88 protein-coding genes and 2 pseudogenes (1 of these 90 only partly in view) are annotated in these 115,343 nt (G+C 63.8%); 41 read left to right on the forward strand and 49 right to left on the reverse strand.

All coding sequences use genetic code 11. The annotated features are described in order from the left end of the window. Positions 1-116 precede the first annotated feature (116 nt). A complete protein-coding gene (locus ACX93L_RS19140) occupies positions 117-1,031 on the forward strand; it encodes a LysR substrate-binding domain-containing protein (RefSeq protein WP_459406307.1) in 915 nt (304 codons plus the stop codon). Between the two features lie 51 nt (positions 1,032-1,082). Here the strand turns inward: ACX93L_RS19140 and ACX93L_RS19145 are convergent, their stop codons facing one another. The 6 genes from ACX93L_RS19145 to ACX93L_RS19170 form a co-directional block, all read right to left on the reverse strand. Beyond that, complete coding sequence (locus ACX93L_RS19145; protein ID WP_459406308.1) at positions 1,083-2,105, reverse strand: Ldh family oxidoreductase; 1,023 nt, start codon at positions 2,103-2,105, stop codon at positions 1,083-1,085. A gap of 177 nt (positions 2,106-2,282) precedes the next feature. Then, complete coding sequence (locus ACX93L_RS19150; RefSeq protein ID WP_459406309.1) at positions 2,283-3,374, reverse strand: quaternary amine ABC transporter ATP-binding protein; 1,092 nt, start codon at positions 3,372-3,374, stop codon at positions 2,283-2,285. Next, positions 3,367-4,254 carry an ABC transporter permease gene (locus tag ACX93L_RS19155; protein WP_459406310.1) on the reverse strand — a complete coding sequence of 296 codons (888 nt, stop codon included), beginning with the start codon at positions 4,252-4,254 and terminating at the stop codon, positions 3,367-3,369. The genes ACX93L_RS19150 and ACX93L_RS19155 overlap by 8 nt, the downstream gene beginning before the upstream one ends. Positions 4,255-4,363: 109 nt before the next feature. Continuing rightward, positions 4,364-5,365: an ABC transporter substrate-binding protein gene (locus ACX93L_RS19160; protein ID WP_459406311.1), complete on the reverse strand. Its 1,002-nt coding sequence runs from the start codon at positions 5,363-5,365 to the stop codon at positions 4,364-4,366. A 71-nt stretch (positions 5,366-5,436) separates the two neighbouring features. After that, a complete protein-coding gene (locus ACX93L_RS19165) occupies positions 5,437-6,231 on the reverse strand; it encodes a pyrroline-5-carboxylate reductase family protein (RefSeq protein WP_459406312.1) in 795 nt (264 codons plus the stop codon). 13 nt (positions 6,232-6,244) lie between these two features. Further along, a complete protein-coding gene (locus tag ACX93L_RS19170) occupies positions 6,245-6,874 on the reverse strand; it encodes a TetR/AcrR family transcriptional regulator (protein ID WP_459406313.1) in 630 nt (209 codons plus the stop codon). A 146-nt stretch (positions 6,875-7,020) separates the two neighbouring features. On the opposite strand from ACX93L_RS19170, the gene ACX93L_RS19175 reads away from it, so the two are divergent. Next, positions 7,021-9,057, forward strand: coding sequence for an oxidoreductase (locus ACX93L_RS19175; protein ID WP_459406314.1), 2,037 nt, complete (start codon positions 7,021-7,023; stop codon positions 9,055-9,057). Between the two features lie 71 nt (positions 9,058-9,128). On the opposite strand, the gene ACX93L_RS19180 is transcribed toward ACX93L_RS19175, so the two are convergent. After that, positions 9,129-9,617 carry an Lrp/AsnC family transcriptional regulator gene (locus ACX93L_RS19180; protein ID WP_459406315.1) on the reverse strand — a complete coding sequence of 163 codons (489 nt, stop codon included), beginning with the start codon at positions 9,615-9,617 and terminating at the stop codon, positions 9,129-9,131. Between the two features lie 181 nt (positions 9,618-9,798). Here ACX93L_RS19180 and ACX93L_RS19185 point away from each other — a divergent pair, with 181 nt between their 5' ends. From ACX93L_RS19185 to ACX93L_RS19195, 3 genes are all read left to right on the forward strand, one after another. After that, entirely contained in the window at positions 9,799-9,999 is a 201-nt protein-coding gene (locus ACX93L_RS19185) for a hypothetical protein (RefSeq protein WP_169594517.1), read from the forward strand. A 27-nt stretch (positions 10,000-10,026) separates the two neighbouring features. Further along, positions 10,027-13,734, forward strand: a complete 3,708-nt coding sequence (putA, locus tag ACX93L_RS19190) for a trifunctional transcriptional regulator/proline dehydrogenase/L-glutamate gamma-semialdehyde dehydrogenase (RefSeq protein ID WP_459406316.1) — start codon at positions 10,027-10,029, stop codon at positions 13,732-13,734. A gap of 185 nt (positions 13,735-13,919) precedes the next feature. After that, positions 13,920-14,846 carry an alpha/beta hydrolase gene (locus ACX93L_RS19195; protein ID WP_459406317.1) on the forward strand — a complete coding sequence of 309 codons (927 nt, stop codon included), beginning with the start codon at positions 13,920-13,922 and terminating at the stop codon, positions 14,844-14,846. Between the two features lie 18 nt (positions 14,847-14,864). Here ACX93L_RS19195 and ACX93L_RS19200 read toward each other — a convergent pair whose 3' ends face one another. The 13 genes from ACX93L_RS19200 to ACX93L_RS19260 all read right to left on the reverse strand — a co-directional run bounded on the left by ACX93L_RS19200 (position 14,865) and on the right by ACX93L_RS19260 (position 31,901). Continuing rightward, positions 14,865-16,577: a methyl-accepting chemotaxis protein gene (locus ACX93L_RS19200; protein ID WP_459406318.1), complete on the reverse strand. Its 1,713-nt coding sequence runs from the start codon at positions 16,575-16,577 to the stop codon at positions 14,865-14,867. 91 nt (positions 16,578-16,668) lie between these two features. Further along, positions 16,669-17,712, reverse strand: a complete 1,044-nt coding sequence (locus tag ACX93L_RS19205; RefSeq protein WP_459406319.1) for a zinc-dependent alcohol dehydrogenase family protein — start codon at positions 17,710-17,712, stop codon at positions 16,669-16,671. A 60-nt stretch (positions 17,713-17,772) separates the two neighbouring features. Further along, positions 17,773-19,770: a CocE/NonD family hydrolase gene (locus ACX93L_RS19210; RefSeq protein WP_459406320.1), complete on the reverse strand. Its 1,998-nt coding sequence runs from the start codon at positions 19,768-19,770 to the stop codon at positions 17,773-17,775. Between the two features lie 160 nt (positions 19,771-19,930). Beyond that, positions 19,931-21,562 carry an ABC transporter ATP-binding protein gene (locus ACX93L_RS19215; protein ID WP_459406321.1) on the reverse strand — a complete coding sequence of 544 codons (1,632 nt, stop codon included), beginning with the start codon at positions 21,560-21,562 and terminating at the stop codon, positions 19,931-19,933. Next, the gene (locus ACX93L_RS19220) at positions 21,555-22,382 is read right to left on the reverse strand and encodes an ABC transporter permease (RefSeq protein ID WP_459406322.1); all 828 of its coding nucleotides are present in this window, start codon (positions 22,380-22,382) and stop codon (positions 21,555-21,557) included. The genes ACX93L_RS19215 and ACX93L_RS19220 overlap by 8 nt, the downstream gene beginning before the upstream one ends. After that, on the reverse strand, positions 22,379-23,386 hold the full coding sequence (locus ACX93L_RS19225; RefSeq protein WP_459406323.1) for an ABC transporter permease: 1,008 nt from the start codon (positions 23,384-23,386) through the stop codon (positions 22,379-22,381). Before ACX93L_RS19225 ends, ACX93L_RS19220 begins: the two co-directional genes overlap by 4 nt. A 105-nt stretch (positions 23,387-23,491) precedes the next feature. Beyond that, positions 23,492-25,081, reverse strand: a complete 1,590-nt coding sequence (locus ACX93L_RS19230; RefSeq protein WP_459406324.1) for an ABC transporter substrate-binding protein — start codon at positions 25,079-25,081, stop codon at positions 23,492-23,494. 118 nt (positions 25,082-25,199) lie between these two features. Further along, a complete protein-coding gene (locus ACX93L_RS19235; RefSeq protein WP_459406325.1) occupies positions 25,200-25,982 on the reverse strand; it encodes a carnitinyl-CoA dehydratase in 783 nt (260 codons plus the stop codon). Between the two features lie 3 nt (positions 25,983-25,985). After that, positions 25,986-28,055: an acetate--CoA ligase family protein gene (locus tag ACX93L_RS19240; RefSeq protein ID WP_459406326.1), complete on the reverse strand. Its 2,070-nt coding sequence runs from the start codon at positions 28,053-28,055 to the stop codon at positions 25,986-25,988. Then, positions 28,052-28,252 (reverse strand): hypothetical protein, encoded by a 201-nt coding sequence (locus tag ACX93L_RS19245; protein ID WP_459406327.1) that lies wholly within the window; start codon positions 28,250-28,252, stop codon positions 28,052-28,054. Before ACX93L_RS19245 ends, ACX93L_RS19240 begins: the two co-directional genes overlap by 4 nt. 5 nt (positions 28,253-28,257) lie before the next feature. Continuing rightward, on the reverse strand, positions 28,258-29,418 hold the full coding sequence (locus ACX93L_RS19250; protein ID WP_459406328.1) for an acyl-CoA dehydrogenase family protein: 1,161 nt from the start codon (positions 29,416-29,418) through the stop codon (positions 28,258-28,260). Positions 29,419-29,430: 12 nt separating this feature from the next. Further along, on the reverse strand, positions 29,431-30,918 hold the full coding sequence (locus ACX93L_RS19255; protein ID WP_459406329.1) for a carnitine 3-dehydrogenase: 1,488 nt from the start codon (positions 30,916-30,918) through the stop codon (positions 29,431-29,433). Positions 30,919-30,998: 80 nt separating this feature from the next. Continuing rightward, positions 30,999-31,901, reverse strand: coding sequence for a beta-keto acid cleavage family enzyme (locus tag ACX93L_RS19260; RefSeq protein WP_459406330.1), 903 nt, complete (start codon positions 31,899-31,901; stop codon positions 30,999-31,001). A gap of 111 nt (positions 31,902-32,012) precedes the next feature. Between ACX93L_RS19260 and ACX93L_RS19265 the strand changes: the two genes are divergently transcribed. Then, entirely contained in the window at positions 32,013-33,002 is a 990-nt protein-coding gene (locus tag ACX93L_RS19265) for a GlxA family transcriptional regulator (protein ID WP_459406331.1), read from the forward strand. Between the two features lie 29 nt (positions 33,003-33,031). Here ACX93L_RS19265 and ACX93L_RS19270 read toward each other — a convergent pair whose 3' ends face one another. Together ACX93L_RS19270 and ACX93L_RS19275 are read right to left on the reverse strand one after the other, a co-directional pair. Next, positions 33,032-33,778, reverse strand: a complete 747-nt coding sequence (locus tag ACX93L_RS19270; protein ID WP_459406332.1) for an SDR family oxidoreductase — start codon at positions 33,776-33,778, stop codon at positions 33,032-33,034. Beyond that, positions 33,771-34,520 (reverse strand): SDR family NAD(P)-dependent oxidoreductase, encoded by a 750-nt coding sequence (locus ACX93L_RS19275; RefSeq protein ID WP_459406333.1) that lies wholly within the window; start codon positions 34,518-34,520, stop codon positions 33,771-33,773. Before ACX93L_RS19275 ends, ACX93L_RS19270 begins: the two co-directional genes overlap by 8 nt. A gap of 94 nt (positions 34,521-34,614) precedes the next feature. On the opposite strand from ACX93L_RS19275, the gene ydiJ reads away from it, so the two are divergent. Beyond that, entirely contained in the window at positions 34,615-37,680 is a 3,066-nt protein-coding gene (gene ydiJ / locus ACX93L_RS19280; RefSeq protein WP_459406334.1) for a D-2-hydroxyglutarate dehydrogenase YdiJ, read from the forward strand. Positions 37,681-37,731: 51 nt separating this feature from the next. Beyond that, positions 37,732-38,463 carry a FadR/GntR family transcriptional regulator gene (locus ACX93L_RS19285; RefSeq protein WP_459406335.1) on the forward strand — a complete coding sequence of 244 codons (732 nt, stop codon included), beginning with the start codon at positions 37,732-37,734 and terminating at the stop codon, positions 38,461-38,463. A 71-nt stretch (positions 38,464-38,534) separates the two neighbouring features. Here the strand turns inward: ACX93L_RS19285 and ACX93L_RS19290 are convergent, their stop codons facing one another. Genes ACX93L_RS19290 through ACX93L_RS19315 form a run of 6 tightly spaced genes read right to left on the reverse strand, consistent with a single transcriptional unit; the run spans position 38,535 to position 47,246 of the window. Beyond that, complete coding sequence (locus ACX93L_RS19290) at positions 38,535-40,220, reverse strand: thiamine pyrophosphate-binding protein (protein ID WP_459406336.1); 1,686 nt, start codon at positions 40,218-40,220, stop codon at positions 38,535-38,537. Positions 40,221-40,241: 21 nt separating this feature from the next. Continuing rightward, positions 40,242-41,435 carry an NAD(P)/FAD-dependent oxidoreductase gene (locus ACX93L_RS19295; RefSeq protein WP_459406337.1) on the reverse strand — a complete coding sequence of 398 codons (1,194 nt, stop codon included), beginning with the start codon at positions 41,433-41,435 and terminating at the stop codon, positions 40,242-40,244. Between the two features lie 9 nt (positions 41,436-41,444). Then, positions 41,445-42,257 carry an NAD-dependent epimerase/dehydratase family protein gene (locus ACX93L_RS19300; RefSeq protein ID WP_459406338.1) on the reverse strand — a complete coding sequence of 271 codons (813 nt, stop codon included), beginning with the start codon at positions 42,255-42,257 and terminating at the stop codon, positions 41,445-41,447. A 21-nt stretch (positions 42,258-42,278) separates the two neighbouring features. Continuing rightward, positions 42,279-43,487, reverse strand: coding sequence for a pyridoxal phosphate-dependent aminotransferase (locus ACX93L_RS19305; protein ID WP_459406339.1), 1,209 nt, complete (start codon positions 43,485-43,487; stop codon positions 42,279-42,281). Beyond that, positions 43,484-45,151, reverse strand: coding sequence for a hydantoinase B/oxoprolinase family protein (locus tag ACX93L_RS19310; protein ID WP_459406340.1), 1,668 nt, complete (start codon positions 45,149-45,151; stop codon positions 43,484-43,486). The genes ACX93L_RS19305 and ACX93L_RS19310 overlap by 4 nt, the downstream gene beginning before the upstream one ends. A gap of 10 nt (positions 45,152-45,161) precedes the next feature. Then, on the reverse strand, positions 45,162-47,246 hold the full coding sequence (locus tag ACX93L_RS19315; RefSeq protein WP_459406341.1) for a hydantoinase/oxoprolinase family protein: 2,085 nt from the start codon (positions 47,244-47,246) through the stop codon (positions 45,162-45,164). A gap of 412 nt (positions 47,247-47,658) precedes the next feature. Between ACX93L_RS19315 and ACX93L_RS19320 the strand changes: the two genes are divergently transcribed. The 5 genes from ACX93L_RS19320 to ACX93L_RS19340 are packed head-to-tail and all read left to right on the forward strand — an operon-like array spanning position 47,659 to position 52,714. Then, a complete protein-coding gene (locus ACX93L_RS19320) occupies positions 47,659-48,495 on the forward strand; it encodes a metallophosphoesterase family protein (protein WP_459406342.1) in 837 nt (278 codons plus the stop codon). After that, on the forward strand, positions 48,492-49,661 hold the full coding sequence (locus ACX93L_RS19325) for an ABC transporter ATP-binding protein (protein ID WP_459406343.1): 1,170 nt from the start codon (positions 48,492-48,494) through the stop codon (positions 49,659-49,661). The genes ACX93L_RS19320 and ACX93L_RS19325 overlap by 4 nt, the downstream gene beginning before the upstream one ends. Continuing rightward, on the forward strand, positions 49,654-50,589 hold the full coding sequence (locus ACX93L_RS19330; protein ID WP_459406344.1) for a carbohydrate ABC transporter permease: 936 nt from the start codon (positions 49,654-49,656) through the stop codon (positions 50,587-50,589). Before ACX93L_RS19325 ends, ACX93L_RS19330 begins: the two co-directional genes overlap by 8 nt. Next, a complete protein-coding gene (locus ACX93L_RS19335; protein WP_459406345.1) occupies positions 50,586-51,422 on the forward strand; it encodes a carbohydrate ABC transporter permease in 837 nt (278 codons plus the stop codon). The genes ACX93L_RS19330 and ACX93L_RS19335 overlap by 4 nt, the downstream gene beginning before the upstream one ends. A gap of 26 nt (positions 51,423-51,448) precedes the next feature. Further along, complete coding sequence (locus ACX93L_RS19340; protein ID WP_459406346.1) at positions 51,449-52,714, forward strand: ABC transporter substrate-binding protein; 1,266 nt, start codon at positions 51,449-51,451, stop codon at positions 52,712-52,714. 62 nt (positions 52,715-52,776) lie between these two features. On the opposite strand, the gene ACX93L_RS19345 is transcribed toward ACX93L_RS19340, so the two are convergent. The 11 genes from ACX93L_RS19345 to ACX93L_RS19395 form a co-directional block, all read right to left on the reverse strand. After that, on the reverse strand, positions 52,777-53,772 hold the full coding sequence (locus ACX93L_RS19345; RefSeq protein ID WP_459406347.1) for a substrate-binding domain-containing protein: 996 nt from the start codon (positions 53,770-53,772) through the stop codon (positions 52,777-52,779). Between the two features lie 186 nt (positions 53,773-53,958). Further along, positions 53,959-59,430 carry a beta strand repeat-containing protein gene (locus ACX93L_RS19350; protein ID WP_459406348.1) on the reverse strand — a complete coding sequence of 1,824 codons (5,472 nt, stop codon included), beginning with the start codon at positions 59,428-59,430 and terminating at the stop codon, positions 53,959-53,961. A gap of 363 nt (positions 59,431-59,793) precedes the next feature. Next, positions 59,794-60,804: a zinc-binding alcohol dehydrogenase family protein gene (locus ACX93L_RS19355; RefSeq protein WP_459406349.1), complete on the reverse strand. Its 1,011-nt coding sequence runs from the start codon at positions 60,802-60,804 to the stop codon at positions 59,794-59,796. Further along, complete coding sequence (locus tag ACX93L_RS19360; protein WP_459406350.1) at positions 60,801-62,228, reverse strand: mannitol dehydrogenase family protein; 1,428 nt, start codon at positions 62,226-62,228, stop codon at positions 60,801-60,803. Before ACX93L_RS19360 ends, ACX93L_RS19355 begins: the two co-directional genes overlap by 4 nt. A gap of 5 nt (positions 62,229-62,233) precedes the next feature. After that, positions 62,234-63,430 carry a mannonate dehydratase gene (gene uxuA, locus ACX93L_RS19365; protein ID WP_459406351.1) on the reverse strand — a complete coding sequence of 399 codons (1,197 nt, stop codon included), beginning with the start codon at positions 63,428-63,430 and terminating at the stop codon, positions 62,234-62,236. Between the two features lie 66 nt (positions 63,431-63,496). After that, positions 63,497-64,210 carry a FadR/GntR family transcriptional regulator gene (locus ACX93L_RS19370; RefSeq protein ID WP_459406352.1) on the reverse strand — a complete coding sequence of 238 codons (714 nt, stop codon included), beginning with the start codon at positions 64,208-64,210 and terminating at the stop codon, positions 63,497-63,499. Positions 64,211-64,560: 350 nt separating this feature from the next. After that, on the reverse strand, positions 64,561-65,697 hold the full coding sequence (locus ACX93L_RS19375) for a M24 family metallopeptidase (RefSeq protein ID WP_459406353.1): 1,137 nt from the start codon (positions 65,695-65,697) through the stop codon (positions 64,561-64,563). A 44-nt stretch (positions 65,698-65,741) separates the two neighbouring features. Beyond that, entirely contained in the window at positions 65,742-66,995 is a 1,254-nt protein-coding gene (locus ACX93L_RS19380; RefSeq protein WP_459406354.1) for an NAD(P)/FAD-dependent oxidoreductase, read from the reverse strand. A gap of 50 nt (positions 66,996-67,045) precedes the next feature. Further along, the gene (locus tag ACX93L_RS19385; protein WP_459406355.1) at positions 67,046-67,768 is read right to left on the reverse strand and encodes a GntR family transcriptional regulator; all 723 of its coding nucleotides are present in this window, start codon (positions 67,766-67,768) and stop codon (positions 67,046-67,048) included. A 127-nt stretch (positions 67,769-67,895) separates the two neighbouring features. Then, positions 67,896-68,654, reverse strand: a complete 759-nt coding sequence (locus ACX93L_RS19390; protein ID WP_459406356.1) for a response regulator — start codon at positions 68,652-68,654, stop codon at positions 67,896-67,898. Then, on the reverse strand, positions 68,651-69,874 hold the full coding sequence (locus ACX93L_RS19395; RefSeq protein ID WP_459406431.1) for a GAF domain-containing sensor histidine kinase: 1,224 nt from the start codon (positions 69,872-69,874) through the stop codon (positions 68,651-68,653). The genes ACX93L_RS19390 and ACX93L_RS19395 overlap by 4 nt, the downstream gene beginning before the upstream one ends. A gap of 280 nt (positions 69,875-70,154) precedes the next feature. Between ACX93L_RS19395 and ACX93L_RS19400 the strand changes: the two genes are divergently transcribed. From ACX93L_RS19400 to ACX93L_RS19425, 6 genes are all read left to right on the forward strand, one after another. After that, entirely contained in the window at positions 70,155-71,168 is a 1,014-nt protein-coding gene (locus tag ACX93L_RS19400; RefSeq protein WP_459406357.1) for a substrate-binding domain-containing protein, read from the forward strand. Positions 71,169-71,278: 110 nt separating this feature from the next. Further along, positions 71,279-72,739, forward strand: a complete 1,461-nt coding sequence (locus ACX93L_RS19405) for an ATP-binding cassette domain-containing protein (RefSeq protein WP_459406358.1) — start codon at positions 71,279-71,281, stop codon at positions 72,737-72,739. Beyond that, on the forward strand, positions 72,736-73,680 hold the full coding sequence (locus ACX93L_RS19410) for an ABC transporter permease (RefSeq protein WP_459406359.1): 945 nt from the start codon (positions 72,736-72,738) through the stop codon (positions 73,678-73,680). The genes ACX93L_RS19405 and ACX93L_RS19410 overlap by 4 nt, the downstream gene beginning before the upstream one ends. After that, positions 73,677-74,624, forward strand: a complete 948-nt coding sequence (locus ACX93L_RS19415) for an ABC transporter permease (protein ID WP_459406360.1) — start codon at positions 73,677-73,679, stop codon at positions 74,622-74,624. Before ACX93L_RS19410 ends, ACX93L_RS19415 begins: the two co-directional genes overlap by 4 nt. Positions 74,625-74,667: 43 nt before the next feature. Next, positions 74,668-75,588, forward strand: a complete 921-nt coding sequence (locus tag ACX93L_RS19420; RefSeq protein ID WP_459406361.1) for an SMP-30/gluconolactonase/LRE family protein — start codon at positions 74,668-74,670, stop codon at positions 75,586-75,588. A 65-nt stretch (positions 75,589-75,653) separates the two neighbouring features. Further along, on the forward strand, positions 75,654-77,183 hold the full coding sequence (locus tag ACX93L_RS19425; RefSeq protein ID WP_459406362.1) for a UxaA family hydrolase: 1,530 nt from the start codon (positions 75,654-75,656) through the stop codon (positions 77,181-77,183). A gap of 62 nt (positions 77,184-77,245) precedes the next feature. On the opposite strand, the gene ACX93L_RS19430 is transcribed toward ACX93L_RS19425, so the two are convergent. Further along, positions 77,246-78,361: an HD-GYP domain-containing protein gene (locus tag ACX93L_RS19430; protein WP_459406363.1), complete on the reverse strand. Its 1,116-nt coding sequence runs from the start codon at positions 78,359-78,361 to the stop codon at positions 77,246-77,248. Between the two features lie 114 nt (positions 78,362-78,475). After that, entirely contained in the window at positions 78,476-80,212 is a 1,737-nt protein-coding gene (locus ACX93L_RS19435; RefSeq protein WP_459406364.1) for a chemotaxis protein, read from the reverse strand. A gap of 367 nt (positions 80,213-80,579) precedes the next feature. On the opposite strand from ACX93L_RS19435, the gene ACX93L_RS19440 reads away from it, so the two are divergent. From ACX93L_RS19440 to ACX93L_RS19490, 11 genes and pseudogenes are all read left to right on the forward strand, one after another. Next, entirely contained in the window at positions 80,580-80,909 is a 330-nt protein-coding gene (locus ACX93L_RS19440; RefSeq protein WP_459406365.1) for an STAS domain-containing protein, read from the forward strand. Continuing rightward, positions 80,906-81,274 carry a response regulator gene (locus ACX93L_RS19445; protein WP_459406366.1) on the forward strand — a complete coding sequence of 123 codons (369 nt, stop codon included), beginning with the start codon at positions 80,906-80,908 and terminating at the stop codon, positions 81,272-81,274. Before ACX93L_RS19440 ends, ACX93L_RS19445 begins: the two co-directional genes overlap by 4 nt. Beyond that, positions 81,271-83,304: a chemotaxis protein CheA gene (locus ACX93L_RS19450; RefSeq protein ID WP_459406367.1), complete on the forward strand. Its 2,034-nt coding sequence runs from the start codon at positions 81,271-81,273 to the stop codon at positions 83,302-83,304. The genes ACX93L_RS19445 and ACX93L_RS19450 overlap by 4 nt, the downstream gene beginning before the upstream one ends. Further along, positions 83,301-83,801, forward strand: coding sequence for a chemotaxis protein CheW (locus tag ACX93L_RS19455; RefSeq protein WP_169594379.1), 501 nt, complete (start codon positions 83,301-83,303; stop codon positions 83,799-83,801). Before ACX93L_RS19450 ends, ACX93L_RS19455 begins: the two co-directional genes overlap by 4 nt. A 26-nt stretch (positions 83,802-83,827) precedes the next feature. Next, a pseudogene (locus ACX93L_RS19460) lies at positions 83,828-84,352 on the forward strand (MCP four helix bundle domain-containing protein); the annotation flags it as partial. Between the two features lie 132 nt (positions 84,353-84,484). Continuing rightward, positions 84,485-85,513 (forward strand): annotated as a pseudogene (locus ACX93L_RS19465) (methyl-accepting chemotaxis protein); the annotation flags it as partial. Positions 85,514-85,728: 215 nt separating this feature from the next. Further along, positions 85,729-87,531 carry a methyl-accepting chemotaxis protein gene (locus ACX93L_RS19470; RefSeq protein WP_459406368.1) on the forward strand — a complete coding sequence of 601 codons (1,803 nt, stop codon included), beginning with the start codon at positions 85,729-85,731 and terminating at the stop codon, positions 87,529-87,531. Then, on the forward strand, positions 87,531-88,010 hold the full coding sequence (locus ACX93L_RS19475; protein WP_459406432.1) for a chemotaxis protein CheW: 480 nt from the start codon (positions 87,531-87,533) through the stop codon (positions 88,008-88,010). The genes ACX93L_RS19470 and ACX93L_RS19475 overlap by 1 nt, the downstream gene beginning before the upstream one ends. 20 nt (positions 88,011-88,030) lie before the next feature. After that, positions 88,031-88,882, forward strand: coding sequence for a CheR family methyltransferase (locus ACX93L_RS19480; RefSeq protein ID WP_459406369.1), 852 nt, complete (start codon positions 88,031-88,033; stop codon positions 88,880-88,882). A 9-nt stretch (positions 88,883-88,891) separates the two neighbouring features. Further along, positions 88,892-89,974: a protein-glutamate methylesterase/protein-glutamine glutaminase gene (locus ACX93L_RS19485; protein WP_459406370.1), complete on the forward strand. Its 1,083-nt coding sequence runs from the start codon at positions 88,892-88,894 to the stop codon at positions 89,972-89,974. A gap of 128 nt (positions 89,975-90,102) precedes the next feature. Continuing rightward, complete coding sequence (locus ACX93L_RS19490; protein WP_459406371.1) at positions 90,103-90,819, forward strand: AAA family ATPase; 717 nt, start codon at positions 90,103-90,105, stop codon at positions 90,817-90,819. A gap of 19 nt (positions 90,820-90,838) precedes the next feature. Here the strand turns inward: ACX93L_RS19490 and ACX93L_RS19495 are convergent, their stop codons facing one another. Next, complete coding sequence (locus tag ACX93L_RS19495; RefSeq protein ID WP_459406372.1) at positions 90,839-91,645, reverse strand: helix-turn-helix transcriptional regulator; 807 nt, start codon at positions 91,643-91,645, stop codon at positions 90,839-90,841. 128 nt (positions 91,646-91,773) lie between these two features. On the opposite strand from ACX93L_RS19495, the gene ACX93L_RS19500 reads away from it, so the two are divergent. From ACX93L_RS19500 to ACX93L_RS19525, 6 genes are all read left to right on the forward strand, one after another. Continuing rightward, positions 91,774-93,117: a glutamine synthetase family protein gene (locus ACX93L_RS19500; RefSeq protein ID WP_459406373.1), complete on the forward strand. Its 1,344-nt coding sequence runs from the start codon at positions 91,774-91,776 to the stop codon at positions 93,115-93,117. A gap of 41 nt (positions 93,118-93,158) precedes the next feature. Next, the gene (locus tag ACX93L_RS19505; protein ID WP_459406374.1) at positions 93,159-94,310 is read left to right on the forward strand and encodes an ABC transporter substrate-binding protein; all 1,152 of its coding nucleotides are present in this window, start codon (positions 93,159-93,161) and stop codon (positions 94,308-94,310) included. A gap of 85 nt (positions 94,311-94,395) precedes the next feature. Beyond that, positions 94,396-95,493, forward strand: coding sequence for an ABC transporter ATP-binding protein (locus ACX93L_RS19510; protein WP_459406375.1), 1,098 nt, complete (start codon positions 94,396-94,398; stop codon positions 95,491-95,493). A gap of 2 nt (positions 95,494-95,495) precedes the next feature. After that, complete coding sequence (locus tag ACX93L_RS19515) at positions 95,496-96,374, forward strand: ABC transporter permease (protein ID WP_459406376.1); 879 nt, start codon at positions 95,496-95,498, stop codon at positions 96,372-96,374. Then, the gene (locus tag ACX93L_RS19520) at positions 96,371-97,207 is read left to right on the forward strand and encodes an ABC transporter permease (protein WP_459406377.1); all 837 of its coding nucleotides are present in this window, start codon (positions 96,371-96,373) and stop codon (positions 97,205-97,207) included. The genes ACX93L_RS19515 and ACX93L_RS19520 overlap by 4 nt, the downstream gene beginning before the upstream one ends. A 27-nt stretch (positions 97,208-97,234) precedes the next feature. Continuing rightward, positions 97,235-98,404: an iron-containing alcohol dehydrogenase gene (locus ACX93L_RS19525; RefSeq protein WP_459406378.1), complete on the forward strand. Its 1,170-nt coding sequence runs from the start codon at positions 97,235-97,237 to the stop codon at positions 98,402-98,404. 35 nt (positions 98,405-98,439) lie between these two features. Here the strand turns inward: ACX93L_RS19525 and ACX93L_RS19530 are convergent, their stop codons facing one another. Then, positions 98,440-99,219, reverse strand: a complete 780-nt coding sequence (locus ACX93L_RS19530) for a DeoR/GlpR family DNA-binding transcription regulator (RefSeq protein ID WP_459406379.1) — start codon at positions 99,217-99,219, stop codon at positions 98,440-98,442. A gap of 352 nt (positions 99,220-99,571) precedes the next feature. Between ACX93L_RS19530 and ACX93L_RS19535 the strand changes: the two genes are divergently transcribed. Next, positions 99,572-100,486 (forward strand): phosphotransferase, encoded by a 915-nt coding sequence (locus tag ACX93L_RS19535; RefSeq protein WP_459406380.1) that lies wholly within the window; start codon positions 99,572-99,574, stop codon positions 100,484-100,486. Further along, a complete protein-coding gene (locus tag ACX93L_RS19540) occupies positions 100,483-102,924 on the forward strand; it encodes a GcvT family protein (RefSeq protein WP_459406381.1) in 2,442 nt (813 codons plus the stop codon). Before ACX93L_RS19535 ends, ACX93L_RS19540 begins: the two co-directional genes overlap by 4 nt. 121 nt (positions 102,925-103,045) lie before the next feature. Here ACX93L_RS19540 and ACX93L_RS19545 read toward each other — a convergent pair whose 3' ends face one another. The 4 genes from ACX93L_RS19545 to ACX93L_RS19560 form a co-directional block, all read right to left on the reverse strand. Continuing rightward, the gene (locus tag ACX93L_RS19545) at positions 103,046-104,473 is read right to left on the reverse strand and encodes an aldehyde dehydrogenase family protein (protein ID WP_459406382.1); all 1,428 of its coding nucleotides are present in this window, start codon (positions 104,471-104,473) and stop codon (positions 103,046-103,048) included. 78 nt (positions 104,474-104,551) lie between these two features. Then, positions 104,552-106,039, reverse strand: a complete 1,488-nt coding sequence (locus ACX93L_RS19550) for a glutamine synthetase family protein (protein ID WP_459406383.1) — start codon at positions 106,037-106,039, stop codon at positions 104,552-104,554. A 46-nt stretch (positions 106,040-106,085) separates the two neighbouring features. Beyond that, positions 106,086-107,408, reverse strand: a complete 1,323-nt coding sequence (locus ACX93L_RS19555) for a type I glutamate--ammonia ligase (protein ID WP_459406384.1) — start codon at positions 107,406-107,408, stop codon at positions 106,086-106,088. A 66-nt stretch (positions 107,409-107,474) separates the two neighbouring features. Continuing rightward, positions 107,475-110,381: a sulfite reductase subunit alpha gene (locus tag ACX93L_RS19560; RefSeq protein ID WP_459406385.1), complete on the reverse strand. Its 2,907-nt coding sequence runs from the start codon at positions 110,379-110,381 to the stop codon at positions 107,475-107,477. 472 nt (positions 110,382-110,853) lie between these two features. Between ACX93L_RS19560 and ACX93L_RS19565 the strand changes: the two genes are divergently transcribed. The 3 genes from ACX93L_RS19565 to ACX93L_RS19575 all read left to right on the forward strand — a co-directional run bounded on the left by ACX93L_RS19565 (position 110,854) and on the right by ACX93L_RS19575 (position 114,315). Then, positions 110,854-111,582 (forward strand): type 1 glutamine amidotransferase, encoded by a 729-nt coding sequence (locus ACX93L_RS19565; RefSeq protein WP_459406386.1) that lies wholly within the window; start codon positions 110,854-110,856, stop codon positions 111,580-111,582. A gap of 105 nt (positions 111,583-111,687) precedes the next feature. After that, positions 111,688-112,857 carry a PAS domain-containing protein gene (locus ACX93L_RS19570; RefSeq protein WP_459406387.1) on the forward strand — a complete coding sequence of 390 codons (1,170 nt, stop codon included), beginning with the start codon at positions 111,688-111,690 and terminating at the stop codon, positions 112,855-112,857. A gap of 3 nt (positions 112,858-112,860) precedes the next feature. Further along, positions 112,861-114,315, forward strand: a complete 1,455-nt coding sequence (locus tag ACX93L_RS19575) for a sigma-54 interaction domain-containing protein (protein ID WP_459406388.1) — start codon at positions 112,861-112,863, stop codon at positions 114,313-114,315. Between the two features lie 32 nt (positions 114,316-114,347). On the opposite strand, the gene ACX93L_RS19580 is transcribed toward ACX93L_RS19575, so the two are convergent. Together ACX93L_RS19580 and ACX93L_RS19585 are read right to left on the reverse strand one after the other, a co-directional pair. Then, positions 114,348-115,130, reverse strand: coding sequence for an ABC transporter permease (locus ACX93L_RS19580; RefSeq protein ID WP_459406389.1), 783 nt, complete (start codon positions 115,128-115,130; stop codon positions 114,348-114,350). An 11-nt stretch (positions 115,131-115,141) separates the two neighbouring features. After that, on the reverse strand, positions 115,142-115,343 hold the 3' end of the coding sequence (locus ACX93L_RS19585) for an ABC transporter permease (protein WP_459406390.1). It continues 668 nt past the right edge of the window; the window shows 202 of its 870 coding nt (coding positions 669-870); its start codon lies off the right edge, out of view; it ends in the stop codon at positions 115,142-115,144.

A 115,343-nucleotide genomic window follows, 5' to 3' on the forward strand; every position in this document is an offset into this window, starting at 1 on the left:
TCTCAACGGCATAAATGGGCCGCAGTTGCATAAAGAAATGTAATGCGAAAATCTGCCCGTAGGCGAGGTCCGATTTCCGTGGTCGATCGGGAAGGAATGAGGAGGATGGGGCGAGAATGGTGCGGTTCCGGCGAAAACTGCCGCCTTTGACGGGGTTGACGGCCTTCGAGGCCGCTGCGCGGCTTTTAAGTTTCACCAAGGCGGCGACCGAGCTTGGGGTTACCCAGGCTGCGGTCAGCCGGCAGATCCATCTCATCGAGGAGGGGCTCGGCTTTCCGCTGTTCCGGCGGCTGCATCGCCGGATCGAGCTTACCGACAAGGGGCGTGCGCTTTCCTCGTCGACGAGCGCGGCCTTCACGCTTATTGCCGAGACGATCGACGACATTACCCGGGAGGAGACGGCCGACGGGCTGACGATCTCGGCGAGTGTCGCCTTCTCGCATTTCTGGCTGCTGCCGAAGATCGCGTCCTTTTCCAGGGCCTGCCCCGGCGTCGCGCTCCGCATCGTCTCGCAGGACAACAATGCCGCGTTCGACGCCGGTGATGTCGACTTGGCGATCCGCTATGGCAATGGCATGTGGCCGGACGGGCGGGCGGAACTGCTGTTCGACGACGAGGTCTTTCCGGTCTGCACCCCGGATTATGCGGAAAAGCTCGGCGAGCATCCGGATCTCGCCGAGCTCGTGCGCCACCCGCTGATCAGCTACGATAGCGAGGATCCGAGCTGGACGGGATGGGACGAGTGGCTGGCGGCCTTTTCGATGACGCCGCCGAAACGCTTATCCGGCATGCGCTGCAGTTTCTACACCGAGGCGATCTATGCGGCGCTGAACGGCCAGGGCATCGTCCTCGGCTGGCGGCGGCTGGTGCAGAACCTCCTCGACCAGAAGGCGCTGGTGCGGGTGACGGGTCAGTCGATCGCCACCCGGAACGGCTACTTCGTCGTCGCGCCGCCGCGAAGCGCGCGGAACGAGCGCGTGCGCGAGTTCGTGGCATGGCTGAAGGCCGAGGCGCAGGGCTCCGTTTCCTGACGGAGAGAGAAGACGGCGCGACCCGACGCGTGCGCCGGCGGATGCCGAGACTCAGCGGTCCGGGACGGCGCCGACCAGATCGGCGAAGCCGCTGATCTCCGCGAGCAGATCGCCGTCGATCGGCAGCATTCCGGTTTCACCGACGTCCGACGGGGTCTGCCCGCCGGGGATGTGCACGCCCATGGCCCGCAGCCGCTCGAACTGGGCGGCGACGCGTTCGGCAAAGTCGGGATTGGCAGCGACCGGAGAGATGGCGACGATGGTCATGCCGGCTGCAGGTGTCTGGTTGCCGGTGCGAAAATCGGGGGAATCGAGCGACCACGCGGCGCCTGACAGACCGGCCGAAAGGACCTCGACGAGGAGCGCTATGTTCGCGCCCTTGTAGCCGCCGAAGGGCAGGAGCGCGCCGAGCACGGCCCGTGCCGGGTCGGTGGTGAGCGCGCCGGTCTCGTCGACCGCCCAGCCAGGCGGGATTGTCCGGTTCTCGCCGGCGGCACGGGCGATGTTGACGAAGGCGGTGGCGCTCGTTGCCTGGTCGATCACCAGCGGGGGCAATGGGGAGGGCAGGGGCGCGCCGAAGGCGAGCGGGTTCGTGCAGTAGACGCGGCTGCCACCTTCTGCCGCCGCCATCAGGGCCGGCCCGTTCGAGCCGGCGATCGACAGCAGTCCGTCCTGCGCCAGCCGGCGGACGTAGTAGCCGAGTTCGCCGGCCGTGTAGCTGTTCTTCTGCGTGAAGACGGCCACGCCGAAGGTGCGGACGCGATTGGTGAAGTCGTCGTAGATCTGGTCGAAACCGAGCTGGGCGATGCCGCCGTCCGCATCCGCGTGGATCACTGCCGGCAGGACGTGATCGAAGCGGGGGTGGGCCTTGCCGGCGATCCTCCCGTCACGGATGCTGTGCAGATAATCGAGGAAATGCGGAAAACCCATGCCGGGGCGCCCGGAACAGGCCGCCGACAGCGTGGCGTCCGCCAGGGCATTGGCCATGGCCGGGCTTGCGCCGGCGCCGAGACAGGCGTCGTAAGCGAGACGGCGTCCATCCCTGATCGATATGCTCTTCATCTGTCCGGACATCGGGGCTCCAATGCAGCGTAGGGGAGAGGTGAAAGGTCAGGGCAACAGAGAGGTTGCTGTCGCCGATGACACCGGGCCGGCAGGTGCCTTGCCATCGGGGAGGGTAGGGAGTTTCCCCGGGGCGGGATGGCGCCCCGGGGTCGTCTTCATATGGTCATGCCGTTCAAGGTCGTCCGGTCACACCGCCAGCGCCGGCGTGGCATCGTGTCGATGCCCGGTCTCCTGGGCATTGACCATAGCGGCGGCTAGTTTTCGGAACGTGACGGAGCCGATTGGTTTTCCGTCTGGTGTCGTGACGATGACGTCGCCGTCTGGGGCGGCTGCGAGCATGCGGACGGCCTCCTCGACGGTGGTGCCGGCGGTGATGGTGGCGCGTCCTTCGGGACGGGCTGCGGTGACGGCCGGGTCGAGGGGCGTCATGACCGCCTCGACATGGACGACGCGGCCGCGGTTCACCTCCTTGACGAAGTTGGCGACATAGTCGTCGGCGGGGCGCAGCACGATGTCCTGGCTGGTGCCCTGCTGGATGATCTCGCCGTCGCGCAGGATGGCGATCTGGTCGCCGAGCCTTAGCGCCTCGTCGAGGTCATGGGTGATGAAGACGATGGTCTTCCTGATCTCCTTCTGGATGTCGAGAAGCACGGTCTGCATGTCGGTGCGGATCAGCGGGTCGAGGGCGGAATAGGCCTCGTCCATCAGCAGGACGGGCGCGTCGTTGGACAGCGCCCGGGCCAGTCCGACGCGCTGCTGCATGCCGCCGGAGAGCTGGTTGGGGTATTTCTGCTCGAAGCCTTTCAGCCCGACGCGCTCAAGCCAGCGCATGGCGATCTCGACGGCGGCCTTGCGCTCGATGCCCTGGACCTCAAGGCCGAAGACGGTGTTGTCGAGCACGCTGCGATGGGGCAGCAGCGCGAACTTCTGGAACACCATGGCGGTCTGGTGGCGGCGGAACTCGCGCAGCTCGTTCTCGTTCATCTTGACGACGTCGACGCCGTCAACCAGCACCTCGCCGGCGGTCGGGTCGATCAGCCGGTTGATATGGCGGATCAGCGTCGACTTGCCGGAGCCCGACAGGCCCATGACCACCTGGATGCAGCCCGAGGGGATCTCGATGTTGATGTCGCGCAGGCCCAGCACATGGCCGTGGCGGTCGTTGAGCTCGGCCTTGGTCATGCCGTTGTGGACGGCCTCGACATGGGCGGCCGGGTTGGGGCCGAAGATCTTGTAGAGGTGGCGGACCTTGATGCCGCCGAAGGCGTGATCAGCCATGGACGATCTCCCGATGCTTCTGGAGCCGCTTGCCATAGGCCTGGCTGACCCGGTCGAAGATGATGGCGATGCCGACGATGGCAAGGCCGTTGAAGATGCCGAGCGTGAAGTACTGGTTGGCGATCGCCTTCAGCACTGGCTGGCCGAGACCCTGGACGCCGATCATCGAGGCGACGACGACCATGGCGAGTGCCATCATGATGGTCTGGTTGATGCCGGCCATGATGGTCGGCAGCGCCAGCGGCAGCTGGACCTTGAAGAGCTTCTGGGACTTCGAAGTGCCGAAGGCGTCGGCGGCCTCGAGCACGTCCTTGTCGACGAGGCGGATGCCGAGGTCGGTGAGGCGGATCATCGGGGGAATGGCGTAGATGACGACGGCGATCAGGCCCGGAACCTTGCCTATGCCGAGCAGCATGACGACGGGGATCAGGTAGACGAAGCTCGGCATGGTCTGCATGACGTCGAGGATCGGGTTGACGATCCGCTGGATCCGGTCGGAGCGGGCCATCAGGATGCCGATCGGAATGCCGATGGCGATCGACAGAAGGGTGCAGACGAAGATCATCGAGATCGTCCGCATGGTGTCGTCCCACATGTCGAAGTAGCCGATCAGGAGCAGGGTCACGAGACAGCCGAGAACGATCTTCAGGCTGCGGCTGGCGAACCAGGCGATCACCAGGATGATCAGGGTGATGATCGGCCAGGGCGTCTTCGTCATGAAGCGGTCGGCGGCGATGAGGAAGTGCTGCAGCGGGGTAAAAAGCGTCTCGATCTGTTCGCCATAGGCGCGGGTGAAGCCCCGGAAGCCGTCATCGATCGCCTTCTTCAGATTGCGCAGCGCCTCGTCGTCCATGTGCGGGAATTTGTAAAACCAGTCCATTCGGTTCCCCTTCTGTCAAAGAAACCCGCCGTCGTTGTTGTTGTCTTTGTACGGTTTCGGTGGCGGGTGCGAAGCGGTGCGCGTTGCCGCGCACCGCAGGCCTCAAGGCTCAGAGAGCAGCCTCGATCTTGGCGGCGGCCTCCGGGGTGACCCACTTGGTCCAGATGTCCTTGTTCTCTTCCAGGAAGTGCTTGGCGCCGTCTTCGCCGCTCGCCTGGTTGTCGGTCATCCAGGCCATCAGCCCACCCAGCGTCTGGTTGCTCCAGGAGCGCTTGTTGAGATAGTCCATGACCTCCGGGCCTGCCTTTTCGGAGAAGGGCTTGGCGACCAGGGTGACGATGGTGTCGACCGGCCAGGCATTCGGCTTGGGATCGGCGCAGTCGGCAACCGTGTTGCAGCGCTTCCATTCGGCCGGGTCGTTCTCGGCGCCGTAGTCGAGGCGGACCATCTCGTACTTGCCGAGAAGGGCGGTCGGTGCCCAGTAGTAGCCGACCCAGCCTTCCTTGCGCTCATAGGCCTTGGCGATCGAGCCGTCGAGGCCGGCGGCCGAGCCGGTGTCAACCAGCGTGAAGCCGGCCTTCTCAGCCTCGAACGCCTTGTAGAACTGCGAGGTCACCACCGTGCCGCCCCAGCCCTGCGGGCCGTTGAAGATGGCGCCCTTGGAGGGATCTTCCGGATCGGGGAAGAGTTCCGGATGCTTCAGCATGTCCGGGATCGTCTTGATGTCGGGATGGGCGTCGGCGATGTACTTCGGAATCCACCAGCCCTGCACGCCGCCGTCCGGCAGCGGCGAGCCGACCTTGATGATACGGCCTTCTTCCGTACCCTTCTTCACGACGTCCGGCAGAAGGTCGATCCAGGCTTCCGGTGCAATGTCCGGCTGACCCTTCTCCGCCATCGAGGTGATCGTCGGAACCGTGTCCCCGACCGTGATCTCCGCCTCGCAGCCATAGCCCTCGTTCAGGATGATCTTGTCGAGGTTCGAGATCACCTCCGCACTCTGCCAGTTCATGCTGGCAATGGTCACGCTGCCACAATCCGCGGCGCTGGCGACCGAGGCTCCACCCAGCAGGCCAAATACCAGGCAGGTCGATGAAAGAAGAGTCTTCATTGCAGTTCCCTCTGTCTTGGCGGCATCTGAAAGAACGAGCGGGGTGCCGCGAGAACCCGCCCCAACGGTTGTCAGGAGGCGTCTCCCATACTTACCGATTTCTTGAATGCGGCTCGAAGCCCGTCGGCGACGGCGCGGTCGAACCCGCCGGCCCGCATCGTCTCGATGGCGGCGGCCGTGGTTCCGCGATAGTCGAGGAAGGTCTTGACCGTCTCGGCCGGGTCCTCATCGCGGCGCTCGAGCAGCCGTCCGGTTCCGATGAGCACCGTGTTTACGGCGCGCCAGGCCGTCGCTTCCGGCAAGCCGTGGGCGATTGCGTCCGCCATCATGGCCCGCGCGAGCAGGGCGGGAAAGGCCGGCCCGGAGCCGGTCAGGCCGGTCAGGTAGTCGATATCAGCTTCGCCGGAAACCTCGTCCTCGATGCCGCAGGCGCCGAAGATCATGCGCGCGGTGGCGCGATCCTCGGCGGTCGCTGCCGGCGAGGTGGTCCAGGGTGTATAGGACCGGCCGACCTCCGCTGCCGCGTTGGGCAATGCGCGAATAACACGGTCGGTCGCATGGATGGCCGAGAGCTGGTCGATCCGGATGCCCGCCATGACGGATATGAGGAGCCTGCCTTCCACGTTCACGGGAATGGCCGGCCAGTCCTCCGGGCGGACGGAGAGAATGACGACGTTCGAGCGATCGACAAGGGCCTGGTTGTCGGCCGTCCAGAACGCGCCTTCAAAACGGTCAGGCCTGTTGCGGCGATAGGAGAGGGAAAGATGGCCCGGCTCGATCGCGCCGGTGTCGAGGAGTGCTGCGCCGATCGCTCCGCCCAGCCAGCCGTTGCCTCCGATGATGCCGATGCGCTGCGTTGCCGTCATCCCCGCCTCCGTCTCAATCAGGCCTGTAGCCGTGGCGGGCAAAGAAACGATCGAGTTCTCTCTGCTGGGGTACCTCGCCGGTGTAGATCGCGATATATTCGGGAATACGCTTCATGCGCAGGGCTATGTCCTCGTTCGACTGCATGGAGATGTAGCCGATCTGGACGAGGTAGGTTGTTCTGGCGCGGACATCGGCGGTGTTTTCCGCGTGCCCGAACCGCATGAACATGCGCTTCAAGGCTTCGAGCCGGATCTGGTCCGCCTGCCGAACTTCTGCGAGAAGATCATCCGACTGCAGCGCCCAACTGCGAACCGCGAATTCGAACTTCGAATCGAAGATCTCCTCGTTCAGCCAGCAGTCGAAAACGTTGAGCATCGCTTCGGCGAGGGATTCCGCATAGGCCTCCGACTGCCGGACGATGCCGCCCGTGTTCTTGTCGCGCCATCGGCCGACCAGGGCGTCGAGCAGTTCCACGCGATCCTTGAAAAACCAATAGAAGCTTGTGCGTGAGAGGTTCAGCCGCTTTGCAAGCGGCAGGATCTTCACCGAATCCACGCCCGACTCCAGAAGGGCTTCGTAGGCCGCTTCAAGCCAACCTTCCTGCGATCCGCGCCAGCCGGTGTCGTTCAATGTCTGGTCCATGGCCAGTCTCCTAACAAATTGTGAACGGCCGCACAAGAAAAATGTACAAGAGTGTCCATGAAGGTGACTGTGTTGTTTTCATTATTGACACACATGTACATTTTGCCTAGCGTCGGCGCCGTCAGTTCTAATTCGGAGCACGGCGCATGTCGAACGATCCTCTACTTCAGCCCTTTCAACTCAAGCATTTGAAGCTGCGCAACCGCATCATCGTGACGTCCCACGAACCGGCTTATCCGGAAGACGGGATGCCGAAGGAGCGCTACCGCGCCTATACCGTCGAGAGGGCCAAGGGCGGTGTCGCCATGACCATGACCGCGGGTTCGGCCGCGGTGTCGAAGGACAGTCCGCCGGTCTTCAACAATCTGCTCGCCTACAAGGATGAGATCGTTCCGTGGGTCAGGGAAATGACCGACGCGGTGCACGAGCAGGGTTCGGCGATCATGATCCAGCTCACCCATCTCGGCCGGCGCACGCGCTGGGACAAGGGAGACTGGCTGCCGGTCGTCGCACCTTCGCATCACCGCGAGGCCGCTCACCGCGCTTTCCCCAAGAAGCTCGAGGACTGGGACATCGAGCGTATCATCAAGGATTTCGCCGATGCCGCGGAACGCATGAAGGCCGGCGGCATGGACGGGGTCGAGCTCGAGGCCTACGGCCACCTGATCGACCAGTTCACCTCGCCACTGACCAATGAACTCGACGGTCCCTATGGCGGCTCGCTCGACAACCGCATGCGCTTCTGTTTCGACGTCTTTCGGGCCATGCGCGAAAGGGTCGGCAACGATTTCATTCTGGGCGTGCGCTACACGGCGGACGAATGTCTTCCCGGCGGTACCGGCAAGGCGGAGGGGATGGAAATCTCGAAGCGCCTCAAGGAAAGCGGCCTGATCGACTATCTCAACGTCATTCGCGGACATATCGACACGGATCCGGGCCTCACCGACGTCATCCCGATCCAGGGCATGGCGAGTGCGCCCCATCTCGATTTCGCCGGCGAAATCCGCGCGGCGACGAACTTCCCGACCTTCCATGCCGCCAAGATCCAGGATGTCGCGACCGCGCGTCACGCGATCGCCTCCGGCAAGGTCGACATGATCGGCATGACGCGGGCTCACATGACGGACCCGCACATCGTCCGCAAGATCATCGAAAAGCGCGAGGACGATATCCGTCCCTGCGTCGGTGCAAACTACTGTCTGGACCGCATCTACCAGGGCGGGCTCGCCTTCTGCATTCACAATGCGGCGACCGGCCGCGAGCAGACCATGCCGCATGTGATCGCCAAGGCCGAGGTCCGCAAGAAGGTTGTGATCGTCGGTGCCGGTCCGGCCGGCCTGGAGGCTGCCCGTGTGGCGGGCGAGCGCGGGCATGACGTCGTGGTTTTCGAGGCCGCCAGCAATCCGGGCGGGCAGATCCGGCTCACCGCACAGAGCCCGCGCCGCAAGGAAATGATCAGCATCATCGAGTGGCGCATGGCGCAATGCGAGAAGCTGGGCGTGGCCTTCCGCTTCAATACCTGGGCCGAGGCGGAAACGATCGAGGCGGAAAAGCCGGACGTCGTCATCATCGCCACCGGTGGCCTGCCGCATACGGAAATGCTGTCGAAGGGCAACGAGCTGGTGGTTTCGTCATGGGACATCATCTCCGGCGACGTCAAACCCGGTACCAACGTGCTGATTTTCGACGACGCGGGCGATCATGCGGCTCTGCAGGCGGCCGAGTTCATCGCCAATTCCGGAGCCAAGGTCGAGGTCATGACGCCTGACCGATCGTTTGCGCCGGAAGTCATGGCGATGAACCTCGTGCCCTATATGCGCTCGCTTCAGAAGCAGGACGTGACCTTCACCGTCACCTATCGCGTCGAGGCGGTCGAGCGGGACGGAAACGGACTGATCGCCCATGTCGGCAGCGACTATGGCGGCGTGTCCAAACAGCGGGCCGTGGACCAGGTCGTCATCAACCACGGCACCATTCCGCTGGATGACCTCTATTTCGAGCTCAAGCCGAAGTCGAGCAACCAGGGTGCCGTTTCCTACGAACAGCTGATTGCCGGCGAGCCGCAATCGGTCGTCCGCAACGGCGACGGTGGCTTCCAGCTCTACCGCATTGGTGACGCGGTTGCTGCGCGCAACACGCATGCGGCGATCTATGATGCGCTTCGTCTGGTGAAGGACATCTGACAAGACAAAGGGCGGGTCCTGCGGCCCGCCCTCCTCTCATTCTCGGGGATCGTGAAATGGACGGTCACCCGTCAGCCGGCGGCGTTGATCAGGTTGCCGCGGCCTTCCTTGATGGTCTCCATCGCGACGTTGGTCGAGGTGCTGGCGACGAAGGGAAGGGAGGAGATCCTCTCGCCCAGCACGTGGCGGTAGCGCCGGATGTCGCGGGTGCGGATCTTCAGGAGGTAGTCGAAGCGGCCGGCAATCATGTGGCACTCCTCGACTTCCTGAATCTTCTTCACGGCCGCGTTGAAGCTCTTTAGCGCCTCTTCGTGGGTGTGGGTCAGCTTCACTTCGGCGAAGGCGACATGGTCGAGGCCGAGCTTGGACGGATTGAGGATCGCGGCGAAGCCTTCGATATAGCCTTCCTCGACCAGTTTCTTGAGACGAAGCTGGCACGGCGTCTTCGACAGGCCTACCCGTTCGGCGAGATCGGTGATCGAAATCCGTCCCTCTTCCGTGACGACTTCGAGGATCCTGGTATCCAGTCTGTCAAGTTCACTATTTTGATGGCTTGCCATGGTCTTTTCTATTCAAAATCACCCATTAAAATAGAGAAATATCGCAAAAATTCGCAAAATCAAGTGAGAATGAATTCGCTGAGCGGTATATTGTTCCAGCGGGTCACTCGAAGCGCCGACGGGAGAGCCGGGCAGCGGTTTCGTCGCGGACGCGAGCAGCCCCGAACGACAGGGATCATCAATGCACGGGACCGAATTCGAAGCGGGTGACAAACCCGAATTGCTGGCTCACTATCGCCCCCTGGCACTGAAGGCGGTGGCGGCCGCGCTCGCTCTGAGGCGTGCGGAGCCGACGGGTCCGTCGATCCGTGACACGGAATATTCCGGACCGTATCTTCTGGACGACGACGCGGGCGAGCCCGGTCCCTCGTTCATCCGCTAGACAATCCAAAGCCTGACAGGTGTTTTCATGCTGAATGACGAAACCAGTTCCGCGTCCAACAGCGATCCGACCGCGGTCGCGCCCTTCTCGAATTTTGCGCCGCCGATCCGGCCGCAATCCGATCTGCGCCGGGCGATCACGGCCGCCTACCGCCGGCCCGAAACGGAATGCCTGCCACCGCTCGTGGCGGCCGCCCGCGTCTCGGATGCCAAGCGCTACGACATCCGGACCACCGCCTACAGCCTGATTGCGGCGCTACGTGCCAAGCACAAGGGAACCGGCGTCGAGGGCCTCGTGCAGGAATATTCGCTCTCCAGTCAGGAAGGCGTCGCGCTGATGTGCCTGGCCGAGGCGCTTCTGCGCATTCCCGACACCGATACCCGCGACGCGCTGATCCGTGACAAGATCGCCGAGGGTGACTGGGGTTCGCATATCGGCGGCGGCAAGTCGCTCTTCGTCAATGCCGCGACCTGGGGTCTGGTGGTGACCGGCAAGCTGACCTCGACCGTCAACGACCGCAGCCTGTCTGCCGCACTCACACGGCTTATCGCCCGCGCCGGCGAGCCGGTGATCCGCCGCGGCGTCGACATGGCGATGCGCATGATGGGCGAGCAGTTCGTCACGGGGGAAACCATCGACGAGGCGCTTAAACGCGCCCGTCCGCTCGAGGCGCGGGGCTTCCAGTATTCCTACGACATGCTGGGCGAGGCCGCAACGACAGGTGCGGATGCCGAGCGCTATTATCGCGACTACGAACAGGCGATCCATGCGATCGGCAAGGCGTCCGCAGGTCGCGGCGTCTATGGCGGCCCGGGTATCTCGATCAAGCTGTCGGCTCTTCATCCGCGCTACAGCCGTGCGCAGGCCGGCCGGGTTATGGGCGAGCTGCTGCCCAAGGTGAAGGCGCTGGCCGTTCTCGCCAAGGGCTATGACATCGGCCTCAACATTGACGCCGAGGAAGCCGATCGTCTGGAGCTTTCGCTCGACCTGCTGGAGGACCTGTGCTTCGCGCCGGAACTCGACGGGTGGAAAGGTCTCGGCTTCGTCGTCCAGGCCTATGGCAAGCGCTGCCCGTTCGTGCTCGACTACATCATCGACCTCGCCCGCCGGGCGCAGCGCCGGGTCATGGTGCGCCTGGTGAAGGGCGCCTATTGGGACGCCGAAATCAAGCGTGCCCAGCTCGAGGGGCTGGAGGGGTTCCCGGTCTATACCCGCAAGATCCACACCGACGTCGCCTATGTGGCATGCGCACGCAAGCTGCTGGACGCACCGGACGCGATCTTCCCGCAGTTCGCTACGCACAACGCCCAGACGCTCGCTACCATCTACCATCTCGCCGGCCCGGACTTCGAGATCGGCCGTTACGAGTTCCAGTGCCTGCACGGCATGGGCGAGCCGCTCTATGACGAAGTGGTTGGCAAGGACAAGCTCGACCGTCCCTGCCGCATCTACGCGCCCGTCGGCACCCACGAGACGCTGCTTGCCTACCTGGTTCGCCGCCTCCTCGAGAACGGCGCGAACTCGTCCTTCGTCAACCGGATCTCCGATCCGAAGGTCTCGATCGACGAACTGGTCGCAGACCCGGTCGAGATCGTCGCCGCGATGCCGGTGGTCGGCGCGCAGCATGACCTGATCGCCGCGCCGAAGGGTCTCTTCGGCAGCGCCCGCGACAACTCCGCCGGTCTCGACCTTTCCAACGAAGAGGTTCTTGCCGAGCTTGCCGAGAAGCTTTCCGCCACCGTTCCTGTTGCCTGGCATGCCGTTCCGCTCCTGGCGGACGGTTCGACAGAAGGGGATACCCGTCCGGTGCTCAATCCGGCAGACCACCGGGATGTGGTCGGCCAGGTCACCGAGGTGAGGGCCGAGGCCGCGGCTCGCAGTGTGCGGGCGGCGAACAACTTTGCCCCGCAATGGGCGGCGGTGTCGCCCGCCGACCGGGCGGCCTGCCTCGACCGGGCGGCCGACCTCATGCAGTCCCGGATCGAGCCCCTGATGGGCATCGTCATGCGCGAGGCGGGCAAATCGGCTGCCAATGCCGTCGGCGAGGTGCGCGAGGCGATCGACTTCCTGCGCTACTATGCCGACCAGGCCCGCAAGACGCTGGGACCGGCCCATGCGCCGCTCGGCCCGGTCGTCTGCATCAGCCCATGGAACTTCCCGCTTGCGATCTTCAGCGGTCAGGTCGCCGCCGCGCTGGTGGCTGGCAATCCGGTGCTCGCCAAGCCTGCCGAGGAAACACCGATCATCGCTTATGAGAGCGTGAAGATCCTGCATGAGGCCGGCGTTCCTGCCGGCGCGCTGCAGTTCGTTCCGGGCGATGGGCGCGTGGGCGCGGCGCTTGTCGGCGTCGACGAGACCAAGGGCGTGATGTTCACCGGCTCGACCGAGGTCGCCCGGCTGATCCAGGCCCAGCTTGCCGAGCGGCTTTCAGCCGGCGGCAAGCCGATCCCGCTGATTGCCGAGACCGGCGGGCAGAACGGCATGATCGTCGATTCCTCGGCGCTGGCCGAACAGGTCGTCGGCGACGTCATCGCGTCCGCCTTCGACAGCGCCGGACAACGCTGCTCGGCACTGCGCGTGCTGTGCCTGCAGGACGAGGTTGCCGACCGCACGCTGGCCATGCTCAAGGGCGCGCTCAACGAGCTCAGGATCGGCCGTACCGACAGCCTCAATGTCGATATCGGTCCGGTCATCAGCGCGGAAGCAAAGAACGGGATCGAGCAGCACATCGAGCGCATGCGCGGTCTCGGCTGCCGCATCGACCAGCTGTCCCTGCCGGAGGCGACGAAACAGGGGACCTTCGTCGCTCCGACGATCATCGAGATCAACAAGCTGTCCGACCTTCAGCGTGAGGTCTTCGGCCCCGTGCTCCATGTCATCCGCTACCGCCGCGCCGATCTCGACCGGCTGATCGACGAGATCAATGCCTCCGGTTACGGGCTGACCTTCGGCCTGCACACGCGCCTCGACGAAACGATCGCCCACGTCACCAGCCGCATCAAGGCCGGCAATCTTTATGTGAACCGCAACATCATCGGCGCCGTGGTCGGGGTCCAGCCCTTCGGTGGCCGCGGCCTCTCGGGCACCGGTCCCAAGGCCGGCGGACCGCTCTATCTCGGCCGCCTCGTCCAGAAAGCGCCGGTGCCGCCGCAGCAGGATTCGGTGCATACCGATCCGGCGCTGCGGGACTACATCATCTGGCTCGACCGCCAGGGTCTGTCGAGTGAGGGCGAAGCGGCTCGCAGGTTCGCCAGCCGTTCGGCTCTCGGGCTGGAGCGGGAGCTAGTCGGTCCGGTCGGCGAGCGCAACCTCTATGCGCTGCATCCGCGCGGGCGCATCCTGCTCGTACCGAGCAGCACGACCGGCCTCTACCGGCAAATCGCCGCGGCGCTCTCGACCGGCAACGAGGTGGTGATCGACCAGGGCGTGGCCACGCCGGCCAATCTCCCGGAGCTGCCGCCGGCCGTTGCTGCCCGGATCTCCTGGACGTCCAACTGGGACGCCGACGGGCCGTTCTCCGGCGCGCTGGTGGAAGGTGACCGGGAGGTCGTCGGAGCCGCAAACCGGAAAATTGCCGCACTGCCCGGCCCGCTGGTCCTGGTTCAGGCCGCGACCTCGGAAGAGCTTGCCGGCGATCCGGACGCCTATTGCCTCAACTGGTTGCTCGAGGAGGTGTCGACCTCGGTCAACACCGCGGCCGCGGGCGGCAATGCGAGCCTGATGACCATCGGCTGATGAAAACTGCGCCGGGAACGCGTCTGATGCCGTTCCCGGCGGCTCTCCTGACCTTGATGACGGGTTCAGCGTCTTCAGGTTTCTGTTGGCGGACCGCCGCAGTCGCAAATCGGATACAGACTTGCCTGCGCCATGCTCTAGGATGGGCGGCGTTCCTGTCTCTCCGATTGCGGGGTCCGCCTTCCATGACACAGCCTTCCGACAAACCGATGCCGAGCGAGCCCGGGATCCTCGAGTTTCTCAGGATCTGCAGCGCCTTCTATCCCGACGATGCGGTCGATGCGTCGATCGAGCAGCAGCGAGCGTGGTACGACGCGCTCTGCGCGCAGTTCGACCGGTCGCTGCCGCGCGGCATGGTGACCGAGGACAGCCTGATTGAGGGGCGGATTCTGGTGCGTCGCTATCGCCCGGCAGCCCTCGGTACGCGAACGCTGCTTTACTACATCCATGGCGGTGGGTTCGTCGTGGGATCGCTCGACAGCCACCATGCGATCTGCGCCGAGCTTGCCGAGCATGCGGGTGCAGAGCTCGTTTCGATCGACTACCGGTTGGCCCCGGAACATGTCTGGCCGGCGCAGCATGACGACTGCTTCACGGTCCTGACCGAACTTCTCGGCGAGGGTCGGCAGGTGGTGCTGATCGGCGACAGCGCAGGCGGCAATCTCGCCGCGGGGCTCGCGATCAGGGCGCGCGATGCGGGGATTTCCGGAATCGTCGGGCAGGCGCTGATTTATCCGGCACTCGGCGGCGATCTCGTCTCCGGTTCCTATGTCGAGATGGCGGATGCGCCGGGACTGACCACCGCCGACACCGCCTATTACCGGGCTATCCTCAAAGCCCCGGCCGACGACCCGATCGCCCATCCCCTGTTGTCGACGGCGCTTTCCGGATTGCCGCCGACCTTTGTCAGCGTCGCGCATTTCGATCCCTTGCGCGACGACGGACGCGACTATGCCGCGCGGCTGGCCAGGGCGGGCGTCGAAGTCTGGTTCCGTGAGGAGCCGCAGATGGTGCACGCGTGGCTCAGGGCACGCCACATGAGCGAGGGCGCCCGGACGGGCTTCGGCGTCCTGTGCCGGGCCGTCACCCATTTCGTAGCGTCGGCGGATTGAGCGTCGGCAGCCCCGCCGTCAGGCGACGCGGCGTTGCGTGGGGGGTGCGGCTTCGGCGGAACCTGGTTCGCGAATGGCCTTGCGGCGGTTGAGCTTGAAGCGCTCGACGAGCTGCACCAGCGTTGTGGCGCCGACCGCCAGGGCCTGACTGATCGAGTTCATTCCGCCGACCATGGCGCTATTCTGCTGGGTCATCTGATCGAGCGAATTGACCGCGGCGTTGATCTCCGACAGGCGTAGTGACTGTTCTGCGGCGGCATTGGCGATCGCCTCGACATTGACGTCGATCGAATGGACGAAGGTCTCGATCCGGTTGAGGGACTCGCCCGTGTCGGCGACAAGGCGTACCCCTTCCTTGACCTCGGCAGTGGAATTCGAGATCAGGTCCGCGATTTCCTTCGCGGCCTTGGCCGAGCGTTGGGCGAGCTCTCTGACTTCCTGCGCGACGACGGCAAAACCCTTGCCGCTCTCGCCGGCGCGGGCCGCTTCGACGCCTGCGTTGAGGGCCAGCAGGTTGGTCTGGAAGGCGATTTCATCGATCACGTCGATGATGTTCGAGATCTCCTTGGAGGCGCTTTCGATGCGGCCCATAGCCGCGACCGTCTCATTGACAACTTCGACCGATTCCATAGCCGCCTTGCGGGCGTCCTGCACGAGAGAGCGGGTGTCGTTGGTACGCACCGTCGAGTCCTTGATGGTCTCAGTGATCTGCGACAGTGCGGCCGAGGTCTGCTCCAGCGACACGGCCTGCTGCTCGGAGCGCTTTGCAAGTTCCTCGGAGCCGTCCTGCATCTGTGCGCTGTTGGCATTGAGCGCGGCGGTTTCCGAAAGAACTTCGACCAGTGTTTCCTGGAAGCGGCCGATCGAGGTGTTGAAGTCGTGGCGAAGGTGTTCGAATTCCTTCTCGAAGGGCGTGTCCATCGTGAGGCGGATGTTGCAGTCGGCAAGGCGGTGGAGACCGGCAGCCAGTTCGTCCATGGCGCGAACCCGGCCGCTCACATCGGTCGCGAACTTGACGACTTTCCAGACCTTGCCGGTCTCGTCGAGGATCGGATTGTAGGTGGCCTGGATATGCACCTTCTCGCCGGACTTGGCGACGCGGGTGAACTGGCCGGCATAGAATTCTCCGGCAGCCAAGCGCGGCCAGAAGGCGCGATATTCGGCGGCGGCGACGTAGTCCTTCTCACAGAACATCGAATGATGCTGTCCGACGATCTCGATCAGGCTGTAGCCGAGGGTTTTCAGGAAGTTTTCGTTGGCTGTCAGGATCTCGCCCTTGGGAGAAAACTCGATAACCGCCTGCGATCGCATCAGGGCCTCGATCTTGCCGGTGCTGTCGAGCGACTGGACCTTTTCGACCGTGATGTCGGTGGCGATCTTGACGATCTTGACGGGCTTGCCGCGTTTCAGCACCGGATTGTATGTGGCCTGGATCCAGATGGCCCGACCACCCTTGCCGAAGCGTTTGTACTGGCCCTGATCGAACTTGCCCGAGGCGAGACCCTTCCAGAAGCTTCGGTAAGCAGGCGATGACGCTTCAGCCTGATCGACGAAGATGCGGTGATGCTTTCCGACGATCTCTGCGGGACTGTAGCCGACTGCCCTGCAAAAGTTCTCGTTTGCCGCGAGAATGTTGCCCTGGAGATCGAATTCGATGATCGCGAGCGAACGGTTGAGGGCGTCGACGATGTGTCTCGAATCGTCGCCGAGACCGAAGGGCATAGTGGGCATTTAGGACTCTTCGCGGGAGGAAAACGTAGAGTCAGTTCTACTTTGGGTTCACCAATTTTCCGTTAAGGCTAATAAAGCCAAACGTATGGTTCTATTTGAAACTGTCGATGATCGTGATCCCTTTTTCGGCGAAGCGGTCCATCGCCATCAGCGCTGGCACCGCCTCAGTCAGGGAAATGTGGCGGCCGATCAGCTGTTGCGGCGTGAGCGTTCCCGCGGCGATCATGTCGAGCATCGCGTCATAGCGCCAGGCCTGCATGCCGTGGCTGCCGTAGATCTCAAGCTCGTGGGCGATGACGCGGGCCATCGGAACTTCGGGTGTCGAATGCGCGCCGAGCAGGAGGCCTACCTGAACGTGGCGGCCGCGGCGCCGCAGGTTGAGCACCGAATGGCAGCAGGTGGAGGGATGGCCGAGCGCGTCGACCGAGACGTGCACTCCGCCGCCGGTTGCGTCGCGGATCGCCGAGACGACATCCGTTTCCACGGAGGCGTTGATCGTGACCGAGGCGCCGAGCGAACGGGCACGCGCCAGCTTGTCGTCGGCGATGTCGATCGCGACCACGTTGGCGCCGAGCGCCTTGCCGATCATGATGGCGGACAGGCCAACGCCGCCGCAGCCGTGGACGGCAAGCCACTCGCCGCCCTTCAGGCGGCCCTGATCGACAACGGCGCGGAACGACGTCGCAAAGCGGCAGCCGAGGCTGGCAGCGGTGGCGTCGTCGATCGCATCGGGCAACTTCACCAGATTGTGGCTCGCAAAATCGAGCGCGACATATTCGGCAAACGAGCCCCAATGGGTGAAGCCGGGCTGGAACTGCCCCTCGCAAACCTGCTGGTTGCCGGATCGGCATTCGACGCAGTGGCCGCAGCCTGAGACGAAGGGAACGGTCACCCGGTCGCCGACCGCAAAGCTGCGCACGGACTTGCCGATCGCCACCACCTCGCCGGCGAATTCGTGCCCCGGCACGTGAGGCAAGCGGATGTCGCTGTCGTGACCCATCCAGCCATGCCAGTCGGAGCGGCACAGGCCGGTCGCGGTAACCCTGACGACGACGCCTTCTTCCGGTGGCGCGGGATCGGGAACCTCCACGATCTCGGGTGCCTCGCCGAAGCGCTCATAAAGCATCGCCTTCATGGTCTAATCCTCGCCTCCTGCTTCAAATCGTCGGGGCAAACCGATAGCCCGAAACGTGCGCTACTGGAAGTCGCGCGCGATGACGGTTTCCTCATGGCGTTCGAAGATCAGTTCGTCGCCGTCATAGGCTTCGACCTCGATGGCGATCAGCCAGTCGGTCTCGGTGCATGACATAGAGGTGGTGGCGACCGTGCGGACCTCGAAGCCGGGGCGCGCCATGTCGCAGGTCCAGATGGCCGTGCCGGTCATCGACAGCGGATCGTCGGGTGCGATCGACCAGAATTCCTCGCGCACCTGTCGGGTCGCAAGTCCGGTGTCGGGGTGCTCGGTGAGACCGGTATCGTCCAGAATGTGATAGGTCGTCAGATGATTGGTGATGTCGCGGGTGACCTCCCGCAACGTGTCGCCCTCGGCATGGGTGATGTAGGTCGGCAGCGGGTCGGGATCGGAAGGCTCCGGCACGGCGATCTCCTGGTGCTCGCCGAGCAGCGGCATGTCGAGCACGAGGCCTGCCTTGTCGATGGTGACGCCGGGATCGGTGGGCGGCGGCAGGATCATCGGCCAGTAGCTGGTCGAGAGCGCGAGCCGGATGCGGTGGCCGGCGCGGAAGCGATAGCCGCAGGAATCGAGGACGAGGGTCACCCGGACCTTCTCTCCATGGGGCATGGGTGCCGGGTCGGCATTGCCGTCGCGATGGGCGAGGTTCAGCACGCCGAACGACACGCGATAGCTCGTGCCGTCCGGGTGGACGTCGCAGATGCGGGCGCAGAGATTGGCCCAGTCGGCGTCGCAGGACACCTCAAAGCGGACGACCGGACGACCGAGGTAGTCGATGTCTTCGGCCAGGGGGTCGCTGTCGAAGCAGAGCGAGCCGCCGTCGTCGAAACGCTGGTCGGCGGCAAGCTCGGCATCCGGCTTCAGCGTGAACCATTCGCCCGAGGCGGTGCCGAGGTCGAGCGGCGAGCGGAGGAAGACGTCGCTCGGGTCGGAGGCCGCGGGTGCACCCACGGTCAACCGGTTGCCGGCACTTATGCCGAAGCTCTGGACCTGCGGCTCCGGCCATGTGGCCTTCGCCACCCAGCGGCCGGGGTCGAAATCGCGGCGCGGGGCAGGGCGGATCGCGTCGAGGATATAGGCGCGTACCTGCGGTGTTGCATCGGCATTGTTCTCCTCGCCGCGCAGGTGGCGGTTCCAGAAGGCGATGGCTTCGCCGATGAAGTCGGCGCGCGGCTTCGGCCAGGCGAAATGCGGATATTTGTGCACCCAGGGACCGATCAGCGCCTTGGCATGGGCGCCGATGCCCTCGACCGCCTTTAGCGGCGTGTTGCGATAGCCGTCCGCCCAGCCGGCGATCACGAGGGCAGGGATCTTGAAGGCGGAAAAATCCTCGGCGATCGAGCCGTGCTCCCAGAAAGCATCGCGGCGCTGGTGGGATAGCCACTCCTCCATGAAGAAGGGTTCGTTTTCCAGCCGCTCGAGCCACATTTCCTTCCAGCGCTCGCCGACCAGTTCCGGATCGGGCGAGCGCGACTGGTAGCCTTGCATGGTTGCTGCCCAGGAGAGCTGTGCATAGAGCTGGCACCCGTTCTTGTAGTGGATGTCGTCGTTGTAGCGGTCGGTGGTGGAGGCGATCGAAATGACGGCCTTCAGCGCCGGCGGGTTCATCGCGGCGACCTGCAGCGAGTTGAACCCGCCCCAGGAGATGCCCATCATGCCGACATTGCCGTTCGACCAGGGCTGGGCGGCGATCCAGGCGATCAGCTCGCAGGCGTTTGCCAGCTCCAGGGGCGTGTATTCGCCGTCGATGATGCCGTCGGACTCGCCCGAACCGCGGATGTCGACGCGCACGCCCGCAATGCCGGCGGCGGCGAAATGCGGATAGGTGCTCTCGTCGCGCATGCAGGTTCCGTCGCGCTTGCGATAGGGCAGGAATTCGAACACCGCCGGCACGGGATCGGCCTCGGCGCCCTCCGGCATCCAGATGCGGGCGGCAAGCCGGGTGCCGTCCTCGAGCGTGATCCACTGGTTTTCGATGAGGGTGAAGGGGCGAAGGGACATGGCTGGGCTCTTTCCAAGGATGTTCGAAAGGGCGGGGTTTGCCCCTCACCCCGACCCTCTCCCCGCAAGCGGGGAGAGGAGCTTTCGTCGTCGCGCTTTTCGTCCTTCTCCCCGTTCACGGGGAGAAGGTGCCGGCAGGCGGATGAGGGGCGTTCGCCCGTCAGTTCCCGGCGCTTGCCATCTTTCTCGTTGCCAGCGCCTTTTCCAGCCAGCCGATCTCCATTTCCGGGACGGACTTGAGCAGAAGGTCGGTATAGTCGTCGAAGGGTGGCTCCAGGACCTTAGACTTCGGCCCGAAGCGGACGAGCCGGCCGCGATGCATCACGGCGACGCTGTCGGCGATGGCGCGAACGATGGCGATGTCATGGGTGATGAACATATAGGAGACATGGGTTTCGGCCTGCAGACGCATCAGCAGGCTAAGAATGCCTTCGGCGACCAGCGGATCGAGCGCCGAGGTCGGCTCGTCGCAGAGGATCAGCTCCGGCTTGGCGGCGAGCGCCCTGGCAATCGCGACGCGCTGCTTCTGGCCGCCGGAAAGCTCGGCCGGATAGCGGTCGACGAAGCCGGAGCCCATCTCGATCTGTTCCAGCAGTTCCTTGACGCGGGCGGTCTTCTCGGCGCCGTGCAGGCCGTAATAGAAGGTCAGCGGCCGGCCGACGATGTCGCGTACCGTCTGGCGTGGGTTCATGGCCGTGTCGGCCATCTGATAGATCAGCTGGATGCGCCGGAGATCGTCGCGGCTGCGGTTCTTCAGTCCCGGCGTCAGGACCTTGCCATCAAAGGTCACGCTGCCCGAAAGAGGCGGCAGAAGGCCGGTGATGACGCGGGCGAGCGTCGACTTGCCGGATCCGCTCTCGCCGACGACGGCAAGCGTCTGCCCTTTTGGCAGGTGCAGGCTGACGTCATGCAGGACCTTGAAGCCGTTTGAGTAGCCGGCGGTGACATGTTCGATCCGGAGCTGGGCGCCCGTCTGGTCTGTCGCCTCGTCCTTCTTGGTCTGGCGGACGTTGACGAGGGCGCGGGTATAATCCTGAGCCGGTGCCTCGATGATTTGCGGGGCGGTGCCGTATTCTACCGTCCGGCCGTGACGCAGCACCATGATGTCGTCGGAGATCTGGGCGACGACGGCGAGGTCGTGGGTGATGTAGAGGGCGGCGGTGTGGGTTTCCTCGATCGCGTGCTTGATCGCGGCCAGGACGTCGATCTGGGTCGTCACGTCGAGCGCGGTGGTCGGCTCGTCGAAGACGATCAGTTCGGGATTCGGGCAGAGCGCCATGGCGGTCATGGCGCGCTGCAGCTGGCCGCCGGATACCTGGTGGGGGTAGCGGTTTCCGAAGTTTTCGGGGTCGGGCAGGCCGAGCACGCCGAAGAGGTAGACGGCGCGCTTGCGGGCCTCCTCGACGGTCATCAGCCTGTGGGTGAGGCTTGCCTCGATCACCTGGTCGCCGAGCTTGTGAGCCGGATTGAAGGCGGCTGCCGCCGACTGCGCGACATAGCAGACGCGGGCGCCGCGCACCTTGCGGATGCCACTTTTGCCGAGGGCCAGGATGTTCTCGCCGTCGAGCAGGACCTCGCCGCCGGTGATGCGGACGCCGCCGCGACCATAGGCGAGGGCAGAGAGGCCGATCGTCGACTTGCCGGCACCGGATTCGCCGATCAGGCCGAGAACGCGCCCCTTGGTCAGGTCGAAGGATACGCCCTCGACGATGGTGATTTCCTTGGGCGGCTCGCCGGGCGGATAGGCGGTCGCCTCGATCTTGAGATTGCGGACGGAAAGCAGCTCAGGCATCGCCTCGCCCTCCCTTTAGGCTAGAGGTTCGCTTGAGCAGCCAGTCGACCACGAGATTGACGCAGACGGCGAGCGCGGCAATGGCCGAGCCCGGAACCAGGGCTGCGGAAATGCCGAAGATGATGCCGTCCTTGTTGTCCTTGACCATGCCGCCCCAGTCGGCGGCCGGCGGCTGGATGCCGAGACCGAGGAAGGAGAGCGTCGAGAGGAAGAGGATCGAAAAGGCGAAGCGCAGGCCGAATTCGGCGAGCAGCGGCGAGAGCGTGTTGGGCAGGATCTCGCGGAAGATGATCCACATCTTGCCCTCGCCACGCAGTCTGGCTGCCTCGACGAACTCCATCACGGCGACATCGAGCGCGACCGCGCGGCCGAGGCGGTAGACCCGGGTCGAATCGAGGATCGCCATCACCATGATGAGGACGAAGAGGTTCTGCGGCAGTACGGCGAGCACCACGAGCGCGAAGATCAGCGTCGGGATCGACATCATCAGGTCGTTGAAGCGCGACAGGACCTGATCGAGCAGGCCGCGGGACACCGCGGCGGTGAAGCTCAGGAAGATGCCGAGCGAGAACGAGATGACGGTGGCCGCAAGCGCGACGAACAGCGTCGTGCGCGCACCGTAGATCATGCGCGACAGGAGGTCGCGACCGAGATTGTCGGTGCCGAGCAGGTAAGGCGCACCCATCGGTTCCCAAACGCCGGCGACGACCTCGCGTTCGCCGTAAGGGGCGATGAGCGGGGCGAAGACGGCGCAGATGAAGGCGATAACGATGCCGAGAATGCCGATCCAGGCGCTAAGGGGGATGTCTCTCAATCTCATCGCGGATGCCTCAGTCTCGGATTGGCGACGATCGCGATGATGTCGGCCAGCATGTTGAGGAAGATGTAGACGGCGGCGAAGATCAGGCCGCAGGCCTGAACCACCGGCATGTCGCGGACTGTCACGGCATCGACCATGTACTGGCCCATGCCGGGATAGACGAATACCACCTCGACCACGACGACGCCGACGACGAGGTAGGCGAGGTTCAGTGCGACGACGTTGACGATCGGGGCGATGGCGTTCGGTGCCGCATGCCTGACGATGGCGCGAAAGGCCGGCAGGCCCTTGAGTTCGGCGGTTTCCATATAGGCCGAGGACATGACCGAGAGGATTGCCGCACGCGTCATACGCATCATGTGGGCCAGAACGACGAGGACAAGGGTGGCCGTCGGCAGGGCCATGGCCTGCAGCCTTTCCAGGAAGCCCATGCCGTCATGAACAGTGGCGGGAAAGGTCGCCAGGTTGAAGTTGATGGCGAAGAACAGGATCAGCAGGTAGCCGACGAAGAACTCCGGCAGGGAGATCGCCGCAAGCGAGATGACGTTGATAATGCGGTCCGGCATGCGGTTGCGGAAATGAACAGCGAGCATGCCGAGCATGACGGCGAGCGGCACAGAGACGGCGGCGGCGAAGGCGGCGAGAAACAGTGAATTGCCGAGACGCTTGCCGATCTGCTCGGTGACGGAGTTGCGGCTTGCCCACGAGGTGCCGAAGTCTCCCTGCAGGGCATTGCCGAGCCAGGCGAAGTAGCGGGTGACGATCGGCTGGTCGAGGCCGAGCTGGGAGCGAATGTTGGCAACCGCCTGGGGCGTGGCCGACTGGCCGAGATAGGTTGTGGCGAAATCGCCGGGCAGGGCTTCCACGCCACCGTAGATCAGCACGGATACGGCAAGGAGAAGGAGGATGCTGAGCGCCAGCCGCTGCACCACGAGGGTTAGCAGAGGAAATCGCTCCGATAGCTTGCGTGCCGGTGGTTCACCGGTATCGGTCGATGAGGTCATGGTCAGCCTGCCGATGTCCAGAAATGCGGGAATGACCCGCGGAGCTTACTCCGCGGGTTGATTGACCGGAACGGCCGCGTGAGGCGGCCGCTCGCTTTCCTGCTATCAGCCGTCGAGCCAGACGCGGGTCGCGACGTAGCCGTTCGACATGTCGTTGCCGATGTCGTGGACGTAGCCCTTGACGTTCTTCGTCGCGGCATTCACGAAATCGTTGAACATCGGCAGGATCAGGCCGCCCTCGTCGCGGACCATCATCGCCATTTCGCGATACATGTCCTTGCGCTTCGTCTCGTCGAGTTCCGAGCGGGCCTGCAGGAGCAGCTTGTCGAAATCCGGACGGAGGAAGCGGGTGTCGTTCCAGTCGGCGGTCGAGAGATAGGCCGTCGAATACATCTGGTCCTGGGTCGGGCGACCACCCCAGTAGGAAGTGGAGAAGGGCTGCACGTTCCAGACGTTCGACCAGTAGCCGTCGCCGGGTTCGCGCTTCACCTCGATCTCGATGCCGGCCTTCTTGGCGCTTTCCTGGTAGAGGACGGCCGCGTCAACGGCGCCCGGGAAGGCGACATCCGAGGTGCGCAGGAGGACCGGACCGGAATGGCCGGACTTCTTGAAGTGGAAGGATGCCTTGTCCGGGTCGTAGGCGCGCTGTTCGATGCCTTCCGGGAAGAGGGCATAGGTGTTGTTGATCGGGAAGTCGTTGCCGACCTTGCCGTAGCCGCCGAGGATCTTCTCGACCATGGTCTCGCGATCCATGGCATACTTCAATGCAAGCCGCAGGTCGTTGTTGTCGAACGGTGCGGTGTTGCAATGCATGATGAAGACGTAGTGGCCGCGGCCGGAGGTGTTGAGGATCTCCACCGTCGGTGCGCGCTTCAGCAGCGACACGGTCTTCGGGTCGACGCGGTTGATGAAGTGGACCTGGCCCGACGACAGAGCCGCGATGCGGGCGGTGGCGTCGTTCATGCCGATGATCTCGATCGAATCGACATAGCCGCGGTCGGTGCGCCAGTCGTTCGGGTTCTTTTCGAGGGTGGCGCGGACGCCGGCTTCGAAGCTGGTCAGCTTGTAGGGGCCGGTACCGATCGAGGCGAGCGGATCGTCATTGCCGCCGTTCGGCTGGATGACGAGGTGGTAGTCGGTCAGCAGCAGCGGCAGGTCGGCATTGCCCTCGGTCAACACGAGGACGAGGTCGTCGCCGTCCTTCTTGATTTCCTTGATCGACTTCATGACGCCGAGAGCGCCGGACTCCGACTTCTCGTCGGTGTGGCGCTTCAGGGTGGCGATCACGTCGTCGACGGTGAGGGTCTTGCCGTCATGGAACTGGACGCCCTTGCGGATCTTGAAGGTCCAGGTGGCCGCGTCGGCGGACGGTGCCCAGCTTTCGGCGAGTGCCGGCACGGCCGCACCCGTCAGCGGGTCGCTTTCGACCAGCATGTCGCCCCAGCAACGGCCGACGCAGAACATGAACTGCGAGAGGAATTTCGCCGGGTCCTTGCTGTCGGTGGCCGAGCCACCTTCCAGGCCGAGCTTCAGATGTCCGCCGCGCTTCGGCTCTTCGGCGGAGGCGCTGGCAGCGAAGAGGCTGCTGGCTGCCGTGAGTGTCAGGCCGGCCGCCATGGCCCGTCCCATGAACTCGCGACGGTTCATTCCGCCGGACGTCGCACGACCTGCAAGGTACTTCGTGTAATCGTTCATTGCCTGTTCCTTCTCTGGTTGACGTGACACGCCCGGGTCTTTGTTGTTGTTCCCGTGGCGCTGGTGATCGTTTCGATGTCGTTCATCAGGCCGATCGCCTCAGCCTTGCTCCCTTGTCCTATTTTCCCTTCCACACCGGATCGCGCTTTTCGGCGAAGGCGCGCGCGCCTTCGAGCTGATCCTCGCTCGAATAGAGGATATCGACCGTGCGGTATTGCCGCTTGGTGATCTTGTTCATCGTGGTCGGGAAATCCTTGCCTTCTGCATCGCGGACGATCTCCTTGATCGCCGCGTAGACGAGCGGCGGGCCGCTTTCGAGCAGGCGGGCGAGTTCCCAGGCGCGTTCCATGAGCCTGTCGGCCGGCAGGATCTCGTTGACGAAGCCCCAGCGGTGCGCCTCGACGACATCGAGCCAGCGGCCGGTGAGCAGCATGTCCATCGCGATATGGTAGGGGATGCGCTTCGGCAGCTTGATCGACGCGGCATCGGCCACCGTGCCGGAACGGATCTCCGGCAGGGCGAAGGTTGCGTGTTCCGCCGCGAGGATGAGGTCGGTCGACAGAGCGATCTCGAGGCCGCCGCCGCAGCAGATGCCGTTGACGGCTGCGATGATCGGCTTGTTGAGGTCACGCAGTTCCTGCATGCCGCCGAAGCCGCCGACGCCATAGTCGCCGTCGACCGCATCGCCGGCCGCCGCCGCCTTCAGGTCCCAGCCCGGGCAGAAGAACTTTTCGCCGGCGCCGGTGATGATGGCCACGCGCAGGTTTTCGTCATCGCGGAAATCCCGGAATATCTCGCCCATGATCCGGCTTGTTACCAGATCGATCGCATTGGCCTTGGGGCGGTCGATCGTGACCTCGAGGATGCCGTTTTCGCGGCGGGTTCGGATCGGGTCGGTCACGCGTCAACTCCTTGTCCGGATGAGGGCGTCTACGGCGATGACACCGGAACCTTCCGGAAACACCATCACCGGATTAAGGTCGAGTTCTTCCACCTTCGACGCATTGGCTGCGACATATTGTGATACGGCTGCGACCATGTCGATCAGGGCTTCCACATCGCCGGGCGGCGCACCTCGGTAGCCGGCCATCAATTTTGAAATCTTCAGGTTGGCGAGTGCCGTCCGGATTTCGTCGGTGCTCACCGGCAGCGGCAGTACCGCGCCGTCATCGAGCAGTTCGACGAGAATTCCGCCGGCGCCGATCGTCAGGACAAGGCCTGCAACAGGGTCGCGCATGACGCCGACGATCACCTCGGCGACGGGCTTTTTCAGCACCATCTTCTCAACCAGAAAGCCCGCGGCGATCGGGGCCATGGCGGTCGCCGCGGCGCTGACATCGGCCGCGTTCTGCAGGTTGAGGCGGACGGCGCCCGCCTCCGTCTTGTGGGCGATTCCGAGGCCCTTGAGAACGACAGGATAGCCGAGCCGGTCGGCGGCCTTCACCGCTTCGCCTGCGTCCGCCGCCACGATACCTTCGGGGACCGTGACGCCGAAGCGGGCCAGTTCCGGCTTGGCGCGATCTTCGAAAAGGGTGACAAGGTCGGTGCCGGCCACGGTTGCATCAAGGCGCCGGGCGGGTGCCGGCCGGGACCAGGTCTCGTGGATGCCGTTGGCGATTTCCACCGCGGCCAGCGCCTCATCGATCCCGCAGAACGGCACGACGCCGGCATTGACGAGTGCAGTCGCAATCTCTTCCGGCATGTTCTCGCCCATCGAGGCCACGACGCCGGCATTGGCGCCGGTCGCGTTGCGCGCATCGATGATGGCATGGACCGTGGTCATCCAGTCGGCCGGGTCGCAACGATCGGTTCTCGGAAAGTCGAGGACCACGAGATTGAGGGCGTAGTCACCCTTCATCATCGTCGCGAAGGCGGTCGTCTGTTTCTCGCGATTGCCCCAGACGAAGGTGTGGTAGTCGAGCGGGTTGGAGAGGGTCACCATCTGGCCGAGCACCTCGCGCAGGACCGGCAGCTGCTCGGGCTTCAGGTCGCGGAATTCCACGTTGCGACCGACGCCGGCATCGGCGACCAGCGAGGCCTCGCCGCCCGAACAGCTCATCGAGGAGACCGTGTTGGAGGCAAGCGGCCCGCAGACATGCAGGAGCTTCAGTGTTTCGAGGAGTTCCGGCAGGGTATCAACACGCCCGATGCCCAGGCGCTTCAAGACTGCCGACGAGACCTTGTCATTGCCGGCCAGTGAGGCCGTGTGCGACACGGTCGCGCGCTGGGCGGCTTCGGATTTGCCGACCTTGAGGCCGATGACCGGCTTTCCGAGTTCCCGCGCTCGGGATGCCAGATGCTCCAGCATGTCGAGATCGTCGAAGCCCTCGATATGCAGGCCAACCGCAGTAACGCGCGGATCCTCGAGCGCCGCGACGGCAAGCGCCGACAGGCCCGTCTGGGCCTGGTTGCCGGCGGTCATCAGATAGGCAAGCGGCAAGCCGCGCGCTTGCATCGAGATGTTGCAGGCGATGTTGGAGGATTGCGTCAGGATGGCGACGCCTCTGTCGGTGCGGATCATGCCGTGCTGGTCCGGCCAGAGCAGCGCACCGTCGAGCATGTTGATGAAGCCGTAGCAGTTGGGGCCGAGCACGGCCATGTCGCCGGCCGCCTCGACCAGTTTCGCCTGCAGCTCATGGCCGTCCGGCAATTCCACGACGGCTTCGGAGAAGCCCGAGGCATAGCAGACCGCGCCGCCGGCGCCACGCTCAGACAGGTCGCGCATGATGTCGATGGTGGCCAGCCGGTTGACGCCGACGAAAGCGGCGTCGGGCGCCGCCGGAAGGTCGGCGACCGAACGATAGCAGCGATAACCGTGCACCTCGTCCCTGGTCGGATGAACGGGCCAGATTTCTCCCCGGTAGCCCATCTTGCGGCACTGTTCGATGACGCGCCCCGCTTCCTTGCCGCCGAAGACGGCGATCGAACCCGGACGTATCAGTCGGGAAAGCGCGTTCGGGGAGAGTGTTTTCATCCAAGCCACCTGCTGCTGAGGAATACGCCAGGCTCGAGAGCCTTGAAGAGCGAGGCGGCCCCGGGGTCCGGAGCCGTCTTCGGTGTCGTGTGCGGACCTTCACCAGAAATGTTGAGGAAGGTCGTGTCGGTACCGCCGCCGCTCGCCAGCTGGGCGATCTTCTTGAGCAAGCTCAGGCCGGGGGCGGTACCGCGCATCTTCGTCAGGCTCCAAATGGCCGCAACAGGTCGCGGCTGATGATGTGGCGCTGGATTTCGGATGTGCCGTCCCAGATCCGCTCGACGCGGGCGTCGCGCCAGAAGCGGGCGAGCGGCAGGTCGTCCATCAGCCCCATGCCGCCATAGATCTGGATCGCCTGATCGGTGACGCGGGCCAGCATTTCGGAGGCGTAGAGCTTGGCCGACGCGATCTCGCGGTTTGCCGGGAGCTTCTGGTCGAGCCGCCAGGCGCCGGCAAGCGTCAGGTAGTCGGCTGCGTCGATTTCGGTGATCATGTCGGCCAGCTTGAAGGAAACGCCCTGGTTGGCGCCGATGGGTTTGCCGAACTGGTGGCGCTCGGCGGCGTAAGGAACGCAGTAGTCGAAGACCCGGCGGGCGCGCCCAACACAGTTGGCGGCGACTGTCAGGCGGGTGCCGTAGAGCCAGTCGTTGGCGAGGTCGAAGCCCTTGTGCACTTCGCCGAGGATCTGGGCCGAGGGGAGGCGGCAGTCGTCGAAGTTCAGGATGCAGTTCTGGTAGCCGCGATGGGAAACCGAATTGTAGCCTTCGCGGATCTCGAAGCCGGGCGTGCCGCGGTCGACGAGGAAGCAGGTGATCAGCTTCTTCGGCCCGCGAGGCGTCTGCTCTTCGCCGGTGGCGATGAAGACGATGACGAAGTCGGCGATGTTGGCATGGCTGATGAAGTGCTTGGTGCCGTTGACCACCCAGTCGTCGCCATCCTTCTTTGCGAAGCATTTCATGCCGCGGACGTCGGAGCCTGCGCCCGGCTCCGTCATGGCGAGCGCATCGAATTTCTCGCCCTTGGTGGCCGGGATCAGGTATCGCTCACGCTGGTCGTCGTTGCAGCCCATCAGGATGCCGGAGGGGCGGCCGAAGAAGACGGTGAGGGCCATCGAGGCACGGCCGAGTTCGCGCTCGACCAGGGTGAAGGTCAGATGGTCAAGGCCGGCGCCGCCGACGTCTTCCGGCATGTTGCAGCCGAAGAAGCCGAGTTCCTTGACCTTGCGGGCAATTTCCTGGCCCATTTCCGGGGGCACGAAACCCTGCTTCTCGACCTCGCCCTCGAGCGGATAAAGCTCCGTTTCCACGAAGCTCCGCACCGTGTTGACGATCATGTCCTGTTCGTCGGTCAGTCCGAAATGCATAACGTTACGTCCTTATTTCTTCTGTCCGACCACGCGCCCGGCATTGGCCGGCAGCGGCAGACCGGCATGGGCGTCGACCAAAGGCTGCAGCCTGTCCTTGACCGCCGGCAGTGGCGGTATGACCTTGCCTTCCTTCGAGGCGACGTGAAGCATCAGGTGCTCGCAGCTTGCCAAAACGGCGTTGTCGGAGGCGCGGTGCAGCCACATGAAGGTGTGGAGCTTCTTGCCGTCGCAGGGCAGGATCTGCGCCTTCACATAAAGCGCGTCGCCGAGCTTGGCTTCGTCGATCCATTGGTTGTGGGCCTCGACGGTGTAGTAGCTGTGGCCGGCGGCGACATAGTCCATGTCCACGCCGATCAGGCGCAGCAGCGCGTCGGCCGAGTCGGCGAAGCACTGGTTGTAGCGGAACTCGGTCATATGACCATTGTAGTCCACCCAGGACGGATTGACCTTGGTGTCAAGCAAGCGGATCGGCTCGGCGCCGATCCCGGCTTCCGGCTTCGGCGCGTTCTCCCACAGGTGCGCCTCGAACTCGGCCAGCAGCTTGCCCGAACCCCAGCCCTTGCCGCCGTTGGCGCCCTTAAGGGCATGCATGATGCCGACGAGATTCTCGTCGCGGATGCGTTCCAGTTCGCGGATGCCGTATGCGCCGGACTGGGCGTCGGACTGGTTGGCGATCTTGTCGGTCAGCTCGTCATCGAGGTCGACGACATCGGTCAGTTTGGTCCAGGGCCAGGAGAGGCAGGGACCGAACTGGGCGATGAAGTGGCGCATGCCCGCCTCGCCGCCGGCGATACGATAGGTCTCGAACATGCCCATCTGCGCCCAGCGCATCCCGAACGAATAGCGGATCACGTCATCGAGCGTCTCGGTGTCGCAGATGTCGTCCTTGATCAGCCAAAGACCTTCGCGCCAGACGGCTTCGAGCAAGCGGTCGCCGACGAAGGCCTCGATTTCCTTCTTCAGGATGACGCCCTTCATGCCGATGGTGGCGAGCTTCGCCTTCGCATCCTCAAGGACTGCGGGCGAGGTCTTTTCTCCGCCGACCAGTTCGGCGAGCGGCAGGAGGTAAACAGGATTGTAGGGGTGGGCGACGAACATCCGCTCGGGATGCTTCATGTCGCGCTGCAGCTCGGTCGGCAGGATGCCCGACGTCGACGAGCCGATCAGCGCCTTGGGATCGGCGGCGGCATCGATCTGGGTGATGACACCACGCTTGAGGTCGATGCGCTCGGGGACGCTTTCCTGAATCCAGTCGGCGCCCTTTACCGCTTCCTCGATGCTGTTGATGAAGGTGAGGTTACCGCGCGGCGGCAGCGGCGCCATGGTCAGCATGGCATAGGCCCGCTCCGCGTTGGCGATGACCTCGCCGACGATGCGCTCGGCTTCAGGGTGCGGGTCGAACATGTTTACGTCTATGCCGGACAGCAGGAAGCGGGCTGCCCATGCTCCGCCGATAACTCCGCCACCGATACAGGCTGCCTTGTTGATTTTGCTCATTTTTAATTCCGCCTCAAAAAATCCAGTCGCCGGTCTTCCCATCCCGGACGGGCGGGAAGACCGTGCTCATTGCGAATGCGTCAGCGCTTCACCAGCTTGAGTCTCTCGCGCACTTCGGCCGGCCCGATGATCCGGGCGCCCATGCCCTCGATGACCCCGACGGCTTTTTCGACGAGTTGGGCATTGGTGGCAAGCTGGCCCTTGCCGATGTAGAGGTTGTCCTCGAGGCCGACGCGGACATTGCCGCCGGCGAGCACGGCGGCCGCGGGATAGGCGAGCGCATTGCGGCCGATCGAGAAGGCGGAGAAGGTCCAGTTCGACGGCACGTTGTTGACCATGGCCATGAAGGTGTTGAGGTCGTCGGGCGCGCCCCACGGGATGCCCATGCAGAGCTGGATCAGCACCGGATCCTCGATCAGGCCTTCTTCGACGAGCTGCTTAGCGAACCAGAGATGGCCGGTGTCGAAGGCCTCGATTTCGGGGCGCACGCCGAGATCGGTCATCATCTTGGCCATGGTGCGCAGCATGGACGGGGTATTGGTCATCACGTAGTCGCCGAGCGAGAAGTTCATCGTGCCGCAGTCGAGCGTGCAGATCTCCGGCAGGCATTCGGCGACGTGGGAGACGCGCTCGGTCGCGCCGGCCATGTCGGTACCGTTCGGATTGACCGGGAAGGGGGCCTCGACATTGCCGAACACCAGATCGCCACCCATGCCGGCGGTGAGGTTCAGCACCACATCGACATCGGCCGAGCGGATGCGGTCGGTCACTTCCTTGTAGAGTGCGTTGCGGCGGCTTGCAGCGCCGGTTTCCGGATCGCGCACGTGGCAGTGGACGATGGCCGCGCCGGCCTTGGCCGCATCGATGGCCGACTCGGCGATCTGCTTCGGAGTGATGGGCACATGTTGCGACTTGGAGGTCGTGTCGCCCGCCCCGGTGACGGCGCAGGTGATGAAAACATCGCGGTTCATGGCTAAAGGCACGATCAGTTCTCCCTCGTTTGTTAGCGCTATTACGGGGCAGAATTTTTGACGATGCTTTGCATTATCGGATATCTTTTGTACATTACCGGAAATTGATGGAGATCAATGCGCATGAGCGACCAAAGCCCGGCATCGACCCTGCTCGATCTCCTGGTCGTGCCGGAGACCAATCTGATCCTGGTCGCCTCCGTCATCGAGCCGCTGCGCGTCGCCAACCGGGTGAGTGGGCTGGAGCTCTATCGCTGGCGCATCTTCAGCCCCGACGGCCAGCCGATCGAGACTAAGAGCCAGATCCCGATTCCGGTCGAAGGGGCGTTCCGGCCGGACGCAGACAGTGCGCCCCTTTTTGTGCTGTCCAGCCACAACTGGCGGCGCCATGCAACGTCCGGGCTGAAGATGCAGATCGCCAGGGCCGCCCGTCACCGGACCATGATGGCGGGCATCGAATCGGGTTCATGGCTGCTTGCCGACACCGCACTCCTCGACAATTTCAGCGCCACGACCCATTGGGAGGACTACGAGGAGTTTGCCGCCGCCTATCCGCAGGTCCGCACGGTTCGAGAGCGGTTCGTGATCGACGGCAAGCGGATCACGACGGGCGGCTCGCTGCCGACGCTCGACCTGATGCTCGAACTGATCCGCCGCCGGCATGGATATTCGCTCGCGCTCGAGGTTTCGCGCCAGTTCATCTACGAGCAGGGAGGTGTCAGCGGCGAGGCGACCGCGATGCCGTCGACCGGCAGCATCCGTCTTGCCGATCCTCGCGTCAGCCAGGCGATGCGGGTGATGGAGGAGTATATCGAGCAGCCCTTGCCTCTCGTCAGGCTGGCACGGCGCGTCGGGGTCAGCGAGCGGCGGCTGCAGTCCCTGTTCACGGCCGCGATCGGCGTTCCGCCGCATGTGCATTATCTGGCGCTCAGGCTTAATGCGGCACGCCGCAAGGTGATCGAGACGCGGCTGGCCTTCGCCGACGTCGCGGCCGCCACCGGCTTCAACTCGGCCTCGGCCTTTGCCCGAAGCTACCGGGCGCATTTTCGCGAAAGCCCGTCGGAAACCCGTCGCCGCCTGAAGTTTTCAGGTACGGGGGCGGGTTCCGACTGACCCCCGAAAGGGCGGCGGAACTGTCCGGCTCAGCCTTCGTGCTTGACCATCGAGCCGCCACCGGTCGCCTGATCGGTCGGGAAGACTTCGACGCGCGCGACGTCGACGAAGGTCGGCAGTTCGATCACGTTGGCGATGATCGTGGCGATATGCGACGGCTGGATCGGGCGATAGCCGTCATAGAGCAAAGCCTGGGCCTGGTTGTCGGCGATCGCGGTGCGGTAGAGCTCGGTCTGCACCCGGCCCGGGACGATCTCGCTGACGCGAACCGAGGTTCCGAGCAGGTCGCAACGGAGGTTATCGCAGAAGAGGCTGAGGCCGGCCTTGGACGGGCCATAAGCCGCCATCGACGGATAGGGTGCCTGCCCGCCGCTCGATCCGATATAGATCAGGTGGCCGCGCTTGCGGCTCACCATACCGGGCAGGAAGGCGCGGGTCAGGTGCATCGGCGCCTTCAGGTTGATGTCGATCATCGCGTCGATCTCGGCCGGGTCGATCTCGTGGAAGGTCGCCCGGGTCGAGAGGATCCCGGCATTGTTGATGAGGATGTCGACCTCGACACCGGCGAGACCCGCGACGATCGCCGCCGTGTCACGGACGTCGGCACGGACGGGAACCGCGCCGCAGTCTGCAGCGAGGCCCTGAAGCGCGGCTTCGTTGCGTCCGACCGCATAGACAGTCAGCCCGAGTTCGCGAAGCTTCACCACCGTCGCCTGGCCGATGCCGGAGGTCGCGCCGGTGACGACGGCGGTGCGATAAGCGTGCGCCTCAGACATAGATGTAGCCCCCGCTGATCACGACGTTCTCGCCGGTCGCGTAGGTGTTGCGGCTCGACGCCATCATGACAATCCACTCGGCCATCTCGGTCGGCTCGGCGGCGCGGCCAAGCGCGCTTGCCTTGGCCAGTTCCGGCAGGAAGCCAAGTTCCTTAGCGCGGTCGGTCGCAAAGCCTGCCGGCGCCACCGAATTGACCAGGATCTGGTCCTTGGCGCATTCCTGCGCGAAGGACTTGGTCAGGCTGACGACGGCCGCCTTGGTCGCCGCATAGTGGGCGTTCTGCGGATGGGCCTTGAAGGCGTCCACCGAGGTGACGTTGACGATGCGGCCGGTGACGTGCGGCGCCTCGACATGCTTGCGCATGTGCAGGACGGCCGCGACCATCATGTGATAGGTGCCTTTGATGTTGATGGCGTTTTCGAGATCCCAGTCGGCATCGGTGATCTCGAGTATCGGCTTGCGCGGATAGATTGCCGCGCTGTTCACCAGCGAATGCACGCGACCGAGCTGCTCGACGATGGATTCAAAACCGCGATGGGCGCTTTCGCCGACGGCTATGTCGGCGGTGGCTGTCGCCACTTCGGCGCCGAGATCGCGAAGTGCGGCCGCGGAGGTGGCCAGAAGCGCCTCATTGCGGTCGATGAGGCCGATCTTTGCAGCACCATGAGCGACCATGAGCTTGGCGGTCGCAAGCCCCAGTCCCGATGCGCCGCCGACGATGACCGAAGTCTGGTCTTTCACCTTAATTCTCCGTGCCGATTGCGTTGTTTGAATGGTATGATATCACTTATATGCCAACTTTCAAGCAGCTCGCGATCTCTTTTCGGACCCATCGATGATACCCCGGCTCGCCCATCCATCCCACGAAAATCTCCCGCGGCCCGACTTCGTCGAGTGCCTGGCCGAGCAGGGATTTCGAGGCGACATCGAGCTCGATCAGGCGGCAAGGACGGTCTTTTCCACCGACAACTCCATCTATCAGGTGAAACCCGTCGGCATTCTCTTTCCCCGCGACGGCGACGATCTAAGGACGATTGCGCGGGTCGCCTCGCGCGCTGAGTTCGCTCGCGTGGTGCTGACCATGCGCGGCGGCGGCACCGGCACCAACGGCCAGTCGCTGACCGAAGGTTTCGTCGTCGACTGTTCGCGCCACATGACCCGCATCCTCGAGATCGACCCCGTCCGCCGGATAGCCCGTGTCGAGGCCGGTGTCGTGAAGGACCAGCTGAACCGGGCGCTCGCGCCGCACGGGTTGTTCTTCGCGCCGGAACTGTCGACCTCGAACCGGGCGACGATCGGCGGCATGGTCAGCACGGATGCCTGCGGGCAGGGCTCCTGCATCTACGGCAAGACCAGCAATCATGTGCTCGGGCTGCGGGTCGTGCTGGCGGACGGCTGCGAATGGTGGTCGCGGCGGCTCGATCCGAAGGCCCTCGATGCGACAATGGCCCGAACCGGCCGTATCGGCGAGATCTGCCGGACACTCGACCGCATCGAGCGGGACAATCGCGCATCGATCGAGAGAATTTTCCCGAAGCTGAACCGCTATCTCACCGGCTATGATCTGGCACATCTGCGGACGGAGGACGGCGGGCTCGACGTCAATGCCGTGCTCTGCGGCTCGGAGGGCACGCTGGCGATGATCGCCGAGGCCGAGCTCAACCTGTTGCCGATCCCTGCCTGCGCGGCGCTGATCAACATCCGCTACTCGGATTTCAATGCCGCGCTCGAGGATGCCCGCAACCTGGCGGCGTTGCAGGTGGCTTCGGTGGAGACTGTCGACGAGACGGTGCTTGGCCTCGCCAGGGGCGATCATGTCTGGCCGGAGATCGCTGCCTATTTCCCAGCGGACGGGCGGGGTTCCGCCAACGGCATCAACATCGTCGAGGTGCTCGGCGAAGGTGCGGACGAGATCGAGCGCAAGCTTGCCGCCGTGCTTGCAGGGCTCGAGGCGTTGCCGCTTGCCGGTCGTGGCGGGCATACTGTCGCCCGGATGCCTGAGGCGGTCGAGGCGATCTGGACGATGCGCAAGCGTGCCGTCGGCCTGCTCGGCAATGTCGAGGGACCGACGCGGCCGGTCCCCTTCGTCGAAGACACGGCGGTGCCGCCGGAAAACCTGGCGGCCTATATCCGCGAGTTCCGCGCGCTTCTCGATGCAGAAGGGCTTTCCTATGGCATGTTCGGCCATGTGGACGCGGGCGTGCTGCATGTGCGGCCGGCGCTCGACCTGACCCGGCCCGAACACGAACACCTGGTCCGTCGTGTAAGCGACGCCGTCATGGCGCTGACGCGGAAACATGGCGGCGTGCTCTGGGGAGAGCATGGCAAGGGCATGCGGTCGGAATACGTGCCCGAGGTGTTCGGTCCGCTCTATCCGTGCCTGCAGGAGATCAAACGGGCTTTCGATCCGCGCAACCAGCTCAATCCGGGCAAGATCGCATTGCCGGAAGAGGGAGAGTTGAAGCGGATCGATACGGTTCCGCTGCGTGGTGCCCTCGATCGCGCGATCGGCGCGGAGATCCGGGCCGCCTTCGACAATGCCGCGTATTGCAACGGCAACGGAGCCTGCTTCGATTTCAGCGAGACATCGCTGATGTGCCCGTCCTACAAGGGGAGCCGGGATCGCCGCCATTCGCCGAAGGGCCGGGCGTCATTGCTGCGCGAGTGGCTGAGGCTGCTTGCCCTTGCCGGCGTCGATCCGCGGGTGGAAGCGGAGCAGGCACGCCGGACGCACGGGTTGCCGGCATTTCTTGCGCGGGCATGGAACTCGCTGAGCCCAGCGAACCGTGACGATTTCTCCCACGAGGTGCGCAGGGCGATGGACACCTGCCTGTCGTGCAAGGCCTGTGCGGGCCAATGTCCGGTCAAGGTCGATGTGCCGGCCTTCCGGGCGAAATTCCTCGAGCTCTACCATGGTCGCTATCTGCGCCCGGTGAAGGATCCGCTGGTCGCGTCGATCGAAAACCTGTTGCCCTGGCTCCGTTCCGTGCGGCCCGCCTACAACGCCTTCGTCGGGAGCGGTATCGGCCGTCGCCTCATGGGTTGGGCCGGCCTCACTGCGATGCCGACGCTCGGGCGCCTGTCCCTGAAGCGAGAGCTTCGGCGGCGCGGCGTCGCCTTTGCGACGCCCGAGCTTGTCTCGGACCTTTCCGCGAACGAGAGAAGCCGGACCGTGGTCTTCGTGCAGGATGTGTTTACCAGTCATTTCGACTGCGCGGTGGTGCTCGATGCGGTCGATCTCGCCCGGAAGCTCGGCTTCATCGTCTTCGTGTCCGAACTGCGGCCCAACGGCAAGGCGCTGCATGTTCACGGCTATCTGCGGCGGTTCGAGGAACAGGCGGCGCGCAACGCGGCCTATCTGGCGGCGATCGGTCCGCCGGGTGTGACCCTGGTCGGTCTGGATCCATCGATGACGCTCACCTATCGCGGCGAGTACAAACAGCTTGCCGGCATTACGACCCTGCCGGACGTGCTGCTTCCGCAGGAATGGCTATCCTCCCATTCTGCAACCCTGCGGCCACGTATTGCCGATACCGTTGAGCGACGTTTTCGGCTCTTTCTCCACTGTACCGAGCGCAGCCAGGTTCCGGCTGCGGCGCGCCAGTGGATCGCCCTGTTCCGGGGATGGGGCGTTGAGGTCGTCGAGGCGCAGGTCGGCTGCTGCGGCATGGCGGGGACGTTCGGGCACGAGGTTCGTAACAGGGCGCTTTCGGAGGAGATCTATACGCTAAGCTGGAAGCCCGCCCTCGAGGGCGCTGCGGGAGGCGACGACGTCATGGCGACGGGCTATTCCTGCCGATCCCAGGTGAAGCTGATGGAGGGACGGGCTCCGCGGCATCCGCTGCAGGTTCTCAACGCACTGATACCGGACGGTGCCCGTTCCCTGTCGCTTGTGGCATGATATGTGATATGTGATGGCGGGTGCCGTCCGGAAGAGAAGGGGAGACCGACAGTGTCCGTGATTACGCAGCGCGGCAACCTTGCCGAGATCGTGGTGGCGCAGCTGACCTCCCGCATCGATTCCGGTCTCTATCCGCCGGGCGAGAAAATACCGTCAAGCGCGCAGCTTTGCGAGGAGTTCGGCGTGAGCCGGACGGTAATCCGCGAAGCCTTGACCTCGCTCAAGGTGGCCGGACGGGTCATCACCCGCCAGGGGGCGGGCGTCTATGTCACCGACAAGGATGCAAAGACGCTCAATTTCGAAATCAGCCGGATCGAGGACATCCGCTCAGCCATGCAGATCCTCGAGTTGCGGCTGGGTGTCGAAATGCAGTCCGTCGCGCTCGCCGCCACGCGCCGCACGCCCGAGGCGCTGGCCGAGATCGCCCGTGCCTACGACCATCTGGAAAACCTCGACAGCGACGATGCCGAAGTCGAGGCCCAGGCGGATTTCGAGTTTCACCTGGCGATCGCCAAGGCGACGCGCAATCCGCATTTCCCACGCTTTCTCGAAGCCGTGATGGGCGAAATCAGCTTCGACCTCGTGTTAAAGCACCGCCAGTCGGCGCGCACCCACCAGAGCTACCTGAAGAAGATAAACAAGGAGCATGCGGCAATCCTCGCGGCGATCACTCAAGGGGATGCGAAGGCTGCCAAGAGCGCCCTTGCCGCCCATCTGGAGGAAAGCCTCAACCGCTACCGTGCCATGCTCGACGAGCCGGCGAGCGCGGAAGTCGCGGAATAGTCTGTCCGGTTGACACGACCGCTGCATTCTCCGCCGCCCGGCTGTCCGGGCGGCGTTCCGTTTTTTTTGGCCTACTTGCCGGCGGCAATCGCCTGATCTCGGATCTGCGAGAGGCTCATCTTAACCGTCAGCGCCTCGGGGTCGATCCTCACCTCGATCAACGACGGCTTGCCGGAGGCTTCACACCGCTTGAAGGCATCGGCGAAGTCGGCCGTCTTCTCGACGGTCTCGCCGTGCAGGCCGTACGAGCGGGCGAGGGCGGCGAAATCCGGATTGGTCAGCTGCGTTCCGGAGACGCGTCCGGGATAGCTGCGCTCCTGATGCATGCGGATCGTGCCGTACATGCCGTTGTTGATCACGAGGAAGATGACGTTGGCGCCATACTGGACGGCGGTCGCAAGCTCCTGACCGTTCATCAGGAAGCAGCCGTCGCCTGCGAAGGCGACGACGGTGCGGTTACGGTCGGCGAGCTTCGCGGCGATCGCCGCCGGGACGCCATAGCCCATCGAGCCGTTGGTCGGTCCAAGCTGGGTGCGGAAGCTGCGATACTGGTAGAAACGATGCGCCCAGGCGGAATAGTTTCCGGCGCCGGTGGTGAGGATCGCATCCTCGGCCAGATGATCGCGAAGCCAGGCCATGACGTCGCCCATCTGCACGTCGCCGGGGGTCTGCGGATGTTTCAGATTTTCCAGGTAGTCGGCATGGGTCGCGGCGGTCCAATCCTTCCATGCGGGTGCTGCTTCGGGCGTCAGTCGGCTGGCCAGCGACAGGAAGGCGCCGACGCCGGCGTTGATCGGCAGGGTCGCATGATAGACGCGGCCGAGTTCGTCCGAACCCGGATGCACATGGACCAGCGTCTGCTTCGGCACGGGGATGTCGATCAGCGTGTAGGCGCCCGTGGTCATCTCGCCGAGCCTTGCGCCGATCGAGATCAGCACGTCGCAGTCCTTCATGCGCTGGATCAGCTTCGGCCCCGCCGCGAGGCCGAGATCACCGGCGTAGTTCGGATGCGTGTTGTCGAAGAGGTCCTGGCAGCGGAAGGAAGCGGCGACCGGAAGCGCGAAGGCTTCTGAAAAGGCGCGGAGATCGGCGACAGCCCGTGACGTCCATCCGCCACCGCCGGCAACGACCATCGGTCGCATGGCCGTCTTCAAAAGCGCCACCAGATCGTCCAGCTGGCCCGGGCCGGGATAGGCCTCGACCCGCTTGTAGGCGGGGGTGTCGGCGACCTCTACCAGATCGGTCAGCATGTCCTCGGGCAGGGCGACGACGACCGGACCGGGGCGGCCGTTGACCGCGCGATGGAAGGCCTGACTGACGAGCTCCGGGATGCGTGTGGCATCGTCGATCTCGACGACCCACTTGGCCATCTGGCCGAAGACGCGGCGGTAGTCCAGTTCCTGGAAGGCTTCGCGTTCGACCTGGTCGCGGGCGACCTGACCGATGAAGAGCAGCATCGGCGTGGAATCCTGGAAGGCGGTGTGCACGCCGACCGCGGCATTGGTGGCGCCAGGACCGCGCGTCACGAAGCAGACGCCGGGCTTTCCGGTCAGTTTGCCGTGCGCTTCGGCCATGTAGGCCGCTCCGCCTTCCTGGCGGCAGACGACCAGGTCGATCGCGTCTGCTGCGTCGTGCAGCGCGTCGAGTGCGGCGAGGTAGCTTTCACCCGGCACGCAGAAGACGCGATCCACGCCGTGAATCTTGAGTGCATCAATGAGCACCTGCCCGCCGGTGCGGGTGGTCCTGGTCGCTTCCATGGGGATCCCCCGATTTGAGTGTCAGATGACGGCGTCTTCGAGGAATGGCTCGTTCGCCACGACCCGCTGATAGCCGAAGGGCGAGAGGTCGAGCGTCCTGAAGTTCCCGTAGGTGATGAGTTCGCTGAGGCCGCGGCCCATAGCTGGCGACTGCTGCAGGCCATGCCCGCTGAAGCCGTTGGCGAACAGGAAGTTCTTCACCTCCGTATGGGGGCCGAGGACGACGTTGTGGTCGAGCGTGCAGTAGTCGTAGTGGCCGGCCCAGGAATTGACCACCTTGATGGCCTCGAAGGCCGGAACGCGCTCGGCGAGGATCGGCCAGATCTCATCGTCGAATTCGGCATGCATGACGTCGAAGTCCTTCGGATCGACTTCCGGGTCGTGCTTGGGATAGGTGCCCATCAGGTAGAACTTGCCCTCGGGCCGGAAGAACACGCCGGTCGGGTCGATGGTGAGGCCGACCTTGCCGGGCAGAGGGGTGCGGCAGTCGACGACGAAAAGCGAGCGCCGCCGCGGTTCGACGGGAATGTCGAGCCCGGCCATCCGCGCCACCTTCTTGCCATTGGTACCGGACGTGTTGACCATCGTGCCGCAGCCGATCGTCTGGCCGCTCCGGGTGGTCACGGAGACGATGCGATCGCCCTCGCGGTTGACGGCGACGACCTCGTCCTCGATGTATTCGACATCAAGGGAGCGCGCCTTCTTGCGAAAGCCCTGCAGCAGGCCGACGCTGTCGAACCAGCCTTCGCCGCGCTCACCCGTGCTGCCGAGCACCAGGCCTTCGAGATTGAGCCAGGGAAAGCGCCGACCGAGCCCTTCCTGATCGAGCAGCGTCACCTCGGCGCCACAGGCGACCTGGGTTTCATGGTTGCGGCGCAGGACCTGCTCGCCGCGTTCGTCGCTCGCGAGGAAGAGATAACCCGACTCGTGAAAGCCGATCTCGGCTGTGTCGTCGTCGACGGCGACGTTCTGCTTGAAATTGCGGATGAACTCGGTGCCGAACTGCGAGATCTTCACGTTGATCGCGTTGGAGAACTGGTGCCGGATCGAGCTGGACGACAGCGCAGTCGCCGAGCGCTGGTAGGTCCAGTCCTTCTCGATGACGAGCACCGAGCCCTTGAAATCCGGATTGGTGGCGAGGAAGTAGGCGGTCGAGGAGCCAACCACGGCGCCGCCGACGATCACCACATCATAGGAAGACTTCGAAGCCTGCATCCGTTTGCCTCACTTCTTCTCGTCTTCGAAATGTCCGGCGGCGCAGAAGCTGCCGCCCTGGAAGCGCACGGCCGGATCGTTGGGATCGCCCTGCGTCGTCGCGGCGAAGACCTTTTCGCGATAGTCGTCGGCGCTGTCCTGCGGCTTGTAGCCGAGCACGGCGGCGGTCCGGTTGTCCCAGAAGGCCTCGCTGTTGTTGGACATGCCGTAGGCGATCATGAAGCCGACGCGGGGCGCGGACAGGCACTTCTCGACCAGCTGGCGGCAATCGGCATAGGAGAGCCAGGTGATCAGATGGCGCCGGTCGGTCGGCTCGGGAAAGCTCGAGCCGATGCGGATGCACACCGTCTCGATGCCGAACTTGTCGAAGTAGTAGCGGGCGAGGTTTTCGACGAAGGTCTTCGATACGCCATAGAGGCTGTCGGGGCGTGTCGGCACCGTGCCGTCGATCGTCTCGGTGCGCTCATAGTAGCCGATGGCATGTACGGAGCTTGCATAGACAATACGCTTCACGCCGTGCTGGCGGGCGGCTTCATAGATGTTGTAGCCGCCGACGATGTTGGAGTTGAGGATCGTCTCCCAAGGTCCCTCGAGGGGCTGGCCGCCCATGTGAACGATCGCATCGCAGCCCTTCACGGCCTTCGACACGGCTTCGAAATCGGACAGGTCGAGGGGGAAATCCTCTTCGTGGGCTTCGAGGTTTTCGCAGGGCTTGCGGTCGGAAAGGCGAACGGCCTTGCCGAGCTTCGTTCCGGATTTGCGCAGTTGCGTTCCGAGGGCACCGGCCGCGCCGGTCAGAAGCGTGCATTGAAAGTCAGTCACGGGGGCAATCCTTGAAACCGGTTATCTGAGCTTGGAGAGGGCCTCACCGACCCGCTCGATCGCAATGGAGAGATTTTCGCGCGAGGTCGCGAAGGAAAGACGGATATAGGGCTCGACGCCGAAGGCTGCACCCGGAACGGTCGCTACCTTGCCTTCCGTCAGCAGGTAGCTCGCAAGCTGGGTGTCCGTCTCGATCCGTGTTCCGTCGGGCGCCATCTTGCCGATATAGGCCTCGCATTTCGGGAACAGATAGAAGGCACCTTCCGGCGCACGCACGTCAAGGCCCGGAATTGCGGCAAAGCCGCTCGCGACGATGGCGCCGCGCGCCTTGTATTCGGCAACCGCGGTCCTCACGAAATCCTGGGGTCCGTTGAGTGCGGCGGCTGCTGCGATCTGCGAGATCGAGGAGGGGCAGGTCGTGCTCTGCGACTGCATCTTGTTGAGCACCTTCGTCAGGCTCTTCGGGCCGGCCGCATAGCCGAGCCGCCAGCCGGTCATCGCATAGGCCTTGGACACACCGTTGATGATCAGGGTCCGCTCCCGCAGTGAAGGGCAGGCGACGCCGAAGGAGACGAAGGGCACGTCGCCGCAGACGATGTGCTCGTAGATCTCGTCCGACATCACGCAGACATGGGGATGCCGTTCTAGCACTTCGCCGAGGGCCTTCAGCTCGGCGGCCGAGTAGATCGCACCGGTCGGGTTGGACGGCGAGTTGAACAGGAACCAGCGCGTCTTCGGGGTGATCGCCGCCTCGAGTTTCGCGGGCGTGAGCTTGAAGTCCTCCTCAACGCCGCAGGGAACGATCCGCGGCACGCCGCCATGCAGGATGACGATGTCGGTGTAGGACACCCAGTAGGGGGCCGGCACGATCACCTCGTCGCCCGGTTCGAGCGTTCCGAGGAAGGCGTTGAACAGGATCTGCTTGGCGCCGTTGCCGATCGAGATCTCGTCCATCTCGAAGTCCAGGCCGTTCTCGCGCTTGAACTTCGCAACGATCGCGGCGCGCAGTTCCGGCAGACCGTCAGGGCTGGTGTAGCGCGTCTTGCCGCTCCGCATCGCCTCGATCGCCGCTTCGACGATGAAGGCGGGCGTGTCGAAATCGGGCTCGCCGAGCGAGAGGTCGATGACGTCTTCACCCTTCGCACGCATGGCCTTGGCCGCCATCGATACGGCCATCGAGGGCGAGGACTTGATGCTGGCGGCGCGGGCGCTTTCGAATGTGATGGTCATGCTTTCGGTCCCGGATTCTTCGCAGCTCCGTAGGCGACTGCCTGTTCGGCGGTGATGTAACCTTGCGCAAGGTCGTGGTCGACGGCTGCGGCGGGTCGTTCGGCCGGGTCGCCGTAACCGCCGCCGCCGGGAAGCTGCAGCACCAGCTTGCGGCCCTCGGGTACGAATTGCAGGCCCTTGCCCCTGAGCGTCGTGCCGTCGTCGAGCGCAACCGAGCCCGCCGCGCCTTCGCCACCGCCGTCACGTCCGCGGGCCGGATGGCCGAGGCGGTCGAACATCGCCGAGAAGCGGAAGCTGTATCCCTCCGCGGCGGCAATCTCGATGGTCTGCCCGAGGCCGCCGCGCTGCGCGCCGGCGCCGCCGGAACCTTCGCGAAGCTCCTTGCGCCAGACGATGATCGGGCCGACATTTTCCGTCGCCTCGATCGGCATGGTGTGCACGCCGCTCGGGAACGCGGTGGCGTTGAGGCCGTCGAGCGCGGGACGGGCGCCGGTACCGCCGGAATTGAACATCAGGATTTCCGCGCCCTTGCCGCCGATCTGGTCGGCGACCGGGCGGACGCTCATGTGCAAGTTCCAAAGGGCGCTCGCACCTTCTGCCGGCACTTGGCCGGGCAATGCCTGGTGAAGGGCGCCGAGCACCAGATCCGGCACGAAATGGCCGAGCACGTGGCGCACGGCGACCGGTGCCGGGCGCTTGGCATTCAGGATGCAGCCTTCCGGCGCCACGACGTCGAAGGGGGCCAGCGACGCCGCGTTGTTGGGGATTTCGGGCGCGACCACGCACTTGATGCCATAGCAGGCATAGGCCTTGGCATAGACGAGCGGCACGTTGATGCCGAACTTGCTCATGCCCGAGGTGCCGTCGAAATCGACGACGACGCCCTCCGCGCCGATGGTCAGCTTCGCGGCGAGCTTCACCGGCTCGTCATAGCCGTCGAGATCGAGGCTGTAGGACCAGGAGCCGTGCGGCAGGTTGCGCAGGCGCTCCAGCGTGGCTTCGCGGCTGTGCTTCAGGATGAAGGAGCCGATCATGCCCAGGTCGTCGAGGTTGAACTCTGTCAGCATGTCGACGAGGCGCCGGTGTCCGGTCTCGTTGCAAGCGGCGAGCGCGTAGAGGTCGCCGACGACCTTGTCGTTCTCGCGCACGTTGTTCTTGACGATCTCGACCAGCGTCCGGTTTACCTGGCCGCACTCGAAGAACTTCATGATCGGGATGAAGAGGCCTTCTTCGTAGACCTCGCGCGCATCGGGACCGAAGCCGCGACCGCCGACGTCGACCACATGGGCGGTGGAGGCGAAGTAGCCGACCAGCTTGCCGCGGTAGAAGGACGGCGTGACGATCGTGATGTCGTGCAGGTGGCCGGTGCCCTTCCAGGGGTCGTTGGTGATGTAGACGTCGCCCTCGAAGATGTTGTCGGGGCCGATGTCATTGATGAAGTGGGCGACCGATTCCGCCATGGCGTTGACGTGGCCGGGCGTGCCGGTGACGGCCTGGGCGAGCATCTGTCCTTTCAGGTCGAAGACGCCGGCGGACAGGTCGCCCGCCTCGCGGACGCTCGTCGAGAACGCCGTGCGGATCAGTGTCTGAGCCTGCTCCTCGACGACCGAGATGAGCCGGTTCCACATCACCTGCATATGGATGTCGATCATGGACTGGTTCATGGAAGGGTCCTCAGCGGCGGGTTACGAGAAGGCAGCCGTCGTTCTGCGGGATCGCCTTGAACGAGGATGTGAGCAAGGTCGAGGTTTCCCGCTCGACGATGACGGCGGGGCCGTTGACCACGTCGCCGGGCTTCAGGTCGGCGCGGCCGTGAATGCCGGCGTCGAGATATACGTGGCTTGCGGCATCGAAGACCTTGCGGCGAACGGTCGGCTCGACGACCGCGCCGGCGGCGACCGGCGGAACACGGGTCACTTCGGCGAGCGGCGAGCTGACCTTGACCGACCAGCTGACGATCTCGATGTCGAGACCCTCGATCGCGCGGCCGAAGAAGCGCGCATACTCCTGTTCGAAAAGCTCGACCACCCTTGCAGCACTCGCCGCGTCGAATTCGCCGAAGGGCAGGGATACCGGAATGTCCCAGCCCTGGCCGGCATAACGCATGAACACCGTGCGCTCGATCACGGGGTCTGCCGTTTCGAGGCCGCCCTCGACGAAGCGCATCGCCTCGTCGCGCATCACCGCGAGCAGCTGGTTGGCCTCACCCACATCGAAGCGGGACAGGCTGAACACGGCGCTGCGAACGGACTCGTAGCCGAACGGTGCCTTGAGGAAGCCGATCGCCGAGCCGACGCCTGCACCCGGAGGGACGAGGAAGGTCGAGATGCCCATCTTCTCGCAGAGGCGCGCCGCGTGAAGCGGGCCGGCGCCGCCGAAGGTGATCATGGTGAAGTCGGAAATGTCTTTGCCGTTCTCGACCGCGTGGACGCGGCCGGCATTCGCCATGTTCTCGTCGACCATTTCACAGGTGCCGTAGGCTGCGGCCTCGGCATCTAAATTGATGACGCTGCCGATCTCGTTCGTCATCGCGCTGCGGCTTGCCTCAATGGAGAGGGGAATGGCGCCGCCGGCGAAGTTGTCGGGGTCGAGCTTGCCGAGAAGGAGATCAGCATCCGTTACCGTGGGTCTGGTGCCGCCGCGCTGGTAGCAGGCCGGACCGGGCTCGGAGGCCGCGCTGTGCGGGCCGACACGGATCTGGCGCATGGCATCGACACTGGCGATCGAGCCGCCGCCGGCGCCGATTTCGACCATCTCGACCACGGGAATGGAGATCGGCATGCCCGAGCCCTTGCGGAACCGGTAGGTGCGGGCGACCTCGAAGGTCTTGGCCGTCTTCGGCACCTGGTTCTCGATCAGGCAGATCTTGGCGGTCGTGCCGCCCATGTCGAAGGAAAGCACGGTATCGAGCCCGTGGTGGCGGGCGATGTCGGCGGCAAAGATGGCGCCGCCGGCGGGGCCCGATTCAACGAGGCGAACCGGGAATTCCGATGCGCTTTCGACAGAGACGATGCCGCCACCCGAATGGATCATGAAGACCGGGCAGCCGACGCCGATTTCCTTCAGCGAGACGACGAGGCGGTCCAGGTAGGACTTGATCGCCGGCTTGACATAGGCGTTGGCGCAGACGGTGTTGAAGCGCTCGAACTCGCGCATTTGCGGCGAAACCTCGGAGGAGATCGATACCGAAAGATGCGGGAGGCGCTTCAGAAGGGCTTTGCGAACGCGCGCCTCGTGGTCTCCGTTGGCATAGGCATGGATGAAGCCGATCGCGACGCTCTCGTAATCGCCGGCGGCGATCTGCTCGACGACTGCCGCGACTGATGCCTCATCAAGCGGCAGCAGGACCTTTCCGGTGGCGTCGATGCGTTCGCGCACCACGAAGCGGTCGGCGCGTTCGATCAGGGCCGGCGGCAGGGCGATGTTCAGGTCGTACTGCTCGAACCGGTTCTCGGTGCGCATTTCGAGAACGTCGCGGAAACCCTCGGTGGTAACGAAGGCTGTCCGGGCACCGCGCCGCTCGATCAGCGCGTTTGTCGCAAGCGTCGTTCCGTGAATGAGGATGTCGATGTCCGACAGGGCGATCCCGGCGGTATCGGCCACCGACTTCACGCCGGCGATGATGGCCCGCTCCGGCGCCGCATAGTCGGTGAGGATCTTGGTGGAGTGGAGGGTTCCGTCGAGATCCAGGGCGATGTCGGTAAAAGTTCCCCCGATGTCGACCCCGACGCGGCAGTTGCGTGGCGCGCTGTTCGTCATGTTGTTCCCCAGTTTGGAAAGGCTGCGATGTCAGATCATTCCTGCTTTGGGCGGCGGATGTTCAAGCGCTTTTCGCCTGCTGTACCCAGTCGTCTGCAGCGGTGCTCTGCGTGTTTGAACGCAAAAATATGTCACTTATCATACATGTGTCAAATAAATTCGGAATGTGATCGTTTCCCTATCAGTGGCGAGTACCGGAGGTGGCCTCGACGACCTGCCGGTCTGCCGCAATCTGTTGTGCCGGGCCCCTTGAAGGCCGGGCAGAAAGCCGTTCCTGACGGATTGATGACGGTTTTGAAAGAACACTGAAAGACGCCTTACGCAGCTGACATGGAGAGCACCTAAGAGAACTTGGCAGCGCGCCGCGGTTTATCGAAACCGGCGCGGCCCTGTGTTCAGAAGGTGCCCGACCATGAAGATCGTCCAGATCAGCGATACCCATTTCAGCCCCACCAAGCCGCATTTCAACGGCAACTGGGACCCCATCAGGCGCTGGATCGACGAGGTCGCGCCCGATCTCGTCGTGCATACCGGTGACCTGACCATCGATGGAGCGGACCGCGAAGACGACATCCTGTTTTCGATGGGGCTGATGAACGAACTCGGCGTTCCGGCCCTGATCGTGCCGGGCAATCACGACGTCGGCCACATGCCGGGCTCGCATCAGCCGATCGACGACCTGCGGCTCGAGCGCTGGCGCCGGCTTGCCGGTCCGGACCGTTTTGCCAAGGATGTCGGCAACTGGCGCCTGATCGGACTGAACAGCCTGCTCGTCGGATCGGGCCACCCCGAGGAAGAAGAGCAGTTCGTCTGGCTGACCGACATGCTCGAGACGCGCGAAGCACGCCGGATCGCGATCTTCGCCCATAAGCCTCTGTTCGTCGACGATGCGGACGAAGGCGACACCGGCTACTGGGGTGCGCGTCCGGACGAACGCCAGCGCCTGCTCGATCTTCTGGCGGCTCACGACGTGGCTCTTTATGCCAGCGGCCACCTGCACTGGACCTGGCAGGGCATGGTCGGGAACACGCAACTCGTCTGGGCACCGCCGACCTCCTTCATCCTCGACAAGCTGGAGCGGCTGATGCCCGGCGAGCGGCTGGTCGGCGCGGTCGTGCATCATTTCGCCGATGACGTGAAGAGCGAGATCGTTCGCGTTCCAGGCATGACCGCCCATGTGCTCGACGACGTGATCGACGAAGTCTATCCGCGCAACATCACCGCGGTTCCGACGGAGGCGGCGGAATGAGCGTCTTCAGCCTTCACGACATCAACAAGTCCTATGCAGGCAACAGCATCCTGAAGGGCGTGAGCCTCGAGGCCGAGCCGGGCGAGTTCATCTCGCTGGTCGGTCCCTCCGGCTGCGGCAAGAGCACGCTTCTGCGTATCGCCGCCGGCCTCGACCACGCCGACCGCGGCGAGATCGTCATCGGTGGCGAAGAGGTCTCCGGCAAGGCGGCCAGTGATCGCAACATCGCCATGGTGTTCCAGTCCTACGCGCTCTATCCGCACCTGACCGCGGGGCAGAACATCGCCGTACCGCTTGCCATGCGGCGCCTTTCAACGGCCGGGCGGCTGCCGCTGATCGGGTCCATGCTGGCGGAGCAGCGCCGGGTGCGCGCCGACATCCAGCGGCAGGTCCGGGAAATGGCGACCTCTCTGAAGATCGACCATCTGCTCGACCGCAAGCCGGGCCAGATGTCCGGCGGCCAGCGCCAGCGCGTGGCACTCGCCCGCGCCATGGTGCGCCATCCCAACGTGTTCCTGATGGACGAGCCGCTTTCCAACCTCGACGCCAATCTTCGCGTCCATGCGCGCGGCGAGATCGTCGATCTGCATCGCAAGGCCGGCGTTCCGACGCTCTATGTCACGCATGACCAGTCGGAAGCGCTGTCGATGGCCGACCGCGTCGCGGTGATGATCGGCGGCCGGCTCCTGCAGCTCGACAGCCCGCGCAGGATCTACGACGATCCGGCCCATCTCGAGGTCGCCAAGTTCCTCGGGCAACCGCGGATCAACGTGCTGCAGACGGTGGTCGACAATCGCGGGCTCGTACAGGCGGGCGACGTTCGCCTCGCACCGCGCAGCCATCTGAAATCGGCAACGGCGGTGACGGTCGCCTTCCGTCCGGAATTCGTTCGGCTTGCCGGTGCCGGCGAGGGCGGCATGCCGGCCCGCATCGAACGGCTCGAGTTCCTCGGCTCGGAAGTGGTGGTATTCACCAAGCTCGCTGCGATGGACGGCATGGTCGTCGCCAAGCTCGCGCCGTCCGCGGCGATCGGGCTGGAAGCCGGACAACGCGTCGAGCTGAAGCTCGATCCGAGGGCGATCCTGCTGTTCGACGAACACGGCGAGCGGCTTGCCGCCGGCCTTGCCACGGTCTCTGCCGGGCAGGAGGAAGTTCTGCATGGCTAGCGTCGTGTCTTTCCCGGCTACTGCCCGGCCCGCACCTTCGGCGGCCGACGTCGCAGGCCGCCGCGAGGCTAGGCTCGCCATGATGCTTTCCGCTCCGGCGCTGGTGCTGCTGCTGCTCTTCATCATCCTGCCGACGATCGCGGTGCTCTTCCTTGGCTTCACCGATTTCGAGCTGGGATACGGCAGCTTCAACTTCGTCGGCTTCGAGAACTATGCCGAGCTCCTCAACGATCGTACCTTTCGCAAGTCGTTGTGGAACACCGCGGTCTACGCGGCGATCGTCGCGCCCGTCTCGATGGCCCTCGGTCTTGCGATCGCGCTGCTGATCGAGGCGGAAGGATGGGGCAAGAGCCTATTCCGGACCGTCTACTTCCTGCCGGTGGCCTCGCTGCTCGTCGCCATGGCCACCGTCTGGCAATATCTTTTTCACCCGACCATCGGGCCGATCAATGCCGCGCTTGCGCTTGTCGGCATCGCGGGGCCGAACTGGCTCGGGGCCTCAAGCACGGTGATGACCAGCCTGTCGATCATCGGCATCTGGCAGTCGACGGGCTTCAACATGGTGCTCTTCCTCGCCGGCCTCTCGGCGATCCCGCGCGAGCTCTACCAGGCGGCCGAGGTCGATGGTGCGCGTTCGGCGGTCTCCCGCTTCCGGCTGGTGACATGGCCCATGCTCGGGCCGACCACGCTCTTCGTCACCACGATCAGCATCATCAACGCGGTCAAGGTGTTCGAGACCGTCAAGACCTTGACCGAGGGCGGGCCCAACAAGGCCTCCGAGGTGCTGCTCTTCACCATCTACCAGGAGGGCTTCGTCTACCTGAGGGTCGGCTATGCCTCGGCGATGACGGTCATCTTCCTGGCGATCCTCGTGTCGCTGATGTTTCTCCAGTACCGTGTCATGGACCGGAAGGTGCACTACGCATGATGGCCGACCGCTTCACCCTAGGACGGGCCATGCGCCTTGCCGTCCTGTCGCTCGGGGCCGTCATCTTCCTGGCTCCCTACATCTTCATGATTTCGACCGCCGGCAAGGCGCAAAGCGAGATCTTCTCCTCCTCCCTGTCGCTGATCCCGCAAACCTGGTCCTATGCGGAGAATTTCGCCAAGGCGTTCGGCCGGGTCTCCATGGGCGGGCTGCTCGTCAACGGGGTAATCGTTTGCGGCCTCATCCTGGTCGTTCAGGTGATCGTCGCCATTCCGTGCGCCTATGCCATGGCCAAGCTGTCCTTCCGGGCGGCACGGGTGATGATGGCGCTGGTCATGCTCGGTCTGCTGGTGCCGATCCATGCAACGGCCTTGCCGCTCTATGTCGCTTTCGATCGCTTGGCCGTGCTCAACAGCTATTTCGCGCTGGTCGCGCCGTTCTCGATCTCGGTGTTTGCCATCTTCCTCTTCCTGCAGTTCTTCCGCGGCATTCCCGATGACCTGATCCATGCGGCGCGACTCGACGGCATGTCCGAGGTCGGCATCGTCGCGCGGGTCATCGTGCCGAATGCCTGGCCGGCGATCACCGCCTTTTCGATCTTCTCGGTCGTGGCGCACTGGAATGACCTGTTCTGGCCGCTGATCGTCGTCACCAACCAGGCCTATGCCACGCCGCCGCTTGGCCTTCTGTACTTCCGCGCGGCGGAAGCCGGCGACGACTACGGCGCGCTGATGGCGGCCACCCTCATCATCACCCTTCCCCTCGTGCTCGCCTTCCTGCTCGCGCAGAAGCGTTTCGTCGAGGGCATCACCATGACCGGTCTGAAAGGCTGATCGGTCGCAACCCAAGGAGACCTGCGATGACCTATCTCAAGAAGGCGCTGGCTGCGGCAGCTGTGACGCTCGCCGTCAGCATGCCTGCCCATGCCGAGACCACGCTCAACGTGCACTATCCGATGCCCGGCTTCTTCAAGGACGTGATGGACACGATCTCGAAGAAGTTCATGGAAGAAAACCCGGACATCAAGATCACCTTCGCCAATCCTTCGGCGACCTATGAAGAAGGCATCCAGACCATCATGCGCCAGGCCGGCACGGCCGAAATGCCGGATGTCACCTTCATCGGCCTCAACCGCCTGCGCATGGTCAACGAGCGCGACATTCCGGTCGATCTCGCTCCCTTCATGGCCAAGGACGGCAACATGGCCGAGCAGGGCTTTTCCGACAACATCCTGAAGCTCGCCCAGGTCAAGCGCAAGCAGGTCGGCCTCGCCTTCGCTACCTCCAACCCGATCATGTATTACAACGCCGATCTCGTCCGCAAAGTCGGCGGCAACCCGGATCAGCCGCCGAAGACCTGGGACGAAGTGATCGCGCTGTCGTCCAAGATCAAGGCACTCGGTGACGGTAATGAAGGCATCGACTTCCGCTGGCAGGGCGACGACTGGATGTTCTCCGCGCTGCTGTTCGGGGCCGGCGGCCAGATGCTGAAGGATGACGAAAGCGGCGTGGCGTTCAACGGTCCGGAAGGTCAGAAGGCCTTCGAACTGGTCGACCGCCTGGTCAAGGAAGGCGGACTTCCGGTGTTCACCAAGCAGGCCGGCGAACAGGCCTTCGTCGCCGGCAAGGTCGGCTTTGCCTTCATGACGACCGGTGCACTTCGCAACACCATCAAGAATGTCGGCAACAAGTTCGAGCTGCGCACCGGTCATATCCCCCTGATCGACCCGGCCAACGGCAAGCTTCCGACCGGTGGCAACGCGGCCGTCATGCTGACCCGTGATGCCGAAAAGCAGGAAGCCGCCTGGAAGTTCATCAAGTTCGCCGCCGGCCCCTTCGGTGCCTCGGTCGTCGTTCCCGGCACCGGTTACGTCCCGAACAACGAGCTTGCCGCAAAGTCGCCGGACTATCTCGGCAACTTCTACAAGGAAAACCCGCTGTTCCGCGCCGGCCTCGAACAGATGCCGCTGATGCAGCCCTGGTATGCTTTCCCCGGTTCGAACGGCGTGAAGGTCACGCAGACGATCGTCGAGAACCTGTCGCGCGTGGTCGAGCAGTCGGCCGAGCCGAAGGAAGCGCTCGACGATGCCGCTGCCGAAGTCGAGGCCCTGCTGCCGCGCAGCTGACACGAGAGACTTCGCTCTCCTGAAACGGATGCGCCGCTCACAAGGCGGCGCATTCTATTTTATCAGTTTGCCGTGGAAATCCGGCGGACCGTCCCGCCGGGGTTCAGCTTGTGCGCGAGCCGGAGGTGACGGGGAGCAGCGGAATTTTCGGCCATGTCGAGCAGAAGAGAGGCTGCCGTCGCTCCCATGCTGGCATCGGCCATTTCGATCGTCGTCAGCTGTGGATGCATCAGCCGGCCGATCGGGATGCCGTCGAAGCCTGTAACCGAAACGTGGTCCGGCACAGAGAGCCCCTCCCGGCGCAGGGCGCCTATCACGCCGAGGGCCAGAAGGTCATTCGAGGCGATGATCGCGGTCGGCCGCCGGCGCTGCATGGCAAGGCCGAGATCGAGGCCGTCATAGCCGGTGACGAAGGGAATCTGCAGCGCGTCGAGCACAGGCAATCCGGCAGCAAGCATGGCTTCGCAATAGCCGTCGTACCGCAGGCGTGCGCGGTCGGAAGCCTCGAAATGGCCAGAGACGAAGAGAATGTCGCGATGCCCCTGCTCGATCAGGTGTTCGGAAATCTCTCGGCCGGCGAGGCGGTTGTCCACGGTGACGGCCGCGCGAAAGCGGGCATTAGGCAGGTTGTTGAGCAGGACGGTCGGCGGCAGCTGGGCCGGCAGGGCGCGCTGGCTGCGAACCGGATCGCAAACCGTCAAGATCAACCCCGTCGGCTTTTCCGCCAGCAGGTATTCGACCGCGTCGATCTCGCGGGCCGGATCATAGTCGGATTGGGCGATCAGCACGCCATGGCCGGCAACCCGCATCCGGTTCTGAATGCCTGATAGGGAGGCGGCAAACACGGGATTGGTGATGCTCGGAATGAGGACGCCGACGACGGGCCGGCGGCGCGTGCCGGGATTTATGCGGTCGACGCGATGGTAGCCCAGATCCGACGCGGCCTTGCGCACCCGGCGGACCATGCCCTCGCTGGCCGGACCGCCGCGATTGAGGACGCGGCTGACGGTTGCCATCGAGCAACCGGCCCTGAGAGCAATTTCTTCCAGCGTCGGCATTGTCGCGATGTCCCTGATCGTGAAGCACGGGGCGAACCCGGGTGATCGCGATCAGGTAGCTGTCGGTCGTGACACTGGTTTGAAGGCCGAAACGCTGCGTTTGGGCAGGAGAAGCGGAACAACGACCCCGCAGGGGTGGGGCCGTTGCCGTGTTCGATGTCATTCCTGCCGTCGCCGCTACGCTTCTCAGACGGACTGGTAGGCTTCGACGATCGCGGCGATCTGCTCGGCGTTGAGGGCGGCCATCTGGTCGGTGGTGATCGCCTGCAACTGCTCGCTCGACAGGTTGTGGATATCCTCGGTGGATAGGCCGGCAAGTGCCGATGTGCTGATCGAGGCGATGTCGGCGGTCGAGAAGGTGGCAAAATCCTCGGTGCCGAAAGCCGCGATCTGGATGGAACTCAACCCGCTGACCTGGGATGCCGTCAGGGCCTCGACCTGTACGGTCGAGAGGGCCGCGACCTGCGCCGTCGTCAAGCCGGCGAGCGCCTTGGAACTCAGGGCGACCACCTGGGTTGTGGTCAGTGCCGCGATGTTGCCGGTGCCGAGCGCGGCCACCTGGACCGCATTGAGTGCGCCGATCTGCCCGGTGGTCAGCGCCGCGATCTGGGTGGAGGTCAGGCTGCGGATCTGGCTGAAGCTCAGGGCCGCCATCTGCGCGGTCGAGAGGGCTGCGACCTTTTCCGTGCTCAGGGCGGCAATGTTGGCCGTCGACAGACCTGCGATCGCCGATGCACTGATTGCATTGAGATCATCGGTCGAGAGCGTCGCGAGGTGGCCCGTCGACAAGGCGGCAACCTGGGTCGAGCCAAGGGCTCCGAGCTGCACCGAGGACAGCGTGTCGAACTGGGCCGTCGACAGCGCGCCGATCTGGCCGGATGTCAGGCCCGGCAGGGCCTTGGTGCTTAGCGCTGCGATCTGTTCCGACGAGAGCGCGGCGATCGTGCCGGTCGACAGACCGGAGATGCCGGCAGAGCTCAGTGCGCCGATCTGCGCCGTCGTCAGGCTGCCGACCTGCGTCGAGCTCAGGGCTTCGACCTGGGCGGCGGACAGTGCGGCGATCTGGCCGCTGGTCAACACCGCAACACGCTCGACAGTGAGTGCAGAGATGTTCGCGGCCGAAAGACCGGGGATCGCGGCCGAACTGATAGCGGCGATCTCACTGGTGGTGAAGGTCGAAAGATCGGCGACGGAGAGGGCCGCGATCTGGTCGGAACTGAGGGCGGCGATCTGAGCCGAGGAGAGCACCTCGATCTGCGTGCTCGAAAGCGCGGTGATCTGGGCGGCACTCAGGCCCGGGATCGCCTTCGAGCTCAGGGCTGCGACTTGTTCCGAGGAAAGAACGGCGACGCTTGCGGTCGTCAATCCGGCGACGGCGGTGGAGCTCAAGGCGCCGACCTGGGCCGTCGTCAGGCCGGAGACCTGTGTCGATGTCAGCGCGGCAGCCTGTCCGGAGGTCAGCGCCGCGATCTGTGCAGTGGTGAGCGCCGCGACCTGTTCCTGGTTGAGGGCGGCGATGTTGCCGGTCGACAATCCGGCAAGGGCCGCAGAGCCGATGGCCGCAATGTCGGAAGAGGAGAAGGTCTCAAGATCGTCGGCGCTGAGGGCCGCGATCTGCGCCGATGTCAGCGCGGCGATCTGGGTCGAGGACAGGGTGTCGATCTGATCGGTGCTGAGTGCCTCGATCTGCCCTGCCGTGAGGCCGGCGATCGCTTTGGCACTCAGGGCTGCGACCTGGTCAGTGGAGAGTGCGGCAATATTTGCGGTGGATACGGTCTTGATCTGGGTCGCGGTCAGCGCGGCGATCTGGGCCGTCGTCAGGGCGGCGACCTGTCCTGAACCGAGTGCGCCGACCTGGCTCGCGGTCAGGGCGGCGACCTGGGTCGTCGACAGTGCCGCGATCTGGTCGGTGTTCAGCGATGCGAGGGTTTCGGTCGACAGACCGGTAATCGCCGCGGAACCGACGGAGGCGATCTCCTCGGTCGTGAAGGTCGCGAGATCGGCGGTGCTCAGCGCGGAAATCTGCGCCGAGTTCATGGCGGCGATCTGCACCGAGGTCAGCGACTCGACCTGCGCGGTCGTCAGGGCCTCGATCTGCGCCGAGGTCAGACCGGCAATCGTCTTGGCGCTCAGCGCTGCGACCTGTTCCGTCGTCAGCGATGCGATGCTCGCCGTCGACAGACCGGAGATGCCGCCGGAGCTCAATGCGGCAATCTGGAGGGTGGAGAATGCCTCGAGCTGTTCGGAGCCGAATGCATCGACCTGGCTCGAAGACAGCGCAGCGAGCTGGGTGGTCTTGAGCGCGGAAACCTGGTCGGGGCTGAGGGCGGCAATCGTCTCGGTCGCGAGGGCGGCAATCGCCGTCGAGCTGATTGCTGCGATGTCGTCGGTCGAGAAGGTGGCGATATCCTCGGTCGACAGCGCGGCGATCTGGACCGAGGTCATGGCGCCGACAAGGGCCGAGGTCAGGGCGGCGGCCTGCCCGGTCGAAAGGGCTTCGATCTGGGCTGAACTCAACCCGGTGATCGCCTTGGTGCTGATGGAGGCGATCTGATCGGCGGAGAGCGCGGAGATCTTGGCCGTCGACAGGCCCGAAATGCCGGCCGAGCTCAAGGCGGCAATCTGCGAGGTGGAGAGGTTGCCGATCTGGGTGGAGCTCAAGGCTTCGACCTGACCCGACGACAGGGCGGCGAACTGGTTGGTCGTCATCGCAGAGATCTGCTCATTGGTGAGCGACGCGATGTTGCTCGTCGAAAGAGCGGAAATGGCGGCCGAGGAGAGGGCCGCGATTTCGTCTGCCGAGAAGGTCGCGAGGTCCTCTGCCGTCAGTGCGGCGGACTGAACGGATCCGAGAGCCGCGATCTGAGCGGACGACAGGACGTCGACCTGCTCCGGCGACATAGCCTCGACCTGGGCGGCGGTCAGGCCGGCTACCGCTGTCGTGCTGAGTGCCGCGACCTTGTCGGTCGAAAGGGCGGCGATGCTGCTGGTGGACAGAGCCTTGATCTGCGTTGAAGTCAGGGCGCTGAACTGAGTGGCCGTCAGGGCCGCGATCTGGCTGGAGGTGAGTGCAGCGATCTGACCGGTCTTCAGTGCCGCGATCTGGCTGGTCTTCAGTGCCGCCGTGTGGTTCGAGCTCAAAGCCGCGAGGTTGGCGGACGAGAGGCCACCAATCCCGAGCGTGCTGATCGAGGCGATCTCGGTGGTCGAAAACGCTGCAAGATCCGCGGTGCTCAGGGCTGCGATTTGCGCCGATGTCAGGGAGGCGATCTGGGCGGAGGTCAGAGCTTCAACCTGGATGACGGAGAGGGCGTCGATCTGTGCGCTGGTGAAGCCGGTAACACCCTTGGTGCTGAGGGCTGCCACCTGTGCGGTCGAAAGAGCCGCGATATTGTCGTCCGTCAGTGCTGCGACCTGCGCCTGGGTGAGTGACGCAATCTGGGAGGTGCTCAGGTTGGAAATCTGCGACGGTGTCAGCGCGGCGACCTGAGCCGTGGTCAGAGCCGCGATCTGGGTCGTCTTCAGGGCCGCGATCTGGTCGGGGCTCAGAGCGGCAATGTTCAAGGTGGTCAGTCCGACCACGGACTTGGCCGCGATCGCGGCAATGTCGGCCGTCGAGAAAGTCGCGATATCCTGGTCAGTCAGGGCGGCGATCTGTGCCGAGCTCATTGCTCCGACCAGAACGGAGGTCAGTGCTTCCGATTGACTGGTGGAAAAGGCGTCGATCTGGGCGGATGTCAGGCCGGGAACGGCCCTCGAGCTCAGGGCGGCAATCTGGCCTGTCGAGAGGGCGGGGATGCTATCCGAGGAAATCGCCCGGATCTGGGCGGAGTTCAGGGCGGCGACCTGCAGCGTGGTCAGGGCTGCGAGCTGGTCGGTTGTCAGCGCCGCGATCTGGGTGGTTTTCAGGACTGCGACCTGCGCTGTCTTGAGGGCCGCGGCTTGTTCGGTGGTCAGTCCGGCGATGTTTGCGGTCGAAAGCCCGCCGATTGCCGAGGCACTGATCGCTGCAATCTCGGCGGTCGAGAAGGTCGCGATGTCCTCGGCGGACAAGGCGGCGACCTGGGTCGAGGTCAGGGCGGCGATCTGGGCCGAGGTCAGAACGTCAATCTGAGCGCTTGTCAGGGCGCCGATCTGGGTCGAGGTGAGACCGGGGATCGCCTTGGTGCCGAGCGCGGCGATCTGGTCGGTCGTCAGCGCGGGGATGCTGGTGCTCGACAGAGCCTTGATCTGCAGCGAGGTCAGCGCACCGATCTGGGTCGATGACAGAAGAACGATCTGGGTCGATGTGAGGGCGGCGATCTGGGTGGTGGTCAGCGCCGCGACCTGGGTCGTCTTCAGCGCGCCGATCTGCTCGGAGCTGAGGCCGGCAATATTGCTCGTCGTCAGACCCATCACGGCGGACGAGCTGATCGCGGCGATATCAGCGCTGGAGAAGGTCGCGAGATCTTCCGAGGTCAGCGCCGCAATCTGGATCGAGCTCAGAGCGGCAATCTGTGCGGTCGACAGGACATCGATCTGGTCGGACGTCAGGGCCCTGATCTGCGCTGAGGTCAGGCCGGAGACCGCCTTGGTGCTGAGAGCGGCGATCTGGGTGGAGGACAAGGCCGGAATGCTGGCGCTGGACAGGGCCTTGACCTGGAGCGAAGTCAAGGCTCCCAGTTGTGCCGTTGTCAGTGCGGCAATCTGATCGGACGTCAGCACCGCGACCTGGCTGGTCTTCAGCGCGGCAATCTGATTGGTCTTCAGCGCGGCCAGTTGACCGGTGCCCAGCACGGCAATGGTTTCGCTCGACAGGCCGGTAATTGCCGCCGAGCTGATCGCCGCGATTTCGGCGGTCGAGAAGGTCGCGACATCTTCGGTGGTCAGGGCTGCGATCTGGGTGGACGTCAGCGCCGCGATCTGAAGGGAGGACAGAATGTCAACCTGGTCGGATGACAGAGCATCGATCTGAGTAGCGGTCAGGCCCGGGACGGCCTTCGTGCTCAGAGCTGCCATCTGCGCCGTCGAGAGGGCGGCAATGTTATCGGTCGACAAGGCCCTGACCTGCGCCGAGGTCAAAGCGGCGAACTGAAGGGTCGAGAGGGCGGTGACCTGATCCGATGTCAGGGCGGCGATCTGGGCCGTGGTCAGGGCTGCGATCTGGGTGGTCTTCAACGCCGCAATCTGGTCAGAGCTCAGCGTCGCGATGTTAGTCGTGGAGAGGCCGGGCAGGGCCTTGGCCGTGATCGCCGCGATGTCGGCCGTCGAGAAGGTGGCGATTTCATCGGTCGTCAGCGTCGCCAATTGGGCCGAGGTGAGGGCTGCCACCTGGCTGGAGGTCAGGGCTTCGACTTGAGACGAGTCGAAGGCGTTCACCTGCTTGGTGCTCAGAGCCGCGACCTGGGCCGTGTTCAGGTTTTCGATCTTGTCGGTGGTGAGTATGGCGAGCTGGTCGAGGGTGAGGCCGACGATGACCGATGCGGAGATCGCGCTGACCTGGGTCGTCGAGAATACGGCGAGGTCTTCGGTCTCGAGTGCGGCGATCTGGGCCGATGAAAGGGCCTTGATCTGGGTGGTCGACAGGGCGGCCGCATCTTCCGTCGTCCACGCCGCGACCTGAGAGGTCGAGAGGCTCCTGATTTGGCTCACGCTAAGCGTAGGAATGGTCGTGGTCATAAGAGAAGCCCTTTGATGTTATCCATTGCTCAAATCATTTCGCCCTGCTGACGATGGCCGGAAGACATGCCCCGCGCCGTTGCCGCAAGCCTCTATGCGCGCGGAAAAGTTACCGAAATCGGCCTGTCTTCGCGAATCGCAGACGCAGGACGGCATTCCGGCATTCCCATGCACGGGACAATTTATGAGGGCATAAGCTTGCCTGAACCTGATACCCGGCCCCGAACGGCAGTTGCAGAGGAGGAATTGCACGGCCTCCCCCGCCTTGCGGAGGGTGATCTTTTGCACAAGCGGTCGGCAGTATGGCGGCTCGATCAGGTCATGGCGCCCGAACATTCCGTCGGCGGGCAGCGGCTGGCCGGATCAAACCTCCAGGATGGCCTTGATGACGCCGGCCTCGGGGCGCGACCATTCGGAGAAAAGGCCTACCGCGTCTTCCAGTCTGCCGCGGTGGGTGTTGAGCGCGCGGGTCGGCACCCGGCCCGCCTCGATCTGGCGCACCACCTCGGCGAAGTCGTCGGGCTGGGCGTTGCGGCTGGCAAGAAGCGTCACCTCCCGCTTGTGGAATTCCGGATCGGAAAAGGCGATGTCCTGGCGCACCACCGAAAGCAGCACGTAGCGGGCGCCGTGGTTCAGAAAGTTGAAGCCGCGCTGCATGGGCACCGCGTTGCCGGTGGCGTCGACGACCACGTCGAACCATTCGCCGCCGGTCTGTCGTTCGGCATTCGCTTCCGCCCGGTCGTTGGCGATCAGGACCGCATCGGCGTCCAGCCGGTCCACGGCAAAGGCAAGGCGGTCTTCGCGGGTGTCCATGACCGTCACATGGGCGCCCCGGGCCTTGGCAAAGATGATCGCAGACATGCCGATCGGGCCCGACCCGGTCACCAACACGCGATCCTGCGCACTGATGTTGCCGCGTTTCACGCCATGGGCACCGATCGCGAGGAACTCGATCATGGCCGCGTCTTCGAGCGCAATGCCGCCGGTCGGCACGACATTCCGTTCCGGTACCGAGACATAGTCTGCCATGCCGCCATCGCAATGGACGCCGAGCACGCGAATGTTGCAGCAGGCATTGGTCAGGCCCTTGCGGCAGGCCTGGCAGCCGCCGCAGGACAGGTAGGGCACGATGTAGACAGGGTCGCCCTTGCGGAGCGCGCTCTCGGACGGAGCCTCCTCGACCGTACCGGACAGTTCGTGTCCCATGACGCGCGGATATTCGAGGAAGGGATGCTTGCCGGCGAAGATATGGAAATCCGTGCCGCAGATGCCGACATGGCGGATGCGGACCAGCACCTCGCCGCCAGCACGGACTGGATCAGGGCGGGAGACGAGCGAGAGGCGGCCGGGTTCGTCGCAAACGAGCGCTTTCATTGGGTATTCCTGTCTGTCTTGGCAGCGATGACTTGGAGATCGGCATTGACGTGGTCGCGCCACGCGCGCGCCGAGACCAGTTCCGGCGGGAAGAGGCCGGAAATGGTGAAGAACGGGGCGGAGGGGTCCGACGGATCGACGGTCCGGGCAGCTTCGAGGATTTCGTCGCGGCGCGGGTCGTCGCAATCCATGCGCCTGCGAACGACGGCGATCCACACGGCGACGACATGAGCGAATTCTGTGGCTCCGCCGCCGGCCGCGAGTGCTTCGACTGCGGCCGCGAAGATGCGCTGCGGAAGCTTCTGGCTGCAATCCATGGCGATCTGGATATTGCGGTGGGCGATCGCCCTGTTGGCAAAGCGCTCGATCAACTGGCGCTGGTATTCAGCAAGGTCGATGCCGGGAACGGGGTCCAGTGTCGGCGCGACCGCCTTCATGTGGCGGTGGACCTCCTCGACCAGTTCCGGGACGGCCATGACGTCGCGTACGAACTCCAGGCCGTGGAGCAGGCCTAGATGGGCGATCAGCGTGTGCGAGCCGTTGAGAAGTCTGAGCTTCATCTTCTCATAGGGTTCGACATGGCTTGCGAAGATCGCGCCACCGGCTTCCCAGGCGGGACGGCCGGAGACGAAGCGATCCTCGATGACCCATTGCAGGAAGGGTTCCGTCTCGAGGGCAAGCCTGTCTTCGACGCCGAGCAGCTCGGCCGCGCGTGCCCTGGTGTCAGCGGTCGCGGCGGGCACGATGCGATCCACCATGCTGCAGGGGAAGGCGCCGTGGCCGGCAATCCAGCGGGCAAGGTCCGGGTCGCGGCGCTCGGCCATTTCGAGCACGAGACGGCGGACGATCGTGCCGTTGGAGGGAAGATTGTCGCAGCAGAGCACGGTGTAGGGCGCAACGCCGCTGCTGCGGCGCAGTGCCAGCCCCTCGACCAGAAATCCGAGTGCGCCGACGGGTGCGTGCGGGTTGGCGAGGTCCGCCGCTACGGCGGGATGATCGATATCGAGGCTACCGGTCGCAGGGTGGAGGCCATAGGCCTTTTCCGAAACGGTCAGGGTCACCACGCGAATGTCGGGGTGGGCCAGATAGTCGAGAACCTTCTGCCTGTCTTTTGCGGCGCAGACCCAATCCACCGTCGCCCCGATGATCTCGGCGGTGTCCTCGTCCGATCCGCGCACGACGATCGAATAGAGGCCGTCCTGCTCGTCCAGGGCATCCACCGGTTCCGGAGAGCGCAGGTTGACAGCCACGATGCCCCAGGGGCCGAAGGTCGAGGCGAGGGCGCGCTGCGTGTAGACGGCCTGATGCGCCCTGTGGAACGCGCCAAGACCGAAGTGGACGATACCGGGGCGCAGTGTCGAGCGGTCATAGGTCGGGCGACGGACGCCGGCGGGCAGAGTGGTGATGCTTGAAAGGCGTTCCATGGGCGTCAGGCCAGTCCATATCGGGAGTGAAGCAGGGTGCGTTCGATGCCGCGCAGTTCGGCAAGCCCCTTGAGGCGACCGATCGCCGGATAGCCGGGCTGGGCGCCGCGCGTCAGGTCGTCGAGGATTTCCTGGCCGTGGTCGGGGCGCATGGCGATGCGATGATCCTCGCGGCCCTCGTCACGGCGGCGCCTTTCCTCGGTCAGCAGCGCGGCGAGCACCGCGACCATGTCGGTGCCGCCGTCCAGATGTTCGTCCTCGAAGAACGAGCAGGGCACGGTGTCTGTGTCGCGGGTGACATTGCGCAGGTGCACGAAATGGATGCGGTCGGCGAAGCGGCTGGCGATGAAGGGCAGGTCGTTGTCGGCACGCGCGCCGAGCGATCCGGTGCAAAGCGTCACACCATTGGCGCGGCTGTCGACCTGAGACAGCATGTGGGCGTAGTCGGCTTCAGTCGAAAGAATGCGCGGCAGGCCGAGCAGCGGCCAGGGCGGATCGTCGCCATGGGCGCAGATATTGATGCCGACCTGTTCGGCGACCGGGGTCACTTCGGAGAGGAAATCGACGAGGTTCTGCTGCAGCCGGGCGCGATCGATGCCCTGGTAGGAGCGCAGCTTTTCGAGCAACTGGTCGAGCGTGTAGCCGTCGGCCGAGCCCGGCAGGCCGGCGCCGATGTTGCGGCCAAGCGCGGCGATCTTGTCGTCGGCCATGGCGGAGAAGCGTCTGGCCGCATCCTCGACCAGCCAGTCGGGATAGTCGCCGGCGGCGCCAGGGCGCTTGAGGATATGGATGTCGAAGGCGGCGAAATCAGTAAGATCGAAGCGCATGGCCCGGGCGCCATGACGGGTTTCCCAGCGCAGGTCGGTGCGGGTCCAGTCGAGCACCGGCATGAAATTGTAGCAGACGGTGCGGATGCCGCAGGTGGACAGGCGGCGCAGTGTCTCCTGCCAGTTGGCGACATGGCCGCGCCATTCGCCGGTCTGGGTCTTGATGTCTTCCGAGACGGGCACGCTCTCGACCACGTCCCAGTAAAGGCCGCCGGCCTTGATTTCGTCCTGACGCTGGCGAATGCCGTCGATGGTCCAGGCGGTACCGGTCGGCACATGATGCAGGGCGCTGACAATGCCTTCGGCCCCCGCCTGCGCGGCATCGCGCACCGTCACCTTGTCGACCGGGCCAAACCAGCGCCATGTGTGTTTCATCGTGTCGTCCTCCCGGTCCGGCCGGTGTGCTCGAAGGTGGTCGCAATCCGCGTTCTCACGGGCGGATCAGTTTTCGCTTCCCGGCTCCTCCCCGAAGCTTTCCGAAAATCTCTTCTGGGCCAGCGTCAGATGTCGACGCATGGCCTCGCGTGCCGCCGCCGGATCCCCGGCCGCAATGGCGTTGCGGATTTCCCTGTGTTCCTCGACCGCCCGCTTCCAGGTGTGCGGGCCTTCGAAATAGCTTGCGAGCTTCTCGAAGTAGGGCGACGTCCGCTTGTCGCTCAGAAGCCCCGCGAAGTGGCGAAGCGGGGCATTGCCGATCATGTCGACGATGGCGACATGGAAACTGAGATCGGCCGCGACGGCGCGTTCCGACTCGTCGAGCGATTGCTCCATGCGATGGAGCATCTCGTCGAGCCGGGCGATGCCTTCCGGCGTGGACCGGCGCGCGGCCTCTTCGGCAATGGCACTCTCGACGATGCAGCGGGCCTCGAGGATTTCGAAGGGGCCGTCGCCGTCGACAACGGGCAGGATGACGGGCGCCGCCGTCGGTCTCCGGGCGATGTAGACGCCCGATCCCATGCGGATCTGGATGTGGCCCTCCACCTCCAGCACGATCAGAGCCTCTCGCACGGTCGGGCGGGACACGCCAAACCGGTCTGCAAGGTCGCGCTCCGCGGGGAGACGGTCGCCGACCCGTAGTTCGCCCGCTTCGATCAGGGCTCGTATCTGGTCCGCGACCTGCCGGTAAAGGCGGCGCGGTTCCAAGGCCACAAACATCGTCGTCCTCCCTGGACGCATGTCCTCTCATGCGTTTTGGTAAAGTGGTCTTACCAATTTATGCTGATACGCCGCCTCTTGTCCTTGAGTCAACCGACAACTGGTTTTCTTGCGGAGAACAGGCCCAGACCCTTCCGGTCCGTAGTCGTCTGCAGGGCCATAAACGGGGTTTGGATCACGAAGTCGCGTTAAATGACGGAGGTTGGCCGCCAGTTGGGGCGGGACAGGAAACGCGAGTTTCCTCCCTTGTTACTCCCTCTTCGGTCATTGCCGGCGGGCGGGCTTTCCGGATCAAATGCCGAAAGGAATTGGCCATGGCAGGGAAAAGCGCGCTGCCATGGCAGACAATGTCAGGCGAAGGGTTCCGTCGGGCCCTTTGCCGGCGTCGTGAACCATTGCGGGCCCAAGGCCGTCATGTGGATGTGGTCCTCGAGACGGATGCCGAACTGGCCGGGTACGACGATCATCGGTTCGTTGGAGAAGCACATGCCTTCCTCAAGTCGAACCTCATTGCCGCGCACGATGTAGGGCTCTTCGTGGATTTCCAGGCCGAGGCCATGGCCGGCGCGGTGCGGAAGGCCGGGCAGCCGATAGTCTGGCCCGAGGCCATGGCGGGCGAGGGCGGCGCGTGCGGCGGCATCGAGGTTTTTGCAGGGGGCACCGATGTGTGCGGCGTCGAACACCGCCTGCTGGGCCTCCCGCTCGATCGCCCAGATCCGGGCAAAATCGGCGGAAGGCTCGTCCAGCATGTAGGTGCGGGTGAGGTCGGAGTGATAGCCGTCGATGCGGCAGCCGGTGTCGACGAGCACGACGTCACCTGGCGCATAGACCTGATCGCCGTCCGCGCCATGCGGCAGGGACGTAGCCTCGCCGAAGGAGACGATGCAGAAGGTGGAGCCGCCTTCGGCGCCCAATGCCCGGTGCTGCTCGTCGATGTAGCGAACGACCTCCGAGGCGTGGATGCCCGGCTTCAGGATGGCATGGGCGCGCCGGTGAACCTCGAGCGTGAGGTTCATCGCATACTGGATGATGTCGATTTCCGTCTGCGACTTGCGCACGCGGTGGCTGCGGACGAGCGGGCCGCCGTCGAGCAGGCGCTCGGCGCCAAGCTGGCGCGCCAGCGCATGATAGACGAAGAGCGGCAGGGAATCGTCCAGCGCGAGCTTGGCGCCATCCGGAACAAGCGAGGCAACGAGCGAAGCGCTGTTTTCCTCTTCCTGCCAGACATGGATTTCGCCGGGCAAATGGGGAAGGCTTTGGACGCGGCTGAGTTCGAAGCCCGGCACGATGTAGTGGAGTGCCGTCGGCGTCACGACAGCGCCCAGCAGGCGTTCGCTCTGATGCCAGACAAGGCCGGTAAAGTAGCGCAGGCTCTCGGTCGAGCCGAGCAGAACGCCGCCGAGGTTCTGTTCCTCGATGGCTTTGCGCAGCCGCGAAAGCCTTGCCGATCTTTCCTGATCAGAGATCTTCGGGTGGGGGAGGCTCATTGGATGCACCTTTCAATGGGGTCCGGGTCGGGTCTCGGCTGCGTTCAGTTGAACCGGCCGGGCCGGAAGGCGGTGATGTCGATGCTGGTCGGCCTGTCGGCTGCGAGTTCGGCCACCAGCCTGCCGGTGCCGGCGGACTGGGTGAGGCCGAGGTGGCCGTGGCCGAAGGCGTAGATGACCGACCGGCTGCCGCTGGCGCGTCCGATCACCGGCAGGCAATCGGGCATGGAAGGCCTAAAGCCCATCCATTCGCGGCCGCCGGTCGTCTCGAGTTCGGGCAGAAAGCGCTTGGCCTTGGCGAGCAGGGCCTTGGAGCGCTGGTAGTTCGGCGGAAGGTCCAGGCCGCCGAGTTCGACAGCGCCACCGACGCGGATGCCTTCGGCGAGCGGGGTGACGACGAAGGCGTGGTCGTTGAAGTAGAGCTGTCGCTGGAGGCGGAAGGCCTGGGGCGGTAGTGTCGTGTTGTAGCCGCGTTCGGTTTCGAGCGGCACCCGGTCGCCAAGGCCGGCGGCCAGTTTCCGCGACCATGCCCCACAGGCGACAACAACCGTGTTGGCGGAGATCGCCGTGCCATCCTTAAGCGTCACAAGGTTTCCGGTTCCTGCCGGGGCTACGGTCGTCACCTCGCCCTTGCGGAAGGTTGCGCCGCGCGACATGACAAGATCGACGAGGGCTTTCGTCAGGCCTTTCGGGTCGTTCACCTGAATGCCGTCGGAGGCATAGATAGCATGGCGAAACTGCGGGGCGAGCCCCGGCTGGAGCGCGTCGATCTCGGCACGACCGACGCGGTTGAACTCGAAGCCGGCCTTCTCCTTCGTGCGCCAGTCGGCGGCTGCGGCATCGAAGCTTGCCTCGCTGTCGTAGAGGTCGAGGGTGCCGGTGTTGTCGAAGAAGGAGGCCAGTGCGGCAGTCTCCCTGACGCCGTGCATCGCCATCGAGGCGAGGTGCATCATCGTCGTTTGAGCGGCGATCCCGTGTTCGAAGGCGCTGCGCGAGCTGGCGCGCCAGAAGTGCCAGAGCCAGGGGGCGATCTTCAAGGCATAGGCCGGCGGAATGCTCAGCGGACCGAGCGGGTCAATCAACCATTTCGGAGCCTTGAACATCACGCCGGGCGACGGAATCGGAATGATCTCGGGAAAGGCGAGAATGCCGGCATTGCCGGCGCTGGCACCGGCCGCGGCCTCTTCCCGCTCGATCATGGTGACTTTGCGCCCGTCGTTCTGGAGGTGGAAGGCGGCCATGGCCCCCACGATTCCGGCTCCGATGACGATGACGTCGGCATTTGTCTCAGCGACCATGAAATCTTCCCGTCGTTTTCCGTGTTGATGTGGTCTGTGTCTCGCCGCGATCAGAGCTTGTCGATCGTGAGCGCATTGTTCATGTCGCGGGCCACGTATTCCTGGATCTGCCGGACAATTTGTGCGGCGTGGTCGATAGCGAGGCGGTCGGCACCCTCGATGTCGCCGGCTTCGATCGCGGCGATCATGTCCTCGTGCTCGCGCACGTATTGCAGCGGCAGGCGATCATCGAAGGTGGAATAGTAAAGGCGCAGGATGCGCCGCCCCTCGTCGAGCAGGCGCGCGAAGAAGGTGGTGTAGTAGGCGTTGCCGCCGAGTTCGGCGATCGCGACGTGGAATTCGCGGTTGGCCTCGATCATCGCATAGGCGTCCTGCGCCCGGACCGCGGCCTCGAACTCTGTCTGGCGCTGGCGAATGACGGCCATCGCCGCAGGGTTCCGCTTGCCGGCGGCGGCACGCGTGGTGACGCGATACATCAAGGTAAGCGCGTCGAAATAGGTGGGCAGGCTGGCGAAGTCGATGGTCGCAACGATCGTGTTCCTGTTCGGCAGCGTCGTCACCAGTCCGTCGGAGGAAAGGCGCAGCAGCGCCTCGCGCACGGGGGTGCGGGACATGCCGAAGCGCTCGGAGAGCCGAACCTCATCGAGTGGGCTTCCCGGCGGCAGGCTCATTGCGAGAATTTCCTGTCGCAGTGTATTGTAGACCGTCTGCGTTCCTGAACCACGGGACCGCGGGGTGTCGACGTTACCGTCGTCTGTCGTCGTGCCTGTCATGATATCGCCTGCAGCCGGTTAGGGATGACTGGATGCCTATCTGCATGCATATTGTCGACAGCAAGATCGTGCAATCTCTTTTTGCCGACAAGATGTCGTTGCCCGGCCCAACTGCCTCAGTAAAGGGTCAGGCAGATGCCGAGCGGCGGGCCACAGTGCTTGCCGGCTTGCGATCGAGCCACTGTTCCAGCTCGGCTTCCGCCCTTTCAAGTGCATTGTGGTTGAGAAGCTTGCGGAGCAGGGCGACGGTCACGGCCCGGGCACGCAGGTTGAACCGGCCTTCTTCCTGTTCCTCGCCGATCGGCTGGTAGACGCCGAGCTTTTCGTAGAGCTGCTGGAGGCGGTTCTGCACGCTGCGCAGGGAAAGATTACGCCGCCGCGCGATCGCCCGGTCGGTAAGCCCAAGAGCAATGTCGATCAGGATCTCGTATTCGGAATCGGTGAAGCCACGGGCGTGTCCCTGACTTTTCTGCTGCAGTCCCCGTACCTCGCGGTCGATGACGCACTGCCCCTCGATGAAGATCGAGCGCAGGGCCAGCCTCAGCCGCTCATCGGAGGCCGACTTCAGCACGTAACCGTAAGCCGCGCCTTCCGGAACGATGCGGGAAATGCCGCGGACATTCGCTTCGTCGGCATAGTTCGACCAGAACAGGATGCTGGTGTCCGGCCGTTCCTTCCAGATGGTACGGGCCGCCTCGATCCCGTTGCGCGGGCTCATCTGCAGGTCCATGACGATGAACTCAGAGCGGTGTTCACGCGCGAGTCTTTCGCCGACGAGCCCGTTCTCCGCCTCGAAGACCATGTCGCATTCCGGCAGGGCGGAACGGACGGCTTCATTGAGATAAGCCCTGTGCAGCGCGTCATCCTCGACGATCAGAACTTTCATTCCCCAGTCTCCTCGTCCGGCAGGGGCAGGCTGACCCGAACAAAGGTCTCGTCCTGCTCGCGGCCAAAATTGAACCCGGCTGAGATCAGCCGCGCCCGGGTCCGCATGTTCTCAAGCCCGCTGCCAGGCCGCCTCGCGACCTTGCCGATGCCGATCCCGTTGTCCCGGACCTCCAGCAGCAGCTGACCCGCGACACAGGACAGCCCGACCGCGATGCGATCGCCCTGGGCATGGCGGATGGCGTTGTTGATCGCTTCCTGCGCGATGCGGAACAGCGCAACGCGAACCGAATGGCCGAGGCGTTCGGTCGCGCCTTCGGTGCGGTCGGTCAACGTGTGTTCGATTGTCAGGCCGCTGTCGCGAACGGAGCGGTCGAGGTGGTTCTCGATCGCATCCGCCAGCCCGAACAGTTGCAGGACCGAGGGGCGCGCTTCCTCGATGATCTGCCGCAGATCCTGCATGGAATGCTGCAGGCTGCGGAACAGGGGCTCGAGCGTTTCTCCACTGATGGTCGGCATCAGGCTCAGGCGTTCGAGACGCTTGGCGAAGCGGGTGAGGTCGGCGAGCGTCTGGTCGTGCAGATCCATGCCGATCCGCTGGCGCTCGGCTTCCAGCGCTTCGGTCAGGCGAAGGGCGCCGAGCCGCAGCCCCTCTTCCCGGGCGCGAGCCTCAGCTTCGACGATCGCCGAGCGCTTGGCCTGTTCGGCCGCCCTGAGGGCGAAGAAATAGGGTGCCAGAAGGTCGGCGATCGCCCGGGCGCGGGCGACGTCGGCGGGCGTGTAGAAGTCGGGCTTACGGCTGGAGCAGGACAGTGCGCCGATCGTCTCGCCCTGCACCTTGAGCGCCACATGCAGGCGGCTGCGCAGCCCGTGCTCGAAGATCGGCCTGGAGAAGGCACCGGAGAAGTTGAAGGCCGGATCGACGCCTGCATCGGCGGTCAGCATGCATTCCATTTCACCCTTCAGCAGGTTGCGGATCGGGCTGTTGGAGACGAGGGCCGGGGGCATCTTGCCCCAGTCGGTCTCGAAGCCGCTCTCATAGGCGGTGTGATAGGTGTTGTCGGGCGAGATGATGCAAACGTCCATATGGTCGTTCGGGATGATCAGGTTGATTTCCTTAGCGACCGCGCGTATGGCGGAGTGGAAATCAAGCTGTCCGGCCAGCAGGCGCGAAATCGCCAGGTACTGGCCCAGCAGTGATGCCGAGGCGCCTTCGAGCATGATGACCTCCCGGCTGCGCATGCTCCCTCCAGAGCCCGCGAAGCCTCCTCCATTTTCTTGCCATTAGCGCAAAAACCGCATCCGGCGTCCTGCGGAATTCCGCAAATATCCTGCGGGATCCCGCAGGCTCCCTGCTTCAATTCGTCTATACAGCTTTTTCGCTTTCATCCATCCTGAATTCACTGAGGCCGAAATCCTCAGGGGAGCAACATTTCCGGAGCGGCCGTTGAGGAGCGGTCCCGGAGATCCGCCGGACCATACCGGCTCTAGGGAGAGAGAGATGACCTTCAGGACCGTATTCCTGGCGTCGGCTGCGCTTGTCTGCGCCGCCATGCCGATGACTGCCCATGCCGATACTTCGGGCAAGAAGATTGCGCTGTCGAACAACTATGCCGGCAACTCCTGGCGCCAGGCCATGCTGACCAGCTGGGACAAGGTGACCAAGGAAGCCGTGAAGAGCGGCATCGTCGCCGCCGCCGACCCGTTCACGACCGCGGAAAACCAGGCGACCGAACAGGCCGCGCAGATCCAGAACATGATCCTCGAAGGCTATGACGCCATCGTCGTCAACGCCGCTTCTCCGACCGCGCTCAACGGCGCCGTCAAGGAAGCGTGCGACGCCGGTATCGTCGTGGTTTCCTTCGACGGCATCGTCAGCGAGCCATGCGCCTGGCGCATTGCCGTCGACTTCAAGGAAATGGGCCGCAGCCAGGTCGAATACCTGTCCAAGAAGATGCCGAACGGCGGCAACCTGCTCGAAATCCGCGGCCTTGCCGGGGTCTTCGTCGATGACGAGATCTCTGCCGGCATCCACGAGGGCGTGAAGCAGTATCCGCAGTTCAAGATCGCAGGATCGGTGCATGGTGACTGGGCACAGGACGTCGCCCAGCGCGCGGTCGCCGGCATCCTGCCCAGCCTGCCGGAAATCGCAGCCGTCGTGACCCAGGGCGGTGACGGCTATGGTGCCGCCCAGGCCTTCGAAGCCGCCAAGCGCCCGACGCCGACCATCGTGATGGGCAATCGCGAGGACGAGTTGCAGTGGTGGAAGAAGCAGAAGGATGCGAGCGGCTATGAGACCATGTCCGTCTCCATCGCTCCGGGCGTCTCGACGCTCGCCTTCTGGGTCGCCCAGCAGATCCTCGACGGCAAGGACGTCAAGAAGGACCTCGTGGTGCCGTTCCTGCGCATCGACCAGGACACGCTCGAAAAGAACCTCGAAACCACCGAGAAGGGCGGCGTCGCGAACGTCGAATACTCGCTCGAGGACGCCCAGGCGGTAATCGCCGGCAAGTGAGCCTTTTCATCACGGTGATCTTCACGCCGTGATCTCCCGCCACCCGGCGCCGTCTCGACGGCGCCGGGTGGTCAATTCACGAAGCTTTCGGACAGGCAGTGGCTAAAGGCATGAGTATCGAAGCCGATCACCAGGCGGTCGTCTCCGCTCGCGGAATCAAGGTCGAGTTTGGCGCGGTCAAGGCTTTGGATGGCGTCGATCTGTCGATCATGCCCGGCGAGGCTCTTGGTCTTGTCGGCCATAACGGCGCCGGCAAGTCGACCATCGTCAACGTCATCAACGGCGGGCTCCTGCCGCATCAGGGCACCATCGGCTATGGCGGCACGACTGGCTCGGGTGGGATTGCGACGGCGCGGGCGAACGGCGTGCGCTGCGTGTTCCAGGAGCTGTCGCTCTGCCCGAACCTGACGATCGTCGAGAACACCCGCGTGATGCATGCCGGACTGTCCGGCTTCGGCTGGCGCAAGCGGGCGCTTTCCCTCATTCGCGCCAAGCTCGATGAAATCTTCCCCGGCAACCACATCGACTGCACATCGACCGTCGGCGAGCTTTCGATCGCCGAGCGGCAGATGGTCGAGATCGCCATCACCTTTGCCGCGGTCACCGACACGCCGAAACTCGTCATCCTGGACGAGCCGACATCGTCGCTGGACGCGGGGCTTGCCGAACAACTGCTTGCCCATGTGCGCCGCTACGTGGCGGCCGGCGGGGCGGTGCTTCTGATTTCACATATCCTCGGCGAAATCCTGTCGACCTCGAGCCGCATCGTCGTGATGAAGGATGGGCGGGTCGTGGCTTCGCGACCGGCGGCAGAATTCACCGTCCATAGCCTCGTCGAGGCCATGGGCAGCGTGGTCAAGGAGCGTGCTCGGGGCGGCGCCCGTGCCCTGGCCGACGCGCCGCTTTCCATCGAGCGGTCGCCTGCCTTCGGCTCGCATATCGCGTTCAAGGCCCGCAAGGGAGAGATCATCGGGCTGGCCGGTCTCGGCGGCCATGGACAGACGGACATGCTGCTCGACCTCTTTCGCGATCGCAGCAGCAACTGGCTTCCTGGTCACGGCGATGCGATCGCCTTCGTCGCCGGCGACCGTGCCCTCAACGGCACATTTCCGCTCTGGAGCATCCTGAAGAACCTGTCGATCGGCAGCCTGCCGCACCTCTCGCGGATGTCGACGATCGATGCACGAGGCGAGCAGGCGCTCGGCACGGACTGGAAGAAACGCATGGAAATCCGCACGCCCGACATGGGCAATCCCATTCTCTCTCTTTCGGGTGGCAACCAGCAGAAGGTGCTGTTTGCACGCGCGCTCGCGACCCGCGCCGAGATCGTGCTGATGGATGACCCGATGCGCGGTGTCGATATCGGCACCAAGCAGGAGGTCTATGCCATCCTGCGTGCGGAGGCCGAGGCTGGTCGGACATTCGTCTGGTATTCGACCGAGATGGACGAGATCTGCCTTTGCGATCGCGTCTATGTCTTCCGCGACGGAGCCATCGTCGCCGAACTTGCCGGGTCGGAGATCGAGGAGAAGAACGTCCTTGCCGCATCGTTTTCGGGAGAGGCCGCATGAGGGCCCCCTCCGCCAATACGCTGCGCCTGATGTTGCCGGCCGTATCGCTTGCCGTCCTGCTTGCGGCAGTCTTTTACATCCAGCCGCGGGCCATGGGCTATACCGGCCTCAACCTGCTCTTCAATCTGGCCGTGCCGATTGCGCTCGCGACCATCGCGCAGATGCTGATCATCGCAGTTAACGACCTCGACCTGTCGATCGGCACCTTCGTCAGCTTTGCCGCCTGCGTCACCGCGGTCTACATGCCGACCGCGCCCTTCATCGCCATTGCGATCCTCGGAGCCGCAATTGCCACCTATGCGGCGCTCGGCATGATCATCCACCTGCGCGACCTGCCGTCGATCGTCGTGACGCTTGGCATGAGCTTCGTCTGGGGCGGGCTTGCCGTGATCATCCTGCCGGCACCGGGCGGCGAAGCGCCGGCCTGGCTGCGTGCGGTCATGGTGTCCAAGCCGCCCTTCGTGCCGATGGCGATCATCGCCAGTATCCTGATCGCCGTCTGCGCCCATCTCCTGGTGATGCGCACCACCTTCGGCGTGCTGATGCGCGGGGTGGGCGGCAATGCGCGGTCGGTTGCCCGCGCCGGCTGGTCGGTGCTGTGGATCAAGGGGGCGACCTATGCCGCCGCGGGCTTCTTCGCGGTGCTTTCCGGCATCGCACTCGTCGGGCTCACGACTTCGGCCGACGCTAACATCGCCCTTCGCTACACGCTGCTTTCGATCGCCGGCGTGATCCTCGGCGGCGGTGAATTCGTCGGTGGCCGGGTGTCGCCGGTCGGAGCGGTCATCGGCGCGCTCACGCTGACGCTTGCGGGCTCCTTCCTTTCCTTCCTGCGCATCTCGCCCGACTGGCAGATCGGCGCGCAGGGAGCGATCCTCATCATCGTGCTCGGGCTTCGGCTGGTGCTCAACCGTCGCAGCCAGGAGGAGAAGCAGCCATGACCCGCGTTACCGCGCTCTTCGGCAAGGCCTGGATCTGGTCCTTCGTCGCCGCAATTGCCACCTGGATCGTCACTGTTCTCTTCACGGGCGGCGCGAGTTCGGCGGGCCTGTCGCAGGCGGCCCTGACCTTTGCGGCTTTTTCCGTGATCGTCGGCCTCGGGCAGATGCTGGTCATCACGCTTGGACCCGGCAATGTCGACCTCTCCGTTCCGGCGACAATGACGCTTTCCGGTACCATCGCACTCAAGCTGATGGACGGGCAGGACGCGATGATCGTCGTCGGGCTCCTCATCGCGGTCATGATCGGCATCGTGGTCGGCATGCTCAACTATGCGCTGATCAAGATCCTTCGTATTCCGCCGATCATCGCGACGCTGTCGATGAGCTTCATCGTGCAGTCCTCGGCCATCTGGTACAATCGCGGTCTGCGCATCAAGCCGCCGGAACTTTTGGCGGAGTTCACCACGTCGACGTCATTCGGCGTCCCCAATATGGCGCTCGTCGCGCTTCTGCTGTCGGTCGTCGTCTGGTGGTTGCTCGACCGTGCCGTCTTCGGCCGCTGGATCTCGGCGATCGGCCAGAGCCGCTTCGCGGCCAGGATGGCCGGAATCCCGGTCGACGGAAGCCGGCTGCTTACCTATGTGCTGTGCGCCGTGCTGGCCGCGGTCTGCGGGTACCTCCTGGCGAGCTTCTCCGGCGGTGCGGCACTCAACATGGGCTCGGAATATTTGCTCATGTCGATCGCCGTCGTGGTCATCGGCGGTTCGGCGGTCGCCGGCGGAAATTCCAATGTGCCGGGCATATGGGGCGCGTCGCTGTTCATGTTCCTGGTCGTCTCGATGCTCAACACCTATGGTTTCGGCGCCGGCATCCGGTTGATCCTCACCGGCCTTATCATCTTCACCGTCATCCTCGTCGCCAGCCGGCCGCAGCGGGGAGCCTAACATTGCACTCCAATTCCTTCTCCAGCTTTTCGGAAATCAAGCCATGGTGACTGCCCAATCCTCGATCTACGAGATCCGCGACCCGCGCTTCAGGCAGTTGATCGTCGCAAGCGCCGGCCTCGAAGAGCTCTATTCCGGCTGCCGCTGGGCCGAGGGACCGGTCTGGTTCGGTGATCTCGACTGCCTCGTGTTCAGCGACATTCCGAACCAGCGCATGTTGCGCTACGTGCCGGGACACGGGGTCTCCGTCTTCCGGGCGCCGTCGAACTTTGCGAACGGCAACACACGAGACCGAGAGGGGAGGCTCGTCACCTGCGAACACGGCGGCCGGCGCGTCACCCGCACGGAAATCGACGGGCGGATCACCGTTCTTGCCGACAGCTATCAGAGCCGGCGTCTGAATGCTCCGAACGATGTCGTCGTGAAAGCCGATGGCAGCGTGTGGTTCACCGATCCGACCTACGGCATCCTCTCCAACTACGAGGGCTACCAGGCCGAGCCCGAACAGCCGACCCGCAACGTCTACAGGCTCGATCCCGCGACGGGTACGTTGTCGGTCGTGGTCGACGACTTTCGCCAGCCGAACGGGCTCGCCTTCTCGCCCGACGAGACCAAGCTCTATGTGGCCGATTCCGCCCGAAGCCATGATGAGACGGCTCCGAGCCATATCCGCGTCTTCGACGTGGTCGACGGCACCAGGCTCGAAAACGGGCGCGTCTTCTGCGACCTGGACAACGGCATTCCCGACGGTTTTCGCGTCGACATCGCCGGCAATGTCTGGACCTCGGCCGGTGATGGCGTGCATTGCTTCGCGCCGGACGGCACGCTGCTCGGCAAGATCCTCGTGCCACAGACGGTTGCCAACCTGACCTTCGGCGGGCCGCGGCGTAATCGCCTCTTCATCACGGCGACGCGGTCGCTTTATGCCGTGTACACGACGGCCACCGGTGCCCAGTATCCGTAAGGCGTGACACCGCGGCGGGTCGCGGTACGATGTCTTCATTTCTCAAGTTTCAGGGAGGCCCGGTGATGTCCGATGCCGTTTCGCCGATCATCATCCTCAATGCCGCCGACGACGTCGGTGTCGCCCGCAAGGTCATTCCGGCCGGCGCGGCAGCCGGACCGGAAGGCCTTGTCGCAAGAAGCCAGATCGGCCGCGGACACAAGATCGCGCTGCATGCGATCCCGAAGGGCAAGGAAGTGCTGAAGTTCGGCCAGGTGATCGGGGTCGCCTCCGCACCCATCGAGGCGGGCGACCATGTCCACCTGCACAATCTGGACATGATCGATGCCCATCACGACTACGATTTCGGCGGCGTGGCAGGACCCGCTCTTCTGCCGGAAGCCGAGCGGCGCACCTTCATGGGCTTCGACCGCGGACCGGGCGGCGTCGGGACCCGCAACTATATCGGCATCATCTCGTCGGTGAACTGTTCGGCCACCGTGTCCCGCTATGTGGCGGAGCATTTCAATCGGCATCACGGGCTCGACGGCTTTCCCAATGTCGATGGCGTCGTCGCGCTGACCCATGGCAGCGGCTGCGCGATCAACACCAAGTCTGAGGGCTACCGGATCCTCACCCGGACCATCCAGGGCTATGCCCGTCATCCGAATTTCGGCGGCATCCTAATGATTGGCCTCGGCTGCGAGACCAACCAGATCGCGCCGATCCTGGAACACTACAAGCTGGCCGAAGGCACGCTTCTGCGGACGATGACGATCCAGCAGACGGGCGGCACGCGCAAGACCATCGAGGCCGCCTGCGAGGCGATCAACGAAATGCTGCCGATCGTCAATTCGGTCGGGCGCACACCACAGCCGCTTTCCGGCATCAAGCTCGCGCTCGAATGCGGCGGGTCCGACGGCTATTCCGGAATTTCGGCCAATCCGGCGCTTGGCTTCGCTTCCGACATGCTGGTTTGTCACGGTGCGACGACGGTGCTGGCCGAAACGCCTGAGATCTATGGTGCGGAACACCTGCTGACCCGGCGTGCGGTCAATGCCGATGTCGCGCGCAAGCTGCTCGATCGCATCGAGTGGTGGCGCCAGTATACGGCCCGCAACGGCGACGAACTCAACAATAATCCGTCCTTCGGCAACAAGCTCGGCGGGCTCACCACCATTCTCGAAAAATCCCTGGGCGCCGTCGCCAAGGGTGGCTCGATGCCGCTTTCGGCCGTCTACGAGTATGCCGAGATGATCACTGAACCCGGCTTCGTGTTCATGGATACGCCCGGCTATGACCCGGTGGCCGTCACCGGCCAGGTGGCCGGCGGCTGCAACGTCATCTGCTTCACCACCGGTCGCGGCTCGGTCTCGGGCTTCAAGCCGGCGCCGTGCATCAAGATTGCCACGAATTCCGAAATGTACCGGCACATGCAGGAAGACATGGACCTCAACTGCGGCGACATCGTTTCGGGCGAGGACACGATCGAGGCGGCGGGCCAACGGATCTTCGAGGAGGTGATCGCGGTGGCGTCTGGCAAGAAGACGCGGAGCGAGGAATTCGAATATGGCGACAACGAGTTCGTGCCCTGGCAGGTCGGCGCCGTGACCTGACGTCGGCTTCCGGCTTTGCCGATTGCGGACGCGCACGGAGCCGGTGCGGCCGCCATGTGCGGTTACTTCGATGAATATCGCCGCATCGGGACCTGTTGTTCCGGCCAGCTTTCGTCCGGACCCGCTTCTGCAGGCGATGAGGGGACCCCGGTACGGTCCGAGAGATAAAGCTCACGGATCTCAACCCAGCGATTGCAGAAGGCCTCGACACAGGCGGGATCGAAGTGCTTTCCCGAGCCGTTGACGATTTCGTGGCGGGCGATCTCGAGCGGCCAGGCCGGCTTGTAGGGGCGTTCCGAGCTCAGGGCGTCAAACACGTCGGCCACCGCGACGATGCGGGCCTCGAGCGGAATGACCGGGCCCGCAAGCCCCTTCGGGTAGCCGGTGCCATCCCATTTCTCGTGGTGGCTTGCGGCAATCCGTTCCGCGGTCCTGATCAATTCGGACTGGCTACCCGAAAGGATCTCGGCGCCGTATTCCGTGTGGCGCTGCATCTCGAGCCGTTCCTCCGGCGTGAAGGCACCCGGCTTCAGCAGCACACCGTCCCGCACGCCGATCTTGCCCACGTCATGCAAGGGGCTTGCGAGATAGATGATGCGGGAGCGCTCCTCGCCGAGCCCGAGTTCCTCTGCGATCAACTGGGCAACCGCGGCGACCCGTTCCAGGTGACTGCCGGTTTCGCCGTCACGGCAGCCGATCGCTTTCGACAGGCGCCAGATGATCTCCTTCTCCTGGCTCTCGATGCGCTTCAGGCCGGCCTCGACGTCCCGTTCCAATGATTGCGCCCGTTCAGCAAGGGCGCGCTGGGCGCGACGCAGATTCAGCTGGTTCCTGACACGGAGCGTCAGTTCGGCGGCGTCGAAGGGCTTGCCGAGAAATTCGGTCGCGCCGGCTTCGATCGCGGCGATCTTGATCACATTTTCCCGTTCGGAGGTGATCATGATGATCGGCACGTCGGCGGTCGAGGGCCGGCTTCGGATGCGACGGATGACGTCGACACCGTTCAGCACCGGCATGGTGTAATCGACGAGAACCAGGTCCGGCGTTTCCCGGGCGACGTGGTCCAGGGCTTCTTCCGGCTTCAGAAAGGTACGCACGTCGCAGTCGTCGATCTGCCCGACGATATGACGGAGCAGGGCCAGAACGGCCGCGCTGTCGTCAATGGCAATAACGCGCATGAGGGTCTCCGCAATGAATTTTTCTGAATGGCTCGTCCGCCGAAGGGACATCGACATTTCGGGCGAAAAAGGCCGCATCATGCGGAACCTGGCAGTCGGTCTGGCCTGGCGGCCTCAAAAGAGAGCGTCTTCGAAAAGTTCCTCGTCAGATGCAGGCACGCCTGTGCCGGCAGTCGCCTGGTTGATGGCGGCTGCCGGGGGCGCGCCGAAGATGTCGGCATGCAATTCACGCTCGGCAGCCATGGTGTAGAGCCGGCCGATGTCGGCACCGACTTCGATCATGGGGCCTTCGATATCCGAAGTGTCGGGGAGGGCCGCCGGCGCTTCCTCGGCGATCTGTTCGGCGCAGCGATCGAGGATCTCGCCGAGTTCCGCCTGGAAGTCGAGCTTGCGGATGGTGTTCTGCATCTGCTCGGCCGCTCCCTGGCCTTGCTGGTCGACCATCGCGAGGCTTGATTCCATGCGTTCGGCGGCCTCGCGAATGCTCTCCAGCGTGCCGCCGAGTTGCGCATCGAGATCCGTCTCTGGCTCGCTCGAAGCGTCGGCCACACCGGACAGCGCGTCGGCGCAGGTGCCGAGTTCATGGAGGTGGGAGAGAATGTTTTCCGCGCTTTCGTCCATCTGACCCGCAAAGGCGCGGAGTTCCGCGGTCACGACATTGATCGCGCGACCCTCCTCGCCGATCCGGCTGCAGCGCAGATTGGTGTTGAGCGCCATGTACTGGATATCGGTGCGTACGACGCGGACGATTTCGATGCCTTCGAGCAATTCGCGGACGATCTGGCCGGTGCTTCGGCTCAACTCGTCGGATTCCAAGGCTGATGCCGTGACGGTCCGGACGACGTCCTGCGCGCTGGCAACGCCGGCTTCGAGCTGACGGATCAGGCTGTTGCCCGTGCCCTCATCGTCATTCATACCCGCGTGGAGTGAAAGGATCGAGGCGATGTCGGCGTTGAAGCTGCCGACGGTCGAGACGATCTTCGCGGTATCGCGGGCAAAATCGGCGCGGGTCTGATCGAGCTGCCGCTGCACGAGAGTGAAGACGCTTGCCCGGAGCCTGGCCTTCTGATCCCCGGACAGCGCCCGGCCCCCGTCACCATCGAGATAGTCATCGATGATGGTGAGGCTCGACTGGCAGTGTTCGATCCGCTGGCGGGTGATGTCGCCGATCTGCATTGCGGACAGAACGGTCGCCAGTTTTCCCTGGACGGTGCCGGCGAGCCTGCGAACCGATTGTGCGGCCACGGCGAGCTGCCTGTGGTGTTCTGCGAGCTGCCCCGAACCGCGTCCGAGATCAGCGGCGATGCTCGGTACAAGGTCGCGGTAGCTTCTGAGAATCTGCTGGCCACGGCCTGCGGCCGGCTTCAACTGTTGCGAGAGGTCGACCAGGTTGGCGGAGAAGCCTTCGACCTGTTCACTGCCGTAGCGGATGCGTTCGATAATCTCTTCGGCAAAGCCGGCAAATTCACTGATCCCGGCGCCGGTGATCTTGGCTGTGACGGCAAAGGTCCGGAGATAGCGCAGCGTCTCGCGCATGCGTCCCACTTCGTTTGCGAGGTCACGCTCGATTTCGCCAATCCGCGCCAGGCTCCGCTGGCGGTTCTCTTCCAGTCTCGGGAGCTCGGTGAGTCTCTTCATGATGCGGGCAAGATCGTCCCTGGTCCGGTCCGCCGCCTCTCCGCTCAACTGGCCCATCATCGCGTCGAGCGTGTCGATCATCTTGGACACAGTGTCGAGTACGGTAAGCAGGACCGTACCACCTTCGAGGAAGCGGGTTTCGATCCGGGATCGGGCGTTCTCCAACTCTGCGGAGAGGCCTGTGGCGAATTCGACGGTTGTGGCTAGAGCCACTTTCTGGATGACCGGCACTTCTTCTTCTCCGCGGCAATAGTCTTTTTTGTTTTTCTAATTTAAAGGTCGCTTTGTTTTACTATAGATTCTTAAGGGTGATTGGCGCGCCGCTTCCCCATTGTTAAGGATTTGGCGCCGCTGTCCCGTTGACCGAACCTGTGATGCAGCATTCGCCCGCGTGAATTAACATCATGATAAAAATGGGAAAATAACGAACGCCTTGGTTAATGAAACATCCTTAGGTCGTGCATTGTTTTCGCATGCACGTTTTTGGACCTGAAAAGTCGCATACGACATTCACACCTCGTTAACCGGCGCCCGCCAAGATTTGGACAAATATCGATCCTCTGTTGGATGATTCGAAGTAATGTCTGACGAAAATCAAAATTGTATTGTAGTAAAATTAGAAAAAACTACAAATATAAGAAATATATCCAGTCTCTTTTCTGATATAATTCCTGCGTTTTCTTCCGGCCGGTCGGTTGAGATCGATGTCGCCGACGCAGTCGAGGTCGACCTCAGTTTCGTGCAACTCGTCGAGTCTGCGCGCCTTCACGCCGGGGCGAACGGCAAGTCGCTTTCCATGTCTCGGCCTGCCAGCGGAGTGCTGCTCGATGTGCTCGAACGCGGCGGCTTCATCGAGACCGCGTCCGAGGAGGACGCACTGTTCTGGCTTCACAAGGAAACCGCCCTATGAGTGCACATATCCTGACCGTCGACGATTCCGCCAGTATCCGGATGACGACGAAGATTGCGCTGGCGAATGCCGGCTACACGGTGACGGAAGCGGTTGATGGAGCCGACGGGATTGCCAAGCTTTCGGCCGGTACGTTCGATCTGATCGTCACCGATCTCAACATGCCGAACATGGACGGGCTGACGATGATCCGGGAGTTGCGCAAGATGCCGGCGCATACGGGCGTGCCGGTCATCTTCCTTACCACCGAGTCCGACGGCGAGATCAAGGCACAGGCCAAGGCAGCGGGCGCGACGGGATGGCTGACCAAGCCCTTCGATCCTGAAAACCTCGTCAAGATCACCAGGAAAGTCCTCGGCAAATGAGTGGAACCGATCCGATTGCCGTCTTTCTCACGGAGGCTGCCGAACTGCTCGAGCAGATCGAGATCGGCCTCCTCGACCTGACTCACAGGCTCGACGACAAGGATCAGATCGACGCGGTCTTCCGCGGCCTTCACACGCTCAAGGGCTCGGGCGCCATGTTCGGCTTCGATGCCCTGGCCGCCTTTACCCATCACTGCGAAACCGCCTTCGACCGGGTCCGCAAGGGCGATGTGCCGGCAAGCCAGGAACTGGTTGCGGCGGTGCTGGCCGCGCAGGACCACATGCGGGCCCTCATCGAGACGCCCTTGGGTGACCACGACGCCAAGAGCAGCGCCCTGCTCGATACGCTTCATGCCGCGGTCGACGGTGGCACCCACACTGCCACATCTCCCGTCCCCGAGACCAAGTTCGCCGAGGCTCCAGCGAAGCGCGAGGAAGATCGGGCCGGCTGGATCGTCCGCTTCCGTCTGCCGGCCAATGCCATGGCCAACGGAACCAATCCGCTCGGACTGCTCGACGAATTGCGGGATCTCGGCGCCTGCCGCGTGACCGTCGACAAGAGCAAGCTTCCTCCGCTCGAGGCGCTGAACCCCTCCGACATTCATCTCGGCTGGACCGTCGAGGTGATGACGGACGCGGATCGCGCCGCGGTAGAGGACGTCTTCATCTTCGTCATGGACGATATGGAGCTGTCGATCGAACCGATCCTTCGCGCTGCGGCGCCGGCCACCGCCGCGGTCGAGCCAGTCGTGTCGTCTGCTGCTGCGGTAGCGGAGGTTGCACCGGCAAGACAGCGGCCCGTCGCGCCCGTTCCCGCTTCTCAGCCGGCCGCTGCCGAACAGAAGCAGGCCAAGGCTTCGGAAAATGTCCGCGTCCCGGCAGAGCGTCTCGACGAGCTCATGGACCGCGTCGGCGAACTGGTGATCGCCCAGTCGCGGCTGTCGCAGCTTGCCGATGCCAGCATCGAGATCCAGCTTCGTGCCGTCTCGGAAGACATCGAACGGCTTTCCGGCGAATTGCGCGACACGATGATGGTCCTGCGCATGATGCCGGTCGCGAGCCTGTTCGGCCGTTTCCGCCGCCTCGTCCACGACCTCTCGCGCGAGACGGGCAAGGTCATCGAGCTCGAAACCGAGGGCGAAACCACCGAAGTCGACAAGACGGTGATCGACCGCCTGGCCGATCCGCTGGTCCACCTCGTGCGCAATTCGATCGACCATGGTCTCGAGACGCCCGACGAACGCCGGGCCGCCGGCAAGCCGGAAGCGGGGCGCGTGCTTCTGTCGGCACGCCAGTCGGGCGGTGAAGTCATCATCACCGTCAAGGACGACGGTCGCGGCATCAATCGCGAAAGGGTTCGCGCCAAGGCCGAGGCCTCGGGCCTCATCCAGCCGGGTGCCGCCCTCACCGACCAGGAACTGTTGCAGTTGATCTTCCAGCCCGGCTTCTCGACGGCCCAGCAGATCACCAATCTTTCCGGCCGTGGCGTCGGAATGGACGTGGTGAAGAAGACGGTCGAGGCGCTGCGCGGGGCGATCGAAGTCACCAGCACGCCGGGCAACGGCTCGGAAATCTCCCTCCGGATCCCGCTGACGCTCGCGATCATCGACGGGCTCCTGGTTCGGGTCGGGACGGGCGCCTATGTCATCCCGCTGTCTGCCGTCGAAGAATGCCTGGAGCTCTCCCCGGAAGACGACATGCGTTCGCGTGGCCGCAGCTTCATCTCGCTGCGCGACAATCTCGTGCCGTTCATCCGGTTGCGGGAACTGTTCTTTACGCGGACCCAACCGGATCCGTTCCAGAAGATCGTCGTCATTTCGACAGGCGCTGAGCGCGTCGGCCTCGTCGTCGACCAGATCATCGGCGACCACCAGACCGTGATCAAGTCCCTCTCCAAGCTTCATCATGACGTCGCAACCTTCTCGGGCGCGACCATTCTCGGCGACGGCAACGTGGCGCTCATCCTGGACGTCGCCCATCTGGTGGCTGCCGGACAACAACAGGAGGCGCAGTTGCGCGCGGCCGGATGAAATCAGTGGCTCAGCAGACCGTCGACCAGTGGGGCGACAATGACGACCGCGAGGTCCTGACCTTCGACCTCGCCGGCGAGACTTTCGCCTTCGACGCCACCATGGTTCAGGAAATCCTCGATCTCCTGCCCGAAACTGCGGTGCCGGGGGCAAGGCCCTTCGTCGGCAGCGTCATCAATTTTCGCGGCAAGGTCATTCCGCTTGCCGACATTCGCCTTGCCTTCGGAATGGAAGCGACGGGGACGACCATCGACAGCCGCATCATCGTCGTCGAACTGGACATCGAGGGGGAGCCGACGCTTGTCGGCGTCCGGACGGACAAGGTGCATGAAGTCACGACACTCAGCCGAGCGTCGCGGGAAAATCCACCGAGCGTCGGCATGCGCTGGCGTGCGGACTATATCGACTGCCTCGTCAAGCGGGGTGCGGACTTTGTGATCTTACCGAACCTGAAAACAATTTTTTCCGCGAAGAGAGACGTTCAAGCCTCTGCTTGAACGGCCGCGGGTGGGGGATTTTTGAAATGCGGCTTTCCATCAAACTGAAGTTGTCGCTGGCTTTTGCCTTCCTGATCGCGATGCTCATCGGCGTCGCCAGCTACGGTCTTGTCAGCCTCGGCCACTCCAAGGACAGCTCCGACGAGGTCATTGACGTCACGGTCGTCCGTCTCGACAAGATCCAGCAGTTGAAGTCGCTGATGCTTGTCACGGTCCGCGCGCAGAAGAACATCATCCTCGCCCGCACGCCTGCCGAAATGAGCGGCTTCCTCGAGCAGAGCAAGTCGACCAAGGCCGATTTCAACGCCCTCTATTCCGAGATGCTTTCGTCGGCGAGTGCTGCCACAAAGGCCTATTGGACCGAACTCGGCGTCGTCATCAAGCAGTTCGAAGAGAGCGACGAACGCATCCAGAACCTGGTGCGGGTCGGCAGTGTCGCTGAAGCAACCTCGCTCTCTTCCGAAGGCGGCCGGGACGACGCCAACGCCCTGACGAAGAAGCTCGAGGAAGGCGTGCAGATCAACCGTGACCGCCTGCAGGAAGCCAAGACCCGCACGGACGAGGAATATCTGCAAACCCGCATGGTGATGATCGTCGTCTCCGTTGCAGCTCTCCTGATTGGTGCGGTGACGGCCTTCTGGATCGCCTACGGTATCAGCCGCGGCCTCGGACGTGCGGTCTCGGTGGTTCGGGACGTTGCAGAAGGGGATCTCACCAAGATGGCGGAGATCAGCAGCCGTGACGAAATCGGCGAGCTCTTGAGCTATGTGAACAGCATGGTGGAGCGCCTGCGTGGTGTGGTCGCGGATGCGCTTTCGGCCTCGGACAACGTGTCGTCGGGTAGCCAGGAACTGTCGGCCAGCTCGGAACAGCTGAGCCAGGGTGCGACCGAACAGGCAGCCTCGGCGGAAGAGGCGTCTGCCTCGATGGAGCAGATGGCCGCCAACATCAAGCAGAACGCCGACAATGCCGCACAGACGGAAAAGATTGCCCGCCAGTCGGCCAAGGACGCCGAGACCTCCGGCGATGCGGTGAACCGCGCGGTTGCCGCGATGCGGACGATTGCCGAGAAGATCTCGATCGTCCAGGAAATCGCCCGTCAGACTGACCTTCTCGCGCTCAACGCGGCGGTCGAGGCCGCCCGTGCCGGCGAACATGGCAAGGGCTTTGCGGTGGTCGCCTCCGAAGTGCGCAAGCTTGCCGAGCGCTCGCAGTCTGCCGCTGCCGAGATCAGTGCGATGTCTGGCGAGACGGTGCAGTCGGCGCAGGATGCCGGCGAGATGCTGAACCGCCTGGTTCCGGACATCCGCAAGACCGCCGAACTGGTGGCTGAAATCTCGGCTGCCTGCCGCGAGCAGGATATCGGTGCCTCGCAGATCAACGAGGCGATCCAGCAGCTCGACAAGGTGACCCAGCAGAATGCCGGTGCATCCGAAGAGATGTCGGCGACGTCGGAGGAACTGGCTGCCCAGGCCGAGGAGTTGCAGAGCTCAATCGCCTTCTTCCGGGTGGACGCGGCAACCCGCGGCACCCAGCCGAAGGCTGCTGTCTCCGCAAACCGTCCGGCACCTGCCGCCAAGGCTCCGGCCCGTTCGGCCGCCAAGGCCGCTCCGACGGTCGCGGCCCAGCAGGCGCGGGTCAAGGGTTTTGCCCTCGACCTCAACATGGGCGGGCCGGATGCGGCTGACGCCCAGTTCAAGGAGAGTGCCTGATTTCGGGAGGAGCCTGAACTGCTGTCGCGCCCAAGGGGGACGGGCGCGGCATACAGGACCCGCGTGTGTATGCGCTGGGACCGCAAGTGCCGGAAAGCCAGCGAAGATGAAGGTGAATGGATCGCCTTGTTTCGCTGAAGCGCCGGCTTGCCACCAGCAGGCAACGGAACAGCCGTCGCCTAAAGCCTTCACAGATACACGCGGGACATCGCAACATGCGCTTCACGATCAAACTCAAACTGGCCATCGCCTTCGGGTTTCTCATCCTCATGCTGGTCGGCACCGCCGGCTACGGCATCTTTAGTCTCGCCAATTCCAAGTCGGGCATGGACGAGGTCATCGATGTGACCGTTGCCCGTCTTGACCGGATGCAGCAGCTGAACGCCATCTCGCTGGCGACCGTTCGTGCGCAGAAGAACGCGATCCTTGCGACCTCCCCCCAGGAAGTACAGCGCTTCGCCGAAGCGAGCGCCGAAAGCCGCGCCCACTTCCGTCAGATCTTCGAAGAGATGGCGTCGACCGCAAGTGTTGCGACGCGCGATTTCTGGCAGGAACTCCGTGCGATCGTCGACAAGTTCGAGGCCAGCGACAGCCGCGTCCACGAATTCGTTCGCAATGGGAACACGGCCGCTGCCTCGCAGCTGTCGTCGAACGAAGGTCGTGACGACGCCAATGCCTTGACGAAGAAGCTGGAAGAGGGCGTGCAGATCAACCGGGACCGTCTGCAGGAGGCAAAGGCCACCACCGATGCCGACTACAATTCGACCCGCACGTTGCTCGTCTCGCTGTCCGTGATCGCCACCCTGGTCGCAGCCGCAACCGCATTGTGGATTGCGCTCGGCATCAGCGCTGGCCTGCGCAAGATCATGGCCGTGGCTGAGGCTGTCGCCATCGGCGACCTCGACCAGAATGTCGAGATGAAGACCAATGACGAGATCAAGGATCTCGTCGACACCATCAACCGCATGACGTCCAACCTGAAGGACATGGCGACCGTTGCCGAGAAGATCGCCGAAGGCGACCTGACCGTCACGCCGAAGCCGCAGTCCGAAAAGGACACGCTCGGCCTCGCACTGGCAAGCATGGTGGAGCGCCTGCGTGGTGTGGTCGCGGATGCGCTTTCGGCCTCGGACAACGTGTCGTCGGGTAGCCAGGAACTGTCGGCCAGCTCGGAACAGCTGAGCCAGGGTGCGACCGAACAGGCCGCCTCGGCGGAAGAGGCGTCTGCCTCGATGGAGCAGATGGCCGCCAACATCAAGCAGAACGCCGACAACGCCGCCCAGACGGAAAAGATCGCTCGCCAGTCGGCCAAGGACGCCGAGACCTCCGGCGATGCGGTGAACCGTGCGGTTGCCGCGATGCGGACGATTGCCGAGAAGATCTCGATCGTCCAGGAAATCGCCCGCCAGACCGACCTTCTCGCGCTCAACGCGGCGGTCGAGGCTGCCCGTGCCGGCGAACATGGCAAGGGCTTTGCGGTGGTCGCCTCCGAAGTGCGCAAGCTTGCCGAACGTTCACAGTCTGCCGCTGCCGAGATCAGTGCGATGTCTGGCGAGACGGTGCAGTCGGCGCAGGATGCCGGCGAGATGCTGAACCGCCTGGTTCCGGACATCCGCAAGACCGCCGAACTGGTTGCCGAAATCTCGGCTGCCTGCCGCGAGCAGGATATCGGCGCCTCGCAGATCAATGAGGCGATCCAGCAGCTCGACAAGGTGACCCAGCAGAATGCCGGTGCATCCGAAGAGATGTCGGCGACGTCGGAAGAACTGGCTGCCCAGGCCGAGGAGTTGCAGAGCTCGATCGCCTTCTTCCGGGTGGACGCGGCAACCCGCGGCACTCAGCCGAAGGCTGCTGTCTCCGCCAGCCGTCCGGCACCCGCCGCCAAGGCTCCGGCCCGTTCGGCCGCCAAGGCCGCTCCCACTGTCGCGGCCCAGCAGGCGCGGGTCAAGGGTTTTGCCCTCGACCTCAACATGGGTGGGCCGGATGCAGCCGACGCCCAGTTCAAGGAGAGTGCATGATGGCCGGCATGTCCGACGAGGCACAGTTCGTCACCTTCGCCCTCGGAAAGGAAGTCTTTGCTGTTCCGGTCGAGGTCGTGCGCGAAATTCTCGACTACGAGGAACTGTTCCGCATCCCGAACGGTCCCGACTACCTGATCGGCCTACGCGATGTGCGCGGGCAGGGTGTGCCGACCATCGATCTTCGTCTCAAGCTCGGTCTGTCCAGGACCGAGCCCACCCCGAACACCCGTGTACTCGTGCTCGACATTCCGCTCGCGGACCGGATGCTGTCGCTTGGAATGGTGGCGGACCGGGTATTCGAGGTCATTCCGTTCCGGCGCAACCAGATCGAGGCGGCTCCGGAGATCGGTGTGCGGTGGAGTTCCGAATACATCGCCGGCGTCGTTCGCCGTGACGAGGGCTTCGTGGTTATCGTCGATCTCGCCCGTCTGCTTTCGAGCGGTGACACTGCGCTCCTGTCGCGCAGCGCTGCCTGATCAGACAGGAGCCCGAGGGAATGTCTGCAGTCGCCACCGTTGCCTGCGTCGAAGACCACATCAGCAAGCGCAATTTCGACCAGCTCGCGCGTTTCATCTACGATTACAGCGGCATAAAGATGCCGCCAACCAAGCTCACCATGCTGGAAGGCCGGCTGCGCCGCCGGCTACGGGCGACCCGTATCTCCAGCTTCGACGACTATTGCGACTATCTCTTCAAGCATGGCGGGCTTGAGGCGGAAAAGGTCTTCCTGATCGACGCGGTGACTACCAACAAGACGGATTTCTTCCGGGAACCGAACCACTTCACCTATCTGCGGGACCAGGCGCTGCCGAAGCTTGCGGCACGCGACATTCGCCGCATCAGGGTCTGGAGTTCGGCCTGCTCCACGGGCGCCGAGCCCTATACGATCGCCATGGTGCTCGATGACTTCGTCGGCGAGAACGGGTCCCAGGACTATGCCATTCTTGCCACGGATCTCAGCACCGACGTGCTGCAGACGGCGTGCCGCGGCATCTACAACGCCGACATGGTGGCGCCCGTCCCGCCGGATTTTCGCGAGCGCTACGTGATGCAGGCGATCGACGCCAGCCGGCGCGAAGTGCGTATCCATCCCCGCTTGCGGTCGAAGGTCGGCTTCGCGCGCATGAACCTCATGGATGCGACCTACACGGTCGGCGACCCGATGCACATCGTCTTTTGCCGCAACGTGCTGATCTACTTCGACAAGCCCACGCAGCAACGCGTGCTTTCGCGGCTGGTCGACTGCCTGATACCTGGAGGATATCTGTTCATCGGCCATTCCGAGACGGTTTCCGGCTTCGACCTGCCGATCCGTCAGGTTGCCAATACCGTCTTCCAGAAGGTGTGACGCATCCTGATGGCCAAGAAGGTCCGCGTTCTCATCATCGACGATTCAGCCAGTGTCCGGCAGACGCTGAGCCGCGTTCTCGAAGCGGACCCGGAGATCGAGGTGATCGGAACGGCGTCCGATCCCTTCATGGCGGCGCGCAAGATTCAGGACGAAATTCCGGACGTCATCACGCTCGACGTCGAGATGCCACGCATGGACGGAATCACATTTCTGCGCAAGTTGATGGCGCAGCGTCCCATTCCCGTGGTGATGTGCTCCTCGCTGACGGAGCAGGGGTCGGAGACACTACTGCAGGCGCTGGAGGCAGGGGCTGTCGACGTTATCCTCAAGCCGAAGATCGGTGCGGCCGACCATCTGGCCGAGGCGGGCATGCGGATTTGTGAAGTGGTGAAAAGTGCGGCCCATGCGCGTGTCGCCGGCCGATCTCGACGCAGCGCGGCACAGAGCGGGCCCTCGGCAAAGCTCACGGCGGATGCCGTGCTGCCGCCGCCGAGCGGCAGGGCCATGGCCAAGACCACCGAGATGGTAGTCTGTGTCGGGGCATCGACCGGGGGAACCGAGGCCCTTCGTGATTTCCTCGAACAGCTCCCGGCCAATGCACCGGGTATCGTGATCGTCCAGCACATGCCGGAACGCTTTACCGCAGCCTTCGCTAAGCGCCTGAACACGCTCTGTGAGGTCGAGGTCAAGGAGGCGGTCGACGGCGATCCGGTGCTTCGTGGGCATGTGCTCATCGCACCGGGCGATCATCACATGCTTCTGGAACGGCAGGGCGCCCGCTATCACGTGTCCGTCCGCTCGGGGCCGCTTGTTTCACGGCACCGGCCGTCGGTCGACGTCCTTTTCCGTTCCGCGGCGCGGGCGGCAGGCGCCAATGCCATGGGCGTCATCATGACCGGCATGGGCGACGACGGTGCGCGCGGCATGGCCGAGATGCACGAGGCCGGGGCCTTTACGATCGCCCAGGACGAGGCGACGTCCGTCGTCTACGGAATGCCGAAAGAAGCCGTGGTGCGGGGTGGGGTCGACAAGATCGTGCCGCTCGACCAGATCGCCCACGAGATCCTGGCCGCCGACCGTCGCCGCTAGCCTATGCCGCACCGACAATTCGCGCCCCGCCTTCAGAAATCGTTAACCATAACGGTCGAACATCCGGTCAGGAAAAAAGCCTGATTTTCAAAGGGCTACGATTCGTTTTCAGATCCGGAGGATCGACAATGCCGGTCATCACTTTTGCCAATACCAAGGGCGGCGCGGGAAAAACCACCGCGGTGCTGTTGCTGGCGACCGAGCTCGAGAGAATGGGTTTCAGGGTCACCGTCCTTGATGCGGACCCGCAATACTGGATCAGCCGCTGGCGGCAGAATTCGGGAGACAGGACCGCGGTCAAGGTCATCCCGTACGTGACGGCCACTTCGCTGGAGAAGCATATCCAGGAAAGCCGGGCCGAGGCCGATTATGTTCTGGTAGACCTGCCGGGCGCCCGGACGCCTTTGCTCGCCAAGGCGATCGGCTATTCGAACCACGTCCTCATCCCGATCCAGGGTTGCTCGATGGACGCCCAGGGCGGTGCCCATGTCATCGAGCTGATGCAGTATCTCGCGGAAAAGGGTGACATCCACATTCCGTATTCCGTCGTGCTGACGCGGGTGAACTCGATGGTGACCACGCGTGCGCTGCAGACCGTCAAGGCGCTTCTCGCCGAGCGGAGTGTTCACGTGATGGACACACCGATCATCGAGCGTTCCGCATTCCGCGACGTTTTCGATTGCGGCGGGACGCTGCACACCCTTGCTTCTGGGCGGGTCAGTAACCTGGAAAAGGCGCGGGAGAATGCGCGGGCCTTCGCCGACGAGGTGTTGATGCACGAGGCATTGCGCTGCCGCAGGCTGCGGCAGATCGCCAATGGTGCGTTGTTGCAGGCGGTTGCCTGACAGGCCATGGTGGGATCGGTCAAGCCGGTTCGGATGCCGAGGACAACTGCATGATGAACATCGCAAAAAGCTCTGATTGGCTCGACACGTCCAGCTTCTGGTAGATGTTCTTGCGGTGGATCTTCACCGTACCTTCGGTGATGCCGAGGCGATGGGAGATCGAGACGTTGGAATGGCCCCTGAGGATCAGGGCCGTGATCTCGATTTCCCGCGGCGTCAGGATGCCGTCCGTCATACGGTTCAGCGAATCGTTTATCGGGTTGCGCGACATCTTTCCGGCTTCCGCAGGCGCCGGCGCGGGGCTTTCGTGACCCCAGTGACGTTCTGCGAGGGTTCGGATGAGCGGCTCCGCTTCCCGGATTGCCGTGAGGTCCCGCCGGCCGAAGGCAGGTGCCGTGACGGGGCGGGTAAAGCTTATGACGAGGCCCGTCCAGTTGAGCGGGCGGCAGACGATGCCCACTTCGTCGCGAATTCCTGTCAGACCGTAATGCTGGCGGAAGTATTCCGAACTGTAGAACTGGTCCGGTGCCATGTCGCGGAGCCGTCTCATGCCGGTGACCTTGGGGTCGGTTGCGGCGCCAAAAAAGGGATCCAGCAGATAAGGCCCTTTGGAGTAGGCATCGATGACCGTCGCGGCGCGTCGCTGATCGATGTTGTGGTAGCAGCAGACGGGTTTTGCCGCCCCGACATAGGCAAACACCATCAGGATGTCGAAATCCACGATGCTTCTCAGCGCGGCCTCGATCCTTTTCGGAAAGTCGCTCTTTCCCAGGGCCTCGATCGCGTCGGCGATCGCGCTGTTCCATGCCGCAAATCCCCTGCTCAAGACATCCCTTTCCTCTAATCAGGTCGCGGTCAGGTGAGCAGATTTAAGCATCTGCGTCTATCCCAAACGGGATATTTTATTGCCCGGGGAGCGCGCCTAACCTTCAATGATTACCGAGATAGAGAGCCATGCCTAATACAAGTGATGCGACAGTGAATTTTGAAGCCAGACTGCAGGAAATCGGCGCCCGGTCGGTGCATATCGGCATGGTGGACCCGGAAGGTGAATTCCGCGACAAGCTGGTGTCTGCCGACAAGGCGAAGAAGCTTGCCGCAGCCAGCTATCCGTTTTGCGAGGTGCTCTATTTCTGGGACATCGCGGAGAAGGCCTACAAGGATGCGGCCTTCATCGACCGCCCGGCCAAGATCTTCACCGATACGGTGCGCAAGTTTCCGTTCGCGCCGGATGCGGCCGTGTGCCTTGCCGACTTCACCGGTGAATTCGGCAGGCTTTCGCCGCGTAATCTGTGCCTCGAACTGATTTCCCAGGCGGCCGACCTCGGTTTCGACGTGCTGTCCGCGTTCGAGTTCGAATTCTTCGTCTTCGACGAGACGCCGGAGAGCCTGCGTGCCAAGGACTACCGCGACCTCACCCACTTCGCCCAGGGCAACCGCACCTATTCGCTTCAGACGACGACGCTCTACGGCGATCTTCTGCAGGGGCTCGACGAGGCCATGCGGACGATGGACATCAAGCTCGACGCGATCCACACCGAGCTCGGTCCTGGATGTTTCGAAGCGCCGCTGACCTATGCCAAGGGTATCAAGGCGGCCGACGATGCGATGCTTTTCAAGAACTTCGCCAAGGCATATTTTTCGCTCAACGACCTGACGGTCAGTTTCATGTCGAAGCTTTCCACCCAGTTGTCCGGCCAGTCGGGTCACCTGCACGTCTCCCTGCGTGACCGGGCCGGCAATGCCGCCTTCGCCGATCCCTCGGCGCGTGACGGCATCAGCCGCACCGCGCGGCATTTCATCGGCGGTCTCGTCAAGCTGATGCCGGAGTTGCTGGCGATGTGCTCATCGACGGTCAATGCCTACAAGCGGCTCGTGCCCGGCGCATGGGCGCCGACCTCGGCCAACTGGGGCGTGCAGAACCGGACGGCGGCCGTGCGGGTGATCAACGACGTGCCGGAGGCGACCCGCGTCGAATTCCGGGTGCCATCCGCGGATACCAATCCCTATCTGGCGCTGTCGATGTGCATCGGCGCCGGTCTCTACGGCATTCGCAACGAGATCGAGCCGCCGGAAGGCAGCGCCGAAAACTTCTACGCGTCGGCGCCTGCGCCCGAGGCAGTGTTTCCGCGCGATCTCGGTGAAGCGGCCACCCGCCTCGACCGCAGTCCGGTGGCGCGGGAACTCTTCGGTACAGAATTCGTCGACACCTTCGTGGCGGCGCGACGTTTCGAATATGCAGAATATCAAAAACACGTTAGCGAATGGGAAATCAGGCGTTACCTCGGTATCGTCTGAGCTTCCCTTCCACCGAGAATGACAAGAGGAAGGAACCAAAAATGAAAAAGGGAACAGCAGACTTCAGCATCGGATCGAACGGCGTCAGCCGTCGTTCGGTTCTCAAGGGCATGGGCGGGCTCGGCCTTGCCGCTGCCGGCGGTGGCTTGCTTGGCACGCCGCGGGGCGCCAGCGCCGCAGAAAGCCTGAACTACATGTGCTGGGAAGGCTATAACGCCCCCAGCATTCTCGAGCCGTTCCAGAAGGCGAAGGATGCCACAGTCTCCATCGACCTGATCACGGACTCGGCCGGCGGTTTCGCAAAGCTCGCAGCCGGCGCGTCGAAGGACTTCGACCTGGTGTCTTCGGACAGCCCGTGGATCCAGCGCATGGGGCCGGCCGGCTTCTGCCGCTTCCTCGACGACAACGACTTCGCCGAACAGTATGCCGAGTTCTACCCGCAGTTTCGTGCGCCGTTCCAGCCGCTGCAGTTCGAAGGCAAGGCGACCGGCCTGCCGACGCGCTGGGGCTGGGTCGGTCCGACCGTCAACACCAAGTTCGACAAGCTCGAGGCCTGGTCCAGCTATGCTCCCGTCTTCGACAGCGCCTACAAGGACAAGATCTGCCTTCTCGACTGGGGTGACTGGCCGATCATGCCGCTCGCGCTCTATGCCGGGGTCAACCCGTATGAGGAGCTCGACGAGGCTGCGCTCGGTGAAGTGCGCAAGGTGCTTCGCGCCGCCTTCAAGAACACCCGTGCGATCGTCGCCGACCTCGCGGTCGCCCAGAAGGGGCTGATCGACGGTTCGTTCCGGGCGCTGATCGGCGGCGGCACCTATTGCACCTCGTCGCTGCGCCTCAAGGGCCACGACTACATCCAGTCGATCGTACCCGAGCCGAAGGGCGGCCTGAAGCAGGGCATCATCTGGATGGAGGCCACCGGTCTCGTAGACAATGGCAAGAACTCGCAGATCGCCGCTGACTTCCTCAAGTACATCGTCTCGCCGGAAGTGGCCAAGCAGCTCGCGATCACCGAAGCGACCTGCAATCTGGTGCCGAACCAGAAGGCGGAAGCACTGTTCTCCGACGCCGAGAAGAAGGCTCTCCAGATGGATTACATGTGGACGGCCTGGGACAACAGCCAGTTCCACACGGTCGCGCCCAATATCGACGACATGCTGGCCATCTGGCAGGAAGAGCTCGCCGCTCGCTGAGCTGGCATGTTCCTTCAAGGCATCCCGCCCGTGTTCGGGGCGGGATGCCGTCGATCAAGATCTCAAGAGGGTTGGGAAGCAGGCATTGGCTACTCCGATTATCGATGCGTCCGATATCATCAAGGATTACGGTTCGGCGCGTGCGTTGCATGGCGTTTCCCTTAAGGTCGGGGCGGGGGAGTTCGTCGCACTTGTCGGTCCGTCGGGTTGCGGCAAGACCACCCTTCTGAAGATCCTTGCCGGCTTCGAGGACGCGACCGACGGCCGCCTGGAAATCCAGGGCAAGGACATGCAGGGCGTGCCCGCGGCGAGCCGCCCGACCCGCATGGTGTTCCAGAAGCTTGCGCTCTTTCCCCACAAGACGGTGGGTGAGAATATCGGTTTTCCACTGAAGCTGCAGAAGGTCGACAAGGCGGCAATGGCGGCCCGTGTCGCCGGCATGCTCGAGCTGATGCACCTGAAGCCCGAATACCTGAACCGTTATCCTGCGCAGCTTTCCGGCGGCGAGCAGCAGCGCGTCGCCCTGGCGCGTGCACTGGTTTCGCAGCCAAGCGTGCTCCTGCTCGACGAGCCGATGAGCGCACTCGATGCCAAGCTCAAGAAGTCCCTGCAAGCGGAGCTCAAGAAGCTGCACCGCGAGATCGGCACGAGCTTCGTGCTCGTTACGCACGACCTCGAAGAGGCGATGATGCTGGCCGATCGCATCTGCGTCATGCGCAGCGGCAATGTGGTGCAGATCGGTACGCCTTCCGACATCTACTACCGTCCGGCCAACATGTTCGTGGCGGGGTTCATCGGCGAGACCAATTTCCTTCCGGTGGCTGCGGTGCGCGCGCCGGATGGCAGCGCGATCGTCCGTTCACCGCTTGCCGCCGGCGAGCCCACGCCGCTTTCGGCCGCCAGCGTCTCGCCTTCGCTCACCGATCGGAACACGGCCCTTCTGGTTCGTCCCGAAACGATCGGCTTCGTCACGGGTGAAGCTCCGGCCGGATTCTGGCTTTTGGACGGCGAGGTTGAGGAGTATTTCATCAAGGGGTCCTCGACCCAGTACCGGGTCCGCGTCGCAGGTCTAGAGGCCCCCGTGGTGATGGATCTGCCTGGTTCCATCCACCTGCCGGCCAATGTCGGCGACAAAGTCCGGATCGGCTTCGATCCGTCCCGCGCCTTCCTGTTGTCGGAGTGATCATGAAGACGCAGGCGAAGACATGGAATGATCCTGTCCTGATCGCGGCGGTCGCGCCGCTTGCGGTCGTCATGTTCGTCTTCTTCGTCGTGCCGCTGGCAATGACGGCGGTGCTGACTTTCCAGACGACGCAGTATTATCGCCTCCAGTGGACCTGGGACCTGAAGATCTGGACCGAGGTGTTCTCCAAGCCGCATTACTGGACGATCATGCTGCGCACCGTGACGATGGCGCTGATCTGCGTGGTGCTCTCCGTCCTGATCGCCTTCCCGACGGCATATGCGCTTGCGACGAGGCTCAAGACCTATAATGCGCAGATCCAGATCCTAATCGTCTTTGCCTTCCTGACCGATGCCGTGCTTAAGACCTTCGGCTGGATCCTGGTGCTGGACAAGAACGGGGTCGCGAACTGGCTCCTGTCCCATCTCGGCCTTGGCCCCGAAGCGCTCAACCTGCTGTTCACGCCGACCGGCGCGATGATCGGTATGGTCTACAATCTCGTGGTCTATCCGATGTTCACGATCTACCTGTCGCTGGTGCGGATCGATCGCGACCTGATGCTGGCTGCCTATGATGCGGGTGCCTCGCGCATCCGTACCTTCTTCGAAGTGACGTTGCCGCTCTCCCGTCCGGGGCTTTATTCCGGCGCCGTGCTCGTCTTCGTTCTCAGTCTCGGTGCTTTCCTCGAGCCCAAGGTGTTGGGCGGCGGCACTTCGCCGCTCGCCTCCGAACTGATCCGGCAGAGCTTCGAGACGCGCGTCAACTGGCCACTCGGAGCCGCGTTGACCATCGTCCTGATCGTCATCGGGGCCGTGACGCTGGCGCTTGCCGGAGCGCTCGCGACGCGCCGCAGGGCAGAGCCGGCGAGGGTAGCCGCATGATGTCGCAACGCTTCAAGAACGCACTCGTCGATACCATGCTCGTCGGCAGTGTCGTGCTTCTCATCGCCTTTTTCTACGCTCCGATCGTAACGCTGGTCGCCTTCTCCTTCACGTCGAGCCGGGTGCTGACCTTCCCGATCGAGGGCTTTTCTCTCGAATGGTATGGTGAACTGGTCCGCAAGCCGGACTTCCTGCCTGCGGTCATCAACTCGGCCATGGTTGCTGCAATATCGACCGTCTTCGCGACACTGCTCGGAACGGCGGGGGCGATCGCCTGGATCCGGTTCCGCTTCCGATTCCAGAATGCGTTTCGTGCCGTTACCTTCGCTCCGCTGCTCTTCCCGCAACTGCTTCTCGGGGTGGTGATGCTGCTCTGGTTCTCGGTGCTTGGGAACTGGCTCGGCTTTTCGACGGGGCTCGCCACCGTCGTCATCGGGCATGTCGTCTACATTACGCCCTTTGCACTGGTGATCGTCGCCGTGCAGGTCTACGGCTTCGACGACGTGCTGGAAGACGCTGCGCGTGATGCCGGTGCAACCGGCTGGGAGGTGTTCCGCGAGGTGACCTTCCCGCTGCTCTGGCCCGGCATCTTCTCTGCGGCCACCTTCGCCTTCCTGCTGTCGTGGGGCAATTTCTATGTGTCCTATTCGCTGGCGGGAACCGCTCGGACGCTGCCGGTCTTCGTTTACAGCGGCATCGCCGTCGGGTCGTCACCAATCTACCCGGCGCTGGCCACTCTCAACTTCATTCCGGCGCTGGCGCTGGTAGGGCTTGCCGAATTCATGCGTCGCCGGGCGCTGAAACGGCAGAGCGCCGCCGCCTCCGCATCCTGAGTTCATCCGAAAGCAAGGAGACGCTCCATGTCAGTCGATACCAAGGCCGTGTCCAGTAACTGGAGCTTCCCGACTGCGGTTCGGTTTGGCAACGGGCGCGTCTCGGAACTCGCTGACATCGTTCGCGAACTCGGGGGACGCCGGCCTCTCGTAATCACCGACGCAGGGCTGAAGGACCTCTTCCCGGTTCAGCGTGTGCTGGAGGTTTTGCGGTCGGGCGGGCTGGAGGCTGGCCTCTTCTTCAACGTCAAGCCCAATCCGACCGGCGGCAACGTGGCCGACGGGGTAGCGGCGCTCGGTGACGGTGGTCATGACCTCGTCATCGCCATCGGCGGCGGCAGCGCCCTAGACGCCGCGAAGGCGATTGCGCTGATGTCCCGCCAGAGCTTTCCGATGTGGGACCTGGAGGACATCGGCGACAACTGGAAGCGTGCCGACACGTCGCGTCTCCTGCCGGTCATCGCCATCCCTACCACTGCCGGCACCGGCTCGGAACTCGGACGTTCCTCCGTGATCACCAATGAGGCGGAGAAACGCAAGGTCATCGTTTTTCATCCCCGCATGCTCCCGGACGTGGTGCTGATGGACCCGGGTCTGACGACGGGCCTGCCGGCCCACATTACCGCGGCAACCGGGATGGATGCCCTCTCCCATGCGCTCGAGGCATATTCGGCACCGTCCTTCCATCCCATGGCAGAAGGCATCGCGCTCAATGCGCTGCGTCTTATCAAGACGTGGCTGCCGGTCGCAACGGCGGAAGGCGACAACATCGAGGCGCGGGGACAGATGCTGGTCGCGTCGGGCATGGGCTGCGTCGCCCTGCAGAAGGGGCTTGGCGCGATCCATGCCCTCGCTCATCCGCTTGGTGCCCTGCACGACGCCCATCACGGCCTGCTGAATGCCGTCCTGATGCCATATGTCCTCGAATTCAACGCGCCGGTGATCGATGACAAGCTGGAGCTCCTGGCACGTTTCCTGGATCTGCCGATACCCAGCGCCTCTGGTGTAATCGACTGGATCGTCGAACTGCGTGAGACGCTTGCCATTCCCGAGACACTTGCCGGCATGGGCCTTAAGGGCATCGATATCGGGAAGGTTGCCGCGATGGGTGTGGCCGACCCCTGTGCCGGCGGGAATCCGGTCAAGCTCGATGAGGAAGGCCTGGCGTCGATCCTGCGTGCGGCCCGAGGGGCCTGATCCCGGCGGTTGTCGGGCGCACCGACGGCCGGCGATCAAGTACGCTTTCGTTCCGGCTTTGCGATGACCAGGGCGATGCCGCTCGCGGCCAATGCGTCGGCGATGTCCGCGGGTGGCGGACAGTCCGTCGCCAGTTCACCGAACGCGTCCAAATCACAGACCTTTACGAGCCCCTGACGACCGAACTTGCTGTGGTCGGTGATGACCACCGTGCGCCTGCCGCGGGAGAGTACGACTCTGGCGAATTCCGCCTCTTCCAGCTCGTAGTCCATCACGCCGGTCGCCAGGTCGATGGCGCCAGCGGAGATGATGGCGTGGGTGACGCTGAAGCGGCTGACGAAGTCGATCGCCGAGGTGCCGAAGGCCGCGCCATTGTCGCTGCGCAGTTCGCCGCCGGCCATATAGACCTTGTTGTCGTTGACGGTGGCGAGCGTGCGGGCGATGTCGGATGAGTTCGTCACGACGGTCAGGCGACGGTGACCGAGCAGTTCTCGGGCGAGGAAGCTCGTCGTGGTCCCGGTGTCGAGCATGATCGAGTCGCCGTCGTGGATGGTCGCGGCGACGGCGGCCGCGATCGCCTTCTTGGCCTCGCTGTTTTCCCGCATTCGTTTTTCGAACGGTGCCTCGCCCACGGCCGAAGGCAGGCAGATCGCCCCGTGCAACTTGACGACGGCGCCTTGGGTCGCGAGCGGCTTGATGTCGCGGCGCACGGTTTCGAGCGAGACGTTCAGGTGTCGCGCGAGGTCGGCGATCGCCAGCGTGCCGTCCAATTCCAGGAGCCGGAGAATGTCCCGGTGCCGTTTTGACTGGTTCATGGGGGCCTCGTCCGACGGTTGACATCCAAGGTCATAACGAAGCTTCGACTACTCGGCAATGAGGGGTCGCATGATCGGTCACAAAAACACAAAAAACCACAAATCCGGATTGACAATTTCCCGTTGCTCGCATGACATTGCGCTGACACACCCTCGTCACGAAATACAAAAGTACGGGGAACGGCGTTCGGGTGTGCTGCCAGCATTATCACTCAACGGGCTCTACTGGGAGAACTCGAATGCAAAGCCTTGTTCGCATGTTCGCAGCGAATTCGGATCCTGCTCCATCCATTCAGGTGAGTCGCAATCGGGGATTCTCACAAGAAACCACATTTTCCGACGGTTCGGCATCATGATCGTCGACGCCGGGAAGGCCATGGGCGCCACGCACGACCGTATCCATCGACTGCCCTGCTGGAATGGACGGATCGAGATCGCGCCCCTGAAAGGCGGCATCAGCAACGAGAGCTTCGTCGTCACCGACGCCGCCGGCCGTCACGTCGTGCGCTTCGGCAAGGACTACCCGTTTCACCATGTGTTCCGCGATCGCGAACTGATGACCGCGCGGGCCGCCCATGAGGCGGGGTTCGCTCCGCGGGTCGAATACGCGGAGACAGGGGTCATGGTCACCGAATTCCTCGGGGCGAAGACCTATGCCGCAGAGGATGTCGTGGCGAACCGGAGCCGGATCGCCGAGCTCGTCCGGCGCTTCCACCGGGAAATGGCGCGCCACCTCAGCGGCGCCGGTTTCATGTTCTGGGCCTTCCATGTCATTCGCGACTATGCCCGCACGCTAGAGATTGGCGGCAGCCGGATGGTTGAGCATTTGCCGGGCTATCTCGCGCTCGCAGAAGAACTCGAGGCCGCGCAGACGCCGTTGCCGATCGTCTTCGGGCACAACGACCTTCTGCCCTCGAATTTTCTCGATGACGGCAAGCGGCTCTGGCTGATCGACTTCGAATATGCCGGCTTCTCGACCGCGATGTTCGATCTCGCGGGCGTGACCTCCAATGCCGGCTTCGATGCCGACCAGTCGGAAGACTTCCTGACGACATATTTCGAGGGGCCGCCAGACCAGGCGGTACGCCGGTCGTTCGCCGCCATGCAATGTGCCTCGCTGTTGCGCGAGGCCATGTGGAGCATGGTCTCCGAGCTGCATCTGTCGGCACCCGGCGCGGATTATGTCGCCTACACCACCGAGAACCTCACCCGCCTCGACGCGGCCCTTGAACACTACCGGAAACACTACGGGAAACACTCGTCATGACATTGCCATCCCATGCCCAGATCGTCGTCATCGGCGGCGGCATCATCGGTTGCTCGACCGCCTATCATCTCGCCCGGGACCACAAGGCGGATGTTATCCTGCTGGAGCAGGGCACACTGACCTCGGGCTCGACCTGGCATGCGGCAGGTCTCGTCGGCCAGCTTCGTTCCTCGGCGTCAATCACCCGGGTGCTGAAGTATTCGGTCGACCTCTACAAGGGTCTTGAAGCCGAGACGGGACTGGCAACCGGGTGGAAGATGACAGGCTGCCTGCGGCTTGCCACCAATCAGGATCGTTGGACGGAATTCCGCCGCCTTGCGACGACGGCCGGGAGCTTCGGCATGGAGATGCACCTCATCTCGCCGGAAGAGGTCAAGCGCATTTGGCCGCTGATGAATGTCGATGACCTCGTCGGTGCAAGCTGGCTTCCGACCGACGGCCAGGCGAGCCCGTCAGACATCACCCAGTCGCTTGCCAGAGGTGCCCGCATGCACGGGGCGAAGATCGTCGAGAATGTCCGGGTGACCGGCTTCGAGATGAAGGATGGCCGTATCCTCAAGGTGAAGACGACGCTCGGCGACATCGCCTGCGAAAAGGTGGTCAATTGCGCGGGCCAGTGGGCCCGGCAGGTCGGCGACATGGCGGGCATCAACGTGCCGCTCCAGCCGGTCAAGCACCAGTACATCATCACCGAGAAGATCGACGGGCTGTCGACAGACGCGCCGACCATCCGTGATCCGGATCGCCGGACCTACTTCAAGGAAGAGGTGGGTGGCCTGGTGATGGGGGGCTATGAACCGAATCCGCAGCCGTGGACGACCGGCGATGTTCCGAACGAGTGGGCATTCCGCCTCTTCGACGACGACTTCGACCATTTCGAGCAGCACATGACCCAGGCGATCGAGCGCGTTCCGGCGCTCGAAAAGGTCGGGGTCAAGCAGATGATCAACGGGCCGGAGAGTTTTACGCCGGACGGCAACTTCATCCTGGGCGTGGCGCCGGAATGCAAGAACATGTTCGTGGGCGCCGGGTTCAATGCCTTCGGCATCGCCTCGGGCGGCGGTGCGGGCTGGGTGCTTGCCCAGTGGGTCGTGGACGGTGAGGCGCCGCTCGACCTCTGGGTCGTCGACATCCGCCGCTTTGCCGGCATGCACCGCGATCGCCAATGGGTTCTCGACCGCACGCTGGAAGCCTATGGCAAGCACTACACCATCGGATTTCCCCATGAGGAATACGAGAGCGGCCGGCCGCGACTCGTTTCGCCCCTTTACGAGCGGCTGAAGACGCATGGCGCGGTGTTCGGTTCGAAGCTCGGCTGGGAGCGACCGAACTGGTTCGCGCCGGCCGGATCGGAGGCGAAGGACATCTATTCGATGGGGCGGCAGAACTGGTTTTCCGCGGTTGGTGAAGAGCACGCCCATGTGCGCGAAGCCGTCGGCGTCTTCGACCAGTCGTCTTTCTCGAAATACGAGGTCTCCGGTCCGGATGCGGCGAAGGCGCTCGACTGGATCTGCGCCAACGACGTGTCGAAACCTGTCGGGCGGCTGACCTACACGCAGCTCCTGAACACGCGCGGCGGCATCGAGGCCGATCTGACGGTCGCACGATTTACCGAGGACAAATTCTACATCGTCACCGGGACAGGCTTCCGGACGCATGACTTCGGCTGGATCGACGACCATATCCCAGCCGGAATGGACGTGACCTTCACCGACGTGACGGAAGACTGGGGCACGCTTTCGCTGATGGGGCCGAAGGCGCGTGACGTACTTGCCGCGGTGACCGATGCCGATGTGTCGAACGGTGCGTTTCCGTTCGGTCACGCGCGGGAAATCCCGATCGCCGGACATACCGTCCGGGCGCTGCGTGTCACCTATGTCGGCGAACTGGGCTGGGAACTGCATGTGCCGATCGGTGCGATCGGCGAGGTCTTCGATGCACTGATGGCGGCCGGCACAGTCCACGGCATCCGGCCGATCGGCTACCGGGCACTGGAATCGCTTCGCCTCGAGAAGGGCTATCGGGCCTGGGGCTCCGACATCACGCCCAATGATACGCCTTTCGAGGCGGGGCTCGGCTGGGCGGTCAAGCTGCGCAAGAATACCGACTTCAACGGCCGCCGGGCCCTGGAGGGGCTGCAGGACGCTCCGCTCAAGAAGCGGCTGGCCGGCTTCACCGTCGACAACCCCGACATCGTGCTGGTGGGACGCGAAACAATCCTGCGGAACGGTGAACCAGTGGGCTACCTGACGAGCGGCGGCTTCGGCTACACAATCGGCAAGAATATCGGCTACGGCTATGTCCGCAATGCCGACGGGGTGAGCGACGACTACCTGCTCGACGGCGCTTACGAGCTCGTTGTCGCCATGGAGAAGACCCCGGCAAAGATCCACCTCGGGCCGCTCTTCGATCCGGCGATGGAAAGGATCAAGGCGTAGGGAACCGCCGTGGCGGCGAAAGATACTTTTCGCCTGCCTTGACCCTCAAATCGAAACGGCGCCCGGATTGCTCCGGGCGCCGCTTTCGTTGGTCCATCGGATTTCCCAATCGCCGATTTGATCAGTCGCCGTAACCGACGATGCCCTTGATTTCGAGGAAATCGTGGATGCCGAAATCGGCGTATTCACGTCCGTTGCCGGACTGCTTGTAGCCGCCGAACGGGGCGCGTGTGTCCCAGTCCGGATAGTTCAGGTAGACCGAGCCGGCGCGCATCTCGCGGGCGACCGCACGGGCATGGGCGAGGTCCTGCGACTGGATGTAGGCAGCGAGACCATAGACCGTGTCGTTGGCGATCGCGATCGCTTCCTCTTCGGTCTTGTAAGGCAGGATCGAGAGAACCGGCCCGAAGATTTCCTCGCGGGCAATGGTCATGTCGTTGGTTACGTTGCCAAAGATGGTCGGGCGGACATAGTAGCCGCGGTTGAGGCCCTCCGGTCGGCCGAGGCCGCCGGTGACGAGCGTAGCACCTTCCTTGATGCCGGCCTCGATGAGCCGTTGGATCTTGTCGAACTGCAGCTGGCTGACGACCGGGCCGAGATCGGTGTCGTCGGCGGTCGGGCTACCGACCTTGTGGGCCTCGGCCGCGGCCTTGGCGATCGTCAGCGCTTCGTCGTGGCGGTCGGCCGGGACCAGCATGCGGGTCGGTGCGTCGCAGGACTGGCCGGAATTGCCGAAGCAACCCTGCACGCCCTTGGTGACGGCGGTTTCTAGGTCGGCGTCGGGCAGCACGATGTTGGCCGACTTGCCGCCGAGTTCCTGCGCGACGCGCTTGACGGTGTCGGCGGCAGTCTTGGCAACGATGATGCCGGCGCGGGTGGAGCCGGTGAACGAGACCATGTCGACGTCCGGATGGCCGGCCATGACCTGGCCGACATCAGGGCCGGTGCCGTTGACGAGGTTGAACACGCCCTTAGGCACGCCGGCCTCTTCCATGACCTCGGCCCAGACGATGCCGGACATCGGAGCGATTTCCGAGGGCTTCAGCACGACCGTGCAGCCGGCGGCAATAGCCGGTGCAACCTTGCAGACGATCTGGTTGAGCGGCCAGTTCCACGGCGTGATCAGCGCGCAGACGCCGATCGGCTCCTTGACGACCGTAGTCGAGCCGCGCTTTTCGCTGAACTCGTAGTTCTCCAGCGCCTCGATGGTCGATTCCATATGCGCGCGGCCGGCCCATGCCTGGGCGTCACGGGCAAACGAGAGCGGTGCGCCCATCTCGTTGGATACGGCGACGGCGATGTCCTCGAAACGGGCGTTGTAGACTTCGAGGATCTTTTTCAGGAGCGCCAGACGCTCTGCGACCGAAGTCTTGGAGAAAGTCACGAAGGCCTTCTTCGCGGCCGCTACGGCCTTGTCGACATCGGCCTTCGAGCCGACGGAGATCTGCGTGTAGGCCTCTTCCGTCGCGGGATTGATGACATCCAGCGTGGCAGGGACGGCCGGATCGACCCAGGCACCGTCAATGAAGAATTTCAGATTGTGGGACATGTAAAACTCCAGTCAGAGGTCGGAAATGATGAGGCGGACGGCGCACCGCGCCGCCCGTAATGTCTTGGTGGCAATCGCTCAGGGCAGATAGTCCATGTAGCGATCGAGATCCCAATTGGTGACTTCCTTGAGGAAGCGCTTCCAGTCGTCGCGCTTCATCATGTCATAGAGTTCATAAAGCCTGCCGGGCATGGCTTCCAGTACCAGATCATCCTTCTTCAGTGCTTCCAGCGCTTCGTGCAGGTTGAGCGGGATCAGGTCGACATGGCCGCCGGCCTTCATCACCTCGACGACATTGCGATCCTCGGGTGCGCCCGGGTCGACCTTGTTCGAGATCCCGTCGTCGAGGGCCTTGATGAGTGCCGCGCAGAACAGGTGCTGGTTGACCATGGCGTCGACGGCGCGGAACTCGAAGCGGTCGGGCGCCGAGATGCGGATCGTGCAGGAGCGGTTCTGGAGACCCCAGTTCGCGCCGATCGGCGCCCAGAGGCCGATATCGGCAAAACGCCGGTAGGAGTTGACGGTCGAGGCGCCGATCGCGGTGAGCGCGCCGATATGTTTCAAGGCACCGCCGAGCGCGTGGTGGCCGATTTCGGTCGGCAGCCAGCCTCCCTCCTTGTTTTCGAACTCGTTCACGCCGCCCTTGGTGTAGGTGAAGAGTTCCTCCATGCCCGGCAGTTCGCCCGGAACCAACTGTTGAAGCTCGGCGGAGCCACCAGTCCAGATCGAGCAGTTGTGATGGCAGCCGTTGGCCGGCACACCCATCATCGGCTTGGCCATGAAGCAGGCGATGAGGTCGTTCTGGCGCGCCACCTCGTTGCAGATCTGCCGATAGGTGGTGAGGCGGTCGCAGGTCTTCAGCGCGTCGTCGAAGGCGAAGTTCAGTTCGAGCAGGCCGGGTGCGTCCTCGACGTCGCCCTGGATCATGTCGAGGCCCATGGCATGGGAGTATTCATAGACCTGTTTCCAGATGTGGCGGGCGCTTTCGAACTGGCCGATATGATAGGCATAGGGCTCGGTGATCCCGGAATAGGGGGTGGCGGAACCATCGGGGTTCTTCTTCAGCCACAGCATTTCCGGTTCCATGCCGACGCGCAGGTGGAGCCCGTTGTGCTTCTCACGGAATTCGCGGTCGAAGCGCTTCAGGTTTCCACGGGTATCGCATTCGAAGTAGCCGCCCGGGTTCTTGGCGTCTTCGAGACCGTAGAAGAGCGTGCAGAAGACGCGGGCCACCGACTTGTCCCACGGCAGCTGGCAGAAGGTTTCCGGGTCGGGCAGGGCGACCGTTTCGCCGTCATTAGCCGAAAAGCCGAACAGCGTGCCGTTCATGTCGGTCGAGACATTGGTGACGCCACCCATCCAGGTCTGGACGCCCTTGCGGGCATTGTATTCCCAGTGGCGGGCCGGCACGGCCTTGCCGAGTACGCGGCCGGTGATCGAGACATACTGGTAGTAGATGTATTCGACGCCGAGTTTCCTGATTTTTTCGCTCACCCGCGCGACGCGTTCCTTGCGCAGCGGATCGTTGAGTTCGCGGAACAGGTCGCTGTCTTCGTGTCTTGCCATATGGCGTTCTCCTCTTTGTGGTTCTTGATTGGGGGGTGGGGTGATTTCAGCCTTCGAGGTAGCGGGCGAGCTCGAAGGCGCTGACGGCGCGGGCGAGGGCCGCATGCTCGATCTCGCAGGCCTTGGCGAAATGGCTGGTGAAGGCCTCGCCGAAGTGGCGGGCGGCGCTTTCGCTGGCCCGCAGCCGCTCGGCGGCGTCCTTGAGGTCGCGCGGCAATCGCGTCGCACCGGGCGGGATGTCGTCGGGACCGCCGAACGGGGTCGCCTCGGGCGGCGCGATCTGCTGTTCGATGCCGTCGAGGCCGCCGGCCAGCATCAGTGCAAGGGTCAGATGCGGATTGCAGTCGGCGCCCGGCAGGCGAAATTCGAGACGCGCATTGTCTTCGGCTGACGGAACGGAACGCACCGCGGTGGTGAAGGTGTATTCGGCCCAGCTGACCGACTTCGGAGCCCAGGACCCCGGCGCAAAGCGGCGATAGGCGTTGACCGTATGAGCGCAGAGCGCGAATGCCTCGGGGACCAGTTTCGCCATGCCGCCAATGAAGTGCTTTGCAGCCTGGTTCGTCGTGGCTGACGGATCGGCGAAGATGTTGCTGCCGGTCTGCTTGTCCCGGAGCGACAGCGTGACATGGCCGCCGATGCCGGGGAAAGCACCGCCCATATGGGCCATGAAGCTCGCCGTCATGTCCTGCCGGCGGGCATAGGCTCGCGCCGCCTGGCGGAAGAATGCCGCATCGTCCGCGGCCTTCATCGGCGTCTCGGCGGCAAGCGTTGCCTCGAAGCAGCCGGGTCCCAGCTCTCCGGCAACGGCAAAGAGCGAGACGCCATGGTCGATGATTGCCTTTTCGAGACCCGCCACGAACTCGGCCTGGTCGGCCGCCGTCTGGCCCGACCAGCACTTGTTCTCCGGCATGAAGGTGTGCATGGCGGAGAAACCGCTGTCACGCAGGCTCGCCGCGTTCTCCTTGAGGAAGATGACCTCGAACTCGAAGGCGGCCCGGACCTCTAGGCCCAGACTTTCAGCCCGTTCGATCTGGCGGGCAAGGACTGCCCGCGGCATCAGGTCCCGGTTCGGTCCGGCATAGTCGGCGACGATCGCGGCTGCTTTCGGTTCGAAGGCATAGGGGCGAAGCGAAGCTGCGTCGAGCGTCAGGGCCTCGGTCAGGAAGGGGCCGCCACCGAACAGGCTGTCGGCGGAGTCCCAATGGGGAAGCGTGTTGGAAAAGCGCGGGTCGCGGGCCCAGGCAAGAAACTGCTCGCGCTTCAGGCGTCGCTCGCGAAAGACGCTGGCATAGTCGAACAGTCCGACATGAACTATGTCGATACCGTCCCGTTCGAGCCGTGCGGCAAGCTCATTGAGTTTTGTCATGGGATCTCTCTCCGATGCGGGCGGCAGAACGCCGCCTCGATAGGGTGGATGAAGGGTGTCGCTGGATCAGTAGACGTCTCGGGCGTAGCGCTTGTCCTTGCGCAGCCGGTCGACATAGGCCTCGGCCCCATCGGCCGACAGACCGCCTTCGGCAGCGACGATCTCGACAAGGGCCTGCTCGACGTCGGCCGCCATATGCGTGGCATCGCCGCAGACGTAGAGATGGGCGCCGGCCTCCAGCCAGGCGAACAGCTCCTTGGCGTTTTCCCGCATTCGGTGCTGCACGTAGATCTTCTCCGCCTGATCGCGGGAAAACGCGAGGTCGAGGCGCGTCAAGAGCCCTGAGGCCTGCATCGCCGCAAAGTCCTCCTCATAGAGGAAGTCCTGGCTGCGATGCTGGTCGCCGAAGAACAGCCAGTTGCGTCCCTTGGCGCCGCGCGCACGCCGTTCCTGCAGGAAGGCGCGGAAGGGGGCGACGCCGGTACCAGGACCGATCATGATCATCGGGGCGTCATCGTCCTCTGGCACCCGGAAGGCGCGGTTGGGCGACAGGAAGATCGGTGCCATCTTGCCCGCGCCGACGCGGTCGGCGAGGAAGGTGGAGGCCACACCCTGACGGGCCCGTCCATGGCTCTGGTAGCGGATGGTCGCAACCGTCAGATGGATCGATCCCGGATGCTCCTTCGGGCTCGAGGCGATCGAGTAGGCGCGATGCTGAAGCGGCTTCAGCAGACCGACGAAATCGGAAAGTCCCATCGCGCCCTTCGGCATCATGCCGAGCAGGTCGAGAATGTCGCGTCCCCACAGCCAGACATCGAGCGCTTGGCGGTCACCGTTCCCCAGAACGTGGTTGAGTTCGGCATCGCCCGAGAGCCGGGCCACTTCGGCCAACAGCTCGCGGGAGGGCGTGCTGATCTCGAAGCTTTCCGTCAGAAGCGTACCGAGCGGCTTGTCATATCCTGCCACAGGTACATGGGCGCAAGCGCCGAAATGACCCATCAGGCTGTCGACCAGTGCCTTGTCGTTCTGCGGAATGACGCCGATGCAGTCGCCGGCTTCATAAGTAAGGCCGCTGTCGCCGAGGTCGAACTCGATGTGGCGAGTGTCCTTGGCCGATCCTTCGCGCGACAGGCGGCGATTGACCGCCATGCGGGAGGCATAAGGGTTGCGCCGGCTCCACCTGGAACGCACCGCGGACTCCGATGGCATGCCGCCAAGAGCTATCTCGGCATCTTCGCCCTCCACGCCGCCTGCCGCGGCAAGCGCACGATCCACCCAGGCAAAGGCGGTTGCCGCATAGTTGGTATCGCACTCCACCCGCGGCTCGATCGACCGTGCGCCGAGGGCCTGCAGCCGTTCGTCGATGTCACGACCTGCCGCGCAGAAGGTCTCGTAGCCGGAATCCCCCATGGCCATCAGCGAATAGGAGAGGCTGCCAAGGTCGGGCACATCATCGCCGCAGAGCGCATCCCAGAAACCGCGCGCGGTGTCCGGCATTTCACCCTGGCCATAGGTTGATGTCACGATCAGCAGGCGCTTCAGTCCAGCCAGCTCGTCCATTTCGATGCTGTCGAGGGGCGCCACACGCGGCTGAAATCCCCGGCCACGGGCGATCCCGGCAATGTCGCTTGCCATCTGCTCGGCATTGCCAGTCTGGGTGCCGTAGAGAATAGTGAGCGACAGGGCCTGATCGGTCTCGGCGCCGGGCGCTGCGGCCGGCCTTACTGCCTCCTCGGCGCTCGGCGGGATGAACGCCTTGCGCTCGCCCCGGTCGAACGCAATCGGCAGGACGATGGGGCCGGTGTTGCCGCTGTCGGGCAGGAAGTGGGCCTCACCTTCGATGCGGGGATTGCGGACCCGGTGGGCGAGGATCGCCAGCGCTTCCGTCATGTCGCCGCGGGCAATGAAGTGGCCGAGGCAGAAATGCGCCCCACCACCGAAACCGAAATGCGGTTTTCGCTCGGCGGTGATGTCGAAGGAAGGGTCGGCATAGGCGCGCGGATCGGACGCTGCCGACTGGCCGAACAGATGGATCGTGGTGCCGCGCTTGATCTCGAGCCCCTGGTAGACGAAGTCCTCCACGGCCTCGCGCGTCACCCAGGTGATGGTCGGCCGGATGCGCATGACTTCCTCGACTGCGGACTTGCCGAGCTCCGGATTGTCGCCAAGCAGCGCCCATTGACCGGGATTGCGCATGAACACGTCCATCGCAAGGCCGATCTGGTTGCGCGTGGTGTCGATGCCGCCGAAGATGGCGAGCATGATCAGGTCATAGAGTTCGCGTTCCGACAGCGCTTCGTCGCTCTGCATGTTGGTCTTCACCAGCATCGACAGGAAGTCCTCGCCGAGTTCCTGCTGACGCAGTTCGTCGACCAGGGTCATGACGTAGTCGAAGAGCTTCACCGTTGCCGCGTCGACCGTTTCGAGGTCCTGCTTGAAGGTCACGCCGAGCGCCAGGCCCATGTCGGCGGCAAGATCCGCGAGTTCGCGCCATTTTTCATGGGGCAGGCCGAGAAGCATGCAAATGACCCGCGTCGCATAGGGCTCGGCGAAATCCGCCATGAACTCGCAACTGCCCTTCTCGATGAAGTTGTCGATGAGTTCGTTGGCAAGTTTGGCGAACTCCGGGCGCAGGCTGATGACCAGTTTCGGCGAGAAGGCCGGATTGGCGAGGCGGCGCAGCCGGGCGTGGTTCGGTCCCTCCTGGCTCAACAGCATGCGCTCCCACCAGCCGGCGAAATGACCGGACACGCCGTTCAGCTTGGGCCAGGCATAGCTCCCCTGCCTGAGGCGCGCATCGCGCATGAGCTTGTGCACTTCGTCATAGCGCAGAACGGCCAGACCGTAGTTGGTCTGCGCGCACCAGTTCGCTTCACGCGCATCATCGACCTGTTGCGACCGAATCGAGAAATTCGGGTCGCTCATGTCGAGGAAAGGTAAGCTGCCGATATCGATCAATTCATCTGCGATCATGGTTCCCTCGCATTTTTTGCGTTTTCCCTGTCCGCAGCAAAAGCCGTGCCAGCCACAACGGCATTTTCAATGTGTTGATTTTGCTTATGAAAAAATTCAAGTGTTGGCGTAGCCCGCTGATGTGGACAACTGCGCTGCGTTTTTGCGGGAGACTTTTCTGCAATCGCGCAGCATCGGCGACGAGGTGTGGTGAAGCGGTCCTTGGGGTGCGCAAATCGTTGTCGTATGGGGCGTTGATCGGCCGTTCCGTTGGAGCGTCCGCAGGCCGATGCGCCTGGGTCTCGCAAGGTGCGAGCGGCCGCTGCAAAAATGACGGCGACCTATGCAGGTGCGCATCAATTCCCGCTTGCCGATTCGAAACCGATTGAAAATGCTCGGTTATTTTCGTGGCATGGATCTTGCTGAAATCAACTAAAGAGCCGGCCTGTCTTGCGGGTCGGTCATGCGCGGGTCATTCAGCAGACGGAACACCATGTCGAGAAAAACGCTAGCCTTCATTTCGCAGCTTGCCGAACCTGGGAGCTACAACAAGTCCACCTGGCGTCGGATTCACGGCGGTGACGACGAGACCATCGCGGTCGAGGCCTTGCTCGATCATATCGGCGCGCTGAACGGGCTCGATTACATCGGCATCAAGGCGCATGAGGGCGAGCCGCTGCCGGCGGATCTGGATGCCGTCGACGGCGTGATCCTCGGGGGCAGCTTCGCATCCGTTTCTGACAATTATTGCTGGCAGGCGGAGATTGCAGGCTGGCTGACCCGCTGGCGGGAAACCGGCAAGCCGCTGATGGGCATTTGCGGTGGCCACCAATTGATGACGACCGTTCTCGGCGGCCGGGTGGAGAAGAACCCGAGCGGACCGGAGGTCGGGAGCCTGCCGCTCAGCTTCACGGACCAAGGGCGCGGCCACTACCTGCTCGACGGCTTCGACGAGACGTCCCCCTTCTTTTTCGGGAATTTCGACCGGGTCGTCGAGGTGCCGGAGGGAACGGTCGTGCTCGCGACCCGTCCGACGCTTCCCGCGGCGGCGCTGGATCATGGTGGCAACTGGGTTTCGGTGCAATTCCATCCGGAAACCACCTGTGACCGGATGGCGACCTGTTGGGCGGAAATCGATCCGGCGCAGGCTTCACGATACAGCTTCATCCCCGGCTGCGAACGGATGATCGGAAATTTCATTGTGGGAACGGGCCTGCTTTGAGACGGGGCGGGTTCCGGTTCACGCCGGAATGCCGGAGAGTATGGACACAGCGGCAGGATGCCGAGGCATCCGACGCCTGAGTAAGAAAGGTCGCATGGAATGGCGATGATGGAGGGAGATCTGCCGGATCAGGCAGCCGCTGAAAGCGGCCTGTCGCCTGAAGACGATCTCTTGATCGACGTGATTTCCCGGGATGGGCGTGTGCTGTGGTTCAACGAGGCGCAGGCCGAACTGCTCGGCACCTATGACCACGAGATTGTCGGCTATGACGCCGCGGCCTTCTATGCGCCGGATTGCTTTGCGCAGATCCAGCAGATGCTGCGCAACCGGACACGTTCCGAACATGGCGCGACGATGGAACTCACCTTGCTTGCGCGCGGCGGACGGCCGATTCGGACACTGGCGCGCGCGCGCTTCGTGCGTTTCAACGGTGAGGTCTGTCTGCGGCTTGCCAAGATGGACTATGGTCCTGTCGGGATGCGTTATCGGCAGATGGAAGATGATTTCCGTACCCTGCAAGCCATGCTCGCGACTTCGAACGAGGCGCATTGGGGGATCGTCTTCCTCGAGCCGGTCGATACGACCTTGCCGAAGAGCGAAGTGATCCGGCAGGTGTTCGAAAACCAGTCCGTCTGGCGGATGTGCAACCCGGCCATGTCGCGGATCTACCAGTTGCCGGAATCGGTCGACTTCAACGAACAGGATGTCCGTCTCTACTGGCCGCGGAGTGCCGCGAACGAGAAGTTCGTCGAGGAGATCATAAACTCCAACTACGCGATCGACGATGCGCTCAGCGTCGACAGACGCCATGACGGCACGCTGCAATATATCCTCAACGACGTGCGGGCCGATATCGTTGACGGCTTCCTCCTGCGGCTGTGGGGCAATTGCCGCGATGTCACCGAGCAGCGCAATGCCGACGACGAGAAGGCAAATTCTCTGAAGCTTGCCATCCGTGCCCTCGACGGCATGCCCGATCCGGTCATCGTGCTCGATGCCGAGGGCAGGGTGCTCAACCGCAACAAGGCCTATGCCGCAGCCTTTTCCGGCAGCCGAACCGTCGAGACGCAGCTTCTCGCATTCGTGCGCACCCGGCGGCGCGCTTCCGGCTGGTCGCTCTTCACCAATCCCGGCGGACCGGGACCTTCGGTCCTGCTCGATGTCCATATACGCAAGATCAGCGGCATGGACGGCGAGACCTGGACGATTATAACTGTTCGTGAGCGGGAGCCACATGCGCCGAAACGCGCATCCCGCCAGCCAAAGCGGCCGTAAGAGATGATGACACCGGGCGACATACCGCAGTTCTATCTAGGCGTCCGGGGGGCGGAGGCGCTCAGTCGCGAGGCCTGGGAGCAGAACTTTCAGTCGCCGCAGTTTCGGGCCTTCGCCAATCTGCTTCCGGACGGCCTGATGATCGTCGACCCCGATGAGGTCGTGGTCTTCCTGAATACCGCTGCGGAACGCGCGGCGCGGCTGTCATCGCCCTTCGAGAGCCAGGCGCTGTCGACCTTCCTGCGGTTTTCCGATTTCGACATGGACGATTTTCTCGCCTCCGCCCAGCGTGGGCACACCCAAGGTCTGGTGCGGGCGAAAATCTCCGGCAAGGTTTATCAGGCGAGCCGCCGCGTGCTCGTGGTTGCGGGGTCCGCCAGCGGGTTCACCGTCTACTTTCTCCGCGACCCGGAAAACCAGGACCGCGCCAAGCGGGGGGTTGCCGGGCGGTCGATTTCGGCGGGTGACCAGAAGGAAAGCGCGAGACTTGTCTTCCCCGATGGATTGAGAACCCAGGTCGAGCAGGCGGTGCGGGCCTATGCGCGCAATTTCCGCGTTCTCCTGCTCGGCGAATCCGGCGTCGGCAAGACGGCGATCGCCCGCCACATCCACCTGACGGGCGGTGATCGGGGTCGTCCCTTCGTACATGTCAATTGTGGCTCCATTCCCGAGACACTGTTCGAGTCCGAAATGTTCGGTTACGAGCGGGGCGCCTTCACCGGCGCGCTGCAGGCCGGCAAGCGCGGCTATATCGAAAGTGCGGCCGGCGGCACGCTGTTTCTCGACGAAATCGGCGAAATCCCGCTTTCGTCTCAGCCGAAACTCCTGAAATTCCTGGAGGACGGGACCATCCAGCCGGTTGGTTCGTCTGTTTCGAAGAAGATCGACACCCGGGTGATCACCGCAACCAATCGCGACCTCACCGAGATGACGCGGCAGGGAGGGTTCCGCAAGGACCTGCTCTATCGCCTGTCGACCTTCCCAGTCGAAATCCCGCTGCTGCGCAATCGCTCCGACAAGGCCGACATCCTCGACATGATGCTGGAACGGGCAAGCCAGGAGCGTGGGTCATCGCTGAAGCTCACGGCCGCGTGCCGAGCGATCCTGATGCGCCATTCCTTTCCGGGAAACCTGCGCGAGATGAAGAGCGTGGTCGATTATCTAGACATTGTCGCGGGCGATCTCGCGGGGCCGGAGCATCTGCCGCCGTCCTTCTCCCGGCAGCAGGGAACGGCGATCGAGCCGCCTCAGGCGCCTGTCCGCCCGCAGATCAGCGACGAGGGGACTGCGCCGGAGATCGAACCCGGTGGCCGGACACTGAAGGAAATGGCACGCGCCTTCGAAGAACGGATCATCAACGAGGCCCTCGACCGCCTCGGATCCAAGCGGGCCGCCGCCAAGGAGCTAGGCGTCGACATCGCCACCATCGTCCGGAAGACCAACCGCACGGCGGAATGAGGTCCCGACGCGAACGCCGGGACCCGTCCTCATTATTGCTTCTGTCGCAACAGACTTACCGAACTCAGGATCAATGCGAGCGAAGCGACGACGATCAGGGCGCCGATCGCGTTGATCTCGGGGGTGATGCCGCGTCGTAGCGTGGAGTAGATGTACATCGGCAAGGTCACATCGCGGCCGGTCAGGAAGTAAGTGACCGGGATTTCATCGAAGGACAGCGTGAAGCAGAGCAGGGCTGAGCCTATGATGGCCGAACGGATGTTCGGCAGCGTCACATAGAGGAAGGTCTCGAGACCCGTCGCCCCGAGATCGGAGCTCGCCTCCGCGAGATTGCGGTTCACCTTTTCCAACCGTGCCAGAACCTGCCCGACCACGATGCCGACCAGCGCCGTGGCGTGGCCGATCACGACCGCGCCGAGGCTCTGGGGAAGGCCGATCTGCTTGTAGAAGTTCAGCATGGCGATGCCCGTCACGATCCCGGGGAGGGAAAGCGGCAAGAGGATCGTGTTCTTGAACAGCTGTTTGCCGATGAAGGGATAGCGGTCCAGGGCCAATGCCGCCGGTACCCCGATGACGATGGTCAGCGCGGTTGCCGAAACTGCGACGAGAAGGCTGTTCACCAGCGCCTGCAGAAGGGCTTGGTTGGAGAAGACCTTCTCGTACCAGCCCCAGGTGAAACCCGAGAGCGGGAAGGAGGTTACCGGGCTGTCGTTGAAGGAGAACAGGATCAGGATTGCGACGGGGACGTAGAGAAACAGAAGGGTTCCGATCGCGACGCCGACCAGGCTTTTCTGCCACCAGATGAGTTTGTGCATGGCAATCTCCTTCAACCCATCGAAACGCGGCCGGCCCGATCGAGCCTGCTGGAAATCTGCAGCACGACCAGGACCAGAGTGAACAGGACTACGGCGAGCGCCGAGCCGAGCGGCCAGTTGAGGGCTGCGCCGAACTGGCTTTGCAGAACGGTCGCGACCATGGTGCCGCTCGGGCCACCGACCAGAACGGGGGCCACGAAGTCGCCGAAGGAC

The sequence above is a fragment of the Rhizobium sp. CAU 1783 genome (assembly GCF_054551725.1).

Bases quoted from the DNA above. Each gene is read 5' to 3' on its own strand.
- ACX93L_RS19485 (WP_459406370.1), top strand. From the start codon at position 88,892: ATGGCCAAGAAGGTCCGCGTTCTCATCATCGACGATTCAGCCAGTGTC.
- ACX93L_RS19240 (WP_459406326.1), bottom strand. From the start codon at position 28,055: ATGAAAACACTCTCCCCGAACGCGCTTTCCCGACTGATACGTCCGGGT.
- ACX93L_RS19325 (WP_459406343.1), top strand. From the start codon at position 48,492: ATGAGCGTCTTCAGCCTTCACGACATCAACAAGTCCTATGCAGGCAAC.
- ACX93L_RS19555 (WP_459406384.1), bottom strand. From the start codon at position 107,408: ATGACAAAACTCAATGAGCTTGCCGCACGGCTCGAACGGGACGGTATC.
- ACX93L_RS19530 (WP_459406379.1), bottom strand. From the start codon at position 99,219: ATGAACCAGTCAAAACGGCACCGGGACATTCTCCGGCTCCTGGAATTG.
- ACX93L_RS19355 (WP_459406349.1), bottom strand. From the start codon at position 60,804: ATGAAAGCGCTCGTTTGCGACGAACCCGGCCGCCTCTCGCTCGTCTCC.
- ACX93L_RS19220 (WP_459406322.1), bottom strand. From the start codon at position 22,382: ATGAGATTGAGAGACATCCCCCTTAGCGCCTGGATCGGCATTCTCGGC.
- ACX93L_RS19315 (WP_459406341.1), bottom strand. From the start codon at position 47,246: ATGACGAACAGCGCGCCACGCAACTGCCGCGTCGGGGTCGACATCGGG.
- ACX93L_RS19580 (WP_459406389.1), bottom strand. From the start codon at position 115,130: ATGCACAAACTCATCTGGTGGCAGAAAAGCCTGGTCGGCGTCGCGATC.
- ACX93L_RS19470 (WP_459406368.1), top strand. From the start codon at position 85,729: ATGCGCTTCACGATCAAACTCAAACTGGCCATCGCCTTCGGGTTTCTC.
- ACX93L_RS19180 (WP_459406315.1), bottom strand. From the start codon at position 9,617: ATGGCAAGCCATCAAAATAGTGAACTTGACAGACTGGATACCAGGATC.
- ACX93L_RS19520 (WP_459406377.1), top strand. From the start codon at position 96,371: ATGATGTCGCAACGCTTCAAGAACGCACTCGTCGATACCATGCTCGTC.
- ACX93L_RS19400 (WP_459406357.1), top strand. From the start codon at position 70,155: ATGACCTTCAGGACCGTATTCCTGGCGTCGGCTGCGCTTGTCTGCGCC.
- ACX93L_RS19370 (WP_459406352.1), bottom strand. From the start codon at position 64,210: ATGTTTGTGGCCTTGGAACCGCGCCGCCTTTACCGGCAGGTCGCGGAC.
- ACX93L_RS19550 (WP_459406383.1), bottom strand. From the start codon at position 106,039: ATGGCAAGACACGAAGACAGCGACCTGTTCCGCGAACTCAACGATCCG.
- ACX93L_RS19250 (WP_459406328.1), bottom strand. From the start codon at position 29,418: ATGCATTTCGGACTGACCGACGAACAGGACATGATCGTCAACACGGTG.
- ACX93L_RS19380 (WP_459406354.1), bottom strand. From the start codon at position 66,995: ATGGTCGCTGAGACAAATGCCGACGTCATCGTCATCGGAGCCGGAATC.
- ACX93L_RS19500 (WP_459406373.1), top strand. From the start codon at position 91,774: ATGCCTAATACAAGTGATGCGACAGTGAATTTTGAAGCCAGACTGCAG.
- ACX93L_RS19420 (WP_459406361.1), top strand. From the start codon at position 74,668: ATGGTGACTGCCCAATCCTCGATCTACGAGATCCGCGACCCGCGCTTC.
- ACX93L_RS19335 (WP_459406345.1), top strand. From the start codon at position 50,586: ATGATGGCCGACCGCTTCACCCTAGGACGGGCCATGCGCCTTGCCGTC.
- ACX93L_RS19210 (WP_459406320.1), bottom strand. From the start codon at position 19,770: ATGTCCCTTCGCCCCTTCACCCTCATCGAAAACCAGTGGATCACGCTC.
- ydiJ (WP_459406334.1), top strand. From the start codon at position 34,615: ATGATACCCCGGCTCGCCCATCCATCCCACGAAAATCTCCCGCGGCCC.
- ACX93L_RS19270 (WP_459406332.1), bottom strand. From the start codon at position 33,778: ATGTCTGAGGCGCACGCTTATCGCACCGCCGTCGTCACCGGCGCGACC.
- ACX93L_RS19410 (WP_459406359.1), top strand. From the start codon at position 72,736: ATGAGGGCCCCCTCCGCCAATACGCTGCGCCTGATGTTGCCGGCCGTA.
- ACX93L_RS19305 (WP_459406339.1), bottom strand. From the start codon at position 43,487: ATGACCATCACATTCGAAAGCGCCCGCGCCGCCAGCATCAAGTCCTCG.
- ACX93L_RS19545 (WP_459406382.1), bottom strand. From the start codon at position 104,473: ATGTCCCACAATCTGAAATTCTTCATTGACGGTGCCTGGGTCGATCCG.
- ACX93L_RS19195 (WP_459406317.1), top strand. From the start codon at position 13,920: ATGACACAGCCTTCCGACAAACCGATGCCGAGCGAGCCCGGGATCCTC.
- ACX93L_RS19310 (WP_459406340.1), bottom strand. From the start codon at position 45,151: ATGAACCAGTCCATGATCGACATCCATATGCAGGTGATGTGGAACCGG.
- ACX93L_RS19570 (WP_459406387.1), top strand. From the start codon at position 111,688: ATGATGGAGGGAGATCTGCCGGATCAGGCAGCCGCTGAAAGCGGCCTG.
- ACX93L_RS19430 (WP_459406363.1), bottom strand. From the start codon at position 78,361: ATGCGCGTTATTGCCATTGACGACAGCGCGGCCGTTCTGGCCCTGCTC.
- ACX93L_RS19145 (WP_459406308.1), bottom strand. From the start codon at position 2,105: ATGTCCGGACAGATGAAGAGCATATCGATCAGGGATGGACGCCGTCTC.
- ACX93L_RS19480 (WP_459406369.1), top strand. From the start codon at position 88,031: ATGTCTGCAGTCGCCACCGTTGCCTGCGTCGAAGACCACATCAGCAAG.
- ACX93L_RS19150 (WP_459406309.1), bottom strand. From the start codon at position 3,374: ATGGCTGATCACGCCTTCGGCGGCATCAAGGTCCGCCACCTCTACAAG.
- ACX93L_RS19375 (WP_459406353.1), bottom strand. From the start codon at position 65,697: ATGAGCCTCCCCCACCCGAAGATCTCTGATCAGGAAAGATCGGCAAGG.
- ACX93L_RS19445 (WP_459406366.1), top strand. From the start codon at position 80,906: ATGAGTGCACATATCCTGACCGTCGACGATTCCGCCAGTATCCGGATG.
- ACX93L_RS19215 (WP_459406321.1), bottom strand. From the start codon at position 21,562: ATGCCTGAGCTGCTTTCCGTCCGCAATCTCAAGATCGAGGCGACCGCC.
- ACX93L_RS19515 (WP_459406376.1), top strand. From the start codon at position 95,496: ATGAAGACGCAGGCGAAGACATGGAATGATCCTGTCCTGATCGCGGCG.
- ACX93L_RS19565 (WP_459406386.1), top strand. From the start codon at position 110,854: ATGTCGAGAAAAACGCTAGCCTTCATTTCGCAGCTTGCCGAACCTGGG.
- ACX93L_RS19475 (WP_459406432.1), top strand. From the start codon at position 87,531: ATGGCCGGCATGTCCGACGAGGCACAGTTCGTCACCTTCGCCCTCGGA.
- ACX93L_RS19360 (WP_459406350.1), bottom strand. From the start codon at position 62,228: ATGGAACGCCTTTCAAGCATCACCACTCTGCCCGCCGGCGTCCGTCGC.
- ACX93L_RS19415 (WP_459406360.1), top strand. From the start codon at position 73,677: ATGACCCGCGTTACCGCGCTCTTCGGCAAGGCCTGGATCTGGTCCTTC.
- ACX93L_RS19350 (WP_459406348.1), bottom strand. From the start codon at position 59,430: ATGACCACGACCATTCCTACGCTTAGCGTGAGCCAAATCAGGAGCCTC.
- uxuA (WP_459406351.1), bottom strand. From the start codon at position 63,430: ATGAAACACACATGGCGCTGGTTTGGCCCGGTCGACAAGGTGACGGTG.
- ACX93L_RS19200 (WP_459406318.1), bottom strand. From the start codon at position 16,577: ATGCCCACTATGCCCTTCGGTCTCGGCGACGATTCGAGACACATCGTC.
- ACX93L_RS19255 (WP_459406329.1), bottom strand. From the start codon at position 30,918: ATGAGCAAAATCAACAAGGCAGCCTGTATCGGTGGCGGAGTTATCGGC.
- ACX93L_RS19175 (WP_459406314.1), top strand. From the start codon at position 7,021: ATGTCGAACGATCCTCTACTTCAGCCCTTTCAACTCAAGCATTTGAAG.
- ACX93L_RS19455 (WP_169594379.1), top strand. From the start codon at position 83,301: ATGAAATCAGTGGCTCAGCAGACCGTCGACCAGTGGGGCGACAATGAC.
- ACX93L_RS19330 (WP_459406344.1), top strand. From the start codon at position 49,654: ATGGCTAGCGTCGTGTCTTTCCCGGCTACTGCCCGGCCCGCACCTTCG.
- ACX93L_RS19290 (WP_459406336.1), bottom strand. From the start codon at position 40,220: ATGGAAGCGACCAGGACCACCCGCACCGGCGGGCAGGTGCTCATTGAT.
- ACX93L_RS19405 (WP_459406358.1), top strand. From the start codon at position 71,279: ATGAGTATCGAAGCCGATCACCAGGCGGTCGTCTCCGCTCGCGGAATC.
- ACX93L_RS19320 (WP_459406342.1), top strand. From the start codon at position 47,659: ATGAAGATCGTCCAGATCAGCGATACCCATTTCAGCCCCACCAAGCCG.
- ACX93L_RS19540 (WP_459406381.1), top strand. From the start codon at position 100,483: ATGACATTGCCATCCCATGCCCAGATCGTCGTCATCGGCGGCGGCATC.
- ACX93L_RS19440 (WP_459406365.1), top strand. From the start codon at position 80,580: ATGTCTGACGAAAATCAAAATTGTATTGTAGTAAAATTAGAAAAAACT.
- ACX93L_RS19140 (WP_459406307.1), top strand. From the start codon at position 117: ATGGTGCGGTTCCGGCGAAAACTGCCGCCTTTGACGGGGTTGACGGCC.
- ACX93L_RS19165 (WP_459406312.1), bottom strand. From the start codon at position 6,231: ATGACGGCAACGCAGCGCATCGGCATCATCGGAGGCAACGGCTGGCTG.
- ACX93L_RS19225 (WP_459406323.1), bottom strand. From the start codon at position 23,386: ATGACCTCATCGACCGATACCGGTGAACCACCGGCACGCAAGCTATCG.
- ACX93L_RS19265 (WP_459406331.1), top strand. From the start codon at position 32,013: ATGAGCGACCAAAGCCCGGCATCGACCCTGCTCGATCTCCTGGTCGTG.
- ACX93L_RS19390 (WP_459406356.1), bottom strand. From the start codon at position 68,654: ATGAAAGTTCTGATCGTCGAGGATGACGCGCTGCACAGGGCTTATCTC.
- ACX93L_RS19160 (WP_459406311.1), bottom strand. From the start codon at position 5,365: ATGAAGACTCTTCTTTCATCGACCTGCCTGGTATTTGGCCTGCTGGGT.
- ACX93L_RS19230 (WP_459406324.1), bottom strand. From the start codon at position 25,081: ATGAACGATTACACGAAGTACCTTGCAGGTCGTGCGACGTCCGGCGGA.
- ACX93L_RS19170 (WP_459406313.1), bottom strand. From the start codon at position 6,874: ATGGACCAGACATTGAACGACACCGGCTGGCGCGGATCGCAGGAAGGT.
- ACX93L_RS19535 (WP_459406380.1), top strand. From the start codon at position 99,572: ATGATCGTCGACGCCGGGAAGGCCATGGGCGCCACGCACGACCGTATC.
- ACX93L_RS19345 (WP_459406347.1), bottom strand. From the start codon at position 53,772: ATGCCGACGCTGGAAGAAATTGCTCTCAGGGCCGGTTGCTCGATGGCA.
- ACX93L_RS19245 (WP_459406327.1), bottom strand. From the start codon at position 28,252: ATGCGCGGTACCGCCCCCGGCCTGAGCTTGCTCAAGAAGATCGCCCAG.
- ACX93L_RS19575 (WP_459406388.1), top strand. From the start codon at position 112,861: ATGATGACACCGGGCGACATACCGCAGTTCTATCTAGGCGTCCGGGGG.
- putA (WP_459406316.1), top strand. From the start codon at position 10,027: ATGCTGAATGACGAAACCAGTTCCGCGTCCAACAGCGATCCGACCGCG.
- ACX93L_RS19490 (WP_459406371.1), top strand. From the start codon at position 90,103: ATGCCGGTCATCACTTTTGCCAATACCAAGGGCGGCGCGGGAAAAACC.
- ACX93L_RS19385 (WP_459406355.1), bottom strand. From the start codon at position 67,768: ATGACAGGCACGACGACAGACGACGGTAACGTCGACACCCCGCGGTCC.
- ACX93L_RS19155 (WP_459406310.1), bottom strand. From the start codon at position 4,254: ATGGACTGGTTTTACAAATTCCCGCACATGGACGACGAGGCGCTGCGC.
- ACX93L_RS19525 (WP_459406378.1), top strand. From the start codon at position 97,235: ATGTCAGTCGATACCAAGGCCGTGTCCAGTAACTGGAGCTTCCCGACT.
- ACX93L_RS19185 (WP_169594517.1), top strand. From the start codon at position 9,799: ATGCACGGGACCGAATTCGAAGCGGGTGACAAACCCGAATTGCTGGCT.
- ACX93L_RS19560 (WP_459406385.1), bottom strand. From the start codon at position 110,381: ATGATCGCAGATGAATTGATCGATATCGGCAGCTTACCTTTCCTCGAC.
- ACX93L_RS19205 (WP_459406319.1), bottom strand. From the start codon at position 17,712: ATGAAGGCGATGCTTTATGAGCGCTTCGGCGAGGCACCCGAGATCGTG.
- ACX93L_RS19450 (WP_459406367.1), top strand. From the start codon at position 81,271: ATGAGTGGAACCGATCCGATTGCCGTCTTTCTCACGGAGGCTGCCGAA.
- ACX93L_RS19295 (WP_459406337.1), bottom strand. From the start codon at position 41,435: ATGCAGGCTTCGAAGTCTTCCTATGATGTGGTGATCGTCGGCGGCGCC.
- ACX93L_RS19395 (WP_459406431.1), bottom strand. From the start codon at position 69,874: ATGCTCGAAGGCGCCTCGGCATCACTGCTGGGCCAGTACCTGGCGATT.
- ACX93L_RS19425 (WP_459406362.1), top strand. From the start codon at position 75,654: ATGTCCGATGCCGTTTCGCCGATCATCATCCTCAATGCCGCCGACGAC.
- ACX93L_RS19340 (WP_459406346.1), top strand. From the start codon at position 51,449: ATGACCTATCTCAAGAAGGCGCTGGCTGCGGCAGCTGTGACGCTCGCC.
- ACX93L_RS19505 (WP_459406374.1), top strand. From the start codon at position 93,159: ATGAAAAAGGGAACAGCAGACTTCAGCATCGGATCGAACGGCGTCAGC.